118 protein-coding genes and 1 riboswitch (2 of these 119 running past the window's edge) are annotated in these 108,718 nt (G+C 69.2%); of the genes, 53 read left to right on the plus strand and 65 right to left on the minus strand.

Annotated elements, in window-relative coordinates:
• From AC1RRS_RS10760 to AC1RRS_RS10770, 3 genes are all read left to right on the plus strand, one after another.
• On the plus strand, positions 1-1,547 hold the 3' portion of the coding sequence (locus AC1RRS_RS10760; protein WP_492855150.1) for a phytoene desaturase family protein. Its footprint begins 91 nt before the window's first position; only the last 1,547 of its 1,638 coding nucleotides appear in the window; its start codon lies beyond the left edge, outside the window; its stop codon occupies positions 1,545-1,547.
• A gap of 172 nt (positions 1,548-1,719) precedes the next feature.
• On the plus strand, positions 1,720-2,859 hold the full coding sequence (locus AC1RRS_RS10765; protein ID WP_492855151.1) for an aromatic ring-hydroxylating oxygenase subunit alpha: 1,140 nt from the start codon (positions 1,720-1,722) through the stop codon (positions 2,857-2,859).
• Between the two features lie 115 nt (positions 2,860-2,974).
• A complete protein-coding gene (locus AC1RRS_RS10770) occupies positions 2,975-3,562 on the plus strand; it encodes a TetR family transcriptional regulator C-terminal domain-containing protein (protein ID WP_492855152.1) in 588 nt (195 codons plus the stop codon).
• A 279-nt stretch (positions 3,563-3,841) separates the two neighbouring features.
• Here the strand turns inward: AC1RRS_RS10770 and AC1RRS_RS10775 are convergent, their stop codons facing one another.
• The 7 genes from AC1RRS_RS10775 to AC1RRS_RS10805 form a co-directional block, all read right to left on the minus strand.
• Entirely contained in the window at positions 3,842-4,087 is a 246-nt protein-coding gene (locus tag AC1RRS_RS10775; protein WP_487287787.1) for a hypothetical protein, read from the minus strand.
• Positions 4,088-4,216: 129 nt separating this feature from the next.
• Complete coding sequence (locus AC1RRS_RS10780; RefSeq protein WP_492855309.1) at positions 4,217-5,524, minus strand: Xaa-Pro dipeptidase; 1,308 nt, start codon at positions 5,522-5,524, stop codon at positions 4,217-4,219.
• A 13-nt stretch (positions 5,525-5,537) separates the two neighbouring features.
• Positions 5,538-6,845 (minus strand): APC family permease, encoded by a 1,308-nt coding sequence (locus AC1RRS_RS10785; protein ID WP_492855153.1) that lies wholly within the window; start codon positions 6,843-6,845, stop codon positions 5,538-5,540.
• A gap of 81 nt (positions 6,846-6,926) precedes the next feature.
• Positions 6,927-9,263 (minus strand): TonB-dependent receptor, encoded by a 2,337-nt coding sequence (locus tag AC1RRS_RS10790; protein WP_492855154.1) that lies wholly within the window; start codon positions 9,261-9,263, stop codon positions 6,927-6,929.
• 135 nt (positions 9,264-9,398) lie between these two features.
• The gene (locus AC1RRS_RS10795; RefSeq protein ID WP_492855155.1) at positions 9,399-11,420 is read right to left on the minus strand and encodes a tetratricopeptide repeat-containing sulfotransferase family protein; all 2,022 of its coding nucleotides are present in this window, start codon (positions 11,418-11,420) and stop codon (positions 9,399-9,401) included.
• A 110-nt stretch (positions 11,421-11,530) separates the two neighbouring features.
• Complete coding sequence (locus AC1RRS_RS10800) at positions 11,531-12,067, minus strand: hypothetical protein (RefSeq protein ID WP_492855156.1); 537 nt, start codon at positions 12,065-12,067, stop codon at positions 11,531-11,533.
• 28 nt (positions 12,068-12,095) lie between these two features.
• Positions 12,096-12,425 carry a hypothetical protein gene (locus tag AC1RRS_RS10805; RefSeq protein ID WP_492855157.1) on the minus strand — a complete coding sequence of 110 codons (330 nt, stop codon included), beginning with the start codon at positions 12,423-12,425 and terminating at the stop codon, positions 12,096-12,098.
• Positions 12,426-12,514: 89 nt separating this feature from the next.
• On the opposite strand from AC1RRS_RS10805, the gene AC1RRS_RS10810 reads away from it, so the two are divergent.
• A complete protein-coding gene (locus AC1RRS_RS10810; RefSeq protein ID WP_492855158.1) occupies positions 12,515-12,820 on the plus strand; it encodes an autorepressor SdpR family transcription factor in 306 nt (101 codons plus the stop codon).
• Positions 12,817-13,200 (plus strand): SdpI family protein, encoded by a 384-nt coding sequence (locus AC1RRS_RS10815; RefSeq protein WP_492855159.1) that lies wholly within the window; start codon positions 12,817-12,819, stop codon positions 13,198-13,200. The genes AC1RRS_RS10810 and AC1RRS_RS10815 overlap by 4 nt, the downstream gene beginning before the upstream one ends.
• 13 nt (positions 13,201-13,213) lie before the next feature.
• Here the strand turns inward: AC1RRS_RS10815 and AC1RRS_RS10820 are convergent, their stop codons facing one another.
• Together AC1RRS_RS10820 and AC1RRS_RS10825 are read right to left on the minus strand one after the other, a co-directional pair.
• Positions 13,214-14,515, minus strand: coding sequence for an NAD(P)/FAD-dependent oxidoreductase (locus tag AC1RRS_RS10820; protein WP_492855160.1), 1,302 nt, complete (start codon positions 14,513-14,515; stop codon positions 13,214-13,216).
• A 174-nt stretch (positions 14,516-14,689) separates the two neighbouring features.
• Positions 14,690-16,090, minus strand: a complete 1,401-nt coding sequence (locus tag AC1RRS_RS10825) for a glutamine synthetase family protein (protein ID WP_110121895.1) — start codon at positions 16,088-16,090, stop codon at positions 14,690-14,692.
• Between the two features lie 94 nt (positions 16,091-16,184).
• On the opposite strand from AC1RRS_RS10825, the gene AC1RRS_RS10830 reads away from it, so the two are divergent.
• On the plus strand, positions 16,185-16,355 hold the full coding sequence (locus AC1RRS_RS10830; protein WP_492855161.1) for an antitoxin: 171 nt from the start codon (positions 16,185-16,187) through the stop codon (positions 16,353-16,355).
• A 13-nt stretch (positions 16,356-16,368) separates the two neighbouring features.
• On the opposite strand, the gene AC1RRS_RS10835 is transcribed toward AC1RRS_RS10830, so the two are convergent.
• The 11 genes from AC1RRS_RS10835 to AC1RRS_RS10885 all read right to left on the minus strand — a co-directional run bounded on the left by AC1RRS_RS10835 (position 16,369) and on the right by AC1RRS_RS10885 (position 29,451).
• Positions 16,369-17,775 (minus strand): aspartate aminotransferase family protein, encoded by a 1,407-nt coding sequence (locus AC1RRS_RS10835; protein ID WP_492855162.1) that lies wholly within the window; start codon positions 17,773-17,775, stop codon positions 16,369-16,371.
• A gap of 87 nt (positions 17,776-17,862) precedes the next feature.
• On the minus strand, positions 17,863-18,663 hold the full coding sequence (locus AC1RRS_RS10840; protein WP_492855163.1) for a gamma-glutamyl-gamma-aminobutyrate hydrolase family protein: 801 nt from the start codon (positions 18,661-18,663) through the stop codon (positions 17,863-17,865).
• Positions 18,664-18,667: 4 nt separating this feature from the next.
• Entirely contained in the window at positions 18,668-19,795 is a 1,128-nt protein-coding gene (locus AC1RRS_RS10845; RefSeq protein WP_487287800.1) for an ABC transporter ATP-binding protein, read from the minus strand.
• Positions 19,796-19,946: 151 nt separating this feature from the next.
• Positions 19,947-20,804 carry an ABC transporter permease gene (locus AC1RRS_RS10850; RefSeq protein ID WP_492855164.1) on the minus strand — a complete coding sequence of 286 codons (858 nt, stop codon included), beginning with the start codon at positions 20,802-20,804 and terminating at the stop codon, positions 19,947-19,949.
• On the minus strand, positions 20,801-21,706 hold the full coding sequence (locus tag AC1RRS_RS10855; protein WP_487287802.1) for an ABC transporter permease: 906 nt from the start codon (positions 21,704-21,706) through the stop codon (positions 20,801-20,803). The genes AC1RRS_RS10850 and AC1RRS_RS10855 overlap by 4 nt, the downstream gene beginning before the upstream one ends.
• A 141-nt stretch (positions 21,707-21,847) precedes the next feature.
• Positions 21,848-22,939: an ABC transporter substrate-binding protein gene (locus AC1RRS_RS10860; protein WP_110121424.1), complete on the minus strand. Its 1,092-nt coding sequence runs from the start codon at positions 22,937-22,939 to the stop codon at positions 21,848-21,850.
• A 93-nt stretch (positions 22,940-23,032) separates the two neighbouring features.
• Positions 23,033-24,412 carry a glutamine synthetase family protein gene (locus AC1RRS_RS10865; RefSeq protein WP_492855165.1) on the minus strand — a complete coding sequence of 460 codons (1,380 nt, stop codon included), beginning with the start codon at positions 24,410-24,412 and terminating at the stop codon, positions 23,033-23,035.
• Positions 24,409-25,776 (minus strand): aspartate aminotransferase family protein, encoded by a 1,368-nt coding sequence (locus AC1RRS_RS10870; RefSeq protein ID WP_492855166.1) that lies wholly within the window; start codon positions 25,774-25,776, stop codon positions 24,409-24,411. The genes AC1RRS_RS10865 and AC1RRS_RS10870 overlap by 4 nt, the downstream gene beginning before the upstream one ends.
• Positions 25,773-27,218, minus strand: coding sequence for an NAD-dependent succinate-semialdehyde dehydrogenase (locus tag AC1RRS_RS10875; RefSeq protein ID WP_492855167.1), 1,446 nt, complete (start codon positions 27,216-27,218; stop codon positions 25,773-25,775). Before AC1RRS_RS10875 ends, AC1RRS_RS10870 begins: the two co-directional genes overlap by 4 nt.
• 6 nt (positions 27,219-27,224) lie before the next feature.
• Positions 27,225-28,715, minus strand: a complete 1,491-nt coding sequence (locus AC1RRS_RS10880) for an aldehyde dehydrogenase (RefSeq protein WP_492855168.1) — start codon at positions 28,713-28,715, stop codon at positions 27,225-27,227.
• A 10-nt stretch (positions 28,716-28,725) separates the two neighbouring features.
• Entirely contained in the window at positions 28,726-29,451 is a 726-nt protein-coding gene (locus AC1RRS_RS10885; RefSeq protein WP_492855169.1) for a GntR family transcriptional regulator, read from the minus strand.
• Between the two features lie 88 nt (positions 29,452-29,539).
• On the opposite strand from AC1RRS_RS10885, the gene aptA reads away from it, so the two are divergent.
• Both aptA and AC1RRS_RS10895 read left to right on the plus strand, forming a co-directional pair.
• Positions 29,540-30,859, plus strand: a complete 1,320-nt coding sequence (aptA, locus tag AC1RRS_RS10890) for an omega-aminotransferase AptA (protein ID WP_492855170.1) — start codon at positions 29,540-29,542, stop codon at positions 30,857-30,859.
• Positions 30,860-30,897: 38 nt separating this feature from the next.
• On the plus strand, positions 30,898-31,488 hold the full coding sequence (locus AC1RRS_RS10895; RefSeq protein WP_492855171.1) for a hypothetical protein: 591 nt from the start codon (positions 30,898-30,900) through the stop codon (positions 31,486-31,488).
• 144 nt (positions 31,489-31,632) lie between these two features.
• Here AC1RRS_RS10895 and AC1RRS_RS10900 read toward each other — a convergent pair whose 3' ends face one another.
• The gene (locus AC1RRS_RS10900) at positions 31,633-32,736 is read right to left on the minus strand and encodes a methyl-accepting chemotaxis protein (protein WP_492855172.1); all 1,104 of its coding nucleotides are present in this window, start codon (positions 32,734-32,736) and stop codon (positions 31,633-31,635) included.
• Positions 32,737-33,054: 318 nt separating this feature from the next.
• Here AC1RRS_RS10900 and AC1RRS_RS10905 point away from each other — a divergent pair, with 318 nt between their 5' ends.
• Both AC1RRS_RS10905 and AC1RRS_RS10910 read left to right on the plus strand, forming a co-directional pair.
• Entirely contained in the window at positions 33,055-34,422 is a 1,368-nt protein-coding gene (locus AC1RRS_RS10905) for a pectate lyase (RefSeq protein ID WP_492855173.1), read from the plus strand.
• A gap of 49 nt (positions 34,423-34,471) precedes the next feature.
• Entirely contained in the window at positions 34,472-34,825 is a 354-nt protein-coding gene (locus AC1RRS_RS10910) for a potassium channel family protein (protein ID WP_492855174.1), read from the plus strand.
• Here AC1RRS_RS10910 and AC1RRS_RS10915 read toward each other — a convergent pair.
• From AC1RRS_RS10915 to AC1RRS_RS10940, 6 genes are all read right to left on the minus strand, one after another.
• Entirely contained in the window at positions 34,822-35,406 is a 585-nt protein-coding gene (locus AC1RRS_RS10915; protein WP_492855175.1) for an SRPBCC family protein, read from the minus strand. The genes AC1RRS_RS10910 and AC1RRS_RS10915 overlap by 4 nt on opposite strands.
• Before the next feature lie 60 nt (positions 35,407-35,466).
• Entirely contained in the window at positions 35,467-36,072 is a 606-nt protein-coding gene (locus AC1RRS_RS10920) for a peptidylprolyl isomerase (RefSeq protein ID WP_492855176.1), read from the minus strand.
• A 59-nt stretch (positions 36,073-36,131) separates the two neighbouring features.
• A complete protein-coding gene (locus AC1RRS_RS10925; RefSeq protein ID WP_492855177.1) occupies positions 36,132-39,737 on the minus strand; it encodes a hydantoinase B/oxoprolinase family protein in 3,606 nt (1,201 codons plus the stop codon).
• Positions 39,738-39,795: 58 nt separating this feature from the next.
• The gene (locus AC1RRS_RS10930; RefSeq protein ID WP_492855178.1) at positions 39,796-40,371 is read right to left on the minus strand and encodes a TMEM165/GDT1 family protein; all 576 of its coding nucleotides are present in this window, start codon (positions 40,369-40,371) and stop codon (positions 39,796-39,798) included.
• A gap of 67 nt (positions 40,372-40,438) precedes the next feature.
• Positions 40,439-40,571: riboswitch (yybP-ykoY riboswitch) on the minus strand.
• A 308-nt stretch (positions 40,572-40,879) separates the two neighbouring features.
• The gene (locus tag AC1RRS_RS10935) at positions 40,880-41,617 is read right to left on the minus strand and encodes a DUF2793 domain-containing protein (protein ID WP_492855179.1); all 738 of its coding nucleotides are present in this window, start codon (positions 41,615-41,617) and stop codon (positions 40,880-40,882) included.
• A 93-nt stretch (positions 41,618-41,710) separates the two neighbouring features.
• Positions 41,711-42,718: an NAD(P)H-dependent flavin oxidoreductase gene (locus AC1RRS_RS10940; RefSeq protein WP_487287819.1), complete on the minus strand. Its 1,008-nt coding sequence runs from the start codon at positions 42,716-42,718 to the stop codon at positions 41,711-41,713.
• A 183-nt stretch (positions 42,719-42,901) separates the two neighbouring features.
• Between AC1RRS_RS10940 and AC1RRS_RS10945 the strand changes: the two genes are divergently transcribed.
• The 5 genes from AC1RRS_RS10945 (at position 42,902) to AC1RRS_RS10965 (ending at position 48,120) form a co-directional block, all read left to right on the plus strand.
• A complete protein-coding gene (locus AC1RRS_RS10945) occupies positions 42,902-44,344 on the plus strand; it encodes a methylmalonyl-CoA mutase family protein (RefSeq protein ID WP_492855310.1) in 1,443 nt (480 codons plus the stop codon).
• Positions 44,345-44,347: 3 nt separating this feature from the next.
• On the plus strand, positions 44,348-46,504 hold the full coding sequence (gene scpA, locus AC1RRS_RS10950; protein ID WP_492855181.1) for a methylmalonyl-CoA mutase: 2,157 nt from the start codon (positions 44,348-44,350) through the stop codon (positions 46,502-46,504).
• The gene (locus AC1RRS_RS10955; RefSeq protein ID WP_492855182.1) at positions 46,501-46,950 is read left to right on the plus strand and encodes a hypothetical protein; all 450 of its coding nucleotides are present in this window, start codon (positions 46,501-46,503) and stop codon (positions 46,948-46,950) included. The genes scpA and AC1RRS_RS10955 overlap by 4 nt, the downstream gene beginning before the upstream one ends.
• A gap of 87 nt (positions 46,951-47,037) precedes the next feature.
• Complete coding sequence (locus AC1RRS_RS10960; RefSeq protein ID WP_492855183.1) at positions 47,038-47,496, plus strand: hypothetical protein; 459 nt, start codon at positions 47,038-47,040, stop codon at positions 47,494-47,496.
• Positions 47,497-47,541: 45 nt separating this feature from the next.
• Positions 47,542-48,120: a Uma2 family endonuclease gene (locus AC1RRS_RS10965; RefSeq protein ID WP_492855184.1), complete on the plus strand. Its 579-nt coding sequence runs from the start codon at positions 47,542-47,544 to the stop codon at positions 48,118-48,120.
• A 3-nt stretch (positions 48,121-48,123) separates the two neighbouring features.
• Here the strand turns inward: AC1RRS_RS10965 and AC1RRS_RS10970 are convergent, their stop codons facing one another.
• Positions 48,124-48,582 carry a DUF4112 domain-containing protein gene (locus AC1RRS_RS10970; RefSeq protein ID WP_492855185.1) on the minus strand — a complete coding sequence of 153 codons (459 nt, stop codon included), beginning with the start codon at positions 48,580-48,582 and terminating at the stop codon, positions 48,124-48,126.
• Between the two features lie 32 nt (positions 48,583-48,614).
• A complete protein-coding gene (locus AC1RRS_RS10975) occupies positions 48,615-49,079 on the minus strand; it encodes a DUF4112 domain-containing protein (RefSeq protein WP_101712668.1) in 465 nt (154 codons plus the stop codon).
• A 174-nt stretch (positions 49,080-49,253) separates the two neighbouring features.
• Here AC1RRS_RS10975 and AC1RRS_RS10980 point away from each other — a divergent pair, with 174 nt between their 5' ends.
• The 3 genes from AC1RRS_RS10980 to AC1RRS_RS10990 all read left to right on the plus strand — a co-directional run bounded on the left by AC1RRS_RS10980 (position 49,254) and on the right by AC1RRS_RS10990 (position 51,392).
• Positions 49,254-49,571: a heavy metal-binding domain-containing protein gene (locus AC1RRS_RS10980; protein ID WP_110121463.1), complete on the plus strand. Its 318-nt coding sequence runs from the start codon at positions 49,254-49,256 to the stop codon at positions 49,569-49,571.
• Positions 49,572-49,581: 10 nt separating this feature from the next.
• Positions 49,582-50,565, plus strand: a complete 984-nt coding sequence (gene meaB, locus AC1RRS_RS10985) for a methylmalonyl Co-A mutase-associated GTPase MeaB (protein WP_492855186.1) — start codon at positions 49,582-49,584, stop codon at positions 50,563-50,565.
• Between the two features lie 176 nt (positions 50,566-50,741).
• Positions 50,742-51,392: a glutathione S-transferase family protein gene (locus AC1RRS_RS10990; RefSeq protein ID WP_492855187.1), complete on the plus strand. Its 651-nt coding sequence runs from the start codon at positions 50,742-50,744 to the stop codon at positions 51,390-51,392.
• Here AC1RRS_RS10990 and AC1RRS_RS10995 read toward each other — a convergent pair.
• Entirely contained in the window at positions 51,389-52,006 is a 618-nt protein-coding gene (locus AC1RRS_RS10995; RefSeq protein ID WP_492855188.1) for a glutathione S-transferase family protein, read from the minus strand. The two genes, AC1RRS_RS10990 and AC1RRS_RS10995, sit on opposite strands and share 4 nt — an antisense overlap.
• Positions 52,007-52,101: 95 nt before the next feature.
• Between AC1RRS_RS10995 and AC1RRS_RS11000 the strand changes: the two genes are divergently transcribed.
• Positions 52,102-53,436: a spinster family MFS transporter gene (locus AC1RRS_RS11000; protein ID WP_492855189.1), complete on the plus strand. Its 1,335-nt coding sequence runs from the start codon at positions 52,102-52,104 to the stop codon at positions 53,434-53,436.
• On the opposite strand, the gene AC1RRS_RS11005 is transcribed toward AC1RRS_RS11000, so the two are convergent.
• Both AC1RRS_RS11005 and AC1RRS_RS11010 read right to left on the minus strand, forming a co-directional pair.
• Complete coding sequence (locus AC1RRS_RS11005) at positions 53,433-53,822, minus strand: hypothetical protein (protein WP_492855190.1); 390 nt, start codon at positions 53,820-53,822, stop codon at positions 53,433-53,435. The genes AC1RRS_RS11000 and AC1RRS_RS11005 overlap by 4 nt on opposite strands.
• A 68-nt stretch (positions 53,823-53,890) precedes the next feature.
• Positions 53,891-54,064 (minus strand): hypothetical protein, encoded by a 174-nt coding sequence (locus AC1RRS_RS11010; protein WP_492855191.1) that lies wholly within the window; start codon positions 54,062-54,064, stop codon positions 53,891-53,893.
• Positions 54,065-54,282: 218 nt separating this feature from the next.
• Here AC1RRS_RS11010 and AC1RRS_RS11015 point away from each other — a divergent pair, with 218 nt between their 5' ends.
• From AC1RRS_RS11015 to AC1RRS_RS11035, 5 genes are all read left to right on the plus strand, one after another.
• Entirely contained in the window at positions 54,283-55,773 is a 1,491-nt protein-coding gene (locus tag AC1RRS_RS11015) for a spinster family MFS transporter (protein ID WP_492855192.1), read from the plus strand.
• A 67-nt stretch (positions 55,774-55,840) separates the two neighbouring features.
• Positions 55,841-56,164 (plus strand): hypothetical protein, encoded by a 324-nt coding sequence (locus AC1RRS_RS11020; protein WP_492855193.1) that lies wholly within the window; start codon positions 55,841-55,843, stop codon positions 56,162-56,164.
• Positions 56,165-56,218: 54 nt separating this feature from the next.
• A complete protein-coding gene (purB, locus tag AC1RRS_RS11025; RefSeq protein WP_110121469.1) occupies positions 56,219-57,529 on the plus strand; it encodes an adenylosuccinate lyase in 1,311 nt (436 codons plus the stop codon).
• 5 nt (positions 57,530-57,534) lie between these two features.
• Complete coding sequence (locus AC1RRS_RS11030; RefSeq protein ID WP_492855194.1) at positions 57,535-58,287, plus strand: 2OG-Fe(II) oxygenase; 753 nt, start codon at positions 57,535-57,537, stop codon at positions 58,285-58,287.
• Complete coding sequence (locus AC1RRS_RS11035) at positions 58,284-58,793, plus strand: DNA-deoxyinosine glycosylase (RefSeq protein WP_492855196.1); 510 nt, start codon at positions 58,284-58,286, stop codon at positions 58,791-58,793. Before AC1RRS_RS11030 ends, AC1RRS_RS11035 begins: the two co-directional genes overlap by 4 nt.
• Positions 58,794-58,836: 43 nt before the next feature.
• Here the strand turns inward: AC1RRS_RS11035 and AC1RRS_RS11040 are convergent, their stop codons facing one another.
• The 3 genes from AC1RRS_RS11040 to AC1RRS_RS11050 all read right to left on the minus strand — a co-directional run bounded on the left by AC1RRS_RS11040 (position 58,837) and on the right by AC1RRS_RS11050 (position 60,354).
• Positions 58,837-59,202, minus strand: a complete 366-nt coding sequence (locus AC1RRS_RS11040) for a DUF1842 domain-containing protein (RefSeq protein WP_492855197.1) — start codon at positions 59,200-59,202, stop codon at positions 58,837-58,839.
• 168 nt (positions 59,203-59,370) lie between these two features.
• Positions 59,371-59,793 (minus strand): DUF1842 domain-containing protein, encoded by a 423-nt coding sequence (locus AC1RRS_RS11045; protein ID WP_110121473.1) that lies wholly within the window; start codon positions 59,791-59,793, stop codon positions 59,371-59,373.
• 243 nt (positions 59,794-60,036) lie between these two features.
• Positions 60,037-60,354, minus strand: a complete 318-nt coding sequence (locus AC1RRS_RS11050) for a DUF1476 domain-containing protein (protein ID WP_110121474.1) — start codon at positions 60,352-60,354, stop codon at positions 60,037-60,039.
• A 389-nt stretch (positions 60,355-60,743) separates the two neighbouring features.
• Here AC1RRS_RS11050 and purC point away from each other — a divergent pair, with 389 nt between their 5' ends.
• Together purC and purS are read left to right on the plus strand one after the other, a co-directional pair.
• Positions 60,744-61,499, plus strand: coding sequence for a phosphoribosylaminoimidazolesuccinocarboxamide synthase (purC, locus tag AC1RRS_RS11055; protein WP_109454828.1), 756 nt, complete (start codon positions 60,744-60,746; stop codon positions 61,497-61,499).
• Between the two features lie 65 nt (positions 61,500-61,564).
• On the plus strand, positions 61,565-61,804 hold the full coding sequence (gene purS, locus AC1RRS_RS11060) for a phosphoribosylformylglycinamidine synthase subunit PurS (RefSeq protein WP_110121476.1): 240 nt from the start codon (positions 61,565-61,567) through the stop codon (positions 61,802-61,804).
• 251 nt (positions 61,805-62,055) lie between these two features.
• Here purS and AC1RRS_RS11065 read toward each other — a convergent pair whose 3' ends face one another.
• Together AC1RRS_RS11065 and AC1RRS_RS11070 are read right to left on the minus strand one after the other, a co-directional pair.
• Complete coding sequence (locus AC1RRS_RS11065; protein WP_492855198.1) at positions 62,056-63,456, minus strand: alkaline phosphatase PhoX; 1,401 nt, start codon at positions 63,454-63,456, stop codon at positions 62,056-62,058.
• Between the two features lie 174 nt (positions 63,457-63,630).
• The gene (locus AC1RRS_RS11070; RefSeq protein ID WP_492855199.1) at positions 63,631-66,423 is read right to left on the minus strand and encodes a TonB-dependent receptor; all 2,793 of its coding nucleotides are present in this window, start codon (positions 66,421-66,423) and stop codon (positions 63,631-63,633) included.
• A gap of 188 nt (positions 66,424-66,611) precedes the next feature.
• On the opposite strand from AC1RRS_RS11070, the gene AC1RRS_RS11075 reads away from it, so the two are divergent.
• The 9 genes from AC1RRS_RS11075 to purQ all read left to right on the plus strand — a co-directional run bounded on the left by AC1RRS_RS11075 (position 66,612) and on the right by purQ (position 74,485).
• On the plus strand, positions 66,612-67,367 hold the full coding sequence (locus AC1RRS_RS11075) for a DeoR/GlpR family DNA-binding transcription regulator (RefSeq protein ID WP_492855200.1): 756 nt from the start codon (positions 66,612-66,614) through the stop codon (positions 67,365-67,367).
• Between the two features lie 5 nt (positions 67,368-67,372).
• Positions 67,373-68,197: an endonuclease/exonuclease/phosphatase family protein gene (locus tag AC1RRS_RS11080; RefSeq protein ID WP_492855201.1), complete on the plus strand. Its 825-nt coding sequence runs from the start codon at positions 67,373-67,375 to the stop codon at positions 68,195-68,197.
• Positions 68,198-68,302: 105 nt separating this feature from the next.
• Entirely contained in the window at positions 68,303-68,692 is a 390-nt protein-coding gene (locus tag AC1RRS_RS11085; protein WP_492855202.1) for a DUF2946 family protein, read from the plus strand.
• 97 nt (positions 68,693-68,789) lie between these two features.
• Positions 68,790-70,847 (plus strand): TonB-dependent receptor family protein, encoded by a 2,058-nt coding sequence (locus AC1RRS_RS11090; RefSeq protein WP_492855203.1) that lies wholly within the window; start codon positions 68,790-68,792, stop codon positions 70,845-70,847.
• A 2-nt stretch (positions 70,848-70,849) separates the two neighbouring features.
• On the plus strand, positions 70,850-72,196 hold the full coding sequence (locus AC1RRS_RS11095) for a PepSY-associated TM helix domain-containing protein (RefSeq protein WP_492855204.1): 1,347 nt from the start codon (positions 70,850-70,852) through the stop codon (positions 72,194-72,196).
• Between the two features lie 3 nt (positions 72,197-72,199).
• Positions 72,200-72,640, plus strand: a complete 441-nt coding sequence (locus AC1RRS_RS11100; protein ID WP_492855205.1) for a copper chaperone PCu(A)C — start codon at positions 72,200-72,202, stop codon at positions 72,638-72,640.
• On the plus strand, positions 72,640-73,221 hold the full coding sequence (locus tag AC1RRS_RS11105; RefSeq protein WP_492855206.1) for an SCO family protein: 582 nt from the start codon (positions 72,640-72,642) through the stop codon (positions 73,219-73,221). Before AC1RRS_RS11100 ends, AC1RRS_RS11105 begins: the two co-directional genes overlap by 1 nt.
• Before the next feature lie 59 nt (positions 73,222-73,280).
• Positions 73,281-73,766: a DUF3291 domain-containing protein gene (locus AC1RRS_RS11110; protein WP_492855207.1), complete on the plus strand. Its 486-nt coding sequence runs from the start codon at positions 73,281-73,283 to the stop codon at positions 73,764-73,766.
• Between the two features lie 56 nt (positions 73,767-73,822).
• Positions 73,823-74,485, plus strand: coding sequence for a phosphoribosylformylglycinamidine synthase subunit PurQ (purQ, locus tag AC1RRS_RS11115; RefSeq protein ID WP_487287847.1), 663 nt, complete (start codon positions 73,823-73,825; stop codon positions 74,483-74,485).
• A gap of 19 nt (positions 74,486-74,504) precedes the next feature.
• Here purQ and AC1RRS_RS11120 read toward each other — a convergent pair whose 3' ends face one another.
• The 4 genes from AC1RRS_RS11120 to AC1RRS_RS11135 form a co-directional block, all read right to left on the minus strand.
• On the minus strand, positions 74,505-75,284 hold the full coding sequence (locus AC1RRS_RS11120; RefSeq protein ID WP_492855208.1) for a hypothetical protein: 780 nt from the start codon (positions 75,282-75,284) through the stop codon (positions 74,505-74,507).
• Positions 75,285-75,455: 171 nt separating this feature from the next.
• Positions 75,456-75,602 carry a hypothetical protein gene (locus AC1RRS_RS11125; RefSeq protein ID WP_492855209.1) on the minus strand — a complete coding sequence of 49 codons (147 nt, stop codon included), beginning with the start codon at positions 75,600-75,602 and terminating at the stop codon, positions 75,456-75,458.
• A 136-nt stretch (positions 75,603-75,738) separates the two neighbouring features.
• Positions 75,739-76,134 carry a type II toxin-antitoxin system VapC family toxin gene (locus AC1RRS_RS11130; protein WP_492855210.1) on the minus strand — a complete coding sequence of 132 codons (396 nt, stop codon included), beginning with the start codon at positions 76,132-76,134 and terminating at the stop codon, positions 75,739-75,741.
• The gene (locus tag AC1RRS_RS11135; RefSeq protein ID WP_492855211.1) at positions 76,131-76,394 is read right to left on the minus strand and encodes a type II toxin-antitoxin system VapB family antitoxin; all 264 of its coding nucleotides are present in this window, start codon (positions 76,392-76,394) and stop codon (positions 76,131-76,133) included. Before AC1RRS_RS11135 ends, AC1RRS_RS11130 begins: the two co-directional genes overlap by 4 nt.
• Positions 76,395-76,460: 66 nt before the next feature.
• Between AC1RRS_RS11135 and purL the strand changes: the two genes are divergently transcribed.
• The 3 genes from purL to AC1RRS_RS11150 all read left to right on the plus strand — a co-directional run bounded on the left by purL (position 76,461) and on the right by AC1RRS_RS11150 (position 79,839).
• The gene (gene purL, locus AC1RRS_RS11140) at positions 76,461-78,668 is read left to right on the plus strand and encodes a phosphoribosylformylglycinamidine synthase subunit PurL (RefSeq protein WP_492855212.1); all 2,208 of its coding nucleotides are present in this window, start codon (positions 76,461-76,463) and stop codon (positions 78,666-78,668) included.
• Positions 78,669-78,701: 33 nt separating this feature from the next.
• The gene (locus AC1RRS_RS11145; RefSeq protein ID WP_492855213.1) at positions 78,702-79,058 is read left to right on the plus strand and encodes a hypothetical protein; all 357 of its coding nucleotides are present in this window, start codon (positions 78,702-78,704) and stop codon (positions 79,056-79,058) included.
• Positions 79,059-79,170: 112 nt separating this feature from the next.
• Positions 79,171-79,839 carry a phytanoyl-CoA dioxygenase family protein gene (locus AC1RRS_RS11150; protein WP_492855214.1) on the plus strand — a complete coding sequence of 223 codons (669 nt, stop codon included), beginning with the start codon at positions 79,171-79,173 and terminating at the stop codon, positions 79,837-79,839.
• Positions 79,840-79,845: 6 nt separating this feature from the next.
• Here AC1RRS_RS11150 and AC1RRS_RS11155 read toward each other — a convergent pair whose 3' ends face one another.
• Positions 79,846-80,298 (minus strand): MaoC family dehydratase, encoded by a 453-nt coding sequence (locus AC1RRS_RS11155; RefSeq protein WP_110121286.1) that lies wholly within the window; start codon positions 80,296-80,298, stop codon positions 79,846-79,848.
• Between the two features lie 40 nt (positions 80,299-80,338).
• Entirely contained in the window at positions 80,339-81,022 is a 684-nt protein-coding gene (locus AC1RRS_RS11160; protein ID WP_492855215.1) for a GntR family transcriptional regulator, read from the minus strand.
• A 144-nt stretch (positions 81,023-81,166) separates the two neighbouring features.
• On the opposite strand from AC1RRS_RS11160, the gene ribD reads away from it, so the two are divergent.
• Genes ribD through ribH form a run of 4 tightly spaced genes read left to right on the plus strand, consistent with a single transcriptional unit; the run spans position 81,167 to position 84,403 of the window.
• Positions 81,167-82,132 (plus strand): bifunctional diaminohydroxyphosphoribosylaminopyrimidine deaminase/5-amino-6-(5-phosphoribosylamino)uracil reductase RibD, encoded by a 966-nt coding sequence (ribD, locus tag AC1RRS_RS11165; RefSeq protein WP_492855216.1) that lies wholly within the window; start codon positions 81,167-81,169, stop codon positions 82,130-82,132.
• Positions 82,133-82,146: 14 nt separating this feature from the next.
• Positions 82,147-82,761, plus strand: a complete 615-nt coding sequence (locus AC1RRS_RS11170) for a riboflavin synthase (protein ID WP_492855217.1) — start codon at positions 82,147-82,149, stop codon at positions 82,759-82,761.
• Positions 82,737-83,960, plus strand: a complete 1,224-nt coding sequence (ribB, locus tag AC1RRS_RS11175) for a 3,4-dihydroxy-2-butanone-4-phosphate synthase (RefSeq protein WP_492855218.1) — start codon at positions 82,737-82,739, stop codon at positions 83,958-83,960. The genes AC1RRS_RS11170 and ribB overlap by 25 nt, the downstream gene beginning before the upstream one ends.
• Complete coding sequence (ribH, locus tag AC1RRS_RS11180) at positions 83,957-84,403, plus strand: 6,7-dimethyl-8-ribityllumazine synthase (RefSeq protein ID WP_492855219.1); 447 nt, start codon at positions 83,957-83,959, stop codon at positions 84,401-84,403. Before ribB ends, ribH begins: the two co-directional genes overlap by 4 nt.
• Before the next feature lie 166 nt (positions 84,404-84,569).
• On the opposite strand, the gene AC1RRS_RS11185 is transcribed toward ribH, so the two are convergent.
• From AC1RRS_RS11185 to AC1RRS_RS11195, 3 genes are all read right to left on the minus strand, one after another.
• Complete coding sequence (locus tag AC1RRS_RS11185; RefSeq protein ID WP_492855220.1) at positions 84,570-85,334, minus strand: hypothetical protein; 765 nt, start codon at positions 85,332-85,334, stop codon at positions 84,570-84,572.
• Between the two features lie 90 nt (positions 85,335-85,424).
• The gene (locus AC1RRS_RS11190) at positions 85,425-85,841 is read right to left on the minus strand and encodes a hypothetical protein (protein ID WP_492855221.1); all 417 of its coding nucleotides are present in this window, start codon (positions 85,839-85,841) and stop codon (positions 85,425-85,427) included.
• Positions 85,842-85,882: 41 nt separating this feature from the next.
• A complete protein-coding gene (locus AC1RRS_RS11195) occupies positions 85,883-86,377 on the minus strand; it encodes a winged helix-turn-helix transcriptional regulator (protein WP_492855223.1) in 495 nt (164 codons plus the stop codon).
• A gap of 126 nt (positions 86,378-86,503) precedes the next feature.
• On the opposite strand from AC1RRS_RS11195, the gene AC1RRS_RS11200 reads away from it, so the two are divergent.
• Together AC1RRS_RS11200 and AC1RRS_RS11205 are read left to right on the plus strand one after the other, a co-directional pair.
• On the plus strand, positions 86,504-87,313 hold the full coding sequence (locus tag AC1RRS_RS11200) for an SDR family NAD(P)-dependent oxidoreductase (RefSeq protein WP_492855224.1): 810 nt from the start codon (positions 86,504-86,506) through the stop codon (positions 87,311-87,313).
• A gap of 72 nt (positions 87,314-87,385) precedes the next feature.
• Positions 87,386-87,577: a hypothetical protein gene (locus AC1RRS_RS11205; RefSeq protein WP_487287863.1), complete on the plus strand. Its 192-nt coding sequence runs from the start codon at positions 87,386-87,388 to the stop codon at positions 87,575-87,577.
• Between the two features lie 173 nt (positions 87,578-87,750).
• On the opposite strand, the gene dmeF is transcribed toward AC1RRS_RS11205, so the two are convergent.
• The 5 genes from dmeF to AC1RRS_RS11230 form a co-directional block, all read right to left on the minus strand.
• On the minus strand, positions 87,751-88,695 hold the full coding sequence (gene dmeF, locus AC1RRS_RS11210) for a CDF family Co(II)/Ni(II) efflux transporter DmeF (RefSeq protein WP_492855225.1): 945 nt from the start codon (positions 88,693-88,695) through the stop codon (positions 87,751-87,753).
• 8 nt (positions 88,696-88,703) lie between these two features.
• Entirely contained in the window at positions 88,704-88,979 is a 276-nt protein-coding gene (locus AC1RRS_RS11215) for a metal/formaldehyde-sensitive transcriptional repressor (RefSeq protein WP_487287865.1), read from the minus strand.
• Positions 88,980-89,136: 157 nt separating this feature from the next.
• The gene (locus AC1RRS_RS11220) at positions 89,137-90,075 is read right to left on the minus strand and encodes a M20/M25/M40 family metallo-hydrolase (protein WP_492855226.1); all 939 of its coding nucleotides are present in this window, start codon (positions 90,073-90,075) and stop codon (positions 89,137-89,139) included.
• 117 nt (positions 90,076-90,192) lie between these two features.
• A complete protein-coding gene (locus tag AC1RRS_RS11225) occupies positions 90,193-90,915 on the minus strand; it encodes a hypothetical protein (protein ID WP_492855227.1) in 723 nt (240 codons plus the stop codon).
• The gene (locus AC1RRS_RS11230; RefSeq protein WP_492855228.1) at positions 90,912-91,481 is read right to left on the minus strand and encodes a hypothetical protein; all 570 of its coding nucleotides are present in this window, start codon (positions 91,479-91,481) and stop codon (positions 90,912-90,914) included. The genes AC1RRS_RS11225 and AC1RRS_RS11230 overlap by 4 nt, the downstream gene beginning before the upstream one ends.
• A 250-nt stretch (positions 91,482-91,731) precedes the next feature.
• Between AC1RRS_RS11230 and AC1RRS_RS11235 the strand changes: the two genes are divergently transcribed.
• From AC1RRS_RS11235 to AC1RRS_RS11250, 4 genes are read left to right on the plus strand one after another with little or no spacing between them, the layout of a single operon-like run.
• Positions 91,732-91,968: a BolA/IbaG family iron-sulfur metabolism protein gene (locus tag AC1RRS_RS11235; RefSeq protein ID WP_487287870.1), complete on the plus strand. Its 237-nt coding sequence runs from the start codon at positions 91,732-91,734 to the stop codon at positions 91,966-91,968.
• Positions 91,969-91,973: 5 nt separating this feature from the next.
• On the plus strand, positions 91,974-92,864 hold the full coding sequence (locus AC1RRS_RS11240; RefSeq protein WP_492855229.1) for an aldo-keto reductase family protein: 891 nt from the start codon (positions 91,974-91,976) through the stop codon (positions 92,862-92,864).
• Positions 92,865-92,917: 53 nt separating this feature from the next.
• Positions 92,918-93,259 (plus strand): Grx4 family monothiol glutaredoxin, encoded by a 342-nt coding sequence (grxD, locus tag AC1RRS_RS11245; RefSeq protein WP_492855230.1) that lies wholly within the window; start codon positions 92,918-92,920, stop codon positions 93,257-93,259.
• The gene (locus tag AC1RRS_RS11250) at positions 93,256-93,675 is read left to right on the plus strand and encodes an acyl-CoA thioesterase (RefSeq protein WP_492855231.1); all 420 of its coding nucleotides are present in this window, start codon (positions 93,256-93,258) and stop codon (positions 93,673-93,675) included. Before grxD ends, AC1RRS_RS11250 begins: the two co-directional genes overlap by 4 nt.
• 171 nt (positions 93,676-93,846) lie before the next feature.
• On the opposite strand, the gene AC1RRS_RS11255 is transcribed toward AC1RRS_RS11250, so the two are convergent.
• Entirely contained in the window at positions 93,847-94,218 is a 372-nt protein-coding gene (locus AC1RRS_RS11255) for a hypothetical protein (protein WP_492855232.1), read from the minus strand.
• Between the two features lie 53 nt (positions 94,219-94,271).
• Between AC1RRS_RS11255 and AC1RRS_RS11260 the strand changes: the two genes are divergently transcribed.
• Entirely contained in the window at positions 94,272-95,408 is a 1,137-nt protein-coding gene (locus AC1RRS_RS11260; protein WP_492855233.1) for a serine hydrolase domain-containing protein, read from the plus strand.
• Here the strand turns inward: AC1RRS_RS11260 and AC1RRS_RS11265 are convergent.
• Positions 95,405-96,319, minus strand: a complete 915-nt coding sequence (locus tag AC1RRS_RS11265; protein WP_492855234.1) for an EamA family transporter — start codon at positions 96,317-96,319, stop codon at positions 95,405-95,407. The two genes, AC1RRS_RS11260 and AC1RRS_RS11265, sit on opposite strands and share 4 nt — an antisense overlap.
• Before the next feature lie 84 nt (positions 96,320-96,403).
• Here AC1RRS_RS11265 and AC1RRS_RS11270 point away from each other — a divergent pair, with 84 nt between their 5' ends.
• From AC1RRS_RS11270 to AC1RRS_RS11280, 3 genes are all read left to right on the plus strand, one after another.
• On the plus strand, positions 96,404-96,886 hold the full coding sequence (locus AC1RRS_RS11270; protein ID WP_110121498.1) for an Lrp/AsnC family transcriptional regulator: 483 nt from the start codon (positions 96,404-96,406) through the stop codon (positions 96,884-96,886).
• A gap of 116 nt (positions 96,887-97,002) precedes the next feature.
• Positions 97,003-97,428 (plus strand): hypothetical protein, encoded by a 426-nt coding sequence (locus AC1RRS_RS11275; protein WP_492855235.1) that lies wholly within the window; start codon positions 97,003-97,005, stop codon positions 97,426-97,428.
• A 28-nt stretch (positions 97,429-97,456) separates the two neighbouring features.
• Positions 97,457-97,837 carry a VOC family protein gene (locus AC1RRS_RS11280; protein WP_492855236.1) on the plus strand — a complete coding sequence of 127 codons (381 nt, stop codon included), beginning with the start codon at positions 97,457-97,459 and terminating at the stop codon, positions 97,835-97,837.
• Here AC1RRS_RS11280 and AC1RRS_RS11285 read toward each other — a convergent pair.
• The 10 genes from AC1RRS_RS11285 to AC1RRS_RS11330 all read right to left on the minus strand — a co-directional run bounded on the left by AC1RRS_RS11285 (position 97,834) and on the right by AC1RRS_RS11330 (position 104,429).
• Positions 97,834-98,034 (minus strand): hypothetical protein, encoded by a 201-nt coding sequence (locus tag AC1RRS_RS11285; RefSeq protein ID WP_492855237.1) that lies wholly within the window; start codon positions 98,032-98,034, stop codon positions 97,834-97,836. The genes AC1RRS_RS11280 and AC1RRS_RS11285 overlap by 4 nt on opposite strands.
• Positions 98,035-98,095: 61 nt before the next feature.
• Positions 98,096-99,028, minus strand: a complete 933-nt coding sequence (htpX, locus tag AC1RRS_RS11290; RefSeq protein ID WP_492855238.1) for a zinc metalloprotease HtpX — start codon at positions 99,026-99,028, stop codon at positions 98,096-98,098.
• A gap of 18 nt (positions 99,029-99,046) precedes the next feature.
• The gene (locus tag AC1RRS_RS11295; protein WP_492855239.1) at positions 99,047-99,403 is read right to left on the minus strand and encodes a TFIIB-type zinc ribbon-containing protein; all 357 of its coding nucleotides are present in this window, start codon (positions 99,401-99,403) and stop codon (positions 99,047-99,049) included.
• Between the two features lie 406 nt (positions 99,404-99,809).
• Complete coding sequence (gene rpsD, locus AC1RRS_RS11300; RefSeq protein ID WP_110121502.1) at positions 99,810-100,427, minus strand: 30S ribosomal protein S4; 618 nt, start codon at positions 100,425-100,427, stop codon at positions 99,810-99,812.
• A gap of 184 nt (positions 100,428-100,611) precedes the next feature.
• Positions 100,612-101,025, minus strand: coding sequence for an ExbD/TolR family protein (locus AC1RRS_RS11305; RefSeq protein ID WP_492855240.1), 414 nt, complete (start codon positions 101,023-101,025; stop codon positions 100,612-100,614).
• The gene (locus AC1RRS_RS11310) at positions 101,025-101,444 is read right to left on the minus strand and encodes an ExbD/TolR family protein (protein WP_492855241.1); all 420 of its coding nucleotides are present in this window, start codon (positions 101,442-101,444) and stop codon (positions 101,025-101,027) included. Before AC1RRS_RS11310 ends, AC1RRS_RS11305 begins: the two co-directional genes overlap by 1 nt.
• Before the next feature lie 57 nt (positions 101,445-101,501).
• Positions 101,502-101,891: a hypothetical protein gene (locus AC1RRS_RS11315; protein ID WP_487287884.1), complete on the minus strand. Its 390-nt coding sequence runs from the start codon at positions 101,889-101,891 to the stop codon at positions 101,502-101,504.
• A 124-nt stretch (positions 101,892-102,015) separates the two neighbouring features.
• On the minus strand, positions 102,016-102,300 hold the full coding sequence (locus AC1RRS_RS11320) for a hypothetical protein (protein ID WP_492855242.1): 285 nt from the start codon (positions 102,298-102,300) through the stop codon (positions 102,016-102,018).
• A gap of 11 nt (positions 102,301-102,311) precedes the next feature.
• Positions 102,312-103,160, minus strand: a complete 849-nt coding sequence (fghA, locus tag AC1RRS_RS11325) for an S-formylglutathione hydrolase (RefSeq protein ID WP_492855243.1) — start codon at positions 103,158-103,160, stop codon at positions 102,312-102,314.
• 159 nt (positions 103,161-103,319) lie between these two features.
• Positions 103,320-104,429 (minus strand): S-(hydroxymethyl)glutathione dehydrogenase/class III alcohol dehydrogenase, encoded by a 1,110-nt coding sequence (locus tag AC1RRS_RS11330; RefSeq protein ID WP_198577627.1) that lies wholly within the window; start codon positions 104,427-104,429, stop codon positions 103,320-103,322.
• Positions 104,430-104,545: 116 nt separating this feature from the next.
• On the opposite strand from AC1RRS_RS11330, the gene AC1RRS_RS11335 reads away from it, so the two are divergent.
• Positions 104,546-105,427, plus strand: a complete 882-nt coding sequence (locus tag AC1RRS_RS11335) for a LysR family transcriptional regulator (protein WP_492855244.1) — start codon at positions 104,546-104,548, stop codon at positions 105,425-105,427.
• A gap of 112 nt (positions 105,428-105,539) precedes the next feature.
• Here AC1RRS_RS11335 and AC1RRS_RS11340 read toward each other — a convergent pair whose 3' ends face one another.
• Both AC1RRS_RS11340 and AC1RRS_RS11345 read right to left on the minus strand, forming a co-directional pair.
• On the minus strand, positions 105,540-107,012 hold the full coding sequence (locus AC1RRS_RS11340; RefSeq protein ID WP_492855245.1) for an OmpP1/FadL family transporter: 1,473 nt from the start codon (positions 107,010-107,012) through the stop codon (positions 105,540-105,542).
• A 161-nt stretch (positions 107,013-107,173) separates the two neighbouring features.
• Positions 107,174-108,718, minus strand: the 3' portion of a protein-coding gene (locus AC1RRS_RS11345) for a TonB-dependent receptor (RefSeq protein ID WP_492855247.1). 1,353 nt of this gene lie beyond the right edge of the window; 1,545 of the gene's 2,898 nt are visible here — the last part of the coding sequence; its start codon lies off the right edge, out of view; its stop codon occupies positions 107,174-107,176.

Raw genomic sequence — 108,718 nt, forward strand, 5'->3', positions numbered from 1 at the left:
CCGTCTGCGAGGCCCGGAGCGTGGTCGGCGGGGCGGCGGTGACCGAGGAGTTCCATCCCGGCTTCCGCAACTCCGTGGCCAGCTACACGGTCAGCCTGCTCAATCCGCGGGTCATCGCCGACATGGACCTGCACGGGTTCGGCCTGACCTTCCTGGAGCGGCCGATCTCGAACTTCCTGCCGATCTCCGACGACAAATACATCAAGCTCGGCGGGGGCCTGGAACGCACTCAGGAGCAGTTCCGCAAGTTCAGCCGCCGCGACGCCGAGGTGCTGCCGGCCTATTACGCCATGCTCGACGAGATCGGCGACGTGCTGCGCGCCCTGGCCCAGGAGACCCCGCCCAATCTCGGCGACGGCCTGCCGGGGATCCTGCGCGCCCTGCGCCAGGGCGGGCGTCTCGCCATGCTGTCGCGCGAACGCAAGCGCGACCTGCTCGACCTGTTCACCAAGAGCGCGCGCGATTTCCTGAACGGCTGGTTCGAGAGCGAGCCGGTCAAGGCCGCCTTCGGCTTTGACGCCGTGGTCGGCAACTACGCCAGCCCCGACACGCCCGGCTCGGCCTATGTGCTGCTGCACCACACCTTCGGCGAGGTGAACGGCAAGAAGGGCGCCTGGGGCCATGCGGTCGGCGGCATGGGCGCGATCACCCAGGCCATGGCGAAGGCCTGCGAGAAGGCCGGGGTCGAGATCCTGCTGAACGCGCCGGTCGAGGGCGTGCATGTCGAAAACGCCCCTGGGGGCGGAAAGGCCGTAGGCGTCCAGTTGGTCGACGGCCGCCAGATCATGGCCCCGATCGTCAGCGCCAACGTCAACCCGGCCCTGCTCTACAAGAAGCTGGTCGCCCCCTCGGCCCTGCCGGCCGATTTCCGCAAGGCGATCGACGGCTACAAGAACGGCTCGGGCACCTTCCGGATGAACGTGGCGCTGTCGGAACTGCCGGACTTCACCGCCCTGCCCGGCAAGGCGATGGCCGAGCATCACCAGAGCGGGATCGTCATCGCCCCCAGCCTCGACTACATGGACGCCGCCTATCGCGACGCCAAGGCCGGCGGCATGAGCAAGGCCCCGATCGTCGAGATTCTGATCCCCTCGACCATCGACCCCACCCTGGCCCCGCCCGGCCAGCACGTGGCCAGCCTGTTCTGCCAGCAGTTCGCCCCGACCCTGCCCGACGAACGGTCCTGGGACGCCGAGCGCGAGGCAGCCGCCGACCTGATCATCGACACGGTCGACCGCTGGGCCCCGAACTTCAAGGCCTCGGTGCTGGGCCGGATGATCCTGTCGCCGCTGGATCTGGAGCGGAAGTTCGGCCTGATCGGCGGCGACATCATGCACGGGAACATGTCGCTGGATCAGCTGTGGGCCGCCCGCCCGCTGCTGGGCCACGCCAGCCACCGCGCGCCGATCAAGGGCCTCTACATGTGCGGGGCGGGCACGCATCCCGGCGGCGGGGTGTCGGGCAATCCTGGCCGCAACGCCGCCCGCGAAATCCTGCGCGACAAGGATTTCACCACGGCGGTGAAGCTGGCCGTGGTGGGGCGGTGAGCGGCCGCGCGCTTCTCCCTTCCCCCTCGATGGGGGAAGGGCCGGGGATTGGGGTGACCACGGCGGCGGCCGTCGCACAGGCCGCGCCTTTTCCGGACACGCTGTCACCCCCACCCCTGCCCCTCCCCCATCAAAGGGGGAGGGATCGCGCTTTCTTCGGAGAGGTTCTGCGATGAACATGATCTCCAACCACGACCCTCAATCCGACTGGGGCCTGCCCGGCTGGATCTACGGCTCGGAGCGGTTCTTCCGCGAGGAGCAGGACAAGGTCTTCCGGCCGTCGTGGCAGATCGTCTGCCACCTCAACGACATCCCGAAAGCCGGCGACTTCCACACCTTCGACTTCGTGGGCGAGAGCCTAGTCGTGGTGCGCGGCAAGGACGGCGGGGCCAAGGCCTTCGCCAATGTCTGCCGGCATCGGGGCGCGCGGCTGCTCGACGGGCCGACGGGCCGCTGCGGCCGCATCGTCTGTCCCTACCACGCCTGGACCTACGACCTGGAGGGCCGGCTGATCGGCGTGCCGATGCGCGACGGCTATCCGGCGCTGGAGATGGACAAGCAGGGCCTGGCCAGGCTGGACCTGGAGATCTGGCGCGGCTTCGTCTTCGTGCGGCTGGAGGGAGATGGCCCGAGCGTCGCCGACATGATGGCCCCCTACGAGGCCGAGGTCGCCCACTACCGGTTCGAGGAGCTGCAGCCCTTCGGCCGCGTCACCCTGCGGCCGCGCGACGTCAACTGGAAGAACATCAGCGACAACTATTCCGACGGCCTGCACATCCCGATCGCCCACCCCGGCCTGACCCGGCTGTTCGGCAAGGGTTATGGCGTGGAGGCAGAGACGTGGGTCGACAAGATGTGGGGGCAACTGATCGACGAGCCGTCGAACGCCCCCTCGGAACGCCTCTATCAGGACATCTTGCCCGACGTTCCGCACCTGCCGGCCGACCGCAAGCGCCTCTGGACCTATTTCAAGCTCTGGCCGAACTTCGCCTTCGACATCTATCCCGACCAGGTGGACTTCATGCAGTTCATCCCCGTCTCGGCCACGACCACCATGATCCGCGAGATCGCCTACGCCCTGCCCGACGAGCGGCGCGAGATGAAGGCGGCGCGCTATCTGAACTGGCGCATCAACCGCCAGGTCAACGCCGAGGACACCGAGCTGGTGGCGCGGGTGCAGCAGGGCATGGCCTCGCGCACCTTCACGGCAGGACCTCTGGCGACCAGCGAGGTGTCGTTGAGGAGCTTCGGGCGCAAGCTGCGGGCGCTGATCCCGGAGAGCCGCCTGCCTCGGCCGCCGGAGGGGTGGTGAAGACCGCCTCCGGCCCTTCGGGCCACCTCCCCCAGAGGGGGAGGATCTTTTGGCGCGTCCCCAAGATGCTCCCCCTCTGGGGGAGCTGTCGCGGAGCGACTGAGGGGGTCTTCCCATGACCCGCGCCCCCTTCACCCGCGAAACCCCCGACGTCCGCCGCCAGGCCCTGGTCGCGGCCGCCGAGGCCGTGCTGGCCCGCGAGGGCGTGGCCGGAACCTCCGTACGGACGATCTGCGCCGAGGCCGGTGTCTCGGCCGGCCTGCTGCGGCACTATTTCGAGGGCGTCGACGAACTGATCGCAGCCGCCTACGAGGCCGTGGACCAGCGGATCGACGCGGCGCTGGAGGCGGCCGTGGCGGCGGCGGATCGCGATCCCCGCGCGCGGCTCTCGGCCTATCTGGCCGCCAGCTTCGCCCCGCCGGTGCTGGACGCCGAGCTGCTGGCCGCCTGGATCGGGTTCTGGAGCCTGGTCAAGACCAAACCCCGCATCGCCGCCATCCACGCGGCCTCCTACGCCGCCTACCGGGCGCGGCTGGAGACCCTGCTGGCCGACTGCGGCGCGCGCGAGCGCAGGCTGGCGGCGATCGGCCTGACGGCGATGGTCGACGGGCTGTGGCTGGAGCTTTGCCTGGACCCCAGCACCTTCTCGCCGACCGAGGCGGTGCGGGCGCTGGAGGCGGCCGCCGGCGCCTGGCTAGGCTGAAGAAAAGGCTGGGTTCGCATGCAAGTATGGGCGGCGTTGACCAAACTCCTCCCCCGTAGCGAAGCGTGCGGGGGAGGTGGCGCGGCGCCATCGGCGCCGTGACGGAGGGGGCGACCGCAAACTCAGCGCCCAGTCTCGCCCCCTCCACCACTTCGTGGTCCCCCTCCCCCGCAAGCGGGGGAGGGGCAGGCACGCCAACGCTCTGAAACAGCCCAAGAAAAAGCCGCCCCGACGGCGTCGGAGCGGCTTGGAAGTCAGCCTAGATTGAAAAATTCGGGATCAGGCGGCAGCGGCGGCCGCGCCGGCCAGGCCCTTGCGGCCCCAGGTCGGACGGCGGGCTTCCGGCTCGGCGATGTGAACCTCGGCGTAGCGGCCCTGGCTGGTCATGTGGCGGGCCAGGAGCTGGGCCAGGGCCACGGCTTCGTGCTGGCTCGGGCAGGAGCTGATCAGCTCGGGCGAGTCGTTCCAGGTCACGTGCCAGACGCCGGCGACCGGACGGACGTAGTAGTGGTTCGAGTCGGCCATGGGGAGGCTCCTTGATCGAGGCTGACGCCAGCCTCCCCCCACGGGCGGCTTCGCGACAGCTGTATCAATGCTGCACAGCAACATCGAGTTGCAGCGCACAATGCACACGCCGCGCCAGGTCTCAAGCGGTTAATTTTTTGGCGCCAAGGGAACGTCTTTGTAGATGACGCCGCCCTTCATCACCTTGGCCACGTCCTGCAGCAGCCCGACGTCGGCCAGCGGATCACCGGCCACCGCGATCAGGTCGGCGTAGCAGCCGGCCTGGTCGCAGCCGACGTCCTTGTCCTTGCCCATCAGGGCCGCGGCGCTGGTCGTCGCCGACTGGATCGCCTGCATCGGCGTCATGCCGTAGCGGACCATATAGGGCAGCTGGCGGGCGTTCCAGCCATGGGGATAGACGCCCGCGTCGGTGCCGTAGGCGATCTTCACCCCGGCCCTGACCGCCTTGCGGAAGCCGTCCCGCTGGGCGTCGGTGGTCTCGCGGTTCTTGCGCAGGGTCTCTGCCGGCCAGCCGTTCTTCGTGCCGATCTCGTCGATGTAATCGCCGTTGTAGATGTCGGCGACCAGCCAGGTTCCCCGGGCCTTCATCAGGGCGATGCCCTCGTCGTCGATCAGCGAGCCGTGCTCGATCGAGCGCACCCCGGCCCGCACCGCCACCTTGATCCCCTCGGCCCCGTGGGCGTGGGCGGTGGCGTAGGTTCCGCGCTTGGCGGCCTCTTCGACGGCGGCCTCGATCTCTTCCTTCGATAGCTCCAGCTGGCCGGGCTCGGTGCCGACGGTCAGGACGGCGCCGGTGGCGATCAGCTTCAGGAAATCGGCGCCGTGCACCAGGATGTCGCGGGTCTTGCGATGGGTGTCGGCCACGTCTTCCACGACGCCCCGACGCATCTCGGCCGGGATGACCACGTCGGCGGCGATGCCGGTCACCTCCCCGCCCCCGCCGGGCGTCGTCACATAGGCCCCGGCCACCGACATGCGCGGTCCCGGGACCAGGCCCTTGTCGATGGCGTCCCGCAGCGCCACGTCGCCGAAGGCCCGCCAGGTGCCGACGTCGCGCACGCTGGTGAAGCCGGCCATCAGGGTCGTGCGGGCGTGGGCCGCGCCGATATAGGCCTGCTCGGCGGCCGTGGTCAGCAGCGGCTCGGCGATGTTCTCGGTCTGCTCCTGGTCGACGATGTGGGTGTGCATGTCGATCAGGCCCGGCAGCACGGTCAGGCCCGACCAGTCCAGCACCGGGCCGTCGGTCGGGGCGCCGGTCCAGGCGGTGACGGCGACGATGCGCTCGCCCTCGATGCGGATCAGCCTCTCGGTCAGCACCTTGCCGGCGACGGGATCGATCAGCTGCCCGGCGTGGACGTAAGACACCTTGGGCGCCTCGGCCGCCAGGGCCGGCGCAGCGGTCAACGCCGCCAGGACGGCCAGGGTCGAACGCAGCATCATGCGATGGGCCTCATGCACGCGCCGCACGGCGCATCAGCAGATGGACGGGAACGCCGGCGGCCAGCAGCACCAGCCCCCACAGCACCGCTTCCTTGCCGGCGCCGAACAGGGTGAACACCGCATAGAGCCCGGCCAATACGGCGACGACGGTCAGCAGCCGCGAACCCGGCACGCGGCCGGCGTGTTGCAGCTTCAGCGCCGCCAGGGCGCAGGCCAGATAGGTGAACAGCGAGGCCGTGGTCGCCAAGAGGGCGATGAAGGTGAAGAGGTCGGCCATCGACTTGGCGTAGTTGATGCCCACCAGCACGCTCAGGAACAGGCCCGAGACCAGGTGCGCCCTCACCGGCGTCCCGCGCTTGGACGACTGGCCCAGAAAGGCCGGGAACACCCCGCCCCGGGCCATCGCATACGGCATCTCGCCCTGCAGCAGCACCCAGCCGTTCAGAGCCCCGAAGGCGCTGATGGCGGCGAAGGCGGCCACGGCCATGGCCGCGCCGGATCCCCAGAACCGGCCGATGAACTCGGCCATCGGGGCGTTGGAGGCCTTCAGCGCGTCGGGCGGCGACAGCAGCACCACCGCCGAGCAGACCAGCAGGTAGACGCCCCCGGTAAAGGCCGCGCCGAACAGGGTGGCGCGCGGGATGGTGCGGGCCGGGTCCTTGACCTTGTCGGCCGGCACCGTGGCCGACTCCAGGCCAAGCAAGGCCCAAAGGGTCAGGGCCGAGGCGGCGACGAGGCCCGGGCCGCCCAGGTCGGAGACCCGCAACGGCGCCGAGACGGCGGTCGATCCGGCCTGGGTCAGCAGCCAGGCCGACAGGCCCAGCACGGCGGCCAGCGGCAGCAGCTTGAGGACGGTGGTCACCACCTGCACCTCGCCGGCCAGCCTGGCGCCGAAGCAGTTCACGCCGATCAGCCCCCAGATCAGGCTCAGGGTCACCAGGGCGTGCAGGCCGGGGACCTTGGCGATGGCCGGGACCAGCACCGACAGATAGCTCACGGCCCCCGTGGCGATGGCGGCGTTGCCGACCCACAGCGAGATCCAGTACGCCCAGGCGACGATGAAGCCCGCCGCCGGCCCGAAGGCTTCCTGGGTGTAGGCGTAGGGCCCGCCCTCGCGCGGCAGGGCCGCCGCCAGCCGGGCGAAGACGAAGGCCAGGCAAAGGCCGCCGGCGATGGTGACGATCCAGCCCAGCACCCCGTTCCAGCCGTACGGGGCCAGCGAGGCCGGCAGCATGAAGACGCCCGAGCCGATCATGTTGCCGACGACCAGGGCGCTGCACATCCAGAAGCCGAGGGCCTTGGGCGCGGGCGTACTCATAAGGTCATGCTTTCACCAGCACGATGAACGCGCAACCGCCTCCATCCCGAAGGACGGAGGCGGCGCGTGCGTGGTCCGCGATCAGAACTTCTGGCCGAACTTCAGGCCCATCGTTCGTGGCTGGTTGGGGATCACATAGACGTTGTCGCCGCACACCGCCTCGGCGCACTGGACGAAGCGGTTGTTGCTGGCCCGCTTGTCGCCGACGTTGGTGATGTAGGCCGACAACGACCAGGTGTCGCGGCTGAGGCCCGCCGACAGGTCGAAGGTGACGAAGCCGCCGCCCGTCCCCAGGATGCCGGACTCGTAATCCCGCAGGTCGGAGAAGACGTCCGACTGGCCGACCCCCGAGCCCTGGACGAAGGCCCTGAACGAACCGGCGTCGAACTCGTAGCGGGCCGTGACGTTGGCCTTGTACTTGGGCGTCACCGGCAGGCGCGTGCCCGACGCCGCCTGCGGCGTGGCGCAGGTGGTCACCGGATTGCCGGCGCTGTCGGTGAAACCACAGTAGTTCTCGGCCAGCCGGGCGTCGGTATAGGCGGCCGCGGCGTTGATCGTCAGGCCGTGGATAACCGCCCAGGTGATGTCGGACTCCAGGCCCTTGATCTCGGCCGCGCCAGCGTTGCGGATTTCGGTCAGGCCGTTGGGGCCGAGGATCGAGAACTGGAACTTGTCCCACTTCTCGAAATAGGCCGCGCCGTTCCAGCGGAAGCGGTTCTGGGCCCAGCTGGTCTTCCAGCCGAACTCGTAGTTCTTCAGATAGTCCGACAGGTACGGCGCCAGGGTGCCGCGCCGGTTGATGCCGCCCGGCCGGAAGCCTTCCGAATAGGTGACGTAGACCAGCTTGTCGTCGTCGACCTTGTAGGTGAGGTTGAACTTGGGCGTGTTGCCCGTCTCCTTCACCCGCTTGTCGAGGTTGGTGCAGGGCGAGCCGGCGACGACCGGCCCCTTGAAGCACGCCGCCACGCCGGTGCCGCTGCTGTAGCCCGATCCATAGCCGTAGAAGCCGACCAGCGAGTTGTCGGCCTTGAAGAAGCGGATGCCCGCCGTCGCCGTCAGCTTGGGCAGGATGTCGAACGACACCTCGCCGAAGGCGGCGCTGTCGCGGTCGACGCGCTTCTGCTCGGTCAGCCAGATGGTGCCCGGATGGCCCTCCACCGACAGCGACTCGCCCAGGGCGTCGATCTTGTAGTCCTGGTGAATGCCGTGGGTCTGGCGCTGGTAGAACAGGCCGGCGACGAAGCGCAGGCGGTTCTCCTGCGGCGAGGACACGCGCAGCTCGTGGCTGACCTTGGAATAGCGGTCCTTGCCGTTGATGTACTGCGAGGGATCGACCGGATTGCCCGCGTCGTCGGTCCAGTAGGCGCCGTAGCCGTACAGCGTGTCGTAGAAGTAGGAGTAGTCAGTGTAGTCCTGCTCGGTCAGCACCGTCCGCTCCAGGTAGGAACCGGCATAGACGATGTCGAGGTTGCTGATCTTGCCCTCGACGGTCAGGGCCGCCTGCACCCAGCGGTCGTCGGCGCTTTCCGGATAGTAGTGGCTGATCTCCAGGTCGCCGACCTCGGGATCGTAGCCGGCGAAGCCGTTCGATTTCTGCACCTGGCCCATGACCTGGGGCGTGACCGACCAGTTGTCGCCGATATCGACCTTCACCGCCGCCCGGGCGCCGTAGGTCTCGGTGTCGTTGTAGTCCTTCTTGGCCACCCCATCGTTGTCGATGGTGACGCCCGAGGTCGGGTAGGTGCGGGTCGACGGCACGTTGTCGATATAGCCGCCGGTGCGCTTGCTCCAGCCGACCAGGCGCACGGCCACCGTGTCCGACAGCGGCTGGTTGACGAAGCCCTCGGCGACATAGCCCGCGTCGCCGCCGGCGATCGTGTTGACCTCCAGGTCGTAGCCGGCCTTGAAGCTGGCGGTGCTGGGCTTGTTGGTGATGATGCGGATGGTGCCGGCCTGCGAGCTGGCGCCGTACAGCGTGCCCTGCGGTCCGGCCAGGGCCTCGACCCGGGCGATGTCGTAGACGTGGATGTCGAGCGCGCCCTGGATCGTGGTGATCGGCTGCTCGTCCAGATAGATGCCGACGCTGGGCAGCGAGCCCGAGTGGTTGCCGTCGCCGCCGCTGGCCACGCCGCGCATATAGACCTGGTTGAAGCCCGAGCCCGAGCCGGTGAACGACACGCTGGGCAGGAACTTCACATAGTCGGCGAAATTGGTGACCTGCAGCTGCTGCAGCTTGGTCTCGCCCAGCGCCTGAATGCTGACCGGAACGTCCTGCAGGTTTTCCGAACGCTTCTGGGCGGTGACCACCACCTCTTCCAGCGCCACCCCGCCGTCCTGCGCCAAGGCCGCTCCCCCGAGCGCGCTTGACGACATCAGGGCCGTGACCAGCAGGCCCGACCTCATTGTTTTTGAACGCATAATCGGCACGTGTTCACTCCTTGGCCCCAAGGAGAACAACGTTCTTTCAGTTAATCTGAGGTCGCAAGCAGCAAAGCTTCACGTCGGCGCAATTCATGAGACTGTTGCAAAAACGGCAGTCTCGGAGCCCGGTGGTCAAATAACGGGCGCGGCGGGATAGGCGGTCAAAACCGGCCCGAGGGCCGCCTTCAGCGGATCCAGCCACGGTTCATAGTTGCGCCACTGATCGACGCCGTCCTTGAAAATCGGCTGGCGCACCTGCTCGGAGCTGGCGGTGCGCACGGCGCGGTCGTTCTGGTGGAAATTCAGGCATGCGTCCTCGAACGGCAGGCCGCAATGGTCGAGCAGCCGGCGAATCTCGGCCTCCGGCGACTCGACCATCTCCTCGTAGATCACCCGGTGCACGCGCCCCGGCAGCACGGCGTCGAAATGGGCCATCAGGTCCACATAGTCGGCGTAGTAGCGGCCGATGTCGGTCAGGCCGTAACTGAAGGTCTGGCCCCGCGCGAAGTGCTGCTTGAACCCCGAGAAGCAGCAGCCCAGCGGATGGCGCCGGGCGTCGATGATCCTGGCGTTCGGCAGCATCAGGTGGATCAGCCCGGCGTGCGCGAAGTTGTTGGGCATCTTGTCGACGAAGAACGGCCGGTCGGTCTTTCGCTGCACCCGGGTGCGCTCGAGATACTCCTCGCCAAGCGCCTTCAGGGCGTCGGCGTCGAGACCGGCCAGGGCCTCGGGATAGGCGCTCGCCCCGCCCTTCCCCGGCTTGCCGCCCAACCGCTTGGCGATGGCGATCACGTCGGGCAGCTCCATCGTGCCCTCGACCTGGGAATGGCTAGCCAGGATCTGCTCGATCAGGGTCGAGCCCGAGCGCGGCAGGCCGACGATGAAGATCGGGTCGGGCGCCGCGCTGCCCCGCCCCGCTCGCTCTGCGAAGAAGGACGGCGTGAACAGCGCCTTGCTGCGCGCCGCGTGGGCCGTGGTCTCGTCGGCGTCGTAGCGGATCTGCACCCGGCGCAGCTCCGCGCCCCTGGCGTAGTGGCGAAAGCTCTCCTCGTAGCGGCCGGCGTCCTCGAGCGCCTTGCCCAGGCCGTAGTGCAGGTGGAAGCGGTCCTCGTCGACCAGGTCGGCGACGGCCAGCTGGCCTTCCATCGTGGCCAGGTCGGCGTCGGAGAAGCGCAGGGTCTTGAGGTTGGCCAGGCTCCACCAGGCCTCGCCCAGCATCGGCGCCTGCTCTACGGCCTTGCGATAGGCCGCCTCGCACTCGGCGCGTCGGCCCAGGGTCTTCAGCGCGTGGCCATAGCTCATCCAGCCCTTCGGCTGATGCGGATGCCGGGCCAGCACGTCGCGATAGATGCCGACAGCCGCCTCATACTCGCCGATCCGCACCAGGGCGGCGGCGCGCAGGTTGGCGTAGGCCGGATGGCGCGGGTCGGCCGCCTGCAGCAGGTCGAGCTCGGCCAGCGCTTCCAGGGTCTTGTTCTGGCGATAGAGCAGGGTCGCCAGGTTGTGGCGGGCGGCGGTGAAGCCGGGCGTGAAGGCCAGGGTCTGGGTCAGGATCCGCTCGGCGTCCTCGTAGCGGCCCAGGCGCGCGGCCACCTCGGCCAGCATGCGCAGGGCGGCCGGCTCGTCGGGCCTGGCCGCCAGATAGGTTCGCAGGCCATGCTCGGCCTCCGCCAACCGTCCCTCGACCAGGGCCGAGGCGGCGGCGATCAGGGCCGGATCGCGCACCGAAGCCTGGATCTGGCGGTCGCCGGCGTCCTGCGCGCCAGCCATGTCGCCCAGCACTGTCAGCCCCACCGACAGCGCCCGCCAGGCCTCGCCGAGGCCAGGGTTCAGCATCGTCGCCCGCCGCAGCGCCGCCACCGCCTCCTGGGTGCGGCCAAGATCCAGCAGCACGAGACCGTGCTCCAGCTGCACCTCCGGGGCTTGAGACAGCGCGCGCGACAGCGGGTCGATCACCGGCAGGGCGGCCGCCGCATCGCCCGACAGCCGCAGGGCCGCGGCCAGGATCAGGGTCGCGCCGGGATGACGAGGGGCGGCCTCCAGGATCGCCAGGGCCTGTTCCCGCGCCAGTTCGGGATCATGCGACAGCAGTCGCGCCGCATGGGCGAGCGCCGTGGCCAGACTGCCCGTCGGCTCCGAAACCTGCCCCTGCATCTCACCCCGCCACGCTTCGCAACGGGGGTATCGGAGGGCGACGCTGGTCGGGTGTCAATCAGGCCGACGGCCAACGGCGCGAGGCGAAGGCGATTGCCCGGCGCGCGGGCCTAGGCGGGGTCCGGGGAAGCAGTCGCGCCGAACACCGGCAGAATGATCGGCCGGCTCAGGTTGCGGCCACGTACGCCGCTTTCGAGAAAGGCCTCGCATTGCGGAAAGAGCCCGGCCAGCCGCCGGGCCAGCCTGGCCGAGGCCTTCGCCGACCAGAAGCGGTTCGGCGCCAGCCAGGGCTTGCCCCAGAAATGATAGTACTTGCCCTTGCGCGGCACGAGATTGGCCTGGTCGAACGGCCTCTGCTCGCCGGCCCGCTCCCGCTCGACGGCCACCTGGAACCGCGGGCCCCGATACTTGTCAAACTGGATGGTGACCGACTTGAACAGGCCCTGCTCGGCCTTCTCCAGACGGATCTCCAGACCGCTGACCGCACGGCCGCGATCCCCGCATTCGAGGGTCACGGGAACATAGCCCGCATCGAGAAACCTCTGGAGAAACACCGCCTCCACCTGCTCGGCCAAGCCGCCGGTCCTGGGCCCGCACAGCCGGACCCATTTCGCGAACCGCTTGGGGCGCTGATAGGCCAGGGTCATCAGGAGCTCCCGGACGCAGGGCCGGCGGTCAGGCCCCGGCCTCGTCCACGGCGATGATCACCGGCTTGCCGCGCGACCAGGGCTCCCACCCCGCCGCCACGGCCGAGGCGATGGCCTTGCCCACCAGCTTCACGGGGATCTGCTCGGGCTTCAGCTGCGGCGCGCCGTAGCGGGGCTGCTCGCCCGGCGGAAACTCGATCACGACCTCGCGCTTGCCTTCCTTGTGGTGCACGCAGATCGCCATGCCGTGCCGCTCGACGGGATCCTTCGACCAGTGGGGCGTACGCTGCAGCCGCCAGACATAGGTCTCGCCGTCGACGTCGATCTCGAATTCGGGGTTCAGCTTGGTTCGCGCCATGTGGGGGTTGTTAGCCCGACGAACGCGTCCAGGCCAGCCCGTCCCGACCCGCGCTTGACTCATTTCGATGTTTAGCTAATCATCACATCATGAGCCAGGTGTTCAGAGCCCTTTCCGACCCGACCCGCCGCAAGGTGCTGCTGCTCCTGCGCGAAGGCCCCTTGAGCGCCGGCGAACTGGCCGATCAGTTCGACGTCTCCAAGCCGACCATGTCGGCCCATTTCGCGGTGCTGAAGGAGGCCGACCTGGTGCACGCCGAGAAGGCCGGCAAGTCCGTCATCTACCACCTGAAGCTCTCGGTGCTCGAAGAGGCGCTGCTGGGCTTCGTCCAGTCGTTCGGCCTCGGCGAAGACGCGCCGGCGCCCCCGTCGATCAAGCAGGAGATCGTACGATGAGCACGATGAAGAAGGACGTGATCGCCGACCTCGCCTGGGGAGTCGGCATCGTCGTGCTGGCCCTGGCCGCGAGCTTCGCGCGCAAGCTGGGCTATATCGACACCGACACCGTCAACAGGCTGGTCATGGGCGCCATCGGCCTGATGGTCGCCTGGTTCGGCAACCGCATGCCCAAGCGGTTCGTCCCCATCGCCTGGGCCCGCAAGGCGAACCGGGTCGGCGGATGGTCTATGGCGCTGAGCGGCCTCGTCTATGCCGGACTGTGGGCCTTCGCGCCGCCGCAGATCGCGGTGCTGGGCGGCTGCGGCGCGATCCTGGCGGGGCTGGCGGTGACGATCGGCTACTGCCTGTCGCTGCGGGCCAAGGCGAAGGCCGCCTGATCCGGACACGTCCCTACAGCCGGTCCCGCATCGCGTACCAGGAAAGCCCCGCCACCGTCAGCGGCCAGCGCAGCAGCCGCCCGCCAGGGAACGGCGGGGTCGGCAGGCGCGACAGCAGCTCCACCCCGCCCGTCTCGCCCAGGGCCGCGCCGGCCAGCAACTTGCCGAACCACGGCGCCAGCATCACCCCCTGCCCCGAATAGCCGGCCGCGACCCGCACGCCCGGCGCCAACTCGCGCACGAACGGCGCGCGGTGGACGGTGATCCCCAGGGTCCCGCCCCAGGCGTGGGTCACCGCAACGTCGGCCAACTGCGGATAGATCTTCAGCATGTGGCGGCGCACGAAGCCCCGCAGGTCCGGCGGAAAGCCCGGCCGGTAGTTCTCGCCGCCGCCGAACAGCAGCCGGCCGTCGGGGGTCTTGCGGAAGTAATTCACGACGAAGCGGCTGTCGGCCACGGCGGCGTTGGAGCGGATGATCGTCTCAGCCCGCTCTCCCAAGGGTTCGGTGGCCAGGACGAAGTTGTTGATCGGCATCACCCGGGCCCGGGCCTGCGGGCCCGCCAGCTCGTCGAGATAGCCGTCGCCGGTCAGGATCAGCTGATCGCACAGCACGCGGCCGGCGGCCGTCTCGACCACGATCTTGCCGCCCTCGCGGCGCCCCCCTTCCTTGCGCCAGGCTCGCGCGCGGCTGCGCTCGTGGATCGTCGCGCCCTTGGCCAGCGCCGCCTTCGCCAGGCCCAGCGCCAGGTTCAGCGGATGCAGGTGGCCGCCGCCGTTGTCGCGGGTTCCGCCGTGATAGACGCCCGTGCCCAGCTCTTCAGCCAGGGCGTCCTCGTCGATCAGTTCCAGCTCGTGATAGCCGTAGCGGGCGGCCATGAACTCGATGTGGTCGAGGTCCTCGCCCTCCCCGCCGCTCTTGTGGCGGGCGTGGATCATGCCCGGCGTGAAGTCGCAGGCGATGGCGTGCTCGGCGATCAGGGCCGACAGGTGCGAGCGGGCGTCCAGCGACATCTTCCACAGCGCTATCGCGTCGTCGCGGCCGACCGTCTTCTCCAGCCAGGCCTGGTCGTTGCGCTGGCCCGCATGCACCTGCCCGCCGTTGCGCCCCGAGGCGCCGGACCCGACCTGGGCGGCCTCCAGAACGACGACGGAGACTCCGCGCGAGGCCAGCTCCAGCGCCGCGCCCAGGCCGGTATAGCCCGCGCCGACCACGCAGACGTCGGCCGTGGTCTCGCCGTCGAGGGCGGGGAGCGGCGGCAGGGCGTGCGCCGTGGCGGCGTACCAGGAAGCGCTCGGGTGGCCGGTGTTCAGCATCTCCCTTCCCCCTTGATGGGGGAAGGGTCGGGGATGGGGGTGGAGCGGCGTCGGCCGCGCGAAGAACGCTGCGCGTTCACCCCCATCCGACCGCGGAGTTTATCCTTGGGCGCGCGCTTCGCGCGACCCGAGGGCGGCCACCTTCCCCCATCAAGGGGGAAGGCTCCCATCACGCTAAACATTCAGCAGCAGGAACTCCCGCTCCCACGGACTGATGGTGCGCATGAAGGTCTCGTACTCGGCCTGCTTCACCCGGACATAGGCGCTGCAGAAAGTCGTCCCGAGGATCTCGACCAGGGGCTTGGCGTCCTCGAACAGGGTCACCGACTCCAGCAGGCTGCGCGGCAGCTCGATCCCCCGGGCGCTGGCGTCGATCTCGACCGGCGCGGTGGGCGCCAGGTTCTGGGTCATGCCCAGGTAGCCGCAGGCCAGCACCGCGGCGATGGCCAGGTACGGATTGGCGTCGGACGAGGGGATGCGGTTCTCGACCCGGCGGTTGGCCGGATCCGACGGCGGCACCCGCAGGCCGCAGGTGCGGTTGTCGTAGCCCCACTGGGTGTTGACCGGCGCGCCGCTGTCGCGGGCGATGCGGCGGTAGCTGTTCACGTAGGGCGCCAGGATCGCCATGATCGCTGGCAGGTAACGCTGCTGGCCGGCGATGAAGGCGTAGAAGGCCGGCGTCGCCTCGCCCGTCTTGGGGTCGGAGAACAGGTTGTCGCCGTCCTCGGTCAGGATCGACTGGTGGATGTGCATGGCGCTGCCTGGCTCGCCGGCCATCGGTTTGGCCATGAAGGTGGCGTAGATGTCGTGCTCCAGCGCCGCCTCGCGGATGGTGCGCTTGAACATGAACACCTGGTCGGCCAGCTCCAGCGGCGTGCCGTGGCGCAGGTTGATCTCCATCTGGGCCACGCCGCTCTCGTGGATCAGGGTGTCGATCTCCAGGCCCTGGCGCTCCGAGTACTCGTACATGTCCTCGAACAGGGCGTCGAACTCGTTGACCGCGCTGATCGAATAGCCCTGGCGACCGCTCTCGGGCCGGCCCGAGCGGCCGATGGGAGGCTTCAGCGGATAGTCCCAGTCGATGTTCTTCTCGACGAGATAGAACTCGATCTCCGGCGCCACGATCGGGCTCCAGCCCTTCTCGCGATAGAGCGACAGCACCCGGCGCAGCACCTGGCGCGGGCTTTCCTCGACGGGCCGGCCGTCGGGGTGGAAGGCGTCGTGGATCACCTGGGCCGTCGGGTCCTGGGCCCAGGGCACGGTGGCCAGGGTCGCCAGGTCGGGCGTCAGGAAGATGTCGGTGTCCGACTGCACCGCGTTCACCGCCCCCTCGAACTCGGGGAAGTCGCCGGTGATGGTCTGGTAGAACACCGCCAGCGGCAGGTTCATCGACGGCGTGCCCAGGAACTTGCGCACCGGCATGATCTTGCCGCGCGCGACGCCAGCCAGATCGGGCACGACGCACTCGATCTCCTCGATGTTCTGGCTCCGGAACCAGGCCTGGGCCTCGTCCAGCGTCTTGACCCCCCGGGTGATCTTCGGACCGTCGTGGTTCTTCTTGTGCTTGGGCTTCATGGGGGCGCTCCTCGCGCTTGCTGAAGTCTGGGCTGATTGTTGAGGGTTGTCGTTCGGTCGCCTCGCTCAGGCGGTGTCCATGATAGGCTGCGGCATGACCCAATCCGATATCGATGCGGAATCCGACGAAGACGCCGAACGCCGCTTGGCGGCCGAAGCCGATATCGAGGCCGGTCGCTGCGTCCCACACGAACGGGTGCGCGAGTGGCTCAAGACGCTGGGCACGCCCGACCAGACACCCACGCCGTACTCCTGGCGGAAGTAGGCCGGCGCGGCGATCACCCCTCGCCCTCCTTCGGCTTCAGCGCCCGCAGCACCGGCTCGGCTTCGTCGAGCGACTTCCTGATGATCCCCACCAGTTCGTCGATCTGGGCCTTGGTGATGATCAGCGGCGGGCAGCAGACGATGCTGTCGCGGATGGCGCGGACCATCAGGCCGTTCTTGATGCAGAGGTCGCGCACGATCGGGCCGGCCTCGCCTTCCTTGTCGAGGAAGCGATGGTTGGTGCCCTTCTCGCGCACGATCTCGACCGCGCCGATCAGGCCCAGCGACCGGGTCTCGCCCACCAGCGGATGGTCGTTCAGCGAGGCCAGAGCCTGGGCCAGATAGGGGCCGGTCTCGTCGCGGGTGCGCTCGACCAGGCCCTCGCGCTCCATGATCTCGATGTTCTTCAGGGCCACGGCCGCTGCGGTCGGGTGACCGGAATAGGTGAAGCCGTGGATGAAATCGCCGCCCTTCTCGCGCAGTTCGGCGACGATGTGGTCGGCCACGCCCACGGCGCTGATCGGCAGGTAGCCGGACGACAGGCCCTTGGCCATGGCGATCAGGTCGGGCTTGATGCCGTAGTGCTGGTGGCCGAACCACTGGCCCAGCCGCCCGAAGCCGCAGATCACCTCGTCGCAGACCAGCAGGATGCCGTACTTGCGGCACAGGGCCTCGACCGCGGGCCAGTAGCCGTCCGGCGGGATGATCACCCCGCCCGCGCCCTGCACCGGCTCGCCGATGAAGGCGGCGACATTCTCAGGCCCGACCTCGAGGATCTTGTCCTCGATGGCCTGCACCGCCCGGTCGCGGAAGGCCGCCGGATCCTCGCCAAAGCCGTCGCCGAACGGATAGGGCTGCATCACGTGCTCGACGCCGGCGATCGGCAGGTCGCCCTGCTTGTGCATGTGCTTCATGCCGCCCAGCGAGACGCCGGCCACGGTCGAGCCGTGATAGGCGTTCCAGCGGCTGATGAAGACGGTGCGGCTGGGCTCGCCCTTGAGCTTCCAGTAATGGCGCACCAGGCGGAAGACCGTGTCGTTCGCCTCGGATCCCGACGAGTTGTAGAAGACGTGGGTCAGATGCCCGCCCATCTTCTGGGCGATCTTGGCCGCCAGCTCGATCGGCGGCGGCGTCGCGGTCTTGAAGAAGGTGTTGTAGTACGGCAGCTCAAGCATCTGGTCGTAGGCGGCCTTGGCCAGTTCCTCGCGACCGTAGCCGACATTGACGCACCACAGCCCGGCCATGCCGTCGAGGATCTGGTGGCCCTCGCCGTCATGGATGTAGACGCCCTCGGCCCGGGTGATGATCCGGCTGCCGCCCTGCTCGGCGATGACCTTGTGATCAGCCTGGGCCGGCAGGTGGTGGGCCAGATCCAGGCGCTTGAGCTCGGCGATGTCGTGGTTGCGGAGGGGGGCGGTCATGGAACGAACTCCTGGACGATCTTTTGTTTTTCTCCCTCCCCCCTTTGATGGGGGAAGGGCCGGGGATGGGGGTGACAGCCTGTCAGGTCATGGCGCGGGCCGAACCGCCGCAGTCACCCCCACCCCTGCCCCTCCCCCATCGAGGGGGAGGGGAAATTCCTTGCGCAGCGCCTGGCCGAACAGCTGGAAGAACGTCCGGCTCTGGGCGTTCTCCTCCGGCTTCCATTCCGGATGCCACTGCACGGCCAGCACCGGCGCGCCGTTGACGCTGGCTGACACCGCCTCGACGACGCCGTCCTGCGCCCGAGCCTCCACCGACAGGCCTTCGCCCAACCGGTCGACGCCCTGGTAGTGCACCGAATTGACCACCGCCCGCTCGGCACCGAAGGCCCTGGCCAGCACCCCGCCGGGGGTCAGGTCGACCGGGTGGCGATGGTCGAACATGCCGTTGAAGTCGACCTCGTCGGGCGCGTGGTGGGCGATCAGCTCGGCGCTGGTCGCCATGTCGCGCCGCAGGGAGCCGCCGAAGGCGACGTTGATCTCCTGGAAGCCCCGGCAGACGCCGAACACCGGCCGGCCGAGATCCAGCATGACCTCGATCAGGTCGCGGGTCATGGCGTCGCGATCGCGGTCGAACGGGCCGGGCGCGTCGTCCACCGCCTCGTCATAGAAGGCGGGATCGAGGTTCGACGGGCTGCCGGTCAGCAGCAGGCCATCCAGCCGGCCCGCGATCTCGGACGCTTTCATCAGCCCCGGCATCGACGGGACCAGCAGGGCCGCCGCATCGGCGTACTTCATCGCGCCGGCGACATAGCGGTTCATCACCGCCTGGGCCGGCTCGATCCCGACGGTGCGGGTGCAGCAGATGACGCCGGCGACGGGTCTCATGGGGTCACGACAGCAGCACCGCCGGCGAGCAGGCGTGCCAGGCGATCCACACCGCCTCGCCCAGCCGGAAGTCCTCCTGGTCCCAGCGCGTCAGGTTGGGCCGCTGCACCTTCACGCGGCGCCCGCCTGCGATTTCCACCTCGTAGGTCGAGATCCCGCCCAGATAGGCCTCGTGCTTGATGACCCCGGCCACGGCGTTGGCGCCCTTTGGGGCGTCGCCCATGTTCGGCGGCTCGCCGTCGTCGGGGCGCTTGTGCAGCTCGATCTTCTCGGGGCGGATCGCCGCCCACACCGTGCCGCCGCGCGGGCCGGTGACGCCGTGGTCGAGGAAGATGTCGGTGGGCAGGCCTTCGGACTTGATCACCGCGTGGCTCGGCTCGTCCACCGCCAGAACGCCCTCGAACAGGTTCACGCTGCCGATGAAGTCGGCCACCAGCCGGCTGTTGGGAAACTCGTAGAGGTCGTTGGGCGTGGCCACCTGCTGCAGCAGGCCCTTGCTCATCACCGCGCAGCGGCTGGCGAGCGCGAGCGCCTCGTCCTGGTCGTGGGTGACCATGATGAAGGTGATGCCGACCTTCTCCTGCAGGGTGCACAGCTCGGTGCGCATCTGCTCGCGCAGCTTGGCGTCCAGGGCCGACAGCGGCTCGTCCAGCAGCAAGACGCGCGGACGTTTCACCAGCGCCCGGGCCAGGGCCACACGCTGCCGCTGCCCGCCCGACAGCTGGTCGGGCTTGCGATGGCCAAGGCCGCCCAGCTGCACCAGCTCCAGCGCCTCCTCCACCCGGCGGTCGCGCTCGGCCTTGCCGACGCGGTCGACCTTCAGGCCGTAGGCGACGTTGTCGGCCACGGTCATGTGCGGGAACACGGCGTAGGACTGGAACACCATGTTCACCGGCCGCTTGTTCGGCGGCACGTTGGAGATGTCCTGGCCGTCGATCAGGATCCGCCCCTCGGTGGGCGTCTCGAACCCGGCCAGCATGCGCAGCAGGGTGGTCTTGCCGCAGCCCGACGGCCCCAGCAGGGCGAAGAACTCGCCCTCCCTGATGCTCAGCGAGACGTTGTCCACCGCCGCCAGCTTGCCGAAGCGCTTGGTGACGTTCTCGAAGGTGATGATGGGTTTGGGTTCGGTCACTTGCTCATTCCCCCCGAAAACTTCAGCGCCCAAGGCCCCCTCCGGCCCTCCGGGCCACCTCCCCCAGAGGGGGAGGATCTAGAGGCGTCGCACCAGATGCTCCCCCTCTGGGGGAGCTGTCGCGGAGCGACTGAGGGGGTTTCCAGCGCAATCATTTGCCGTCGCCCCCATGCGCCCCGGCCGTCGCGGCCGGATCGCCCTGCAGCTTCAGCGCCACGGCGGTCAGGATGACGGTCAGCACGATCAGTATGGTCGAGGCCGCATTGACCTCGGGCGTCACCGAGAAACGCACCATTGAATAGACCTTCACCGGGAAGGTCACGGTGTCGGGCCCCGCCGTGAAGAAGGTGATGACGAAGTCGTCGAGGCTCAGCGTGAAGGCCAGCAGCGCCCCCGCCACCAGCGACGGCGTCATGTGCGGCAGGATCACGTCCTTGATGGTGCGGAACTCGCCGGCCCCGAGATCCCGGGCGGCCTCCTCCAGTTCGCGGTTGAAGCTGGCCATGCGCGCGCGCACCACCACCGCCACGAACGGGAACGAGAAGGTCACGTGGGCGATGATGATCGCCCCCAGGTTCAGCGGCCAGATCATCCCCTGCGGCCAGGGCAGCACCTTGGCGAAGAACACCAGCATGCCCACGCCCATGCAGATCTCGGGCACCACGATCGGCAGGGCCAGGCCTCCGTCCACCACCGTCTTGCCCGGGAACCGGAACCGCCACAGGGCCAGGGCGACCATGGCCCCGAGCACGACGCTGAGCACGGTCGAGACCGCCGCGATGGTCAGGCTGTTGGCGAAGGCCTCGATCAGGCCGTCGTTGTTGAAGGCCTTCTCGTAGTATTTGAGGGTGAAGCCCTTCCAGACGATGTTGCGCCGGCTGTCGTTGAAGCTGAAGGCCATCAGGGCCACCAGCGGCGCGTAGAGGAAGATCCCCACGCCCGCCAGCCACAGCCGGATCGGCCAGCGGCGCAGGTATTCGAGCGGACCGGGCGGCGAACGCTTGGTCATCCCACGCCCTCCTTCTTCTTGCCGCGCGACAGCAGGGCCTGCACGGCGATGGCGATGAAGGTCAGGTACATCAGCAGGAACGACAGGGCCGCGCCGAACGGCCAATCGTTGGCGCGCTTGAACTGGCGCTCGATGACGTTGGCGATCATCTGACTGTCGGGACCGCCCAGCAGGTCAGGCGTGAGGTACGCGCCCAGGGCCGGGATGAAGGTGATCAGGATCCCCGAGGCGATGCCCGGCAGGGCCAGGGGCACGACGATGCGGAACAGGGTGCGCAGGTGCCCGGCGCCGAGGTCGAGGCTGGCCTCCAGCAGCGACTTGTCCAGCCGGTCCAGCGCCGAATAGAGCGGCAGCACCATGAACGGCAGGTGCACGTAGACGAGGCCCAGGATCACCGCGAAATTGTTGTGCAGCAGCTCCAGCGGCTGGAACGCCCCCAGCGGCGCGATCTTGGACGCCAGGGTCCAGATCCACTCGTAGCCCTGGTTGATGTAGCCCTCGGTGCGCAGCACGGCGATCAGGGCGTAGGTGCGGATCAGCAGGTTCGTCCAGAACGGCAGCATGACCAGCAGCAGCAGCCAGGTCTTGGCCTTCTGCGAGGCGAAGGTGATGGCCAGGGCCACCGGGAAGCCGATCACCAGGCACAGGGCCGTCGTCAGCGCCGCCACCCAGGCCGACTTGACGAAGATCTTCAGATACAGCGGCTCCAGCGCCCGGGCGTAGTTGGCGATCGTGCCGGTGAACGAGATCTCGGTCAGCCCGACATTGTGGCCGAAGCTGTAGGCCCAGACGATCGCCATCGGCGCGACGAAGAACACCACCAGCCAGACCAGCGGCGGTCCCAGCGCGGCGGCGAACACCGCCTTGGCCTTCTTCCAGCTCTGTTCCATTGAGCGCTCCAAGATCCTCCCCCTCTGGGGGAGGTGTCGGCGAAGCCGACGGAGGGGGGTGTGGCCGCGAGGGCGAGGCGCTCAGCGGAAGCTGAAAACGTCCCCCCTCCGGCCCTCCGGGCCACCTCCCCCAGAGGGGGAGGATCGCCGGCCTTAAGCCGCCCGCACGCGGGTAATGATCTCCTCGTAGAGGCTGGCCTTTTCCGCCCCTTCGAAGGCCCCGTACTCGCACTTGGACATGATGTCGGCGGGCGGGAAGATCACCTTGTTGTTCTTGTAGTCCTCCGGCATCAGCGCCTTGGCCGCGGCGTTGGGCGTCGGATAGAGGATGGTCTTGCTGATCGCGGCGCCGGCCTGGGCGTCGAGCAGGTAGTTGATGAACTTGTGCGCGTTGTTCGGACGCGGCGCGCCCTTGGGGATGCACAGGGTGTCGGAGTTGATCAGCGAGCCTTCCTTGGGCACGACGAAGTCGATGTCGTCGTCGTCCTTCATCGCCTGGGCGATGTCGCCGTTGTACTCGAGCACCACGTCCACCTCGCCGGACAGCAGCAGGTCCTGGCCGTTGTCGTCGTGGAAGGCCTTCACGAACGGCTTCTGCTTGATCAGCATCTGCTCGATCTTCGGCAGCAGGTCGGCCGGGATGGCGTTGACCGAATGGCCCAGGTACTTGGCCGACAGACGCACCAGGTCGGCGCTTTCCGACAGCAGGCCGATCTTGCCGGCGTACTGGTTGCTGTCGAACAGCCACTTCCAGCTGTCGGGAACGCCCTTCACCTTGCTCTTGCGATAGCCGATGCCCAGCACCAGCCAGGTGTAGGGCATCGAGAACTTGCGGCCCTTGTCGTAGTCCGGGTCCAGGAAGGCCGGGTCGATGTTCTTGATGTTCGGGATCTTGGCGTGGTCCAGCGGCTCCAGCATGCCGGCCTCGGCCATGCGGGTGACGAATTCGTTGGACGGCACGATCACGTCGAAGCCCGGATTGCCCGCCTTCAGCTTGGCGAACAGTTCGTCGTTGGTGGCGAACAGGCTCATATTGACGTCGACGCCCGTGGCCTTCTTGAAGTCGCCCAGGGTCGTCTCGCCGATATAGGTGTCCCAGTTGTAGAAGTTCAGCTTGTTCTCTTCGCCGCCGGCCTCGCCGGGCTTTGGCTTCTCGCCGCAGGCGGTGAACGACAGGCCGATGGCCGCCGCCCCGAAGGCGGTCAGCAGAGAGCGGCGCGACGCGCCCAGAATACGATTGCTCATGGCCTCGAAACTCCCTCTTTCGTTCGCATGAAGCGGACGAGGCCCCTTCCCCGCCGCCGGTTCAACCCAAAGCCTTACTTCCAACGCCCACGGTCAGGCGTTGCGCAGATACCAGTCATAGTCGAGCTGCGTGATCACCTCGAAGAACCGCGCCTGTTCGGTGCGCTTGACCGAGACGAACATCTCCACGAACCGCGCGCCCAGATAGTCGGCCAGCACGTCGGACTTCTCGAAGAGGTCGACGGCGGCGAACCAGTTGGACGGCAGGCGCACGTTCTCCTTGGCCGCCGCGGCGTAGCCGTCGCCGACCACCGCCGCTCCCGGATCGATCTTGTTGGTGATGCCGTGGTGGGCGGCCGCCAGCAGCGTGGCCATCACCAGGTACGGATTGCCGTCGGCGCCGGCCACGCGGTGCTCGACATGGCGCGTCGGCGCCGGGCCGGCCGGCACGCGCAGGCTGACGGTGCGGTTGTTGACGCCCCAGGTCGGCGCGACGGGCGCGTAGCTGTTGGCCTTGAAGCGGCGATAGCTGTTGGCGTTCGGCGCCAGGATCGCCATGCCCTCGCCCAGCAGCTGCTTCATCCCGCCGATGGCGTGCTTGAGCAGGTCGGAGCCTTCCGGATCCTCGGCGGCGCACAGGTTGTTCCCGTCCGCGTCGTTGAAGCTGACATGCACGTGGAAGCCGTTGCCCGCCCGGTCGACCCAGGGCTTGGCCATGAAGGTCGCCTCGCAGCCGTGGCGCAGGGCGACGCCCTTGGCGGCACGCTTGTAGAGCACCGCGTCGTCGGCGGCGCGCAGGGCGTCGGGCTTGTGCTTGAGGGTCAGCTCCACCTGCCCCGGGGCGAACTCCGAGATCGCGCCTTCCAGAGGCACCCCGATCGTGTCGGCCGTGTCCCACAGCTCGCGCAGGAACGGAGCGTTGGCCTCCAGTTCGGGCAGGCCGTAGACTTGGATGCCGGTCGGCCGCTGGCCGGTCAGCACCGACTTGGCGGGCAAGAGCTCGCCGTTCGGGCCGCGCTCGATATCGACGAGATAATATTCCAGCTCGCAGGCCGCGACCGGCGTCAGGCCATCGGCGGCGTAGCGGTCGAGCACCCGTTGCAGCACGTGGCGCGGGTCCAGATCGTTGGGCGTGCCGTCTAGCTCGTACAGCGACAGCATCACCTGGGCGACGTCGGGGCCCAGCCACGGCGCCAGGGTCAGGGTTCCCGGCACGGGCCGCGCGCGGCGGTCGGCGTCGCCGTCCTCCCAGACCAGGCCCGTGTCCTCGCAATCGGCCCCGACGGTGTCGACCACCAGGATCGAGCCCGGCAGGAACCGGCCGTAGTCGTAGATCGCCTGCAGCTCGTGCACCCGCAGGCGCTTGCCGCGCGGCACCCCGGTCATCGAGGTGAAGAACACCTCGACATATTTCACCTGCGGATGGGCGGCGAGGAAGTCGCGGCACTCCTGCGGATCGGCGACGGCGCTCATGCTTGCAACTCCCCGACAGCCGCCGCGAATCCGTCGATCGCCGCGACCAGCCGGTCCACCGCCGCGTCGTCGGTGACGGGCGAGACCAGCATCATGTTGTGGAAGGGCGCGATCAGCGCCCCCCGGTTGATCAGCCACAGATGCAGCGCTTCCACCGCATCGTGGTCCAGAACTTTCCGCATCGCCGCGGCGTCGCGCGGCGGCGGGTCGGCGAAGACCAGCTCCACCCGCGCCCCGACGTGCACCACCGACCACGGCAGGCCCCGCGCCGCGATGACGCCGCGCAGGCCGGCCACCAGCCGCTCCGCGCCGGCCAGCATCTTGGCATAGGCCGAGTCGGTCATCACTTCGGACAGCATGGCCCGCATCGCCGCCATGGCCAGGGCGGCGCCCGACAGCGTCGTGCCGATCCCCGACTGGCCCGGTCCGACGCGCGCCTGAGCCTCGTCCATTCGCGTAGAGAGTTCGGCGGTCACGCCCCAGACGGCGGCCGGCACGCCGCCGGCCACGGCCTTGCCCAGCACGAAGACGTCGGGCTCCAGCCCATGCGCCCTGGTGTAGCCGCCGGGGCCGGTCGAGACCGTATGGGTCTCGTCGATGACCAGCAGGGTTCCGGCCTCGCGGGTCAGCCGGCGCAGGGCGTCGTGGAAGCCCGCGTCCGGCAGGATCATCCCGCAGTTGGTCATCACCGGCTCGGCCAGCACGGCGGCGACGTCGCCGGGAGCCAGGGCTGCTTCCAGCGCCACGATATCGTTGAACGGCGCGACGCGGGTGGTCGCCGTCAGGTCCTGCACCTGGCCCAGCAGGCCGGGCTTCATCGTCGCCGCGCCGTCCTTCAGCACCACGAAGGCGTCCTCGACCATGCCGTGGTAGCAGCCGTCGAACACCAGCACGACCGGCCGCTGCGTCACCGCCCGCGCCCAGCGGATCGCCGCGCGGTTGGCGTCGCTGGCCGTGGTCGCCGCCTGCCACAGCGGCAGACCGAAGCGCTCGGCCAAGAGCTTGCCGACGATTACCGCCGAGGCGGTCGGCAGCATGAACCCGGCCCCGCGCCTGGCCTGGTCGGCGACGGCCGCCGCCACCGAGGCGTCGCCATGGCCGAACATCGAAGGCGTGTCGCCAAGGCAGAAGTCGTCATACAACTTCCCATCCACGTCGGTGACCTGCGCCCCCACGCCTTGGGCGGCGAAGATGGGCGACGGGCAGGCCCAGTCGCCCATCCAGTGCATAGGCACGCCTCCGCGCCACACCTGGGCGGCCGCCTTGGCCATCGCCACGCTGCGCGGATGCTCGGCCAGGAACCGCGCGCGCTCGGCGGCGATCAGGCCTTCCATCGTCGAACGCGTGGCGACGGCTGCGCTCATGCCACCCCGCCGAAGCACAGGTACTTGGTCTCGAAATACTCATCGAGGCCCTCGGACGAGCCTTCGCGGCCCAGGCCCGACTCCTTGACCCCGCCGAACGGCGCCACCTCGGTCGAGATCAGGCCTTCGTTGATCCCGACCATGCCCGCCTCGATGGCCTCGGCCACGCGCCAGCAGCGGCCGACGTCGCGGCTGTAGAAATAGGCCGCCAGGCCGAACGGCGTGGCGTTGGCCAGGGTGACGGCCTCGTCCTCGGTGTGGAACTTCACGATCGGCGCGACGGGGCCGAAGATCTCCTCGTTGAACAGGCGCATGTCCGGCGTCGCGCCGGAGAGCACCGTGGGCTGGTAGAACAGCCCGCCCCGTTCGTGACGCTCGCCGCCGACCTCGACCTGGGCGCCGGCCTCGACGGCTTCGCGCACCAGGGCCTCGACCTTGATGATGGCCTTCTCGTTGATCAGCGGGCCGATCACGACCCCCTCGCCCGTGCCCGGCCCGACCTTCATCGCCGCCACCTTCTCGGTCAGCCGCGCGACGAAGGCGTCGTGGATGCCGGCCTGCACGATCAGCCGGTTAGCGCAGACGCAGGTCTGGCCGGTGTTGCGGTACTTGCTGGCGATCGCCCCATCGACGGCGGCCTCCAGGTCGGCGTCGTCGAAGACGATGAAAGGCGCGTTGCCGCCCAGCTCGAGGGAGAGCTTCTTCATCGTGCCGGCGCACTGGCCGTAGAGCACCTTGCCCACCGGGGTCGAGCCGGTGAACGACAGCTTGCGCACCCGGCCGTCCTCGCACAGGGCCTTGCCGATGGCCGAAGCGTCGGTGCCGGTGACGACGTTGAGCACGCCGGCCGGCACGCCCGCCTCGACGGCCAGCCGGGCGATGGCCAGGGCGCACAGCGGCGTCTCGGCGGCCGGCTTGACCACCACGGTGCAGCCGGCCGCCAGGGCCGGGCCGACCTTGCGGGTGATCATGGCGATCGGGAAGTTCCACGGCGCGATCGCCGCGCACACCCCGATCGGCTGCTTGATCGAGGCCAGGCGCTTCTTGGGATCCGGCGTCGGAATGGTGTGGCCGTAACCGCGCTTGGCCTCCTCGGCGAACCAGTCGATGAACGACGCGCCATAGGCCACCTCGCCTTTCGACTCCGCCAGCGGCTTGCCCTGTTCGGCGGTCATCAGCCGGGCCAGGTCGTCGGCGTGGGCGAGCATCAGGTCGCTCCACCGGCGCAGGATCGCGCCCCGCTCCTTGGCCGTCCGCGCCGCCCAGCCCGGAAACGCCCGGTGCGCGGCCTCGATGGCGATCCGCGTTTCGGCCGCGCCCAGTTCGGCGACCTCGGCGATCGTCTCGCCGTCGGCCGGATTGGTGACGGCGAAGGTCGCGTCGCCCTCGATCCAGAGGCCGTCGATCAGGGCGGCGGTTTCGACAAGGTTCAGGGCGGTCATGTGGGGCTACCTCAGCGTCACGGACACCGACTTCAGGTCGGCGTACTTGTGCAACGCATGAAGGCTGCGGTCACGGCCGAAGCCCGACTGCTTGAAGCCCCCGAACGGCATGGTGATGTCGCAGGCGTCCCAGCCGTTGACCCAGACGAGCCCGGCCTTCAGCTTCCGCGCGCCCTTCAGCCCGCGGTTGATGTCGCTGGTCCACAGGCCGGCGGCGAGGCCGTAGACCGTGTCGTTGGCCAGGGCGAAGGCCTCTTCCTCGCCGGTGAAGCTCAGCACGCCCAGGACGGGTCCGAACACCTCCTCCTTGGCCAGCCGGTGCTCAGGCTTCACGCCGTCGAAGATGGTCGGCTCCACATAGAAGCCGCCGGTCTCCGTGCGCACCTGGTTCCCGCCGAGCACGGGATCGCCGCCCTCCTCGCGGGCCTTGTCGATATAGGAAAGCGCGGTCTTCATCTGCCGCTCGCTGACCATGGCCCCGAAGCCGGTATCCGGATCCAGCGGATCGCCGACCTGGATGGTGCGGGCGACCGCGACCACCTTCTCGAGGAACTCGTCCTTGATAGAGGCCTCGACCAGCAGGCGCGAGGCGGCCGTGCAGACCTCGCCCTGGTTATAGAACACGCCCCAAGCGGCGGCCTGGGCGGCGGCGTCGAGGTCCGGGCAGTCGGCGAAGACGATCTGGGGCGACTTGCCGCCCAGCTCCAGCGACACGCGCTTGAGATTGCTCTGGGCCGCATATTCCATCAGCCGCCGGCCGGTCGGGCCCGAGCCGGTGAAGGCGATCATGTCGACGTCCATCGACCTCGCCAGCGCCTGGCCGGCGATCGCGCCGAAACCGGGGATCACGTTGAGCACCCCTGCCGGGAGGCCAGCTTCGAGGGCCAGTTCACCCAGCTTCAGGGCCGTCAGCGGCGACTGTTCGGCGGGCTTGAGGACGACCGAATTGCCCATCGCCAGGGCCGGAGCGACCTTCCACATCGCCATGTGCAGCGGGAAGTTCCACGGCACGATCGCCCCGATCACGCCCAGCGGCTCGTGGGTGGCGAAGCTCAGGCGATCGGCCGGCGAGGCGCCGACCTCGCCATAGACCTTGTCCAGCGCCTCGGCGTACCAGCGGGTGGTGTTGATCGCGAGCGGGATGTCGACACTGCGCGCGTCGCGGATCGGCTTGCCGACGTCCAGGCTCTCCAGCAGGGCCAGCTCCTCGGCGTCGCGCTCCATCAGCTCGGCCAGGCGGAACAGCACCTTCTTCTTCTGGCGCGGATGCAGGTCGCGCCAGCGGCCGTCCTCGAAGGCGGCGCGGGCGGCGGCCACGGCGCGATCGACGTCGGCCCCGTCGCAGGCGGCCACCCGGTTCAGCACCCTGCCGTCGCGCGGCCCGACATTGGGGAAGGTCCCGCCCGAGGCCGCCTCGACCAGGGCGCCGTCGATCACCGCCCGGCCGGGAAGGGCCAGGCGACGCAGCTGTTCGGAGATGGACGTGGGAACGGTCACGCGAAGGGCCTCATCGAATTGTGATCACAGTTTGCGCCGCCATCGACCCTGTCAAGCCGGACTCGGCGCCGACCGCCGCCCGCATCTTGTCCATGCCTTCGGACAGGTCAGCGGCGATGGCGCGGCGGGCGCCGTCGGCGTCGCGAGCCTTCAGGGCGTCCATGGCCTCGGCGTGGCGGTCGGCGGGCAGGCTGCCGGTGCCGACCCGGCCGAACACCACCCGCATGAACGGCCCGATCTGCAGCCACAGCCCGCCGGCCATGGCCAGCAGCACCTCGGCCCCGGCCCGCTCGTAGATGGCGAAGTGAAAGGCGTGGTTGGCCACCATGTAGCCGTCGACGTCGCCCACGCGAAGCGCGTCTTCCAGCTGCTGATCGATAAGCTTCAGCTTGCGCACCAAGGCTTCGTCGGCCCTGGGCGCGGCGCGCGCGGCCAGTTCCGGCTCGATCCACCGCCGCGCCAGCTCCAGCTGCTCCAGCCGCTCGGCCGACAGCGAAGGCACCGAAAGGCGCTTGTTGGCGGGGTTGATCGCCAAGGCCCGCTCGGCGACGAGCCGGCGCACGGCGTCGCGCACCGGCATGGGGCTGACCCCCAGCTCGGCCGCCAGGCTGCGGAGGGAAACTCCGACGCCCGGAGCGATCTTGCCGGTGATCAGGGCCTGGCGGATGGAGTCATAGACCTGGTCATGCACCGCCGTGGAATCGGCCAGGGGACGGCGCGTTTTCGGCTCGGCCATGTCCCCTCCTCTCCACGATGCATTCCAGGGCTTGCCAGCTAGCCGATAATTGCGATCACAATGCAAGGTCTCGCGAAGGACCTCGCTCATGCCCGACTTCGGCGCCAACGACCTCGACGCCTACTGGATGCCGTTCACGCCCAACCGGCGGTTCAAGGCCAATCCGCGCCTGCTCGCCAGCGCCAAGGGCATGCACTACGCCACGCCCGACGGCCGCCAGATCCTCGACGCCACCTCGGGCCTGTGGTGCGTCAACGCCGGCCACGGGCGCGAGCAGATCACCGAGGCCATCCGCAAGCAGGCCGGCGAGCTGGACTATGCGCCGAGCTTCAACCTCGGCCACCCGCTGGCCTTTTCCTTCGCCTCGCGCCTGGCCCAGGTGACGCCGAAGGGCCTCGACCGGATCTTCTTCACCAACAGCGGCTCGGAGTCGGTCGACACCGCCCTGAAGATCGCGCTGGCCTATCACCGCGCTCGCGGCAAGGGGACCAAGACCCGGCTGATCGGCCGCGAGCGCGGCTATCACGGCGTCGGCTTCGGCGGGATCTCGGTGGGCGGCATCCCCAAGAACCGGATGTACTTCGGGTCCCTGCTCACCGGCGTCGACCACCTGCCCCACACCCATGGCGCCCCCGAGAACCTGTTCAGCCAGGGCCAGCCTAAGCACGGCGCACACCTGGCCGACGACCTGGAACGGATCGTCGCCCTGCACGACGCCTCCAACATCGCCGCCGTCATCGTCGAGCCGGTCGCGGGTTCGACCGGCGTGCTCGTGCCGCCCGAGGGCTACCTGCAGAAGCTGCGGGCGATCTGCGACAGGCACGACATCCTGCTGATCTTCGACGAGGTGATCACCGGCTTCGGCCGGGTCGGCGCGCCCTTCGCCGCCGACCGCTTCGGGGTGACGCCCGACCTGCTGTGCATGGCCAAGGGTCTGACCAACGCCGCCGTGCCGGCCGGCGCCGTGGCCGCCAGCATCGCCATCTACGAGGCCATGCTCGACGGCGCCGACAGCCCCATCGAACTCTTCCACGGCTACACCTATTCAGGCCATCCGCTGGCCTGCGCGGCGGGCCTGGCGACGCTGGAAATCTACCAGAGCGAGGGCCTGTTCGAGCGCGCCCTGGCCATCGAGCCCTACTGGCGCGCGGCCGTCCATTCGCTGGCCGACGCCAAGCACGTGATCGACATCCGCGACTTCGGCCTGATCGCCGGCATCGAGCTTTCGCCTCGCCCCGGCGCTCCCACGGCGCGGGCCATGGAGGCCTTCGAGGCCGCCTTCGACCAGGGCCTGCTGATCCGCGTCACCGGCGACATCATCGCCCTGTCGCCGCCGCTGATCATCGAGGAGGCCCAGATCGACCGCGTGGTGGAAACGATCCGAAAAGTGCTTGCCGCCGTCGACTGAACGGCGCGAGCATCCGGGCGCTCTCGGAGTCCCCGCACATGCTGCCCGCCCTCGTCGCCGCCTGGCTTCTCGCCGGCGGCTCGCCCTCGGAGATGGCCGTCCCGCCGCCGCCGACCTACGTCTCGGCGGAGCATGGCCTGACGTTCCGAACGCCTCCGGGCGTCTTCAACTGCCGTCTCCCGGCCGATTGGACCGGGGCCGATCACGGCGTGACGCTGTTCCTGAAGCCGGTTTCCTGCGCCGTCGCCGTCGGCGACGCCGAGCCGCCCAGGGACCTGGCGTTCATCGCGGTCTATTACGGCTACGCCGAGGGCGAGGACGCCCCGCCCGAGCCGCCCTGCGACAAGGTCGCCGTGATGCGCCTGTTCGACGCCGACCAGCCGGTGTGCCGCCGGACCGACGCGACCGGCGTGGCCTCATACGCCATCGAAACCACCTATCGTGGCGAAGACGGCGACCGCGACCTCGTTCTTTCCCTGACCACCACCCCCGGGCGCCTGCGAGGCGACCTCGGGACGCTCCGGGTTCTGGCCGCCTCGTTGCGGACCTGCACCATGAGCTGGCGCAACGGCCGCAAGACCTTCACCACCGGCGCCGGCCCCGCCTGCCCCAAGACCGGGCGGTACTGAGGGACCACTCCTCCCGTAAAATCCCCGCGAAAGCGGGGACCTAGGTGTTTTATCGTCGAGCGCCGGTGGTTGCAGAAAAAGCCTGGGTCCCCGCTTTCGCGGGGATTTTACGGATTGGCGGAGGACACCCGCGCCAGCGGATCCTTACGCCTTCAGCCGCAGCACGTTGTCCACGGATCGCTCGGCCACCGGCAGCGGCGTGTCCACGGCCTGGCGCTGCACCAGGCAGCCGTACCAGCCCAGGCCCTTGTAGGTCTCGTACCCCGGGGTCAGGGCGTAGCCGATCGTGCGGTCGCCCTCGGCGTAGCTGCCCATCGAGCCGTGCGAGGTGTCGAGCTTGAAGGTCTCCACCAGCACGCCCTGCCCGTCCGAAGCCGCAAGCACCCGGTGGTTCTGGTCGAGCAGCAGCACCCGCGAGCGCGAGCGCTCCTCGTCGGTCATGCGTACGCCGTCGACGATGGCCTGGGCCTGCGGGCGCCAGTCGAAGTGAACGCCCAGCACGCCGATCACCTTGCCCTTGGCCTCGCCGCCCTCGCGGATGGCGGTGGCGTAGGTGGCGACCGGGGCGTCGTCGAGCAGGCGCTGGCGGGCGATGTCGGCCACGGCGAAGTCATCGCCGCTCTTGGTGCGCATGGCTTCCTGGAACCACGAGTCGTTGGCCACCGAGGCGCCCTGCACGCCGCGGTACTTGTCGGGTCGGCCGCTGGCGATCACCCGCCCGGCCGCGTCGCAGATCCACAGGTCCAGATAGACGGTGTAGGCGTCGAGGATCACCCGCAGCCGCTGGCTGGCGTAGTCGGCGGCCTCGCGCGACGGGGCCATGGCGCAGTCGACAACAGCGCTGTCGGTCGCCCACCAGCGCACGTCGCAGGTGCGCTCATAGAGGTTGCGGTCGATGATCTCGATGGCGTTCAGGGCCAGATCGGCCAGGCGCTGGCCGCGCAGGTGCGACAGGATCGCCCCGCCGATGGCGGTCAGTTCGTCGAGGTCGGCGCGCACCTGGCTTTCCAGGGCCCCGGCCACCTCGTCGATCTGGGTGGAGATCTTCTTGAACTCCTCGGCGACGATGGCGAAGCCCTTGCCGGCCTCGCCCGCGCGGGCGGCGACGATCAGGGCGTTGATGGCCAGCATCTTGGCCGCGCGGTTGACGGTCGAGATCTCGCCGATCTTCTGGCCGGCGACGATGCTCAGCCGCTCGGACAGGTCGAGGATGCGCTCCGGGCGGAGGGTGGATTCTTCGACGGACATGGATGCTCCCCCCCGGGAACGCGAATCGAAAGCTCCGGTAAGGTTGACACCAGCGTCAGGTTTCCACCGCCCATTTCAGAAGGAAACTTCGCGTGGTGAGGGAACGGGCGAACAGCAGCCCCCAAATCGCACAGCTTTCGAGCAGAGATTGCTCAAACAATCTGCATAACAGCGTTATCCATCAACCAAGCGTCACAAGATGCTTGGCGGCCACATCTTATGACACCGGTGGACATTTCTCGGAGAGGCGGGCAGGGTCGCCTCGCCAGGACGAGACGCGATCGACGCTCGCCGGCCTTCGGGGAGAGATACGCCGCCATGACCATCCGCCCTATCCTCCCGCGCCTGCTCGCCGGCGCCGCGGCGCTGACCCTGCTCGGCGGCGCGACGGCGGCCATGAGCCAGACCCTGGCCTTCCCCGGCGCCGAGGGCGCGGGTCGGCTGTCGCAGGGCGGCCGCGGCGGGGCGGTGATCAAGGTGACCAACCTGGAGGATTCCGGCCCCGGCTCGCTGCGCGCCGCCGTCGAGGCCAAGGGGCCGCGCACCGTGATCTTCGACGTGGCCGGCACGATCCAGCTGAAGTCGGATTTGAAGATCAGCGAGCCGCGCATCACCATCGCCGGCCAGACCGCGCCGGGCGGCGGGATCACCGTGCGCGACCACACCCTGGTCGTCGCCGCCGACGACGTGGTCATCCGCTTCGTCCGCTCGCGCCTGGGCGACGAGAGCAAGACCGAGAGCGACGCCATCTGGATCAACAAGGGCCGGCGGATCATCCTCGACCACGTCTCGGCCAGCTGGTCGGTGGACGAGACCCTCTCGGCCTCGGCCCGCTACGGCGAGGAGGGCCAGGGCTTCTTCGACCTGACCGTCCAGTGGTCGATCATCGCCGAGTCCATGGCCCATTCGCTGCACGCCAAGGGCGACCACGGCTATGGCAGCCTGATCCGTGGCGGCATGGGCTCGAAGATCAGCTTCCACCACAATCTGTGGGCCAGCCACATGGCCCGCATGCCGCGCCCCGGCAACTACGACGGCCCCGACAAGGACCCGGTCGGCGCGCTGTTCGATTTCCGGTCGAACGTCTTCTACAACTGGGGCAAGGGCTATGCCGGCTACGACGCCGACAAGGCGGCGCTGGCGGCCTACAACTTCGTCGACAACGCCTATGTGCCCGGTCCCAGCAGCAGCAAGCCGGTGGCCTTCCAGGAAAGCAACACGCTGGCCCGGGCCTATTTCGCCGGCAACAGCATGGCCGGGGCGGTTCCGGCCGATCCCTGGAGTCTCGTGACCTTCACCATTCCCGAGCCGGCCGGCTATCGCCAGGCCGCGCCGATCGAGGTCGCGCCGGTGACGCCCGAGCCGGCCGACAGGGCCTATGACCGCGTGCTGGCCGACGCCGGCGCCTCGGTGTTCCGCGACAGCGTCGACGCCCGGATCGTGGCCGGGGTGCGCGATCGCACGGGGACGGTGATCAACGGCCAGAAGGACGTCGGCGGCTGGCCCGCCCTGCCCGCCGGCAAGCCCGCGCCCGACACCGACGGCGACGGCATGCCCGACGCCTGGGAAAAGGCCCACGGCCTGAACCCCAAGACGGCCGCCGACGGCGCCGCCCTGGCCAAGGACGGCTCGGGCTACACCAATCTTGAGCTCTATCTGGCCGACGCCGCGCGCCGGCGCGGTTGACGCACGGATCGCGCCCGGGCGAGCTAGCGGCTCAACGCGAGGGCGAACCATGCTCAAGTACCTGGATACCGTTCGAGAACTGCTGATCGTCTATGTGGTCATGCTGCTGGCGGCCGCGGGGTCCTACGCCTTCTTCGAGGACAAGACCTATCTCGACGGGATCTGGTGGGCCTGCGTCACGGCCACGACGGTAGGCTACGGCGACATGTATCCGGCCACGCTGGGCGGGCGCATCACGGCCGTGGCGCTGATGCACGTGACCCTGCTGCTGATCCTGCCCCTGCTGATCGGCAACATCTGCTCGCGCTGCATCAAGGACGCCAACGAGTTCAGCCACGCCGAGCAGGAGGAGCTGAAGGCGACCCTGGCGCGTCTGGAGGCCAAGCTCGACGGGAAGACCTAGCCGGCCTCCAGGCACGCCTCACGCAGCCGGGCCAGGGCCTTGGGCGTGTCCTTGCGCAGGCCCGCGCGCAGCAGGGCCTTGGGGATCACCCAGTCCACGGCCAGGCGGTTCTCGTAGAACACCCGCGTGCCCGCGCCGCCGGCCAGGGGCTGCAGCCGCCACTCGCCCTCCTCGGCCTTCAGATCGCCCTCGACCAGCCGAAAGCGGATGCGTCGCCGCCCCTCGTAGTCCGAGCGGAAGACGATGCGCATGCGGGGGAAGAACAGGCTCTTGCGGGTGACGTGCTCGCGGACGTCCCAGCCCCGCTTCTGGTCGCCGGACAGCACCGCGCAGCGTTCGAGATTGGTGATCATCCGCGCCGCGCTGGCGCAGTCGGTCAGCACGGCCCAGACATGGTCGGGCGGGGCGGCGATGTCGATCACCCCGCGCACCTGGCCGCCGGTCGCTCCGGCCGGATCGGGCGAGACCTCGGCATGGGCCTCGCCGCGCGCCAGGCTGGCCCGGGCCTCCGGCGACAGTTCAAAGGCGCTCGCCGGGCCGGCGACGACAAAGGCCAGAACCAGGATCGATATCGTCCGCAACGGCGTCTCCAGGTTCGTCCCCGAAGACAGCTACGTATCCGCCAGGCGATCAGATGCGGGTCAGCCGACCCGCTTCATGCCGAGGATCTGGACCGGCGCCTTGAGCATCTCGTCCTTCATCGCCTCGGTGTAGGCCGGCCGGCCCGTGGGCATGGCCAGGATCTTCTTCACGATCGGCAGGCCCTCGACCACGGTCCCGAAGGCGGCGAAACCCAGGTTGTCGCCTTTTGCGCCCGGATGGGCGTCGAGATAGGGCATGGCGCTGGCGCAGATGAAGAAGTCGCAGGTGGCCGTGCCCGGCGCGTTGCGGGCCAACGAGATCGTGCCCGGCTTGTGGCGCAGGCCGGTCTGGGTGGTGCTCTCGTGGGCGATGGGGGCGAAGCGCCGCGCGCGCTGCGGCGGCGCGCCCTGGATCGAGCCCGCGCCCTTCACGCCCTTGGTCCGCGAGGCCCGATAGAAGGTCCCGCCGTCGTACTTCTTGGCGTCGACATAGCGCAGGAAGTTGGCCGCGGTGATCGGGGCCTTCTTGTCCTCCAACTCCACCACGATCAGGCCGGCGCTGGTCTGGATGGCCACCTTCGGCTTGCCGGCCGCCAGGGCCAGGCCCGGCGTGGCGACCACCAGGCCGGCGGCGCCGATCAGGGTGCGGCGGGCGATGTCGGTCATGGTCGGGGCCTCTCTTCTCGTTCGGGATGCTTAGCGCGCGGGATCGGACGACGAAAGGCTCAGGCCTTGCCCCAGCCCCCGCCGCCGGGCGTCTCGATGACCACGCGGTCGCCGGCCGACACCTGCGCCTCGTCGGTCGCCGCCAGGGCCTGCACCGATCCATCCGCCCGCTCGATCCGCGCCAGGCCCAGCGCCCCGCTCGCCCCGCCGTGCAGGCCGAACGGCGGCACGCGGCGGCGGTTGGACAGCAAGGTCACCGTCATCGGCTCGCGGAAGCCGATGGTGCGCACCACCCCGTCGCCGCCGCGATGCTCGCCGGCCCCGCCCGAGCCGCGCCGGATCGAGAAGGCCTCGACCCGCACCGGATAGCGGGTCTCCAGCACCTCGGGATCGGTCAGGCGGCTGTTGGTCATGTGGGTCTGGACGGCGTCGGCGCCGTCGAAGTCCGGCCCTGCCCCCGCCCCGCCGCAGATGGTCTCGTAATACTGCCGCCGCTCGTCGCCGAAGGTGAAGTTGTTCATCGTGCCCTGGGCCGCCGCCATGACGCCCAGCGCGCCATAGAGGGCGTCGACCACCACCTGGCTGGTCTCGACATTGCCGGCCACCACCGCCGCCGGATAGCGCGGCTTCAGCATCGAGCCCTCGGGAATGACCAGCTCGACCGGCCGCAGGCAGCCGTCGTTCATCGGGATCTCGTCGTCCACCAGGGTGCGGAAGACGTACAGCGCCGCCGCCCGGCAGATCGAGGCCGGGGCGTTGAAGTTGGTCGGAACCTGGTCGCTGGTGCCGGTGAAGTCGACGCGGGCCGTGCGCGCGGCCTGGTCCACGGTGATCTCCACCTTCACCACGCTGCCGTCGTCGAGTTCGTAGGCGAAGGCGCCGTCCTCGAGCTTCGCCAGCACCCGGCGCACGGCCTCTTCGGCGTTGTCCTGCACGTGGGCCATGTAGGCCTCGACCACGTCCTGGCCGAACTCGGCGACGAGGCCGGTCAGGCTCTCGGCCCCGCGCGCGCAGGCGGCGACCTGAGCCTTGAGGTCGCCGATGTTCTGGTCGGGATTGCGGGCCGGCCACTTGCCGCTGGCCAGCAGAGCCCGCGTTTCGGCCTCCAGGAACCTGCCGCCCTCGACCAGCAGGAAGTTCTCGATGAGAACGCCCTCCTCCTCGACCGTACGGCTGCCCGGCGGCATGGACCCGGGGGTGATGCCACCGATGTCGCCCTGGTGACCGCGCGCGGCGACGTAGAACAGCAAGGCCCCCGCAGCGTCGAACACCGGCATGACCACGGTCACGTCCGGCAGGTGGGTGCCGCCGGCATAGGGGGCGTTCAGCATGTAGACGTCGCCGGGCTTCATGCCCCGGCCGTCACCCGTGCGGCCGTCGCGGATCGCCCGCACGCTGTCGCCCATCGAGCCCAGGTGCACGGGCATGTGCGGGGCGTTGGCGATCAGGTTTCCGTCGCGGTCGAACAGGGCGCAGGAGAAGTCGAGCCGCTCCTTGATGTTCACCGAATAGGCGGTGTTCTGCAGGGCGAAGCCCATCTCCTCGGCCACGGCCATGAAGAGGTTGTTGAACACCTCCAGCATGACCGGATCGGCTTCCGTGCCGGCGGCGCGGCGCGGGGCCAGGGCCTCGACGCGGTCGAGGATCAGGTTGTGATGAGCATCCACGCGGGCGCGCCAGCCGGGCTCGACCACGGTGGTGCCGGTGGCCTCGCGGATGATCGCCGGACCGCCGACTTCGGCGCCGACCGCCAGGCCCGCGCGATCGAGCACGGGGGTGTCATAGGCCTGCCCGGCCAGGCGCGAGGGCACGGTGGCCAGCACCCCGCCCTGCCCGCCTTCGCCCGCGCCGAGGTCGGGCGCGGCGCCGGCGTCGGCATGGCCGATGGCCTCGACGCTCAGGGTCTCGACCACCAGCGGCGTCGCCGGCGAGACGAAGCCGAAGCGGCGCTGGTGCAGGGTCTCGAACGCCGCCTTCACGCCCTCGGCGTCAGTCAGTGACACGCGCAGCGGCGTGTCGGTGCCGGCGTACTTCACCAGCAGGGCCGCCTCGGTTTCGACCGTCACCAGCGGCGCGTCCTGGGCGCGCAGGGCGGCTTCCGCCTCGGCCGCCAGAACGGCGGCGCGGGCCGGCAGGGTTTCGGCGGCTTCATCCAGGCGCTGCTCGACCGTGGTCTCGCGCAGCAGGCGCAGGTCGGCCAGGCCCATGCCGTAGGCGCTGAGCACCCCGGCGAACGGGTGGATCATCACCGTCTTCATGCCCAGGGCGTCGGCCACCAGGCAGGCGTGCTGGCCGCCCGCCCCGCCGAAACAGGCCAGGACATAGCGGGTGACGTCGTAGCCGCGCTGGATCGAGATCTGCCGCACGGCCTTGGCCATGTTCTCGACGGCGATCGTCAGAAAGCCTTCGGCGATCTCGGCCGGGCTCATGGCGCGCCCCGTGGCGGCGGCGATCTCGGCGGCCAGGAATTCGAAGCGCTCGACGACCACGTCGCGGTCCAGCGGCTGGTCGGCGTTGGGACCGAAGACGTGCGGGAAGAATTCGGGCTGCAGCTTGCCCAGCATGACGTTGCAGTCGGTCACCGTCAGCGGCCCGCCGCGGCGATAGCAGGCCGGCCCGGGATTGGCCCCGGCCGAGGCCGGTCCCACCCGCAGCCGTGCGCCGTCGAACGAGCAGATCGAGCCGCCGCCGGCCGCCACGGTGTGGATGTTCATCATCGGCGCGCGCATCCGCACTCCGGCCACCACCGTCTCGTAGGCCCGCTCGTACTCGCCGGCGTAGTGACAGACGTCGGTCGAGGTGCCGCCCATGTCGAAGCCGATGACGCGGGTGAAGCCCGCCTCGGCCGCCGTCTTGGCCATGCCCACCACGCCGCCGGCCGGGCCGGACAGGATGGCGTCCTTGCCCCGGAAGGCGCGGGCGTCGGTCAGGCCGCCGTTCGACTGCATGAAGAAGAGCCGCGTCTCCTCGCCCAGCCGCGAGGCCACCTGGTCGACATAGCGCCGCAGGATCGGCGACAGATAGGCGTCGACCACCGCCGTGTCGCCCCGGCCGACCAGCTTCATCAGCGGGCTGACCTCGTGGCTGGCCGAGACCTGGGTGAAGCCGATCTCGCGGGCGATCGCGGCGACGCGCGCCTCGTGGTCGGTGAAGCGGAAGCCATGCAGCAGCACGATCGCCACGGCCCGGAAGCCGGCGTCATAGGCCGCCTGCAAGCCTTCGCGGGCGGCGGCTTCGTCCAGCGGTCGCACGACCTCGCCGTCGACGCCGATGCGCTCGTCGATCTCGACGACGCGGGTGTAGAGCGCCTCGGGCTTTATGATGTTGCGGTCGAACAGCTTGGGCCGGGCCTGCTGGCCGATGCGCAGGGCGTCGGCGTGGCCTTTCGTGATCGCCAGAAGCGTCGGCTCGCCCTTGCGTTCGAGCAGGGCGTTGGTGGCCACCGTGGTGCCCATCTTCACCGCCTCGACGCTCCCGCCGCCGCCCTGTTCCAAGAGAGCGCGAACGCCAGCGACAGCGGCGTCCTCATATTGCTCGGGGTTTTCCGACAGCAGCTTGTGGGTGACCAGCCGCCCATCGGGCCGCCGCGCGACGATGTCGGTGAAGGTGCCGCCGCGATCGATCCAGAATTCCCAACCGGTCGCGCGCGGGTCTTCGAGGGTCATGGGGCGGGAGACTCCGGAACGTTCGTCCCGTGCATAGCTCCCGCCCCTCCTCACGTCATTACTTGAAGACGCCCAGCAGGGTCGCGACGCCCCACAGGCCCAGGCCGAGGAAGATCAGCGCCGCGCCGATGCGCACGTATTTCAGCGGCACGATCTTGGTCGCCGCCTCGCCCAGATAGACGGCCGGTACGTTGGCCAGCATCATGCCCAGGGTGGTGCCGGCGGCCACCAGCGGCACGTTGTGGAACTGAGCGCCCAGGGCGACGGTGGCGATCTGGGTCTTGTCGCCCATCTCGACCAGGAAGAAGGCCACGGCCGTGGTCAGGAAGACGCCGTAGCGGCCCACGGCCCCGCCGTCCTCGTCGTCGGCCTTGTCGGGGATCAGCGCCCAGGCGGCCATGGCGATGAACGACAGGGCGATCACCCACTGGAACCAGGCGCCTTGCAGATATTGCGCGACCAGCGAACCAGCGAGCGCCGCCAGGGCGTGGTTCAGCAGGGTGGCGACCAGGATGCCGAGGATGATCGGGATCGGCTTCTTGAAGCGCGTGGCCAGGATGATGGCCAGAAGCTGGGTCTTGTCGCCGATTTCGGCCACGGCCACGACCAGGGTCGAGACGAGCAGGGATTCCATGAAACACCGTTGCGGGGCCGAGCGCAGACAAGACGACAGCGACCGTTTCCCCGCCCAGCCCGGACGGGAAACGACGCCGTTGGTCTCGCCAAGAAAGCTGTCGGTGCTTCCTTCACCCGCGCCATGGTCCCGAAAGACCAAGTATGTTGACGACGGGCCCCGCTGATAGGCACGGGCGGCTACTCCCCAAAGGGTGAGGGGCGTTTAGCCGGAGCCGCCCGCCGGATCAAGCAGAGAGCCATTCGCAAGTGCCGCAGTGGTCGGCTGGCGACTTCCCGCCCCCTCTCTCTTTGAGAGAGGGAGGGGCCCGCCGCCGAAGGCGGTGGGAGGGTGAGAGGTAACAAACTTTCCGAATGGAGCGCGGCGGGCCGACCAAGCAGGCCACGACAACCCCTCCCCAGCCATCGATCGCCGGACCGCATCGAGATTTGCCTGCCGACGGTGAAACCTCTCACCCTCCCATGGCTTCGCCATGGGCCCCTCCCTCTCTCTCAGAGAGAGGGATTCCTTAGACCGCCCCAGGCGCCTCGAACCGCAGAAGCTGGATCGACACCCGCACCTTGCCGCCGACGAAGCTGCCGCCGGCCGCGGTGATCACCACCGGCGTGTCGGCGTAGAAGGCGCTCGGCCCCACCACACCGATGTTGCTGGCGTTCAGGGCCACGCCCAGCGAACTGCCGAACTTGCCGGTCTCGCCGGCGATCCCGCAGCTGTAGGAGACCGCGCCGGTGACGGCCACGCTGGTGCGGGTCGAGACGCCCAGCACGATCGAGCGGGCCGGGATCACGGCGGACGTGGTCACCGAAGCGCCGCTGAGGGTCGTCTCGACCTCGCGGATCTCGACGTGGACGTCGGCGCCGAACGGCGAGCGGGCGGCGGTCAGGCTGGTGAAGGTGGACGACAGCGCGACCCAGGCCGAGCCGGTGAACACGGCCGCCTGGCCCTCGTCGGCGATCCAGGCGGTAAAGCCGGCGGAAGGGGCGATCGCCTCCCAGGCCCCGGCCTCGAAGCGCATCAGGCTGTGGGCGGGGGCGGCCGCCCAGTCGGCGCCGGTCGCGGCGGCGGGGCGGATCCACAGGGCGCCGTCGGCGGGCGCGGCGGGTTGGGCCGCGATCGTGCGGCTGACGACGCAGGGCTGGACCAGGCCGTCCAGCCGGGCCAGGCCTTCGTTGACGGTGACGTGCTTCTGGGCTTGCCCCGCGGCCACATAGGGCAGCGAAAGACGGGGCGTGGCGGCGTCGGACATGGGGCGCTCCTGGCGGGTTTCGAACCCGCCTAGGATCACCCGGCCGGAGTCGCCGGGGACAAAGTCGCCTTCGTCCCCGGCTGGATCCCCGTCCTACTCGGCGGCGAAAGCCAGGCGGTTGCCGGCCGTGAGCGCGGTCTTGGCGGCCAGTTCGGCCTTCGCGTCCTCATATTCCTCCGCCAGCTTGGCGATGCGTTCGGCGACCGGGAGCACTTCCTTGATGGCGCCGATGCCCTGGCCCGAGCCCCAGATGTCGCGCCAGGCCTTGGCGTCCTGGTTGCCGCCCGAGCCGAAGCTCATCTTCGACGGATCGCTTTCCGGCAGGTTGTCGGGATCCAGGCCCGCGGCGACGATCGACTGGCGCAGATAGTTGCCGTGCACGCCGGTGAAGAGGTTCGAATAGACGATGTCGCTGGCGTTGGCCTCGGTGATGGTCCGCTTGTAGGCCTCGGGCGCGTTGGCCTCTTCGGTCGCGATGAAGGCCGAACCGATATAGGCAAGGTCCGCGCCCATGGCCTGGGCCGACAGGATCGAGCGGCCGCTGGCGATGGCGCCCGACAGGGCCACCGGGCCGTCGAACCAGGTGCGGATCTCCTGCACCAGGGCGAAGGGCGAGATGGCGCCCGCGTGGCCGCCGGCCCCGGCCGCCACCGGAATCAGGCCGTCGGCCCCCTTCTCGATGGCCTTGCGGGCGAAGCGGTCGTTGATGACGTCGTGCAGGGTGATGCCGCCGTACGAGTGGATCGCCTGGTTCAGGTCCTCGCGCGCGCCCAGCGAGGTGATCACCACCGGCACCTTGTATTTCACGCACAGCTCGATGTCCTGCTCGAGCCGGTTGTTGGTCTTGTGGACGATCTGGTTGACGGCGAACGGGGCCGAGGGCAGGTCCGGATGGGCCTTGTCCCAGGCGGCCAATTCCTCGGTGATGCGGGCCAGCCATTCGTCCAGCTGCGACAGCGGGCGGGCGTTCAGCGACGGGAACGAACCGACGATGCCGGCCTTGCACTCGGCGATCACGAGATCCGGATTGCTGATGATGAACAGCGGCGAGGCGATCACCGGCAGGCGCAAACGGTCACGCAGAATGGGCGGCAGAGCCATGGGACGGGGGTCTCCTCGTTCCGCGACGTCACGCGCCGCGCATGTTAACAGCGTTAGCTTAAACGCTCGTTCATGGGACTTGCAAGCGCTTGACCTCCGTGACGGCAGGCGCGCAACTGGGCGTCAAAACCAGAAATTGCCGCACCGCAGGAGAAACCCGTCGTGAGCGAGGCCCCCGCTCTTTTGGCCGCCGACTTCGGTCCGCCCGACGAAGATCTGGCGCAAGCCAGGTGGCTGAAACTGGTCGAGAAGACCCTGAAGGGGGCCGATTTCGACGAGACCCTGACGCGCGCCACGCCGGACGGGATCACCATCCGCCCGCTCTACACCGCCGACGACGCCGTGACCGTGGCCCGCGACCTGCGCCCGCGCGACGTCGATCGCCCGTGGGACCTGCGCACCCGCGTCGCCCATCCCGATCCCAGGCACGCCAGCGGCGAGATCCTGAAGGACCTGGAGAACGGCGCGGCCTCGGTTCTGCTGGCTCTGGATCCGGCGGGCGTGAACGGCGTCGCCGTCGGTTCGCGCGACGACCTGGCCCGCGTTCTGGACGGCGTGCTGCTGGATCTCGCCCCCGTGGCGCTGGACGCCGGGTTCCTCGGCCCCAAGGCCGCCGACTGGCTGGGCGCCCTGGCCAAGGCCGCGCCCAACGCGCCGCTGGCCTTCCACATGGATCCGCTGACCGCCTGGATGCAGGCCGGCGTCAGCCCCGGCCCGATCGAGAGCCACGTCTTAAGCGCAGCCACGGTCGGCGCGCGCCTGGCCGAAACCTACGCCACGGCCAGCCTGTTCCTGGCCACGAGTCGCGCCGTGCACGAAGCCGGCGGCTCCAACGCCGAGGAGCTGGCGGTGATGGCCGCCGCCGCCGTAGCCTACGCCAAGGCCCTGGTCCGCTCGGGCCTGTCGATGGACGAGGCCTGGTCGCGCATCGTGCTGGGCGTCAGCCTGGACGGCGAATACTTCACGGGCGTGGCCAAGGTGCGCGCCGCCCGCGCCCTGTGGGGTCAACTCACCAAGGCCTGCGGCGTCGAGGTTCCGGCCCGGATCGAGGCCCGCTCCTCGGGGCGGATGCTGGCGAAGGCCGACGCCTGGACCAACCTGCTGCGCCTGACCGCCGCCGGCTTCGCGGGCGCGGTGGGCGGGGCCGACACGGTGGTGCTCGGAAACTTCACCGACGCCGTCGGCCTGCCGACCGCCTTCGCCCGCCGCCAGGCCCGCAACACCCAGCTCGTTTTGATGGAAGAAAGCCACCTGGGCCGCGTCGCCGATCCGGCCGGCGGCGCCTGGTACCTCGACACCCTGACCGACCAGCTGGCCCGCGCCGCCTGGGGCGGCTTCCAGGCCATCGAGGCCGACGGCGGGATCGTCAAGGCGCTGGAAAGCGGCCTGATCGCCGACATCGTCGCCGAGACGCGCGAAGGCCAGGAGGCGTCCTTCGCCGACAAGAGCCGCAAGATCCTGGGCGTCACCGTCTTCCCCAACGCCGACGACAAGACGCCCGAGGTCGAGACGCCCGATCCGGCCGCCTTCGCCGTCGACGGCCCCGATCAGCGCCTGCCCGGCCCGGACAGCCGCTGCCCGGCGCTGGCCCCCATCCGCTTCGCCGCCGCCTTCGAGGGAGCCTGAGCCGTGAGCAAGTTCCCCAACTTCGCCGACGTCGCCTTCGAGACGCCCGAGCCGGCCGCCGCGCCGCAAGCCGGCAAGGCCTGGAGCACGCCCGAGGGCGTCGACGTCGCGCCCGCCTTCACCGCCGAGGATGCGGCGGGGCTGGACTTCACCGACGGCCGTCCCGGCGTCGCGCCCTTCGTGCGCGGCCCCTACCCCACCATGTACGTCACCAACCCGTGGACGATCCGCCAGTACGCCGGCTTCTCCACGGCCGAGGATTCGAACGCCTTCTATCGCCGCAACCTGGCCGCTGGTCAGATGGGCCTGTCGGTGGCCTTCGACCTGGCCACCCACCGCGGCTATGACAGTGACCACGAGCGGGTGAAGGGCGACGTCGGCATGGCGGGCGTGGCCATCGACTCGATCCTCGACATGCGCACCCTCTTTTCCGGCATCCCGCTCGACAAGATGAGCGTGTCGATGACCATGAACGGCGCGGTGCTGCCGATCCTGGCGCTCTACATCGTCGCCGCCGAGGAGCAGGGCGTCAGCCCCGACAAGCTGTCGGGCACGATCCAGAACGACATCCTCAAAGAGTTCATGGTGCGGAACACCTACATCTATCCGCCCGCGCCCTCGATGCGGATCATCTCGGACATCTTCGCCTTCACCTCGGCGAACATGCCCAAGTTCAACTCGATCTCGATCAGCGGCTATCACATGCAGGAGGCCGGGGCCTCGGCCGACCTGGAGCTGGCCTACACCCTGGCCGACGGCATCGAATACGCCCGGGCCGGCGTCGCGGCCGGTATGAGCATCGACGCCTTCGCGCCGCGCCTGAGCTTCTTCTGGGCCATCGGCATGAACTACTTCATGGAGGTCGCGAAGATGCGCGCGGCCCGCCTGCTGTGGGCTCGGCTGATGAAGCGCGAGTTCGAGCCGAAGGACGACCGCTCGCTCTCCCTGCGCACCCACAGCCAGACCTCGGGTTGGTCGCTGGCCGCGCAGGACGTGTTCAACAACGTCTCGCGCACCTGCGTCGAGGCCATGGCGGCGGTCAACGGCCAGACCCAGAGCCTGCACACCAACGCCCTGGACGAGGCCCTGGCCCTGCCCACCGATTTTTCGGCCCGCATCGCCCGCAACACCCAGCTGTTCCTGCAGATGGAAAGCGGCACGACCCGCGTCGCCGACCCGTGGGGCGGTTCGTACTACGTCGAACGCCTGACCCACGACCTGGCGGTCAAGGCCCTGGCCCACATCGAGGAGGTCGAGGCCGCCGGCGGCATGGCCAAGGCCATCGAGCAGGGCATCCCCAAGCTGCGCATCGAGGAAGCCGCCGCCAAGACCCAGGCCCGCATCGACTCCAATCGCCAGAGCGTGGTGGGCGTCAATCGCTACAAGCCTGAGGTGGCCGACGTCATTCCGATGCTGAAGGTCGACAACAGCTCGGTGCGCAACCAGCAGCTGGAAAAGCTGGCCCGGCTGAAGGCCGAGCGCGATCCGGCGGCGACGGAGGCCGCGCTGAAAGCGCTGGAGGACGGCGCGCGGGGAAGCGGCAACCTGCTGGCCCTGGCCGTCGACGCCGCCCGCGCCAAGGCCACCGTGGGCGAGATCAGCGACGCCCTGGAGCGGGTGTTCGGCCGCCACCGGGCCGAGATCAAGTCGATCCAGGGGGTCTACATGAAGGAAGCCGGTTCGGATCCCACCACCGCCCGCGCCAAGGCCATGGTCGAGGCCTTCGCCCAGGCCGACGGCCGCCGCCCGCGCATCCTGGTCGCCAAGATGGGCCAGGACGGCCACGACCGCGGCCAGAAGGTGATCGCCACCGCCTTCGCCGACCTCGGCTTCGACGTCGACATCGGCCCGCTGTTCCAGACGCCCGCCGAGGCCGCGCGCCAGGCGGTGGAGAACGACGTCCACATCGTCGGGGCGTCGTCACTGGCGGCCGGGCACCTGACGCTCGCGCCGGAGCTGAAAGCCGAGCTCGGCAAGCAGGGCCGCGCCGACATCATGATGGTGGTCGGCGGCGTGATCCCGCCGCAGGACTTCCAGGCCCTGCGCGACGCCGGCGCCGCGGCGATCTTCCCGCCCGGCACGGTGATCGCCGAGGCGGTGATCGAGCTGCTCGACAAGCTGAACAAGCAGCTCGGCTACACCCAGGGCGAGGCGGCGTGAGGCTTGCCATTCCGCGCTGCGAGCGTACGACGACGCCCAATCGCGTTCTTGCCGCCATCGCTGTCGGCCTGATGGTCGCCTTTCCCGTCTATGCCCTCGCCTATTACGGGGCGCAGGGCGCGGAGCCTTTCCCTGCTATGGGTCCGGGCGAGATTCTGGCGGCGCTGCTGGGGATGCCGCTGATGGCGGGCATGGCCGCACTGCCGGCGCTTCCGGTCTGGGCCGTGCTGCACGGCTGCCGCATCCACTTTCCAGTCTCGGCCCTGGCCATAGGCGTTCTGATCGGCGGAGGCTGGAGCCTGACCTTCCCGGTCGTGAACCCGCCCGCCGCTATCGCCCTGATGGTCGCCGGCGCCGTCAGCGGCCTCGTGATCTGGCGTGTCGCCTACGGGCCCTTTCTGGCCGATCGCCGCCGATCGACTGCCGGCGAAGCCCGGACCGGCTAGCGCCTGCACCGTTTCTCCACCGCCAGCGCCAAGCCGGCTGCACGCGCGCGTCCTCCCATCGCCTAGAACGACAACGAGGAGGCAGGTATGCGACGGGCCAGCGAGCGGACGACTATGCTGCGGGTGATCGTGGGGATCCTGTTCAGCCACCTCGCGCCATCGCTGACCTTGGGCGCGGTGTATGGCCTGTTCGTTCCCGGCGGCGACCAGATCGACGGGGAGCCCTTCAACGCCATGCTGGCCGCGCCGATGTTTGGCCTGCTGCTCGGCTGGCCCTATCTGGTCGCCGGACTGGCCGCCTGGGCGATACTGGACCAGATCGAGCAGCATCACCCGTGGGCGGCCGCCCTGGTCGGCCTCGCCGTCGGCACGGGCGTGGCGTGGTTCTCGTTCCGCGACGGCCTCTTCTTCGGGATCCAGGGCGCCTGGCCGCTCTGTATCGGCGTCGGCCTGCTGACCGGCCTCGGCGTCTGGTGGATCGCCTATGGCCGACAGTGGCTGCCGAAGCCCGCGGCCCCGCCGCCCAGCAGCCGTCTCGTGCTCTGAGCGCACGCCGTTACGCCCCGCCCACGCCGTGCTATCGTCCGGCCCATGAACGCTCCGGGCCGCCCCGCAGAGACCGTCACGCCCTACCGCTTCACGTATGACGACGTGCTGCGCATGGTCGAGGCCGGCATCCTGGCGGAAGACGCGCACGTGGAGCTGATCGAGGGGGAACTGATCGCGGTGTCGCCGGAAAGCGTGCCTCACGTCCGCTGCCGCCGGTGGCTGACCCAGTTCTTCACCCGCCGCCTCGTCGAGGGGCAATGGGAGGTCAATTCCGACGCCCCGGCCCGCCTCGACGACCTGACCGCGCCGGAGCCCGATCTCGCGATCTTCCCGAGCCGCCTGCACGACCGCGACGTACGCGGCGCCGACATCGTGCTGGCGATCGAGGTGTCGGTTTCCAGGCAGGCGTTCTACCTGGGTCGCAAGGCCGAGCTCTACGCCCAGAACGGCATCCGCGAATACTGGGTGGTCGACGTGCCCGGTCGCCAGATCGTCGTGCATCGCGAACCATCGGCGGGCGGCTATCGGGCGGTGCAGGAGATCGGAGCGCGAGGATCGGTCGCGCCGAAAGCGTTTCCGCACCTGGAGATCAAGGTCGCCGACCTGCCGCTCGACGACTGAGCGTCAGCGCTTCCCGGCCTTGGCCTTCACCTTCTTGCGCCGCTTGACCTCTACGTCGTCGGGCAGGCCGTGGCGGGACTCGATGTCCTTCTGCAAAGCCTTGGCGGCCATCAGGTGGCCGGGGAACAGGGTGTCGACCGCCCAGCCCAGCACCGGCACGGTGTCGGACAGGTTGTCGGCGGCCAGATAGGCCAGCATGCGCGCCATGGTCGCCGCGCCCGCCTTGGCCTGCACGGCGTGGAACATCAGCAGCGCCCCCGCCCCCAGGCCATAGGCCAGGCCCGCGCCCGGCACCCAGGCCAGCACGCCGTCCAGGCCGATGCCGACGGGACCCAGGCCAATCAGCCGGTCGGACAGCCGCTTGATGGTCTCGGCGTTGCGCCAGGCCTTGTGCGCCCGGCGCCGGTGGCCGGCGGGGCCTTCATCGATCACTTCGCCATGCAGGGCGGCTTCGTCGGTCATGTCGTCTCAACGCCTCGACGCAAGCTTGGTTGTCAGCCCAGGAACACCACCCGGCGCTTTTCCTTGCCCGAGCGAATGCGCTCCAGCAGGTCGCGATATTCGGCCGTGCCCTGCGCGTCCTTGCGCGAGCCCTCGAAATAGATGGTGTCGTCCATGTGCTTGATCAGCATGCCGCCGGCCCACTTCTGGCCGGTGAACAGGGTGTCGGCCACCGCGCCCAGGCCCGGCGGGCCCAGCGGCAGCAGGGCGTCGATCAGCAGCACGGCGGTCATCTGGATCAGCACCATGGGCGCGGCCCGGGCCCTCACGCCGTCGAACAGCAGCACCCCGCCCGCGCCCAGCGAGTAGAGCGACCCCGCCCCGCCGAACCAGGCGAGAATGCCGTCCAGGCCGATGCCGACCGGCCCGACGCCGACGATATTGTCGGACAGCTTGACCGTGCGTTCGACGCTGCCCCGGATGTTGTGCAGGTCGAGATGCGATTTGGCGAAGAACAACGGCCAGCCCCCCAGCGTAAGCGGGGGCAATCTGCCTCAAGGCCAGGCTTCCCGGAAGCCGGTTTCCCGCCAGAGGCGAAACTTCGCTCCACGACCTGCACGCGATCGGGGAGCCCCTCGCGGCGCTCGCCATTTATGCTTAACTATGCGCCATCGACCGAAGGACCGCCGCCGATGCTGATCTCGACCACCCCGTTCATCGAGGGCCGTCCGGTCCAGGAGTACAAGGGCGCGGTCTATTCCCAGGCGATCCTGGGGGCCAACGTGGTGCTCGACCTCTTGGCCTCGATCCGCGACTTCATCGGCGGCCGCTCCAGTTCCTACGAGCGGGTGCTGGAACGGGCCCGCGAGGACGCCCTCAAGGGCCTGGTCAAGGAAGCCCAGAAGGTCGGCGCCAACGCCATCCTGGCGGTCGATCTCGACTACAACACGGTCGGCCCCAACGGCCAGATGATGATGGTTTCGGTTTCCGGCACCGCCGTCGTCCTCTAAATCCGGCGTGGTGAGCCCGCCCGTTCTCGACATCGCCGATCTGGCCGACCGCCTCGTCGCCGGCGAGCGCGCGGCCCTGGCCCGCGCCATCACCCTGGTCGAGAGCCGCCGCGCCGACCACCAGGCCGCCGCCCGCGACCTGCTGCAACGCCTGATGCCGCGCACCGGCAAGGCCCAGCGGGTCGGGATCACCGGCGTGCCGGGCGCGGGCAAGTCGACCACCATCGAGAGCCTCGGCTGCGCCCTGACCGCCGCCGGCCACAGGGTGGCGGTGCTGGCGGTCGATCCGTCGTCCGGTCGCCACGGCGGCTCGATCCTCGGCGACAAGACCCGCATGGAACGGCTGAGCGTCGATCCGCACGCCTTCATCCGCCCCTCCCCGTCCGGCGGCGCGCTCGGGGGCGTCGCCCGCAAGACCCGCGAGGCCATGCTGCTGTGCGAGGCCGCCGGCTTCGACGTGGTGATCGTCGAGACCGTGGGCGTGGGCCAGTCCGAGACCGTCGTCGCCGACATGGTCGACATCTTCGTGGCCCTGCTGATCCCCGGCGGCGGCGACGAGCTGCAGGGCATCAAGAAGGGCCTGATCGAGCTGGCCGACCTGCTGGTCATCAACAAGGCCGACGCCGATCCGGCCAGGGCCGAGCGCTCGGCCCGCGACTATCGCAACGCCCTGCACATCCTGACCCCCGCCCATCGCGACTGGACGCCGCCGGTGCTGACCGTCTCGGGCCTGACGGGCGCCGGCCTCGACCTGCTGTGGGGTCAGGTCGAGCGCCATCGCGAGGTGATGACCGCCAACGGCGCGAGAGCGTCTCGCCGCGCCGACCAGGACGGCCGCTGGATGTGGGCGATGGTCAACGACCGCCTGGCCGAGGCCTTCCGCGCCGCCCCGGCCGTGGCGGCCCTGGTCGGCGAGACCGAAGCCGCCGTCCGCGCCGGCGACCTCCCCGCCTCGGCGGCGGCGGATCGGCTGCTGAAGGCGTTCGGGCTGTAAAAACCCCCTCAGTCGCGGAGTTTATCCTCGGGCCGGCCTACGGCCGGACCCGGGGGCGACAGCTCCCCCAAAGGGGGAACATCTGCTTAGCTAGATCCTCCCCCTCTGGGGGAGGTGGCCCAAAGGGCCGGAGGGGGCCTCTCCGCAGGAGAGGACCAAACGGAGGAAACCATCGCATGGCGCTGATCCTGCACGCCCACCCGCTCTCGTCGTTCTGCCACAAGGCGCTGATCGCCCTGTACGAGTTCGGCCTGCCCTTCGAGCAGCGGATGGTCGACTTCGGCGACCCGACCTCGGCGGCGGCGTTTCGGGCGCTGTGGCCGATGGCGCGGATGCCGGTGCTGGAGGACGCCGGGCGCGGCCGGGTCGTGCCGGAAAGCTCGATCCTGATCGAATATCTGCAGATCCATCATCCGGTCGCCGCGCGCCTGATCCCCGAGGATCCGGACGCCGCCCTGGAGGTGCGCGCCAAGGACCGGTTCTTCGACCTGTCGGTGCACGTGCCGATGCAGAAGGTGGTGGCCGACCGCATCCGCCCCGCCGACGCCAAGGACCCGCACGGCCTGGCCGCGGCCCGCGCCGACCTGGCCCGCGGCCTCGACATCGTCGAGCGCGACATGGCCGGCCGCACCTGGGCCGCCGGTGAGGCCTTCAGCCTGGCCGACTGCGCCGCCGCCCCGGCCCTGTTCTACGCCGACAAGATAATGCCGCTGGCGGCCGACCGGCCCAACGCGGCGGCCTATCTGCAACGGCTGAAGGCCCGCCCCTCCTATGCGCGGACGCTGGAGGAAGCCGGGCCCTACCTGCATATGTTCCCGGAAGCCTAGGCTTCGGCTTCCCAGGCCAGGAATTCCGGCGTCTCCAGCAGGCGCTCGCAATAGGCCCCCGCCGTGCCGACGTCGCCGTAGTCGGACAGGTGGACGCCATAGGTGCGGAAGCGGGTGGCGACCGGGGTGTAGAAGGCGTCGGCGATTGACCACTCGCCCAGCAGGAACGGCCCGCCCGAGCGCTTCAGAAGCTGGTTCCAGCGCTCGACGATCTTGCGAATGTCCTTCTGGGTCGCCTCGGAGAGGTCGGCGTGCTTGATGACGCCCAGGTCCATCGGGCATTCGCCGCGCAGCGAGGTGAAGCCCGAGTGCATCTCGGCCGCCGCCGAGCGGGCCAGGGCCCGCAGTTCCGGATCGATCGGCCAGAGCTTCGCCTCGGGATATTTCTCGGCCAGGTATTCGCAGATCGCCAGCGAGTCCCAGACCGTCAGGTCGCCGTCCTTGAGCACCGGGATCAGCTTGCTGGGCGAGTGTTTGGCGATCTCGGCGTCGGTGACCTCGGCCTGGCGCAGCGGGATCACCGTCTCCTTGAACGAGACGCCGGCGCGCTTGAGCACCAGCCACGGGCGCAGCGACCAGGTCGACCACTTCTTGGTGCCGATGACGAGTTCCATGGACGGTCTCCTGAGCGATGCGGGGTGGTGTTCCGGCTTAGCGCGCGTCTACAGTCGCCTCAACGATTAGAACAAATGTTCGAGGGAGAGAGTCCATGGCGGAGACGGCTGCCCCGTCGCCTTTGATCGCGCCCGTGTCGAGCGGCTATCGCCGCTACGCCCTCTGGGTGCTGCTGATCATCTACACGCTGAACTTCCTCGACCGGCAGGTGGTCAACATCCTGGCCGAGCCGATCAAGCGCGACCTGGGGCTGGCCGACTGGCAGCTGGGCATGATGACGGGCCTGGCCTTCGCGATCTTCTACACCGTGCTGGGCATACCGATCGCGCGGCTGGCCGAGCGCCGGAACCGGCCGCGGATCATCGCCGTCTCGATCCTGGCCTGGAGCGCCTTCACCCTGCTGTGCGGCCTGGCCCAGAACGTCTGGCAGCTGATCGCGGCCCGCATCGGGGTGGGCGTCGGCGAGGCCGGCTGCACCCCGCCGGCCCACTCGCTGATCACCGACTACGTTCCCAAGGAAAAGCGGGCCAGCGCCATCGCCTTCTATTCGATCGGCACGCCGCTGGGCACCCTGGCCGGCATGGCCATGGGCGGACTGGTCGCCGACGCCTATGGCTGGCGCGTGGCCTTCATGATCGCCGGCGCGCCGGGCGTGGTCTTCGCCCTGATCGCGGCCTTCACCCTGGTCGAGCCCCGCAAGCGCCTGGCCCAGGACCTGGCCGCCCGCACCGCCCAGCCGATCGGCTTCGGCGCGGCCCTGGCGGTGCTGATGGCCAAGAAGACCTTCTGGCTGGTGGCCTTCGCCGCCTCGGTGAAGGCCTTCGTCGGCTACGGCCAGGCGCCGTTCATCGCCTCGTACTTCTTCCGCGTCCACGGCGCCGACATCGCCGCCCTGGCCGCCCAGTTCGGCCTGAAATCGGCCGGCTTCCTGGGGCTGTCGCTCGGCCTGATCGGCGGCACGGCCGGCGTCATCGGCGCCTGGCTGGGCGGACAGTTGGCCGACCGCCTGGGGGCCAAGGACGTGCGGGCCTACGTCACCGTGCCGGCCATCGCCTCGCTCGCCACCCTGCCCTTCTACATCGCCGTGGTCAGCCTCGACGCCGTCGGCGCGGCGATCCTGATCCTGGCCGTGCCGATGCTGCTGGGCACGCTGTGGTACGGGCCGGTCTATGCGACCACCCAGAGCATCGTACCGCCGGCCATGCGGGCGACGGCCTCGGCCGTGCTGCTGTTCGTGATCAACCTGATCGGGCTTGGCCTCGGCCCCGTGGCCGTCGGCGCGCTCAGCGACGTCCTGGCCGGCCCGGTCGGCCTGGGCGAGGCCCAGGGCGTGCGCTGGGCGCTGATCGTCTCGACGATGTTCGGGCTGGTCGCCTTCGCCCTGTTCTGGGCGGCGCGGAAGACGATCCGCGAGGACATGGTGGCCTAGCTGGACGTCTTCGACCTTCGCACGAACAGAACCAGACCCGTAGCGGCGAAGACGGCGAAGTCGATGACCGCATGCCCCCACAGGAGCAGCTTGAGCTTGTCGGCATGGGCGGCTAGCGGCAGCCCCGCCTCTGCGGCCGACGACAACACGATCGTATGGGCGGTCTGCAAAGCGAAATAGTTGACCCAGAGAAAGACGCCGACCGCGATCAGGATCGCCAGGCGCGCCAGCCTGGGCCATTCCAGCATGCCGCCCGGATCCTGCAACTGCTTGAGCAGCCCCAGCAATGTCACGCCGTAGAACAACCACAGCGCCCCGATGCCCGGAAACGCCAGCTTGAACAGTTCGAGCGGCAGGTTCGACTGCTCTCCTGACGTCGCCGTCATGTCGCTTCCCCCAAGCGCGATTTGAGAGATCGACGTTATATCAATTCAGGGTCGTGTAATAGTCGAGCTCAACCCGTCGCGGGCCTCGGGAAGCAGTAGGCGAAGGGATACGGATCGGCGGGCACGCTCGTATCCCAGCGCTCCAGGGCCCGCATCGAGCGAGCGTGATTGAACTCGGCCAGGGAGATGACCTTGGCCGAGGGGACGGGCGTTTCCTGACGGATCGGGCGGGCGGCTTGCATGGGAGACCTCCGACGCGGCGGCCGTTCGAGCGGCCTTGTGTGACCCGAGTAGGCGCTCGCTTTCCTGAACGTCCCCGCTCCCCGCTCGTTGTCTGGGGTTCATCCCCGCGCCGCAAAGCCGCCACCATTCCGAAGCTTCGAAAAGAGGGTGGCGCTCGCCCTGCCGTTGGGTCACAGTCCCTACAAATAGAACAAACGTTTGAAGGGAGAGAGTCAGGATGAGCCAGGCGCGTGCGCCGGGCGGCGGGGCGCCGCTCTATTCCAGGGGCTACAAGGCCTCGGTGCTGGCGCTGCTGCTGGCGACCTACACCTTCAACTTCATCGACCGCACGATCATCGCCACCATCGGCCAGGCCATCAAGGTCGACCTGCACCTCTCCGACACCCAGCTGGGCCTCCTGGGCGGGCTCTATTTCGCCCTGCTCTACACCATCCTCGGTATTCCGATCGCCCGCCTGGCCGAGCGCTGGAACCGGGTGTCGATCATCTCGCTCTCGCTGGTCATCTGGTCGGGCTTCACGGCGCTGTGCGGCAGCGCGGCCAGCTTCGCCCAACTGGCGCTCTATCGCTTCGGGGTGGGCGTCGGCGAGGCCGGCTGCTCGCCGCCCAGCCACTCGCTGATCAGCGACTATTACGAGCCCAAGAGCCGGGCCTCGGCCCTGTCGATCTATTCGTTCGGCATCCCGCTGGGCACGATGTTCGGCGCCATCCTCGGCGGCTGGCTGGCCCAGACCTTCAGCTGGCGGGTGGCCTTCGTCATCGTCGGCCTGCCGGGCATCCTGCTGGCCCTGCTGGTCAAGCTGATCGTCAAGGAGCCGCCGCGCGGCCATTCGGAGATCAAGGAACGGCCGCTCGAAGCCGAAGACGTCGTGGTGGAGCCGGCCAAGCCGCCCTTCTCGCTGGCCGGCGAGTTCAGGGAACTGGGCGCGGTGATGGCCGTGCTGTTCGGCAAGTGGCCGGTCCTGCACATGATGCTGGGCGTCACCCTGGCCTCGTTCGGCTCGTATGGCTCCGGCGCGTTCCTGCCGCCCTATCTGGTGCGCGGCTTCGGGTTGAACCTGGCGCAGGTAGGCCTGATCGTCGGCCTGATCGCCGGCTTCTCGGCCGGCATCGGCACCCTGGTCGGCGGCTTCCTGACCGACTGGGCGGGCAGGAAGAGCGCCAAGTGGTACGCCCTGGTCCCGGCCATCGGCCTGCTGGTCGCCACCCCGATCTACATCGTCGCCTACCTGCAGCCCGACTGGAAGACGATGGCGCTGATCCTGCTGGTCCCCGGCATCTTCCACTACACCTACCTGGCCCCGACCTTCGGGGTGGTGCAGAACTCGGTGGAGCCGCGCCGGCGGGCCACGGCCACAGCCCTGCTGTTCTTCTTCCTCAACCTGATCGCCCTGGGCGGCGGCCCGGTGTTCACCGGCTGGCTGATCGACCACCTGGCCGGCTTCCACTTCAACCATCCGCAGGCCGGCGGCATCTTCGGCGCGCTCGGCGGCATGTTCTCGCCCGGCGCCATCGACTTCGCGAGCGCCTGCCCCGGCGGGATCGCGCCCAAGGGCGCACCGATCGAGGCCGCCAAGGCCTGCGGCGCGGCCATGGCCCGCGCCACCCAGCAGGGGATCATCGTCACCCTGTGCTTCTACGCCTGGGCCGGCGTGCACTACGCCCTGGCGGCGATCGGCATGGTCAAGCACATGAAGTCGCGGGGCTGAGACGGCGTTTGAGGGCGGCGGGCGTGGCGCGTTTCCATTCCGCCGCCCCCGCCGCTAAGGTTGGCCCATGCTTCAACGCTACCTGCGCCTGCTGGGTCTCGCCGTCGCCGCTCTGCTGGTCAGCTGGATGGTCCTGGGCGTGACCGACACCCTTATCTATGAAGACCAGCCGCAGGCTGGGACGCGCGGTGTGATCGAACGCAAGATCAAGATCGAGGGACGCCTGCGGACCGTGCGCATGACACCGACCCAGAACGCGGTGCGGCTGGCCGTCGAGAGCGTGCACGGCGTCTCCGGACTGCTGACCTTCGCCCTCGTCATCGGCCTGGCCTTCAACTGGCCGGGGCTGGAGGAGCGCCGGAAGCGCCGCCGCCCCGGCGAGCTCGCCTAAGTAATAACCCGCTTCCCTTGACTCCGCGGCCCCACGCGACGAAACCCCGGCCCCATGATCAGCCGCTACGCCCGCCCCGAAGCCGCCGCCATCTGGTCCAGCCAGACCAAGTACAAGATCTGGTTCGAGATCGAGGCCCACGCCGCCGACGCCATGGCCGAACTGGGGGTCATCCCCAAGCTCGCCGCCGAGACGATCTGGGAAAAGGGCCGCGACGCGGTCTGGGACAGCGACCGCATCGACGAGATCGAGCGCGTCACCAAGCATGACGTCATCGCCTTCCTGACCCACGTGTCGGAAATCGTCGGCCCCGAGGCCCGCTTCCTGCACCAGGGCATGACCAGTTCGGACGTGCTGGACACCTGCTTCGCCGTGCAGCTGTCGCGCGCCACCGACCTGCTGCTGGACGGCGTCGACCTCGTTCTCGCCGCCCTCAAGCGCCGCGCCCTCGAACACAAGATGACCGTCTGCGTCGGCCGCAGCCACGGCATCCACGCCGAGCCGATCACCTTCGGCCTGAAGCTGGCCGGCTACTACGCCGAGTTCCAGCGCGCCAAGGAGCGCCTGGCGATGGCCAAGTTCGAAATCGCCACCTGCGCGATCTCGGGCGCCGTCGGCACCTTCGCCAATGTCGACCCGCGCGTCGAACAGCACGTGGCCGACAAGATGGGCCTGGCCGTCGAGCCGGTCTCGACCCAGGTGATCCCGCGCGACCGTCACGCCGCCTATTTCGCCGCTCTGGGCGTCGTGGCCTCGTCGATCGAGCGCCTGGCCACCGAGATCCGTCACCTGCAGCGCACGGAAGTCCTCGAAGCCGAAGAGCCGTTCGATCCGGGCCAGAAGGGCTCGTCGGCCATGCCGCACAAGCGCAACCCGATCCTGACCGAGAACCTGACGGGCCTGGCTCGCCTGGTCCGCTCGGCCGTGGTGCCGGCGATGGAGAACGTCGCCCTCTGGCACGAGCGCGACATCAGCCACTCGTCGGTCGAGCGTGGCATCGGCCCGGACGCCACCATCCACCTCGACTTCGCCCTGCGCCGTCTGGCGGGCGTGATCGAGCGCTTCAACATCTATCCCGACAACATGGCCAAGAACCTCGACAAGCTCGGGGGCCTGGTGTTCTCGCAGCGGGTCATGCTGGCCCTGACGCACAAGGACGTGTCGCGCGAAGACGCCTACGCCGCTGTCCAGGGCAACGCCATGAAGGTGTGGCGCGGCGAAGGCCGCTTCCTCGACTTCCTCAAGGCCGACCCGGTGGTCTCCAAGGCCCTGACCGACGCCGAACTCGAGGAGCTGTTCGACTTCGGCTACCACACCAAGAACGTCGACGTGATCTTCAAGCGCGTCTTCGGCGAACAGGCCTGAACCACTTGAGCGAGCCGCCGATCCTTCGTCTGAACCCGGCGCTGGATCCGGCGGCCTTCGCGGCCGCCTATGCTCGCGACGGCGTGGTGCGGATCCCGGGGATCTTCGAGCCGGCCACGGCCGATGTCCTGGCGCGCATGCTCGAACAGGGCATGAACTGGGACGTCATCTGCTCCACCGAGACCGGCAAGGCCGAGGTGCTGGACCGGGCGACGATCCAGAGACTGGGCGCGGCCGGGGTCGGCGAGAAGCTGAAGGCCGCCACCCTGCGGGCCCGCAACGGCTTTGCTTACGTCTATCTCGGCTATCCGATGATCAGCGCCTATCTGAACGGGCGCGACAAGGGTCACCCGATCCACGACCTGACCGACTTCCTCAACAGCCCCGAGATGATCGCCTTCGGGGCGGCGGTGATCGGCGAGAGCGGGATCACCAAGCTCGACGCCCAAGCCACGCTCTACCGGCCGGGCGACTTTCTCACCCGTCACGACGACACCGGCGAGGGCGACCGGCGGGCGGCCTACACCATCAGCCTGACCCGCGAATGGCGCAGCGACTGGGGCGGCCAGCTGCTGTTCCACGACTCCGAGGGCGACATCGAGCGCGGCTTCGCCCCGGCCTTCAACGTGATGACCATCTTCAAGGTGCCCCGCCAGCATTCGGTGGCCCCCGTCGCGCCCTACGCCGGCGCGCCGCGGCTGATGGTGACCGGCTGGCTGAAGGACAGCCCGCCGTCGGGCGCGCCGCGAGCGGGGTGACACAAGCGCCCTCCCCCGGCGAACGCAAACGCGGCTTTCCGCCGGTCGTCGATCCCGATGTGCGCCTGCTGGTGCTGGGCAGCCTGCCCGGCGACGCCTCGCTGGCGGCCGCGCAATACTATGGCCACCCCCGCAACGGCTTCTGGCGGCTGATCGGCGCGGCGCTCGACCGCGACCTCGCTTCCCTGCCCTATGACGAGCGCCTCGCGGCCCTCCTGGCGGCGGGCGTGGGCCTGTGGGACGTGCACGCCGAGGCGGTGCGGCCAGGCAGCCTGGACGCCGCGATCAAGAACGCCGCCAACAACGACCTGCTGGGCCTGGTGGCCAGCCTGCCCCGCCTGCGGGCCGTGGCCTTCAACGGCGGGACGGCGGCCAAGGCGGGGGAGCGTTTACTGGCCGGATCGGGCCTGGCCCTGGTCCCTCTGCCCTCGTCCAGTCCGGCCTATGCGGCGATGGGGTTCGAGGCCAAGCGCGAGGCCTGGCTGGGCCTGAGGGCGTGGCTCTGAAATGAAGCTCCTCCCCCGTGAAACGGGGGAGGAGCTGGCGTCCCTACCCCTCGGCCTTCACGGGCACGTTCTGGACGTGGGTCTGGAGGTAGTCGAACCGGCCCGCGCCGCTCCAGTCGTCGCCCACCGACAGAACGGCGGTGAAGTCGGCCAGCGGCTGGCCAGCGGGCGTGAACTGGCCGCTCAGCGAGATCTGCCGGCCCTGCTCGGCCGGGCCGACCTGGCCCGCCACCTCGAACCGATGCCGGCCGCCGATCACCGCCTGATTGATCTCGGCCACGCCGTTGACGCCGGCGCCGTCGATCTGCAACTCCAGCCGCAGGATCGGCGCGCCGGGCATGCCCACCCGTCCGACGATCAGCTGGACCGCAACCGCCGCTTCGCCGCACACTTCGACGTCGTCCGCCATTTCGTTTCCCCCGAACGCGTGCGGCGGCCCCTGCCCCGCCCCGACGTTCGGCCGCGAACCTATGGCCGCGCCGCCGGGTGCGCCGTGCGATTTCGCACAACCCCGGTCCACGAACAGAAAAGGCCCGGCCGGCGCAGCGCCGGACCGGGCCTCGTCTCATCGCCGACCTCAGCCGACGTTCTTCACCGGCACGTTGTCGACGTGGGTGTTGAGGTAGTCGAAGCCGCCGTGGCCGTTCCAGCTCTTGTCGACCACGAGGCCGGCGCGGAACTGCACCAGGAACGCGCCGATGGCGGGCGGCGGCACGCTGGCCACGAACTGGCCGTGCAGCGCGACCAGCAGCTGATCCTGGCCGAAGCCGGTGTGGTAGATGTTGCCCTGCACCGGGAAGCGGTGCTGGCCGCCGATGATCGCCTGGTTGATCTCGGCGATGCCGCTGACATGGCCCGAGGGCGCGTCGACGGTCAGGGCCAGGCTGACGATCGGGGCGCCGGGCGTGCCGACGTTACCGACCACGAGCTTGACCAGATAAAGCCCGACCGGGCTGATTTCGGTGGTTTGGGAGTGCAGGTTGCCGACGTCGTCAGCCATGTGTCGTCCTCCGGGTTAGCGGGACGGTCGCTTGGTCGCCGCCCCGTCTTTCGACGATGCGCCTGACGGGCGAATTCACTGCCCGATAAAGCCTGAGGACGATTTCAGATTTTCGACAACCTTAAGGTGTTCATTTTCACAGAACGGCGATAGCGCAAAAGAAAAGGCCCGGCCGGTGCGAACCGGGCCGGGCCTCTTCGTCTTTGCTCGCCCCGGGTTTTTCGCCCCGGCAGGCGGCGCGGCTTATTCGCCCGAGCGGATCTGCTCGCGGGCGAAGGCCAGCAGCTCGGCCATCTTCATGCGGACTTCGCCTTCGGACACGGCCACGCCCGAGCCCTTCAGGTCTTCGAAGACCTTGCGGACCACGTCGTCGTCGCCCGGCTGTTCGAAGTCGGACTTCACCACGGCGCGGGCGTATTCCTCGACCGTGGCGAGGCCCATCAGGCCGGCGGCCCATTCGCCGACCAGGCGGTTACGGCGGGCGGTGGCCTTGAACTCCAGCTCCTGGTCGTTCGCGAACTTGCGTTCGAAAGCCTGCTCGCGGTCGTCGAAGGTCGTCATGAAAGCCCCAAGTTTTCCGAAACGCCTCCGCCGATGGGTTGCAACCCAGGGCGGTAGAGCGGCGATCCAGTGTAAGAGAGTAGATCGGTTTCGTCCCGTGCGAACATAGGGTGTCCGCGAGGCGAAGTGGTTCTTGTGGCGGCTCCATATCCCGTGGCGAGGCGGGGGGCAATCGCCCGCGTCGCCGCAGGGCGAAGGTTTACCACGATGGCAGGCCACGTTTGCGCCAAAGGCCGCGTTCGAGTAGGTTCCAACAGACATTTTTCAGTGAGCGGCCTTGAGTCGAACGCCGCGCGCAGCTATCCGCCGCGCGCGCTTTTCGTTTCTCCAGGAGTCCTTACCGGGCTAGGGCGGCGCGCTTATTCGCAGGAAGGGCCTCGACGAGAGCCATGACCCGTCGCAAGAAGATCTACGAAGGCAAGGCCAAGATCCTGTACGAGGGCCCCGAGCCCGGCACGCTGATCCAGTACTTCAAGGACGACGCCACCGCCTTCAACGGCGAGAAGAAGGCCCAGCTGGAAGGCAAGGGCGTCATCAACAACCGCATCAGCGAGTACATCATGACTCGCCTGAACGCGATCGGCGTGCAGAACCACTTCATCCGCCGGCTGAACCTGCGCGAGCAGCTGATCAAGGAAGTCGAGATCGTTCCGCTGGAAGTCGTCGTGCGCAACATCGCCGCCGGCTCGATCGCCACGCGCCTGGGCCTGACCGAAGGCCAGCCGCTGCCGCGCTCGATCATCGAGTTCTACTACAAGGAAGACAAGCTCAACGACCCGATGGTGTCGGAAGAGCACATCACCGCGTTCAACTGGGCCGCCACCCAGGAGATCGACGACATGATGGCCATGGCCCTGCGGGTGAACGACTATCTGTCGGGCCTGTTCAGCGGCGTCGGCATCACGCTGGTGGACTTCAAGATCGAGTTCGGCCGCATCTACGAGGGCGACTTCTCGCGGATCATCCTGGCCGACGAGATCAGCCCCGACAGCTGCCGCCTGTGGGACGCCGCCACCAACGAGAAGCTGGACAAGGACCGCTTCCGTCGCGACCTCGGCAACGTCATCGAGAGCTATACCGAAGTGGCCCGCCGCCTCGGCATCATGAAGGAAATGCCCACCGTCATCCAAGGCGGCGTGCACTAAGTCAGTCAGGACGCCTCCCTGACGGGAGGCGTCGCGGCGCCGGGCGCTGCTGGGGAGATTTTGCGTTGAAAGCCACTGTCCACGTGTTCCTGAAGCCCGGCGTGCTCGACGTCCAGGGCAAGGCCGTCGAGAACGCCCTGCATGGCCTGGGCTGGCCGTCGGTGAAGGACGCCCGCGTCGGCCGCGTCATCGAGTTCGACCTCGATGCGACCGACGCCGAGGCCGCCAAGACCGAGGTCAAGGCCATGTGCGAGAAGCTGCTGGCCAACACGGTCATCGAAAGCTACCGCATCGACATCGCCTGAGGCTTGGGCCTTAAGCGAATGCAATTGGAAAGGGGCGGCTGATCCAGCCGCCCCTTTTTCTTGTCTCCAAGACCGATCGACATTCAGCCGTTCGCGATCTTCAAATCCGAGCATCCCCGCGAAGGCGGGGATCCAAGCTGGCTGTCAGGAAGAGGCCCGGCCGTGGATCACCCGCGGACTCGGCTTGGGTCCCCGCCTTCGCGGGGATGCTCGGTGGAAAATGAGCCAAGGCCGGTGAATGTCGACCCGTCCTACACCTTCGCCGAGGCCCACGGCCCCGAGATCGCCACCGTGATCCCCGGATTCTGGATGTTGACGAACAGCGTGGTCCCGTCGGGCGAGAAGCAGGCGCCGGCCAGCTCGGAATTGCCCGGGAAGACGTTGCGGCCCAGCGTGTAGACCTTGCCCTCGGGGGTCACGCCGCGCAGGTGGTTGCGCAGGGTCTCCGAATAGCGGTCCTCGCAGACGATGACGTGGCCCCACGGGGCGACCACCAGGTTGTCGGCGTAGTCGAGCACCCGGCCGTTGCCGCTTTCCACGAAAAGCTGCAGGCGGCCCGGCTGGTCCTTCTCGCCGGCCTGGCCCTCGAGGGCGCTGGGCACGTAGCGGAACAGCTGGCCCGCCCCGATCGGCCCGCCCGAGGTGCAGGCGAAATAGAGCTCGCCCTGGCCGAAATAGAGCCCCTCGCCCCGGCAGAAGATCGCCGCGCCGGCCTTGTGCCCGCGGCGGCGGATGTCGTCGTGCGGGTTGTCGACGCCGTCGAGGTCGATCCAGCGCACGGTCTTCCAGCTGCGCGGCGCGAACGATTTCTCGACCTGGTTGCGGGTGTCGCCGCCTTCGGGGGCTTCCACCAGCCCAAGGGCTTGCAAGCGCCCGCCGGCCGCCAGGTTCCTGCGGTCGTTGGGCAGGAAGCGGTAGAACAGGCCGTCGGCCACGTCCTCGGTCATGTAGATCACGCCGGTGCGCGGATCGATGCAGGCGGCCTCGTGCTGGAAGCGGCCCATGGCGGTCAGGGCCACCGGCTCGACCAGGCCGAGATGGGCGCTGGGCACCTCGAAGACGTAGCCGTGGCTCTTGCCAACCTCGAGGCCGGCGTCGAGCGTCGTCTCCTCGCAGCTCAGCCACGAGCCCCAGGGCGTGACGCCGCCGCAGCAGTTGATGATCGTGCCGGCCAGACTCAGGTGCTGGCGCTCGGTCTGGCCGGTCCGCAGATTGTAGAGCTGGGTGGTCGTGCCGCCGGCCAGCGGCAGGTCGCCGTTGTGGAAGTCCCAGACCTTCGAACGGTCCACCTTGTCGACATAGCGCATGCCAAGGCCATAGGGGCCGTAGTCGTGGTCGGTGACTGAAAGCTCGTGATTGCGCACCAGCAGCACCCGGTCGGCGTCGACGCCAAAGCAGCCCATGCCGTCGCCCTTGCCCGGCACCAGCAGGCCGTCGCTCATGGTCTCGCCGACCTGGGCGATGACGCGGTAGCGGAAGCCCCAGGGCAGGTCGAGCATGCCCTTGGGATCGGGGATCAGCGGGCCGTAGCCCTCGACCTGGTTGAGATAGGTCTCCAGTTCCGGCGCCTCGTCCTGGGCGCGCGCGGAAAAGCCGGAGAAGGCCAGGCTGGTGGCGGCCGCGCCGAGGAAGAGCCTGCGGGAAAGAGCCATGGGAACCACCTCGTCGAGTCCGCGAGCGGACTATCTTTCATGTTTCGATGACGCCGCCGCGACGGCGGGTCGGCCTTTGCGGGGCTTTTGGAGATCGGCCCGCCGGACGGGAGGCGTCCGGCGGGCCTGGTTCCAGGCGTCTGGGGAACGGCGACGCCTGGAAGGTCTTGTCGCCTAGAAGGTCTTCTTGAAGGTCAGCAGGGTCGTGCGGCCGGAGTCGACCACGTCCGACAGGGCCAGGCTGTGCTCGCCGATGTGCGACCAGTAGCTGTAGTCCTTCAGCAGGTTGGCCACCGACAGGTCGACCTTGAAGCCGTTATCGAAGGCGTAGCCGACGTGCAGGTCGACGCTGCGCAGCGGACGGACCCAAAGGTTGTCCCACTGGCCGGCCTGGTCGAGCACGTCGTACGAGGCCAGGTAGGCGCCGGTGTAGTGGTAGATCAGGTCCACGCTCAGGCCGCCGCGCTGGTAGAACAGCTGGGCGTCGGCCAGCCAGTCGGGGGCGTTCTGGATGCGGTTGTCGATGCCGTCGCCCAGGTCGACGCTGGTCCACTGGCGGGTGACGTTGACGCCCGCGCCAAGGCCGCTGAGCAGGCCCGGCAGTTCGGTGAACTTCTGGCGCAGTTGGAGTTCCAGGCCGTAGACGTCGCCGTCGCCGCCGTTGGTCGGCTGGCTGATGGTGGTCTTGCCCTCGGTGTAGGTGTCGGAGTTCACCGAGCTGGAGCCGTTGTCGTACATGTAGTCCGACAGGCGCTTGTAGAAGGCGCCGACCATGGCGTAGCCGCCCTTGCCGCTGCTCCATTCGCCCGACAGGTCGAGGTTGATGGCGCGGATCGGCTTCAGGTCGGGATTGCCGCGGGAGATCGTGACGTTGCCGTCGTCGCCGACCTGGCGGCGCTCACCGCCGGCCAGCTGGACGAAGGCCGGACGGGTGTAGGAGGTCCAGACCGAGCCGCGATAGACGCTCGCGTCGCTGGGGCGCCAGGTGACGAACACGCTGGGCAGCACCTCGTTGTACTCGGTGCTGTTGAAGCCCCACGAGCCGGTCTGCTCGCCGGCGCTGGTGGTCGGGATCACCCAGTAGGTGTTGTCGATCTTGGTGTGCTCGTAGCGCAGGCCCGGAACCACCTCGACGTCGCCGAAGCGGTAGTTGGCCATGGCGTAGACCGAGGCCACCGCCTCGTCGCCCTTCTGGGTGTTGCAGTTCATGTTGTTGACGAAGTTCGACCCGCAGGTGTCGAAGCTGGCGGCCGTCTTGTACTTGTAGAAGTAGTCGACCAGCGCCTGGTGGTTCACCTTCGGCACGCGCCAGGTGTACTCGCCCGGGAACACCTGGTCGTAATAGCCGGTGGCGATGCCCAGGCTCGCCCAGGTGACGCCGGCCTGGCCCAGCAGGTTGGCGAAGTGGTCGTTGGTCCAGTCGCGGTTGGTCACCCGGCGGTGGCTGTCGACGTACTTGCCGCCCAGCTTGATCCACTGCAGCGCGCCGCCCTCGAACACCCGCTTTGCGTCGAACTTGAAGCCGTACTTCTCCTGGCCGCTGTACTGCTCGGTCAGCTGGCCGGCGCGGCGCGCCAGCAACGCGGTGTTGGCGTTGTTGAGGGTGTCGTAGATGGCCTGGGTGAACAGCGGCTGGGGCAGGTTGTCGGAATAGCCCATCGACAGGCCGCCATAGGCCAGGTTGGAGCCGCTGTTGTAGCGGTCGCTCTGGTTGATGCGGACCGAGGCCTCGATGTGGTCGGGGCGGTCGTTGTCGCCCTCGCTGTAGAAGACCTGCGGCGACAGGGTCCAGGCGCCCAGGGTCTTGTCGAAGCCCAGCTGCACCGTGCCGAGGTCGGCCTCTTCGGGGTTGGTCTCGTACCAGACGCGGGTCGAGATCGCATCGACGCTGAGATTGTAGCGGCCGCTGCCGGCGACGGTTTCCTTGTAGCTCTTGCTGGCGCTGACGAACTGGCTGAGCGTGGAGTTCTGCTCGGTCTTGGCGAAGGCGTAGGAGCCGCGCAGATAGGCCTTCAGCGTGTCGTCCGGACGCCATTCCAGCGTGAAGTTGCCGCCCCAGCGCTCGGTGTAGCCGTTGGAGACGCCGACGTTCAGGCCGGTCTGGGTGATGTTCTTCTCGGGATCCAGGCCCGGATAGCTGTTGCCGGCCGCGTCCTTGACCAGATAGCCCCAGCCGCCGTCGTTGGTGGCGGCCATGACGCCGGCCATCTCGCTGTTGGCGTAGCTGCGCTTGTCGTAGAAGGCGCTGGCGTAGACGCCGAAGCTCTGTTCGGGACCGAACCGATGAGCCCACTCGGCCGACAGGCCGCCGCCCAGGCCTTCGTCGCCATAGTCGCGGGCGCGGCTCTCGACGCGCCCCGAGGCGGTGATCGAGCCGTTGAAGTCGTCGCGGAAGTCGAAGGCCGAGGGCGTGCGGAAGTCGACCGTGCCGCCGATGGCGTCGCCGTCCATGTCGGCGGTCGAGGTCTTGTTGAGCACGATGGTGTGCAGGCCCGACGGCGGCAGCAAGCTCAGTTGCACCTGACGGCTGTAGGGCATGCCCTGGGCCACGGTGACGCCGTTGATCATGTTGACGTTGAACTCGGCGTTCAGGCCGCGGATCGAGACGAACATGCCCTCGCCGCGCGAGGCGCCGTCGATGCCGCCGAAGAACGACGAGCCGGTGTTCATGACGTTGACGCTGGGCATCATGCCCAGGGCCTCGGCCACGTTGTGCACCGCCGTGTGCTCCAGGTCTTCGGCCGACAGCATCGAGACCGCGGTCGCGGACTTCAGTTGCGCCTGGGCGGCGTCGTTGCGGTTGGCGACGATGACCACCGAGTCGATCTCGGTGGGATCGGCGGCGGCGGTCTCGGCGGCTTGCGCCTGGGCGCCGGCGGCCACGGCCGCGCCCAGGACGGCGCTGGCCAGCAGGACGCGCTTGAAGCGGTGCGGCGCGGCAAGGCGCGAAAGGTTGAAACGTTGCATGAGGCCCCTCTCGACGTCGCATCGGGCGACGGGGGGCCTAGTACGGAGGGCGCAACAAGATTCTGTGACAATTCTGCGGAAAATTCACAAAATGCAAAGTTCAGACACATCAATCTCACATTTATCTCGCACAACTTCCACGAACCCAACATAATCCCTCTCAGCCATCGCATCGAAGGAAGCCGGGCTTGAAACGCGAAGACCGCCAGCGCGAGATCCTGAGCCGGCTGCGTCCGGGCGAAAGCCGGGCCCTGGCCCAGATCGCCCATGAACTGGAGGTCTCCGAGGAGACCATCCGCCGCGAGCTGCGGGTGCTGGAGGCCCAGGGCTCGGTGCTGTGGACCCACGGCTCGGTGCGTCTGGCCGCCGCGACGGCCGAGGGGCCGTTCGACCGCCGCCTGCAGGAGAACGTCGCCGAGAAGACCCGCATCGCCGAGGCGGCCGCCCGCTTCGTCGGCGACGGCGACACCATCTTCATCGACGCCGGCACCACCGCCTGCTTCGTGGCCAGGGTGCTGGCCGGCGTGCGCCGCGACCTGACGGTGATCACCAACTCGCTGACCGTGGCCCAGACCCTGGGCGGCCGCAACGGCAACACCCTGTTCCTGGCCGGCGGCGAGCTGGACTACGACTACAAGGCCTTTTCCGACCACGCGGCCCAGGCCTATCTGGCCCAGTTCACCCCGCACCTGGCCATTCTGACCGTCAGCGCCATCCACGCCGACCACGGCCTGATGGACCGCCACGCCCGCGAGGCCGCCATGAGCCGCATCGCCTATGGCTGCGCCGACCGGGTGCTGCTGGCCGCCGACCACACCAAGTTCGGGCGCCTGGGCCTGATCCGCACCGCCACCGCCGACGACGTCGACATCCTGGTCACCGACCAGGCGCTCGACGAAGCCTATGCGGCGATGTTCGTCGGCTCGACCGTGGTGGTGGCGTGATGCGCATGCTGCCCATCGCCGCCTTGCTGCTGGCCCTGCTGCCCGCCGCCGCCCAGGCCGGAGAGCTGCGGGTGATGAGCTACAACATCCGCTACGACAATCCCGACGACGTTCCCGACTGGCGCGCCCGGCGCGGCCCGATGGGCGAGCAGATCCGCCGCGTCGCGCCCGACGTGCTGGGCGTGCAGGAGGCCCTGCTGCCTATGGTCGGCGACCTGGCGCGCGCCCTGCCCGGCTACGACCACTACGGCGTCGGCCGCGACGACGGGGCGACGGCCGGCGAGAGCACGACGGTGTTCTGGCGCGCCGACCGCTTCGAGAAGGTTTCGGCCCAGACCCAGTGGTGCTCGCCGACGCCGGACGTTCCGGGCAAGTCCTATGACGCCGCCCTGCCGCGCACCTTCACCCGCCTGGTGCTGCGCGACCGCGCGAGCGGCGCGCTGCTGGACGTTCGCAACGCCCATCTCGACCACCGCGGGCCGGTCTCCCGCGAGCGCTGCGCAGCCCAGATCCGCGACCTGCCGGCCTGGCCCGGCGCGCTGCTGGTGACCCTGGGCGACTTCAACAGCGGCCCCGCCGAGGCGCCGCACCGGCTGCTGACCGCGCCCGACGCCCCCTATGTCGACGCCCGCGCCGTCAGCCCGACGGTTTCGGGACCCGAAGGCACGTTCAACGACTTCTCGCCCAGCCCGCCGCCCGCGCCGCCGATCGACTTCGTCTTCGCCGACCGCCGGCTGGCGGTGCGCAGCTTCGCCACCCTGACTGACACCGCTTCGGGAAAGGTGATCTCCGACCACTTCCCGGTCGTCGCCGACCTGGCCACGCGCTGACGTTCCGCACAGCCCCCTTGGGGGGACAACCCAGGATGTTTCGGCTATGACTGCGGCGTGACCCGCCCGAACACCCTTGCGAGATGGCTTGCGCGCGACGCCTTCATGGCGCTCGCGGTGCTGGCGATCGTGCTCAAGGTGATGATCCCGGCGGGCTTCATGCCGGGCGCCGAGCCCCGCAACGGCCTGCCCTTCGCCCTGGTGCTCTGCACCGCCGACGGGGCCAAGACCGTCTCGCCCGGCGCGCTGTTGGACCCCCACCAGAGCGACCAGCGGCACGACCAGGACGACGGCAAGCAGCAGCATCACGACGGCCCCTGCCCGTTCGCGACCCAGGGCCCGGCCGCGCCGCCGGTCGAGATCGCTCTCGCCGCCGAGGCTCTGGTCGCCACCGAAACCGAAGCGCCCTCGGCGCTGGCCCGCACCGTCGTTCCCGGCCGGGGTCTCGCCGCCCCGCCTCCGCCGGCCACCGGCCCTCCGTCCCTGCTGATCTGATCCGGCCGCCCTCGGCCGGCTGAACGCCCGCGCGTCCTCGGCGACGCGCGCAGATCATCACGGCCGCCGTGCGCGGCCGAAGGACGAACAAACCACCATGAAGTCTCTCCTGCTGGCGTCTGTCGCCATGCTCGCCGTCGCGCCCGCCGCCTTCGCCGCCGACGCCGCCCCCGCTCCCGTCGACGCGGACACCGACGTCTCGTCGGTCATCGTCACCGCCCGTCCCAATCCCGAGGAGCCGGCCGTCGTGGCCGCCGCCCGTCGGCGCCTGTCGGAAACGCCGGGCGCGGTGTCGGTGATCTCCCAGGAGTCCTTCGCTTCCCGCCAGTCGCTGGCCCTGGACGACGTGCTGCGCGACGCCCCCGGGGTCTACGCCCAGCGCAAGTGGGGCGGCGACATCCGCATCTCGATCCGCGGCTCGGGGATCGGCAACGCCAGCCACAACCGCGGCCTGCTGCTGGCCCAGGACGGCGTGCCGCTGAACGAGGCCGACGGCTACGGCGACAGCCAGGTCGCCGACCCGCTCAACACCCGCTACGCCGAGGTCTATCGCGGCGGCAACGCCCTGCGCTTCGGCGGGGCCCTGCTGGGCGGGGCGATCAACATGGTCACCCCCACCGGCAAGGACGCCGGCTACGGCGCACAGGTCCGCATCGACGGCGGCTCCTACGGCCTGATCCGCGAGCACGTCGCCCTGGCCCGCCAGTCCGGCGACTGGGACGTCTACGCCGCCGCCACCAACCAGACCGCCCAGGGCTGGCGCTCGCAGAGCCAGCAGAACATCCAGTTCGGCAGCCTGAACGTCGGGCGATCGTTCGGCGAGGACCGCGAGGTGCGGTTCATCCTCAACGGCTCGAACGTCAACCAGGAGATCCCCGGCGCCCTGACCCTGGCCCAGTTCCAGGCCAATCCGCGGCAGACCGCCGCCGCCAGCGCCGCCGCCGACCAGGGTCGCAACCAGCGCGGCCTGCGCGGCTCGCTGCGCACCAGCTGGCGGCTGAACGAGCAGCTGGTGTTCGAGGGCGCGGTCTATGCGGTGTGGAAGGACCTCGACCACCCGATCTTCCAGGTCATCGACCAGCAGAGCCGCAACTACGGCGCCTTCGGCCGCTTCGACTGGGACGGCCAGCTGGGCGGCCTGCGCGCCGACGCCTTCTTCGGCGCCTGGTGGCGCCAGGGCGACATGGACTCCAACTTCTACGTCAACAATCGCGGGGCTCGCGGGACGCCGACCTCGCGCACCCAGCAGAACGCCAAGGCCATGGACCTGTTCGGCGAGGGCCGCCTGTTCGTGACCGAGCAGTTGGCCGTGGTCGGCGGCGCCAGCTGGGGCCGGGCCGAGCGCGACTATGTCAGCTTCGCCGTGCCGGGCGTCTCGACGACCTTCAACCTGACGGCCGACAAGACCTATGACTGGTTCTCGCCGCGCGTCGGCCTGCTGTGGCAGAATTCGGCGGGCGACCAGGTGTTCGCCAACGTCACCCGCTCGGTCGAGCCGCCGAACTTCAGCGCGATGAGCCCGACCAACGCGGGCTTCACCCCGGTGCAGCCGCAGGAAGCCTGGACCGGCGAGGTCGGGACGCGCGGCCATCGCGGCCCGCTGACCTACGACCTGACCTTCTATCGCGCGAACCTGAAGCACGAGATGCTGCAGTACACGGTCAGCAGCACCATTCCGGCCACCACCTTCAACGCCGACAAGACCATCCACCAGGGCATCGAGGCGGCGCTCGACTGGGCCGTGGCCCCGCGCTGGCGCATCCGCCAGACCTGGACCTGGTCGGACTTCCGCTTCGACGGCGACGCCCAGTACGGCGACAACCGCCTGCCGATCGTGCCTGAACACTTCTATCGCGCCGAGGTGCGCTACGACGGTCGCGGCGGCTGGTTCGTGGCCCCGTCGGTCGAGTGGTCGGCCAGCGACCAGTTGATCGACTACAAGAACACCAAGGCCGCGCCGGCCTACGCGATCCTCAACCTCAACGCCGGCTGGAAGGCGACCGACAAGGTCTCGCTGTTCCTCGACGCCCGGAACCTGACCGACAAGGCCTATGTCTCCAACACCCAGGCCGCCACGGTGTGGACCGCCTCGAGCGCCGTGCTGTGGCCCGGCGACGGCCGCTCGGTCTATGGCGGCGTGACGGTGGCGTTCTGAGCATGGCCACGATCGAACCGACACCGACGACAGGGGCGGCCGGCGAGGTCTACCACGCCTTCTGGCGCTGGCACTTCTACGCCGGCCTGCTGGTGCTGCCGGTGCTGATGCTGCTGGCCCTGACCGGCGGGCTGTACCTCTTCAAGGACGAGCTGACGGCGATTGTCCACCGGCCGCTGGTGGTGGTCGCCGACAGTCCCGCGACCACGCCCGTCGCGACCTGGATCGCCAACGCCGAACTGACCTCGGGCGGCAAGGTCCGGCGGCTGGTCGTGCCGGCGCGCGGCGACCGCTCGGTCCAGCTGGAGGTCGACACCGACGAAGGCCCCCGCACGGCCTATGTCGATCCCCACACCGGCCAGGCCCTGGGCGTCACCGCGCCCGGCGGCCTGATGGGCCTGGTCAAGCGGCTGCACAGCCTCGACATCGCCGGACCGGTGGCGAACCTGCTGGTCGAGGTCGTCGCCGGCTGGGCCATCGTGCTGGTCGCCACCGGGGTCTTCCTGTGGTGGCCGCGCGGCCAGGGCGGCGGGGTGGTGACGGTGCGCAGCCAGCCCGCCAAGCGCCTGTTCTGGCGCGACCTGCACGCGGTGACCGGCGCCTTCGCGGGGCTGGTGATCGTGTTCCTGGCCGCCACCGGCATGCCGTGGTCGGCCTTCTGGGGCAAGGAGATCCGCCAGATCACCACACAGGCCGGCTGGGGTCGTCCCAAGCCGCCGGTGGCCGAGGGCCACCACGCCGGCGCGCCCGCTCCAAGCGCGCCTGCGGAAGGCGTACCCTGGGCGCTGCAGGTGCGCCCCGTGCCCGCCTCCATGACCCATCACGCCAGCCTGGACGTCGACACGATCGTCGCCAGAGCCCGCGCGGCAGGCCTGACCGGCGGCTTCACCCTGACCCTGCCCAAGGGCCACGGCGGAACCTGGACCGCCGCCTACATGCCCGACAAGGTGGAGGCGACCCGCGCCGTCTATCTCGACGGCGGCGACGGCCGGGTGCTGGCCGACCTCGGCTACCGCGACTTCGGACCGGCGGCCAAGGCCATCGAATGGGGCATCGCCGTGCACCAGGGCCAGGAGTTCGGCCTCGCCAACAAGCTGGTCATGCTGGCCGGCTGCGTCGCCGTCTGGCTGCTGGGCGTCTCGGCCGTGGTGATGTGGTGGAAGCGGCGGCCCAAGGGTCGCCTGGCCGCCCCCGTTCCGCCGGCCCGTCGCGGCTCCTATCTGGGCCTTCTGGCGGTCGTGCTGCCGCTGGCCGTTCTCTATCCGCTCGTCGGCGCCACGCTGGCGGCGGCGCTGATCCTCGACCTCGTCCTGCGGCGGCTGTCCCCCGCGCCGCGCCTCGGAGCCTGACCGATGAAAGCCTTCGCTCTTCTTCCCCTCGCCTTCGCCGTCCTGGCGAGCCCCGCCCTGGCCGCGCCGCCCGCTCCGAAAGTGACCGTCGCCGACGCGTGGTGCCGCGCCGCCCCGGCCGGGGCCATGGCCGGCGGCTGCTACGTGACCCTGACCGCCGGCGCCGACGATCGCCTGGTCGCCGTCGAGACCCCCGCCGCCAAGCGCGGTGAGATCCACACCATGTCGATGGACGGCGGCGTCATGCGCATGCGCAAGCTGGCCGACGGCCTCGCCCTGCCGGCCGGCAAGGCCATTGCCCTGAAGCCCGGCGCCAAGCACCTGATGATCATCGGCCCGAAGATCGCCTTGACGGCCGGCGCCAAGGTTCCCCTGACCCTGAAGTTCGCCAAGGCCCCGCCGGTGACGGTGCAGGCCCAGGTCCGCGCCGTGGGGAACCGTTGATGCGCGCGCTCGTCCTGACCCTCGGCCTCGTCGCCGCCAGCGCCCTGCCCCTGGCCGGCTGCGGCCAGAAGGACCCGGCGCAGGCTCCGCGCTCGACCATCCAGATCGGCGGGCCGTTCAACCTCGTGGACACGAACGGCAAGCCGGTCACCGAGAAGAGCCTGCTGGGCAAGCCGACGGCGATCTTCTTCGGCTTCACCTACTGCCCCGAGGTGTGCCCGACGACCATGGCCGACATGACCGCCTGGCTGAAGGCCCTGGGGCCGGACGCCGACAAGCTGAACGTGGTGTTCGTCTCGGTCGATCCCGAACGCGACACCCCCGCCCAGCTGAAGCTCTACCTGTCGAACTTCGACCATCGCATCCAGGGCTTCACCGGAACGCCCGACGAGATCGCCAAGACCGCCAAGGCCTATCGCGTCTACTACAAGAAGGTCCCGCAGGAGGGCGGCGAGTACACGATCGACCATTCCTCGGCGATCTACCTGTTCGACGCCAAGGGCGGCTTCGTCGAGCCGATCGCCTACCAGTCGCCGCCCGACCGGGCGGAGGGCCAGTTGCGCAGGCTGCTGGGAAGCTGAGCCCTTCCGGCGGCGGCCATGGCTTCCTACCTGCGCTTGGAACAAGACGGGAGGACGTCATGGCCGCCTTCGAACTGGCCCAGGTCAATATCGGCCGCCTGCGGGCGCCGATCGACGATCCGGCGATCAAGGACTTCGTCGACAATCTCGACCGCATCAACCAGCTGGCCGAGGCCTCGCCGGGCTTTGTCTGGCGGCTGAAGGGCGACGGAAACAACGCCACCGACCTGGCCGTCGGCGGCGATCCGCTGGTGATCCCCAACCTGTCGACCTGGACCGACATCCCCTCGCTGGGCGCCTACGTCTACCGCTCGGCCCATGTGGAGATCATGCGGCGGCGGCGCGAATGGTTCGAGCCGGCGCAGGGCCCGCACCTGGCGCTGTGGTGGGTTCCCGCCGGCCATCGCCCCACCGTCGAGGAGGCGGTCGAGAAGCTGGCCCTGCTGGCCGCCCACGGCCCGACGCCCGCCGCCTTCACCTTCCGCCACCCCTTCCCCGCCCCTGCCGGCGAAGGCGTCGAGCCGGTGCTGGACGAATGCGCGTGACGTTTCGGCCTTCCGGCGCCTGACATTCGATCCGAACGGTGCTACAGGCCCGCGCCATGAAAGCCGCCGTCGTCGTCTTCCCGGGTTCCAACTGCGATCGTGACTGCAAGGTCGCCGTCGAACGCTCCACCGGCGCTCGCGTCGAGATGGTCTGGCACCAGGAGACGGCCCTGCCGGACGACCTGGACCTGATCGTCCTGCCCGGCGGCTTCTCCTACGGCGACTATCTGCGCTGCGGGGCCATGGCCGCCCAGAGCCCGGTGATGCGCGAGGTCGTCTCGGCCGCCAACCGCGGCGTGGCCGTCGTCGGCATCTGCAACGGCTTCCAGGTGCTGACGGAAGTCGGCCTGCTGCCCGGCGCCCTGCTGCGCAACGCCAAGCTGAAGTACATCTGCAAGCCGGTCGATCTCGACATCGTCAACGGCCAGACCCGCTTCACCGCCGCCTTCGGCGAGCAGCGCGACGCGGTGATGACCGTCGGCAACGGCGAGGGCAACTTCTTCGCCGACGAGGAAACCCTCGACCGGATCGAGGGCGAAGGCCAGGTGGTGTTCCGCTACAAGGAAAACCCCAACGGCTCGGCCCGCGACATCGCCGGCATCGTCAACGCCGGCGGCAACGTCCTGGGCCTGATGCCCCACCCCGACCGCTCGTTCGACGCCGACCTCGGCTCGGAAGACGGCGCGATCCTGTTCCGCAGCGTCTTCCAGAGCGCCTGAGACTTCAGGGACTGAGGCTTCACGCCGCGGGCGGAATGATTTTCCAGCCCGCGCCGTCGCGCACCACCCGGACGGTTTTCCACTCCGACGGATCGAGACGTCCCTCGGACGCGCTCCAATATTGCTCGCCCGTCGCGCCGGGCAGGATTTTCACGCTCAGCTCGTCGGGGCCCGTCCAGCGCGGATCGCAGGCCATCGGCGCCTCGACCTCGACGATCTCGAACACGCCGTTGCGCTGCTGCGCGATCTGGAGGCCGTCGAACTCGACGCCGGCGTCGTCATTACCGGCCGACACGAAGGCGCGGCCGTCGGGCGACGGCGTCGGCGGTCCCGACAGCTCGACGATGCGGCCATCGTCGCCGACCACGTTCCAGGTCGTCCATTCGTAGTGCAGCCCGCGCACCACGTCGAACGGCGCGCCCGGCATGCGCCCCAGATAGGTGTAGTCGACGCCCTGGGCCTCGTGCTGCTCGAAGGGCTTGGTCTCGAAGCGCGTCTTGCCGACCGTGAGCACCAGGCCTTCGCGCCTGGCCCGTCCGGCCGTGGCGGCGATCGCCCGGGCCTCGGCGGCCTGCTCGCGAGCCTGGCGCTCGCGTGCGAAAGCTTCGGGATCGGCGGGCTCGGCCGCAGCGGGGGTCCGTCCCTTTCGATGGCAGAAGAAATCCGAATAGTCGGCGACATAGGCCGGTCCGACCGCCGTGGCGGCGCGTGCGACGGGGGCCGCCCGGCCCGCCGGCTTGGCCTCGGGCGCCGACGCCTGCTCGGGCGTGCGCCCGCACGCCGCCGCGACGAGCGCCAAGGCGGAAATGGCTGGAACAAACCTATGCAAGATCACACCCCCGACAGCGCCCTTCGGTAGAGCACGCCGTCACCCCACGCTCAAGCTCACCCCGGAAGGCTCACGAGAAAAGGGCCGGCGGAGCGAACGCCGGCCCTTCCTCCGATGGAGCGCTGCTAACGCTCAGTCCATTCAGCGTTCGCGGTCGCGATCCGGCTGGTTTTCCTGGCCGCCCGGGTTGCGGCCCGGCTCATTCTGGCGCTGCTGTTGCTGCTGGCCCGGGGCCTGTCGCTGCGGGTTCTGCTGCTGTTGCTGCGGATTGCGGGTTTGCTCGCCCATGGGCTTTACTCCTCTTCGGTCCGCGCGCTGGCTGCGCACGAGACAGAAAACGGGCCGGGGAGTCACCGCGTTCCTCCGGCGGAGCTGCCTTAGTTCCTGCTTAGCTAATGTTTTCACTGAGTTTTCGCGCCATGCGTCAGAGCGCGGAGCGGATGTCGGTATGGGCGAAGTCGTCGCCTTTGTAGAGCAACGGCGCGTTCAGCAACTTGGCCAAGGCGTAGGAAAAACAATCGCCCAGGTTCAACCTCGCCGGATGACGGCCCTTGCCGAAGGTCATCGCCGCCTCGATCGCCAAACGCGCTTGCGGCCGATCGACATCGACGACCTCGATCCCGAGCATCTGCAAATCCCTGTCGAGCTCGTGCGAGACAATCTCCGGCACGAAGACCTTGGCGTAGACGTGGGCGGCCTCGACCACGCTGGCGGCGGACATCGCCTTGCGCGGCTGGGCGAGCAGGACCGAGAGAAACGTCTCGCGCTCGGGTTCTTTCAGAACGATGGCCGCCAACGCCGACGTATCGACGACGATCAACGGGGCAGGCCCTGCTCGTCATACATTTCGGCGTCGATCTCCGCCGCCGTCTTGTCGGAGATTCGAGGCCGTGCATCGACCTCGCGCAACCAGGCCTCAATTTCCGCGCGACGGGCCGTTTCCGTCCGAGGCTCCCGCCCCAGCGCCTTCAGCGTATCGGCCAGCGCATTGTGGATCGCGTCGGTCAGGCTGACGCCCGTGGCCTCGGCCACCTGACGCGCAAGCTGCTCCGTCTCGGCCCGCTTGATGCTGATGCCCATTCTAGAACCACCTTCAGCTTTCTAGAATATAGCGGAATCCCCCCAGCCGCGCTAGAAGGCGCGCCCATGAGCGCACCCTCCACCGCCCCCGCCAAGTCCATGGCCGATACGGCCGCCGAATTCGGTCTGAAGCCCGAGGAGTACGCGGTCGTCCTCGACCGCCTGGGCCGCGAGCCCAACCTCGTCGAGTTGGGGGTGTTTTCGGTGATGTGGTCCGAGCACTGCTCGTACAAGTCGTCGAAGAACCAGCTGAAGAAGTTCCCGATCAGCGGCCCGCGGGTGATCTGCGGCCCGGGCGAGAACGCCGGCGTCATCGACATCGACGACGGCGACGCGATCATCTTCAAGATGGAGAGCCACAACCACCCGTCCTACATCGAGCCCTACCAGGGCGCGGCGACGGGCGTGGGCGGCATCATGCGCGACGTCTTCACCATGGGCGCGCGCCCCATCGCTCTCCTGAACGCCCTGCGCTTCGGCGAGCCGGGCCACGCCAAGACCAAGCGCCTCGTGGACGGCGTGGTCGCCGGCATCGCCGGCTACGGCAACTGCGTGGGCGTGCCCACCGTCGCCGGCGAGACCAACTTCCACAAGGGCTACAACGGCAACATCCTGGTCAACGCCATGTGCGTGGGCCTGGCCAAGTCCGACAGCATCTTCTACTCGGCCGCTCCGGGCGCTGGCCTGGCGGTCGTCTATTTCGGCTCCAAGACCGGCCGCGACGGCATCCACGGCGCGACCATGTCGTCGGCCGAGTTCTCGGAGGATTCCGAGGAGAAGCGTCCCACCGTCCAGGTCGGCGACCCCTTCGCCGAGAAGCTGCTGATCGAAGCCACGCTGGAGCTGATGGCCACCGGCGCCGTCGCCGCCATCCAGGACATGGGCGCGGCCGGCCTGACCTCGTCGTCGGTCGAGATGGCCGGCAAGGGCGGCGTCGGCATCGAGCTGAACATGGACATGGTCCCGCAGCGCGAAACCGGCATGTCGGCCTACGAGATGATGCTGTCGGAAAGCCAGGAGCGCATGCTGGCGGTCCTGAAGCCCGGCCGCGAGCAGGACGGCCACGCCATCTTCGAGAAGTGGGGCCTGGACGCCGCCGTCATCGGCTACACCACCGACACCGGCCGCCTGGTGCTCAAGCACCACGGCGAGACGGTCTGCGACGTGCCGCTGGCTCCGCTGTTCGACGACGCGCCGCTCTATGACCGTCCGTGGACCGAGCCCAAGGTCGACGCCCGCCTCGACCCCGGCCACGTGCCCGCCCCGGAGAACTGGGAAGAGGCCGTGCTGAAGGTCATCGGCTGCCCCGACATGGCCTCCAAGCGCTGGCTGTGGGAGCAGTACGACCGTCACGTGATGGCCGACACCCTGGAAGACAGCGCCACCGGCTGCGACGCCGGCATCGTGCGCATCCACGGCACCGGCAAGGCCGTCGCCGTGACCAGCGACTGCACCCCGCGCTACGTCCAGGCCGATCCGTACGAGGGCGGCAAGCAGGCCGTCGCCGAAGCCTGGCGCAACCTGACGGCCGCCGGCTCGCTGCCGATCGCCATCACCGACAACCTGAACTTCGGCAGCCCCGAAAAGCCCGAGACCATGGGCCAGATCGTGCGCGCCACCGACGGCATGGCCGAGGCCTGCCGCGCGCTGGACTTCCCGGTCGTGAGCGGCAACGTCAGCCTCTACAACGAGACCAACGGCGTCGCCATTCCGCCGACCCCGACCGTCGGCGCCGTCGGCCTGCTGACCGACTTCGACCTGCGCACGGGCTTCGGCAACGTGGCCGAGGGCGACACCCTGGTGCTGATCGGCGAGACGCACGGCGAACTGGGCGCCTCGATCTATCTGCGCGAAATCCTGGGCCGCGAGGACGGCGCCCCGCCGCCGGTCGACCTGGCCGTCGAGCGCAAGAACGGCGACTTCGTGCGCGGCCTGATCGGTTCGGGCCTGGTAGCCGGCGTGCACGACCTGTCGGACGGCGGCCTGCTGGTCGCCGCGGCCGACATCGCCCTGGCCAGCAAGGTCGGGATCACGCTGAACGCCTCCAGCCACGCCCACGCCCACCCGTATCTCTTCGGCGAGGACCAGGCCCGCTACCTGGTGGCGACGCCCGATCCGGACGCCCTGCTGGAAGCGGCCAAGGAAGCCGGCGTGCACGCCAACCTCGCGGGCGTGGCCGGCGGCGAGGCCTTCGCCTCGACCGACCTGTTCTCGATCCCGCTGGCCAAGCTGCGCGAGACGAACGAAGCCTGGCTGCCGGCGTTCATGGGGTGAGGTGAAAACCTCGCCCTTCACCAAAGGAACGCCATGCGCCTGCCGCTGATCGCCGCTCTCCTGCTCTCCCTGACCGCCTGCGCCCCGACGGCGCCGGTTCCTGCCCCAGCGCCCGTCGCCCAAGGCGACAGCGTCGAGGCCTGCTCGGCCCGGGGCGGCCAGATCGAGACCGTCGGCCGCCGCGGCCTGCCGACCTGCGTCGTGCCCTACGCCGACGCCGGCAAGGCCTGCACCAGCGGCTCGCAATGCCAGGGCGGCTGCGTCCTGGAAGGCAATGGGGAGAGCCGCGACGAGCCGGTCACCGGCCAATGCCGCCGCTCCAACGTGCAGTTCGGCTGCTACGCCAAGGTCGAGAACGGCCGCGCGACGGCGACCATCTGCGTGGACTGACGCGCCCGATCTTCGGATCGGTGTCTATTTCCACTTCAAATGGAAATTCGGACGGCTACGCTCCAGCCCGACCGCGCGCGATCTTCTCGCGGCAGAGTTTCGCAGGAGCGTGATGACCGATCTGCTGGCGCCCACCAAGGTCGCTCCGCTGGATGCGGACCTGGCCGCTCTGCTCGACCACCAGGGCTATCTGCTGCTGCGCGGCGCCGTGCCCGAGGCCTGGCGCGAAGCCATGCGCGCGGCCTTCGACGCGGGCGTCGGACCGCCGGAGCAATGGGGCGCGCCCCGCGCCTTTGGCTGGCGCCACGCCCTCGTCGATCTCGACCCCACGGTGCAGAAGGCCTGCCGCGTCCCGGCCCTGCTGGGCGCCGTCGCCCGGATGATCGCCGGCCCGTTCTTCCTCAGCCAGGTCGAGGGTCGCGAACCGCTGCAGGACAACGGTCACCAGCCCCTGCACCGTGACGGCGCGGGCCTCAAGACTGTCTCGGCGATGGTCTATCTCGACCCCTACGGCCCCGAGAACGGCGCGACGCGGGTGATGTCGCGCCATCTCGACGACGGCCAGCTGGACGAGAGCCATGCCCAGGTGCTGTCGGGCGAGGCGGGCGACATCCTGGTGTTCGACGCCGACCTGCCGCACGGCGCCACCCTCAACCGCTCGGGCGCGCGGCGGCGCTCCCTGCTGGTGAGCTTCATGCACGAGAGCCACCGCGCCGGCGAAGACGCCTGCCGCGCGGTCCGCACCGTGCGCATGGACACCAGCGAGATGTTCGTTCCCTAGAGGCCTCTAGGCCTTGGCGGGACGGCGGCGACGCGGAACGCGGACGGTGGCTTCGCCGTCCATGACGACGTCGTCGCCGACCAGGGCGGCGCAGGTCAGGGTCACGCGCGCGCTTTCCTGGTCGATGGCCGAGACGGTGATGCGGGCGGTGACCACGTCGCCGATGCGCACGGGCCGGTGGAAGGCCAGGGTCTGGCTGAGATAGATCGCGCCCGCGCCCGGCAGGATGGTGCCGACCACCGCCGACCCGAACGACGCCGACAGCAGGCCATGGGCGATACGGCCGCGATAGGCGGTCTTGGCGGCGAAGGCCTCGTCCACGTGCACGGGGTTGAAGTCGTCCGACGCCTCGGCGAACAGCTGAATGCGCTCTTCGGTGACGGGCACGAGCTTTTCGGCCGTCATGCCAACGAAGAGCTCTTCGAGGATGTACCCGCCGGAGGGATGTTGTTCGATCATGACGCGGCGTTAGCACGGGTCGCGGCGCGTCGCAAAACCGTTACCGCCCCTCGGGTTCAGACGCGCTGGGCGGCTGGCCGATCAGTTGGGCGCAGATCGACTCGGCCAGGACGGTGTCACGGGCGGCTATGGCGTCGGCCATCCGCCGGTGCAGGACGACGTCGATCAGCTGGTCGTCGGGCGCCTGCTTCTCCATCTGCCAGATCCAGAAGCGGGTGGCGGTGTTCTGCAGGCTGACGACGAAGCGGGCCAGGGTCGGGTTCTGGGTGGCGAAGGCCACGGCGCGGTGGAAGGCCAGGTCCATGGCCAGCATGGCCCGGAAATCGCCGGCCGCGATGGCGTCCTCGGCCCCGTCGAAGGCTTCCAGGATGGCCGGCAGGTCGGCTGGTCGATGGTTGCGGGCGGCCAGGCCAGCGGTCTTGGCCTCCAGCATCAGCCGCACCTGGAAGGCGTGCTCGATCTCGGCCACGTCCAGCGGCGCGACGATGGTGCCGACGCGGGGACGGCGCACGACCAGTCCCTCGATCGCCAGGCGCCCGAGGGCGTCGCGCACGCCGGCCAGGCCTCCGGCGTAGCGCACGGCCAGCGCCTTCTCCTCCAGCACCTGCATGGGGGCGAGGTCGCCCAGCAGGATGTCCTGCAGGATCAGCTCGTACAGCCGCGCCTTCTGCAGCCCCGGCGACCAGGCGCCGTGCGGCTCGACGCTGTTGCGCGGCCCCTTCATCTCGGCGGTGGCGAGCGGTCGGTCATGCTTCGCAGTTAAGCCAAAAGGCCCCGAGCGTCATTCCCGACGGGGTCTAAAATGTAAGAGACGCGGACGGCGATGCTGGCTTGGAAAGCCGCCGGTCCCGTCATCTATAGGCGGCCGATGACGGCGCCCTTCCCCTCCCCCGACCAGATCGCGACGGCCTTCCGGCTGGCGCTGGACGCCGCCGACCGCTTCGTCGGCGCGACCGCGCCAAACCCGCCGGTGGGCTGCGCCGTGCTGGCGGCGGACGGGTCGGTGCTGGCGATCGCGGCCCACGAGGCGGCGGGACAGCCCCACGCCGAAGCCGCCGCCCTGGCCGCCTGCCGCACGGCGGGACGGCTGGACACGGTCCACACCGTGGTCGTCACCCTGGAGCCCTGCAATCACCACGGGGCCACCCCGCCCTGCGCCGAGGCGATCCTGGCCAGCCCGGCGCGAGCGGTCTGGTACGGCGCGGGCGACCCCAACCCGACGGCGGCCGGCGGCGCCGCGCGACTGGAAGCGGCCGGCCTCACCATCCAGCCGATCGCCGCCCTCGCCCACCCCGACGCCGCCGACCTGCAAGCCCGCGCAGCCCGGCTGCTCGCGCCGTTCGTCACCCGCCTGACCAAGGGCCGTCCGTGGCTGACGATCAAACAGGCCCTGGACGCCGAGGGTTCGATGATCCCGCCGGCTGGAGCCAAGACCTTCACCTCGGAGGCTTCCCTGACCCTGGCCCACGACCTGCGCCGGCGGGCCGACGCGGTGATCACCGGCTCGGGCACGATCCTGGCCGACAGCCCGCTGTTCACCGTCCGCCGGGTTCCGGACCCGCGCCACAAGCCCCGGCGCCTGGCGATCCTCGACCGCCGGGGCCGCACGCCAAGCGCCTATCTCGACGCGGCCCAGGCGCGAGGCTTCGCCCCCAGCCTGCACGGCGACATCCCCCAGGCGCTGGCCACCCTCGCCGACGACGGGGTCATGGAGGCCCTGGTCGAGTGCGGCCCGACCCTGCTGGCGGCCTTCCTCGAAGCCGGCCTGTGGGACGAGCACGTGATCATTCGCCAAGGCGCGGACGGCGACGCCGTCACCCGCGTCCTGGCCTAAAAGGAGGAGACCCGATGTTTTCCGGAATCGTCGAGCGCCTGGGCGAGGTGACGGCCGTCGAGACCGTCGCCGACGGCGCCGTGCGCCTGACCTTGCAGACCGGTTTTCCCGACCTGGCCCTGGGCGAAAGCGTGGCGGTCAACGGCGCCTGCATGACCATAGTCGACAGCGACGAGACAGGCCGCGCCGAGGTGTTCGTCAGCGCCGAGAGCCTGGCGCGCACCAATCTCAAGGCCCTGGCGGCCGGCGGCTTCGTCAATCTGGAGCGGGCCGTGACCCTGGCCACGCGGCTGTCGGGACACCTCGTTCAGGGCCATGTGGACGGCGAGGCGCGCGTGGCCTCGATCGTCCACGAGGACGGCGCCTGGAAGACCCGCTTCGACATGCCGGCGGCCCTGGCCCCCTACTGCGTCGAGAAGGGCTCGATCGCGCTGAATGGCGTCAGCCTCACCCTCAATGCGGTGGAGCCGGTCGAGGACGGCCGCTTCGCCGTCGGGGTGACCCTGATCCCCCACACCTGGACCCACACCAACCTGCAGCACGCCGCGCCCGGCGACCCGATCAATGTCGAGGTCGACGTGCTGGCCAAATATGTGGAGCGGCTATGTCACGCCTCCCTGAACGCCTGAGCGTAGCGCTGGAGCGCCTCAAGACCGGCGGCATGATCATCCTCGTCGACGACGAGGATCGCGAGAACGAGGGCGACCTCGTCCAGGCCGCGCAGTTCGTCGACGCCGCCGCCGTGGCCTTCATGGCCAAGCAGGCCAGCGGCCTGATCTGCCTGGCCATGGACGCGCCGCTGATCGACCGCCTCGGCCTGCCGCCGATGGTCGCCGACAACCGCACGCGGCGCAGCACGGCCTTCACCGTCTCGATCGAGGCGGCGCAGGGCGTCGACACCGGCATTTCCGCAGGCGACCGGGCGCGGACCATCCAGGCGGCGGTGGCGGATGACGCCAACCCCGCCGACATCGTCTCGCCCGGCCACATCTTCCCGCTGCGCGCCGTGCCTGGCGGGGTGCTGGCGCGGGCCGGCCACACCGAGGCCTCGGTGGAGCTGGCGCGGATGACGGGCCTCACCCCGGCGGCGGTGATCTGCGAGATCATGAACGACGACGGGACCATGGCCCGGGGCGACGACCTGGCCGCCTTCTCGGCCCGCCACAACCTGCCGATCCTCAGCATCGCCGAACTTCGGGCGCACCTGATCGCCGCCGATCCGCCGGTCGAGGCGGTGGCGAGCGCCCACCTGCCCACCCGCCACGGCCTGTTCGAGGCCCGCGCCTTCCGCAGCCGCCTCGACGGCGGCGAGCACCTGGCCCTGGTGCGCGGCTCCCTGACGGGCGCGCCGCTGGTGCGGGTGCATTCCGAGTGCCTGACCGGCGACGCCTTCGGCTCGCGCCGCTGCGACTGCGGCGCCCAGCTGGACGCGGCGCTGGCGGAGATCGACGCGTCCGGCAACGGCGTGCTGGTCTATCTGCGCGGCCACGAGGGTCGCGGCATCGGCCTGGCCAACAAGATCGCCGCCTACGCCCTGCAGGACCAGGGACTGGACACCGTCGAGGCCAACCACGCCCTGGGCTTTCCCGACGACGCCCGCGACTACGGCCCCGCCGCCGCGATCCTGCGTTCGCTGGGGGTCGGCGAGGTTCGCCTGCTCAGCAACAACCCGCGCAAGGCCAGGGCGCTGGAGGGCCTGGGCGTCACCGTGCGCCAGACCCTGCCGCTGGTCGTTCCGCCCGATCCGCTGAGCGCCGGCTACCTGGCCACCAAGCGCGCCAAGCTCGGCCACCGCCTTTCCGTTCCGCCTTCGAGGATCCCCGCATGACCGCTTCACGCTTCGCGATCGCCATCAGTCGCTTCAATCCCGAGGTGACGGGCGGCCTGCTGGCCGGTGCCCTGGCCGAGTTCGCCGAGCGCGGCGCGCCGGTCGCGGAGGCCGACGTCTTCGAGGCCCCCGGCGCCTTCGAACTGCCACTGATCGCCCAGGCCCTGGCGCGGACGGGCCGCTATGCCGGGATCGCCTGCCTGGGCTGCGTCATCAAGGGCGACACCGCCCACTTCGAGTTCATCAGCGCCGGCGCGGCCTGGGGCCTGGTCAGCGCGGGCCTGGCCACCGAGACGCCGATCGCCTTCGGGGTGCTGACGACCTACACCGACGAGCAGGCGGAACTGCGCAGCCGCGACGACGCCGGCAACAAGGGCCGCGAGGCGGCGGCCGCCTGCGTCGAAGCGGCGGCGACGCTGGCGGCGATCCGCGCGGCGGCGTGAAGCGGCCCGCTCGCCCTCTTCCCGTCATTCCCGCCCTTGTGGCGGGAAACCCTCCATCAGTCGCAAGGGCAGTAGTGGCGGCGTGCTCCGCACGCCGCTGGCGCCTCACGTGTCAGCGGAACCAGGGGTTCCCGCCACAAGGGCGGGAATGACGGGAGACTAGAAACTAAGCGTAGGTCACGTTCTCCAGCGAGAACACGAACGGCTTGGCGTCGGGACCCTCGCCGCCGCCGGTCATGACGATGTCGGCGCCGGCCATGCCGATCAGGTTGATCTCGGTGTTGACCTGCTGGACGACGGAGCTGGTCAGCGGCTCGCCCTCGCGCACCTGCGAGACCGCGCCGATCCAGATCGTCGGCTTGAAGGTGAAGATCACCTGGCTGCCGGGAAAGAGAGCGCGGGTCTGGACATAGGGCTTGCCGGCCCGGAACACCGTGACCCCGACCGAGCCCTGGGACAGCTGGTTGATCACCCCGAAGGCCTCGGGCGAGGTGGTCTGGTCGGTGAGCTGCAGGCTCTCGCCCGAGGGCGTGCTGGTCACCGTGGCCACCTGGCCGTTCTCGATCGCCAGCTGCGGCGAGACGTTGCCCCAGGCGTCGATCACCCCGATCGTCACCGCCGCCGGCCAGACGAAGGGATGGCTCCAGCCCGGCGCGCAGTTCTGGATGACCAGCCAGGCGGACGAGGCCTCGTCGGCGGCCGGGGTCACCGGCTTGCCGAACACCAGCACCTGGGTTCCGGGGCCGCCGTTGGAGCGGTTGACGAAGTTGAGCTTCACCTCCGGACCGCTCGAAGACGCGGCCGCCGTCAGGGGCTCGGACTGAGCCTCGGGCTCGGCGGTCACGGGCGGCGCGGCGACATCCTCGGCCAAGGCCGAGACCGGGGCCGGATCGGTCGCGCCGTTGGCGCTCTTGGCGGTGATGGTGTCCATGATCGTGCCTCCCCGACGGCGTCGATTGCGTCGGGAAAGAGATGCGCACAATCCAGAATAGCTTTCTAGATTAACGCGACCCAAGGACGATCAAAGGCAGGCGATCTGATGCACCACGGCGTCGGCCCGCGTCAGGCGCGCCTGAGCGTCGACGGACCACTCGACGGCTATGTCCTCGTTGCAGGGCAGGCCCTCGACCGGCCGCTGCGCCTTGCGCGCTCGGGCGTCGATGGCGAACCGGTTCTTCTCCAGCCAGGTCACCAGGGCCCGCTCGGGCGTTCCCGCCGCGAAGCGGGCGCGAAACCGGACGGCAGAGGCCGGATCGTCCCAGTCGGCGTCCCGCAGCAGGGCCGGACGCTTGTCGGAAAAGATCAGCGCGAAGACGAGGTAGACCGTCTGCCAGTTGACCATGAGGAACACGGCCACGATCACCCCGGCGGCCCCCGCCAGGAAGCCCGCCGTCGCCTTGGCCTCTCGCGCCTTTTCCGCGTCTTTCGCCCCACTCATGGTTGCAGCATGCCGCCTCGCGCCGGATCGGACAACCGCCCCTAGCGGCCGCCGCCCGCGATCAGCGCCAGGCGTGCGAGCACCGCCTCGCCCGCGGCCGGGCCGGCGGCGTAGGCGAAGTCCGCCCCGTCGATCGGCTTGCCGCTGCGGGCGTCGACCACCACCGGCTCGGCCGTCGCTCCCGTCTCGCGATCGACCAGGCAGCTGGCGATCCCCTCCTTGGCGAGATGGCGGTTGCCGAAGGCCAGCAGCGCCGTCAGCACCGGACCGAAGTCGCGGCCCATCTGCGTCAGCACATATTCGTGGCGCACCGGCCGATCCTGGTAGGGCCGCCGCTCGAGAAAGCCGGATTCTACAAGCGCCCCGAGACGCTTGGTCAGAATGTTCGGCGCGACCCCGAGGCTCTTTTCGAACGCGTCGAAACGGGTGAGGCCGTGGAAGGCGTCCCGCAGGATCATGAGGCTCCAGACGTCGCCGACGCGCTCCAGCGTGCGGCCGACGGGGCACTGTCCGGGATCGAAGGCGCGCGTGGTCATGGACGAAAGATAGGGCCTGGCTAGCAAAATGAAAGCCGGTCACTTGCAATTCGAAAGTCACTTGCCATCTGCAAGTCACGCCGGGCCGAGCGCCGAGGCGACAACCATCCCGAGGGGATAGAGACCATGAGCAAGCAACAGTTTCCCGGCGCGGCCCTGGTGACGGGCGCCTCCACCGGCATCGGCGCCACCTATGCCGACCGCCTCGCCAGGCGCGGCCACAACCTGGTGCTGGTCGCCCGCGACGCCAAGCGCCTCGCCGACCTGGCCGAACGCCTGAAGGCGCAGACCGGCGTCAAGGTCGATGTCATCCAGGCCGACCTGACGAACGCCACCGACCTGGCCCGCGTCGAGGCCCGGCTGCGCGACGATGCGTCCATCGACCTCCTGATCAACAACGCCGGCGCGGCCCTGGCCGGCGACTTCGTCGACCAGGACCTCGACAAGATCGACAACCTGATCCAGCTAAACGTGGTGTCGGTGACCCGCCTGGCCCACGCCGCGGCCGGCGCCTTCAAGGCCCGCGATCGCGGCGCGATCGTCAACATCTCGTCGGTTGTCGGCCTGCTGCCGGAGTTCCGCTCGCCGGTCTACGGCGCGACCAAAGCCTATGTGACCTACTTCACCCAAGGCCTGCGCAGCCAGTTGCCGGAGAGCGTGAAGCTGCAGGCCGTGCTGCCCGGCGCCACCCGCACCGAGATCTGGGACCGCTCGGGCAGCGGCGGCGCCGACGCGCTGGATCCCTCGACCCTGATGGAGGTCGGCGACCTGGTGGACGCGGCCCTGGCGGGCTTCGACCAGGGCGAGCTGGTGACCATCCCCTCCCTGCCCGACGCCGCCGACTTCGCCGCCTATGACGGCGCTCGCCTGAACCTGGCGCCGAACCTGTCGCGCGACCGGCCGGCGGCCCGCTACCGGGTTCCCGAACAGGCCTGAGCCCTGGACGGCGGCGGCCCGGAACGAAAGCCGCCGCCGTCCGCTCCCCCTTCGCAAGCAGGGAGGCGCGCCATGTCCGTCATCGCCAATCTCGACGAGTTCATCCTGGAGGAGTCCGAGCACGGCATCTTCCTGACGCTCACCGCCGACGACGACCAGACCCTGCGCGTGCGGGTGACCCTCGACGATCTCGAAGAGATCATGGAGGTCATCGACGAGGTGTTCGGCGTCGAGGTCGAGGCGGCCAACGACGAGGTGGACTGATCCCCTTCTCCCCTTGCGGGAGAAGGTGTCGACGAAGTCGACGGATGAGGGGTCGCACCCACGAAAAACGCCGCGGCGGCTGATCGGCTGCCGCGGCGTCTTGCTTCTGAGAGACCCCTCACCCGACCTCCCTGCGGGAGGCCACCCTCTCCCGCAGGGGGAGAGGGACGCTGCTAGGAAGCCTCCACCGTCAGGTGCCGCAACTCGTGCACCGGGACCAGCCGACCGCGCACGGCCTCGGCGGACAAACCCGCCACGCTGACGATGGCGGCGTGGGCCTGGGGGCCGACTTTCCAGACGTGCAGGTCCAGGATTCGGGCGTCGCCGGGACCTTCTACCAGCTCGCGCACCTCTTCGGCCACGTGGTCGTCGGTGGTGTCGAGCAGGACGGCGGCGGTGTCGCGCATGAGGCCGATGGCCCAGCGACCGATGACCACCGCCCCGACCACGCCCATGATCGGGTCCAGCCAGGTCCAGCCGAACTGACGGCCGGCGACCAGGGCGACGATGGCCAGCACCGAGGTCAGGGCGTCGGCCAGCACGTGCATGTAGGCCGAGCGCAGGTTGTTGTCATGGCCGCGCCCATGATGAGCATGGTCGTGGTGCGCGTGGTCATGACCGTGGTGGTGGTCGTGACCATGGTGATGGCCGTGGTGATGTCCGCCCGACAGCAGGGCGGCGCTGGCCAGGTTCACCAGCAGGCCGACCACCGCGATGACGATGGCCTCCATGAAGGCGATCGACGACGGCTCGAACAGGCGGCGCACCGACTCCACGCCGACGCCGATGGCGATCACCGCCAGCACCAGGGCCGAGGCGAAGCCCGACAGGTCGCCGACCTTGCCGGTGCCGAAGCTGTAGCGGGCGCTCGTGGCGTGCTTGCGGGCATAGGCGTAGGCGGCGGCCGCCACGGCCAGGGCGCCGGCGTGGGTGGCCATGTGGAAGCCGTCGGCCAACAGGGCCATCGAGCCGGTCCACCAGCCGGCCAGGATCTCGACCACCATCATCACGGCGGTCAGCGCCACCACCCACAGGGTGCGGCGGGCGTTGGCGTCGTGGTCGGCGGCCAGGAAGACATGGTCGTGCTGTTGCGGCCCAGCGGTCGAAGCGGCGGTCATGTCGGGTCTCATTTGGAATAGCGGCGGAAGGCCTCGATCACCTCGGCCGCGCCCTTTTCGCGCTCGGCGTCGGTGAGCCCCGGGGCGGCCACGTGCTCGCGCAGGTGGGCCTCGACGATCTCGTCCAGCAGCCCGTTCAGCGCCCCGCGGGTGGCGGCGACCAGATGCAGGGTCTTGGCGCAGTCGTGGTCGTCGGCGATCGCGCGCTCGATCGCCGCGACCTGGCCGGCGATGCGGCGCACGCGCTTGAGCAGGGCGTCGTTGTCGGTGGAGAGGTGAGCCATATCATACCCCCCTATAGTATATAACCAGTCGCGTGAACCCCGCTCTTCTCCGTAAAATCCCCGCGAAAGCGGGGACCCAGGTGTTTTATCGTCGAGCGCCGTGGGTTTCAGAAAAAGCCTGGGTCCCCGCTTTCGCGGGGATTTTACGGTGAGGGGATCAGCGCCCCGAGGCCTTCACGATCTCCCCCAGCCGCTCGTCGAACGCCCGGGTGGCCTGGACCACCGTCGCCACCGAGCCCTTGAAAAAGGCTTGGGGGATGGTTTCGAAGTCGTCGGTGGGCTGGTGGTATTCTGGGTGGTCCTCGACGCCGAAATAGACCCACGGCACGCCCTTCTGCGCGAAGGCGCCCTGGTCGGACTGGAAGGTCCAGTTGTTGTCCTTGCCCTGGGCGTCGGTGTCGTGGCCCTGCTTGAGGGTCACCGGCGCGGTCCTGGCGACGTCGTCGAGAATGGGCTTGAGGAACGGCTGCGGCGAGGATCCGGAGACGTAGAGCTCGCCCTTGGCGTTCTTGCTCAGCATGTCGAAGTTCACCATCAGGCTGATGCTCGCCAGCGGGACCGAAGGCTCGGCGGCGAAGGCCTTGGCGCCGCGCAGGCCGCTCTCCTCGGCGTCGAGGGCGACGATCAGCACGTCGTGCCTGGGCGGCTTTTCCTTGAACGCCTCGGCCACGGCCAGCAGGCCCGCCACGCCCGAGGCGTTGTCGTCGGCGCCGTTGTAGATCTGGCCGTTCCTGACCCCGATATGATCGTAGTGGGCAGTGACCAGCAGCGCCTTGCCGCCGCTCTCCGTTCCCTTGATCCGGGCGACGAGATTGACGCCGGTGACCGTCACGCCGTCCTTACGCTTGAAGCGGAACGGCCGCTCGAAGCCCTCGCCGATCGGCGCCAGGCCGACGCCCTTGAAGCGCTCGAGGATATAGGTGCGCGCCAGCTGCGAGCCGGGCGAGCCCACCGCCCGCCCCTGCATGGCGTCGGCCGACAGGATCCTGACGTCGTCCAGCGCCAGATCGTCCGGACCGGCCAGGGCGGGCGCGGCGAGGCCGGCGAGAACGGCGGCCAGGGCGAACGCCGGAGCGGCGGCTAAAAACGGACGCATCGAGGCTCTCGGTTACTTGTCTTCGGCTCGCCCGGACGCCGAAGCGGCGGGCTCGTCGAAGGTTTGATCATCCGGCGCCGGATCACGCAACCAACGGCGACCGACGCGGGGCGGCGATCATCGACCGCCTCCCGCAAAATCGCTCAGCCCCGCCTCGCGGATCCAGCGATAGTCCACGACGTGGCCGTCGCGGAAGCTACGGCGGGCGGCCTCGCGGACCGCTTCTGGTCCGTCGACGGCGCAGCCGGATTCCTCAATCACACGCACCCCGGGCCAAGCCGGCTCGGCGTCGCCCTCCGGCCCGCAGAGAACCATCCACATCCGCAACGCCTTGACGTCGCCATCGCCCGGATCGCGCTCGACGACCTCGAAGGCCAGATATTCGTATGCGCCTTCGACCTCGGACGGCTGGGCGATGTCGGCCAGCGTTCCCGGCCCCGACGGCGCACCGTCCACGAGATGCAGTTGCAGGATCGGAGGCGTCCCGCCCACGATGAGGTGAGGCAGGACAAGCCAACTATAGGCGGCGGGCCTGACGGGCCGACCTTCCTGGTCGATATCAAGGCTCAACTGCAGGATCTCGCCGCCGCGCACCAGGATGGCGTTGTCCCTGGCGCAGGAAGGCCACCGCCCCAGGGAACGCTCGCCGCGAAACCGGCAATTCTCCTCCTGCGAGACCCATAGCCCATCCCGCAAGCGCGGCGCGCCGGCGACGTCGGCGAGCCCAAACACCGGCTCTCGCGTGGCCATCGGCGTGCATCCGCCAAGCCCCATCGCCGCCGCAGCCGCGACCATCAGGCCCAGCCGTCTAAGCCTTTCACGCAAACCTGCGGCGATCATCGGCGCACCTCGGCGAAGTCGTCGGGCCGAGGTTCACGAACCCAGCGCCATGTGTTCACGGGCTCTGTTCCGGAAGGCTTGTTCGCCTTGGCCGCCGCGAGAAGGCCCTGCAGGCTTTCAGCGTCGCAGGCGCTCTCCCCATCCCGCCATTTCAGACCGGGCCAGATCGGGTGCCTTCCATCGGTGCCCTCCGGCTGATCGTCGTCCACGCAGGAGAGCGGCCACCAGCGCAGAACGGTCACCCGCCCCTCGGCGTCCGAACCGGCCGTCTCAGCTCCGGCATAGACGTAGAAGGCGATTTCCCCATTCTCGTGCAGTTGCAGGATCATCGGATCGCGCCCAGCCAGAAGCAGGGGTGACGACTGCCAGTTCCAGTCCTGGTCTTGACGGCGGAGGCTTAGATGCTCGCCCTCGCGGATCAGCGAGATCTCGCAATTTGACCATTTCCACAGCGGCAGTTCCGCAGGCGCGTGGCAGCCGTCCTCTCCGACCCTGACCCACAACCCCCGCCGAAGTTCCGGCGCGCCCCGCGCGTCCCCCGGACCGAACCAGGGCTTTTCGGACATGACCAACGAACACCCGCCCAGCCCCATCGCGACCGTCGCCGCGACCACAACCCCCAACCACCGCATCACGTCCACCTCACGTAAGATTCACGGATGCGTGATCGTTGCGTGAGATCGCGTTATCGTCAAGCGCGATCGACGGCGCTCGCTCGTCCCTGCGTCGATTGCACCTGAGCGCGATACCCGCCATATGCGCGATCTTAAGGTTTATCGGGCATCTAGCCCTTCCAAGGATCGGAGACTCCGCCCCATGCCCATGGCGCCCGACGTGCTCGAAGCCCGCCTGAACGCGGCCTTCCCGGACTCCGAGATCGTGCTGACGGACCTCGCCGGCGACGGCGATCACTACAAGGCGCGCATCGTCTCGCCCGCCTTCCGTGGCCTCAACCGCGTCAAACAGCACCAGATGGTCAACCGCGCCCTGGCCGACGTGCTGGGCGGCGAGCTGCACGCCCTGGCGCTCGAAACCGCCGCCCCCACGGAGTAAGGCCTTTGCGCTATCGTCCGTTCGGCAAGGAAGGCATGGCGATCTCGGCGATCACGCTGAGGCTGGCCGACCATCCGCGCATGGGCGGCAAGGACTGGCGCAACCTGATCTTCACGGCCCTCGAAGCCGGCATCAACAGCTTCGAGGTGCACGGCGCGTCCAACGCCCTGCTGGAGGGCGTGGGCGAGTCCCTGACCACCATCGAGCGGCGGCTGCTGTTCGTGGGCTGGCGCCTGCGCAGCGGCGGCGAGCTGCTGAGCGCCCAGGCCGCGCACGACACGGTCGACCTCGCCGTCGAGCGTTGCGGCCTGTCCTATGTGAACCTGGTCACGGTCGACGACCCGGGCTCGGCCTTCCCGCCCTCGGCCATGGCCGCCCTGCTGGGCCTGCGCCAGTCGGGCCTGATCCAGTCCCTGGGCCTGGCCAGCCGCGGCGACAGCCAGGAGCGCCATCTGGCGACCGGCGTGTTCGACGCCCTGGCCGCGCCGTTCAACCTGTCTTCGGGCTGGGCCGACCGCCACCGCGTCCGCAACGCCTTCGGTCGCGACGTGGCGGTGATCGGCGAGGACTTCTGGCCCCAGTCGATCCGCGACCGCGAAGCCAGGCCGATCTTCAAGAAGCCGTCGCTGTGGCGGCGGCGCACCGACCCGCTGGCCAATCTGGGCGGCTACGACTTCCTCGACAGCACCCCCGGCTGGACCGGCCAGGAGCTCTGCCTCGGCTACGCCCTGACCGAGCCGTCGCTGGCCACCGTGCAGGTGATCACCCACAAGCGCGACAAGCTGGAAGCCCTGGCCCGGGTGACCGAGCGCGACCTGCCGACCGGCTGCGCCGCCCAGATCGAGATGGCGCGGTTTTCGGCCGAACAGGCCGATGGGGCCAAGCGCCGCGCTTGACCCGGGGCCTTGCGGCGCCTAGCTGAGAGGCTACGCCCAAGGAATTCCCCGTCATGACTGAAGTCGCCGCCTCTCCCGCCATCGAATTCATCGCCAAGACCGTGGCCGAGCACCCGGTGGTGCTGTTCATGAAGGGCGTGCCCGACCAGCCGCGCTGCGGCTTCTCGTCGGTGGCCGTGCAGATCCTCGACCACCTCGGCGTCGAGTTCGTCGGCGTCGACGTGCTGCAGGACGACGAGCTGCGCCAGGGCATCAAGACCTTCACCGACTGGCCGACCATCCCGCAGCTCTACGTCAAGGGCGAGTTCGTCGGCGGCAGCGACATCGTCCGCGAGATGTTCCAGTCGGGCGAGCTGAAGACCCTGCTGATCGACCAGGGCGTGATCTCGGCTTGAGCCGACTGTTCGTCCCACCTGCTGACGCCTATCCCCTGACCTTCGAGCCGAAGGCGTCGGACATCGACGCCAACGGCCACGTCAACAACGTGGTCTATCTGGGCTGGGCTCAAGATCTCGCCATCGCGCACTGGGAGGCCTGGGCTTCGGAAGAAGAACGGGCTCCCTGGAGCTGGGTCGCCCGCCGCCACGAGATCGACTACCGCCGCGAGCTGCTGCCGCACGAGGTCGCCACCGGCTACACCTGGGTGGGCGAACTGAAGGGCCCGCGCTTCGAGCGCTATGTCCGCATCGACGGCCCCGACGGCGAAATGTGCGCCCAGAGCCGCACCGACTGGGTGCTGATCGACATCGCCGCCAAGCGCCCGGCCCGGGTGCTGCCCTGGATGATCGAGCGCTTCACGCCGAAGGGCTGAGAACCCTTCTCCCCTTGCGGGAGAAGGTGTCGGCGAAGCCGACGGATGAGGGGTCTCTCAAATGTGAGACGCTCCCACCCGGCCTGGCCGCTGCAGGCGGTTTTGAGTTCTGAGAGACCCCTCACCCGACCTCCCTTCGGGAGGCCACCCTCTCCCGCAAGGGGAGAGGGGTCACGGATGTGGATTCAGCACCCGCACCGCTGAGACGCCGCTCAAGCCGAGCTCACCCCAGCCGAACCGCACCTCGACCGCCTCCGGTCCGCCGCCCTTGCAGGTCTCCAGCCGCCGACGCGCGAAGGCCACCGACGGGACGCCGCCTTTCCGCTCGACGAAGAAGCGCAGGTCTTCCTTGCGCAGGCAGCCGGCCGACTTCAGGCGGACGACCAGGCCGTCGGCGTCGACCCCCACGCCCAGCAGCGGCTCCAGCTCGCCCGGCGCGTCGGACCCGGCCGGCAGCAGGCGCGGCGGCCCCGCGGGAACGGCGGCGCAGCCTGAGAGCAAGAGCCCGGCCAGCAGCACGCGGCGGTTGAAAAAGACACCCATGGCCGCCAAGGTCGCCCGGCGCGAGGGTGCGCGCAACTGTGGGGCCTGTGGAAATGCGTGGAAAGTCTCTGGCGTGGGCGGCGGCGAGCTTGTGTCTGGCCGCCGGATCGGCGCGCGCCGAAAATCCGAAACTCGATGACGAAATCGCCCGGCTGACGACCGTGGGCAAGATCCCCGGCGTGGCCGTGGCCGTGATCGAGAACGGCAAGGTCGTCCACGTCACGGCGATGGGCGTACGCAACCAGAAGGGCGATCCCCTGACGCCGCAGACGGTGATGTACGCCGCCTCGCTGACCAAGACGACCTTCGCCTATTACGTGATGATGCTGGTCGACGAGGGGAAGCTCGACCTCGACAAGCCGATCGCCGAGATCCTTCAGAAGCCCCTGCCCGACTACAAGGCCTATGCCGACCTCGCCGGCGATCCGCGCTGGCGCAAGATCACCCCGCGCATGCTGCTGACCCACTCGGCGGGCTTTCCGAACTTCCGCTGGCTGAACCCCGACGAGAAACTCGACATCAAGTTCGAGCCCGGCAGCCGCTACGCCTATTCGGGCGAGGGCCTCAACCTGATGCAGTTCGTCATCGAGCAGGGCCTGGGCCTGAAGGTCGGCGAGGACATGGACCGTCGCCTGTTCAAGCCGCTGGGCATGAGCCGCTCGGGCATGGTCTGGCGCGACGACTTCGCGACCGACCTGGCCGACGGACGCCAGGCCGACGGCAAGTGGGAGGGCCACGACGACCGCTCCAGCGTCAAGGCGGCCGGCTCGCTCGACACCACGATCGACGACATGGGCAAGCTGGCGGCGGCCATCGCCGGCGGCTGGGGCCTGTCGAAGAAGGCCCGCGCCGAGTTCTCGCGCGGCAGCCTGGCGATCCCGGCCGCCTATCAGTTCCCGCCCTTCACCGAGGACAAGAACCCCGACAACGCCAGGATCAAGCTGGCGGCGGGCGTGGGCGTCGTCACCTTCGACGGGCCGCAGGGCCACGCCTTCTTCAAGGGCGGCCACAACGACATCACCGACAACATGCTGGTCTGTGTCGAGAAGCGCCGTCGTTGCGTGGTCGTGCTGACCAACGCCGGCGACGGCCAGCGGATCATCCCGTCGATCGTCAAGGCGGCCCTGGGCGAGACAGGCCTGCCGTGGGGCTGGGAATACACCCGGCTGCTGCCAGTCGAAGCGCCTTAAGCGCCCGGCCGCTCCAGCGCCTCGGCGTCGTCGACCACCGCGCTTTCGGGCGTGGTGGTCAGGATCGCGCCGGCCGAGGCGGCGACGATGCAGGCGATGGCGGCCCACTGCTGCAGCGACAGGTGCTCGGCCAGCACGAAGAGACCGGCCAGGGCGCCGATCGCCGGCTCGACGCTGAGCATGACGCCGAAGGTGCGCTTGGGGATGCGCTTGAGGGCGATCATCTCCAGCGAATAGGGCACGGCGCTGGAGCAGACGGCGACCACCAGGCCCAGCAGCATCAGGCGCGGGTCGAGCAGGGCCGCGCCTGCCCCGGCGACGCCGAACGGCACGACGATCAGGGCCGCCACGCTCATGCCCAGCGCCACCGAGCGGCCGCCGTGCAGGTGGCCAAGGCGCTTGCCGGCGACGATGTAGAGCGCCCAGCAGACGGCCGCGGCCAGGGCGAAGGCGACGCCAACCGGGTCGAGCGCAGGCCCGCCCAGCTTCAACGGCAAGAGCAGCATCAGGCCGAAGGCGGCCAGGCCGATGCACAGGAAGTGGCTGGGCTTGCGCGCGTGCAGCAGCGACAGGGTCAGCGGCCCCATGAACTCGATGGCCAGGGCCACGCCCAGCGGGATGGTGCGCAGGGCCATGTAGAAGCTGAGGTTCATCACCCCGGTGGCCGCGCCGTAGAAGACGACGCCCATGACGTCGCGCCGGCTCAGCGGAAAGCGCCAGGGCCGCCACAGGACCAGCAGCAGCAGGGCCGCGAAGCCGACGCGATAGGCGCTCGTGCCCTGCGCCCCGACCAGCGGGAACAGGCTCTTGGCGAACGAGGTGCCGCCGGCCAGCGTCACCATGCCCCCGAACAGGGCGGCATAGGGCAGCAGCGCGTCGAGCGCGGGACGGCGGAGGGCGACGGAGGACATGCCCGGAAAATAGGCGTCGATCCTCGACGCTTCTCGCCGAAATTCGTCGTATACCGCCTGAAACAGGCGATATCGGAGGCCCGAATGACGAAATCCGTCACCCTCGACAATTTCGACCGCAAGCTTCTGGAACTGGTCCGCCGCGACAACCTCGAGCCGGCCCGCAGCCTGGCGCAGAAGGTCGGCCTGTCGGAAAGCGCCGTGCTGCGCCGCCTGCGGCGGCTGCGCAAGGAAGGCGTGATCGTCGCTGACGTGGCCATCGTCGATCCGGCCCGGCTGAACGCGGGCCTGACCATGCATGTGCTGGTGGAGATGGAGCGCGAGGGCAGCGCCCTCTTCAACGCCTTCGCCGCCGGGGTGGCGGCCCGCAAGGAGGTGCTCAGCGCCTGGCACGTGACCGGCAGCACCGACTTCCTGCTGACCGTCACCGTGCCGACAATGGAGGCCTACGAGGCCTTCACCCACGAGGTGCTCAACGACGACCGCCGGGTGCGCTCGTTCATCACCCTGGTCGGCATCCGCGAGATCGTACGGCTGGATCCGTCGCGCGCGCCGCTGGTGGAGTGAGAGCCGCCAAAAACATCCCAAAGGTGGAATGCGACCAAACTGCATCCGCAAAGGTTGTTGACGACGACGTCGGATGGATGTCGAAATCAATGCAACAAATGTCGGGAGGCGAACTCATGAAGGCGCACGTCATCGCGATCGGCCTGGCCCTGTCGCTCGCCACGGTCGGCGGCGCGGCCGCCAGCACCTGGCACTGGGCCCAGGCCTCGACCAAGGAAGACGCCATGGCCGCGGCCACCGCCGAAGCCCAGGCCAAGGCCACGCGCAAGGGCACCTGCTACAAGCCCGCCGTCACCCTCGACAAATGCCGCCAGACCGCCGACGGCTTCAGCTGCCGCGCCGACAGCGCCGACATCAGGGGCACCTGCCTGGCGTGGGACGACTGGGTGGCGATGCCGATCCGCCTGCCGCCCGCGGGGCCGGCGGCTCCCTTCCCGGGCATGTCGTATCCCGCCTACCAGACCATCACCTACCCCAACTATGCGGGCTCGGCGTTCACGCTCGGCGTGTACGTCCCGCCGCCGCCGTTCCCCTCGCAGTGAGCCCGGACGCCTGACCAAGGGATCCCGCATGCTCGGCGACGCCGCCCCGATGGGCTTTCTAGCGGTCAGCGACGTCGGGAAAGCGCGCGCCTTCTACGAGGGCGTGCTGGGTCTGACCTTCGTCAGCCAGGATGAGTTCGCCCTGGTGCTGCGGGCCGGGCCGATCTTCGTGCGCATCACCACGCCGCCGGAGCCGGTCTTAGCGCCCTACACCGTGTTCGGCTGGCGGGTCGACGACATCGAGGCGGCGGTCGCTGACCTGGCCGCCAAGGGCGTGGCGTTCGAGCGCTATCCCTTCTTCGGCGACGACCAGCGGCCCGACGGCGTCTGGACCGCGCCCGGCGGCGACAAGGTCGCCTGGTTCAAGGATCCGGACGGCAACCTGCTGTCGCTGTCGCAGCACGGCTAGGAGCGCCTGGCCCAACTCCACTGCAACGCGACGACCCCGACCGCTCCGGCGATGAACGATACGGCGCGTATCACCGGCGTTTTGTAGGTGCTGTCGGCGCCGACGACGCCGTTCACCGCAAACACGACCAGCACCCCCGCGCCGAATATCAGCGCGAGCCAGCCACAAGTCTGCAGAATGAACCTAAGAACCCGCATGGCGCCCCCGCTCGAGCCGTAGCCTAAGCGGGCACGCGGGTCTCAGGCAAGTATCGGCTTGTCAGCTCCACGGCCCCGGCTTGCGGTTGGGCGCGCTGGTCGGCACGGCCGTCTCCAGGCGCTGACGCGTCCCCTGCCCGATCGCCAGCTTCAGCAGGGCCTCGATCCGGTTGCGGGTGGCCGGGTGGGTCGAGAACAGGTTGTCGGCGCCGCGCCCGGCCAGCGGGTTGATGATGAACATGTGGGCCGTGGCCGGATTGCGCTCGGCCTCGTGGTTGACCACGCCGCCGCGCGCATAGGCGTCGATCTTCTCCAGAGCGCGGGCCAGACCCCGGTTGTCGCCGGCGATCTCGGCGCCGACCCGGTCGGCCTCGTATTCGCGCGAGCGGCTGATGGCCATCTGCACCAGCATGGCGGCGATCGGCGCCAGGATCGCCAGGGCGATGGCCCCGATGATCCCGCCCGGACGCTCGTCGTCCTCCCGCGAGCCGCCGAAGAAGAAGGCGAAGTTGGCCAGGGCCGAGATCGCGCCGGCGATGGTCGCCGTCACGGTCATGGTCAGGGTGTCGCGGTTCTTCACGTGGGCCAGTTCGTGGGCCATCACACCGCGGATCTCGTCGCGGTCGAGCATGGCCAGCAGGCCCGTGGTTGCGGCCACGGCGGCGTTTTCAGGATTGCGGCCGGTGGCGAAGGCGTTGGGCTGGTCGCTGTCGATGATGCAGACGCGCGGCATGGGCAGACCCGCGCGCTGAGCCAGGTCGCGAACGTCGCGGGCGTAGTTTCGCACCAGCGGCTCGGGATGGCTCTCGTCGACCTCGACCGCGCCATAGGCCCGCAACACGATCTTGTCGGCGTTCCAGTAGGAGAAGACGTTCATGCCGGCGGCCAGCACGAAGGCGATCAGCATGCCGGTCGCGCCGCCGATCATGTAGCCGGCCCCGACGAACAGGGCCGTCAGGCCGGCGAGCAGGGCGAAGGTCTTGAAGTGGTTCATGGCCTTTGAGGGTGTGGATCAGTCGAAGATGTCGAAGAGGTCGAAGCGCTTCTTCTTGTGATGGCCGTGACGGCGATGGTCGTCGTCATGGTCGTAGCGCTTGTGGCCGTCGTGGCGCTTGTGGTCGCCCCGCCAGGCGTCGTCGTAGCGACGCGGCTCGGGGCGCTGTTCATAGGTCGGCTGGGCGCGGTTGAAGGGCGACGGCTGCGGCGCGGGCGCGCCCTGCGCATCCTCGCGCTCGAGAGCCATCAGCTTTTCCAGCTCGCCGCGATCGAGCCACACGCCCCGGCACTTGGGGCACATGTCGAACTCGACGCCGGCGCGTTGCACGGCCTGCATGGAGCCGTCGCAGTTGGGGCACATCAGAAGGGGCATGGTCGGTCGGGTCCCTGTTCCAAGAGTGGACGGGTGTTCCCGACGTCAGGTCCGGCACGAGGGGGGAGGGAAACCCGGACCCAGACATCGAGAACACCCGATGCGGTCCGACATCACGCGCGTTGTGTCCCACAACGCTGCGCCAGAGGGGCCCGGCCCGCTCATTGGAGATAGGGAGGGGTTTTGGGGTTTCAAGGGGGGCAGCATGAGGAACCTCCCCCTATGGGGGAGGCGATCGCGTAGCGATCGGAGGGGGGAGTTAGTGCGAGATCCGCCAACGCCCAGGAAGCTGAAAACGTCCCCCCACCGGCCTTCGGCCGCCTCCCCCACGAGGGGAGGTTCCAAAACAAAAAAGGCCCCGGATCGCTCCGGGGCCTTTTCCGATCTCTTGCCAGTTCGACGCGTCTTACGAAGCGTAGAATTCGACGACGAGGTTCGGTTCCATCTTCACCGGGTACGGAACTTCCGACAGTTCCGGAGCGCGGACGAAGGTGGCCGACAGGCCCTTGGCGTCGACCGAGACGTACTCGGCGAAGTCACGCTCGTTCGAGGCGACGGCTTCGAGCACGAGAGCCATGTTGCGCGACTTTTCGCGGACCGCGATCACGTCGCCCGGCTTGCAGCGGTACGAAGCGATGTTCACGCGCTTGCCGTTCACGGTCACGTGGCCGTGGTTCACGAACTGGCGGGCGGCGAACACGGTCGGCACGAACTTGGCGCGGTAGACGATGGCGTCCAGACGCGACTCGAGCAGCGCGATCAGGTTTTCCGAGGTGTTGCCCTTGCGGCGGGCGGCTTCCTCGTAGGTGCGCGAGAATTGCTTCTCGGTCAGGTTACCGTAGTAGCCCTTCAGCTTTTGCTTGGCGCGCAGCTGCAGACCGAAGTCCGACACCTTGCTCTTGCGACGCTGGCCGTGCTGGCCCGGGCCGTAGGACCGCTGGTTGACCGGCGACTTGGGCCGGCCCCAGAGGTTCTCGCCCATACGGCGATCGATCTTGTACTTGGCGCTATGGCGCTTGGACATAGGTCACTCTTTATATCGATCCGGGCCGGTCCTCCCTAGGGAGGGCGATTGCAACGGCGGCGTCGGGTCATTCCGTCATGAAGCTCGCACCGCGCGGCGAGCCGGCGGCGTGAAGGCGCGGTTTATGACGGAGAGGCGACGGGGAGTCAACGGCGGGCGCGGTTCTGGGCCGGTCCCCCAGGCTTTAACGGATGTCCTCGTTAAGCAGGCGAGGCCGCAACCCAGCCTCTTCGACCGCGCGGATCACTTCGAACACCTCGGCGTAAGGCGTGTCGGGGTCGGCCCGCACCTCGACCAGCGACCAGCCGGCCGCCTGGGACGTCTCGTGCAGCGCGTCGGCGAACTGTTCGCGCGGTACGGCCTGGTCGCCGACGAACCAGCGGCCGTCATGGATGGATACGTAGGTTCCCTCGCGTGGACCCGCATCCATCGCCGGCGGAAGCGCGGCTGGAATGTCCAGCCGCAGCTGACGGTCCGGCCGTCCCGCCAGGGTCAGGGCGGTCACGCCCGCGACCAGGGCCAGCAGCACCCCGACCAGCGGCGTCAGATCGACGGCCGCCATCGGCGCGCCGGACCGCCGCCCCGCCAGCCGCGCCATCAGTGGATCTCCTCGTTGATGAAGCCCGCCTTGAGCCCGGCCGCGTCCAGGCCCCGCACCACGGCGGCGACGGCGTCGTAACGAACGTCCGCATCGGCGCGGATCGTCACGACCCTGAGACCATGCTCCCGCGCCTCCCGGGCAGCGTCGGCCACGGCGGCGTCCGAACTGGCCATCCGCATCGCCCCCACATAGGCCCGGCCGTCGCGCTGGATAGAGATGTAGACGCCCTGCGGCCAGTCGACACCTGGCGGCGGCCCCATGTTGCACACCGGGGCGTCGATATTGACGCCCTTCTCGAGATTCAGGACCGAGGTCGCCACGACCACGAACACGGCCAGCAGCACGCCGATCATCGGCGCCAGGTTCATCGCCTTCAGCGGCTCGCCCGCGAACCGTCCCGCCAGCCTCTGGGCCATCCGCGCCTCTCCCTCGAAACGAGAGTGGCGCGGCGGCGGAAGACTGACAAGCGTAATTTACGGCCGCTGCAGCGGGTTGCGCACGCGGATGCGGTCGTTGCGCTGCACGCCCAGGCCGTCGAGGTCGAAGCGCACGTCCTTGCCCTCGGGCACCAGGGCCCGGCAGAGGTCCGGACGCTCGCGGACCAGGGTGATGGCGACGACGGAGTCGCGGCGGTTGGCCTCGACCTTGAAGTCCTCGGCCTTGGTGCAGCCGTTCGACGACACCCGGGCCACCAGCTCGCCCTTCTCCAGACCGACGGCGTAGATCGACTCCAGGTCGTCGCTGTCGTTGATCTTCACGGTGACGTCGCGCTTGCCGCCGTGGTCGGCGTCGATGATGACGCAGGCCGAGGTCGACAGGCCCGCGGCCATCACCAGGGCCAGGACGGCCAGTTTCTTCTGCATGTTCTTGAACCCCTCAGCGGCCGAACTTGGCCTTGGCGGAGAGGAGCGTTCGGCGGCTGAACCCGGGATGAATTACCGAAAGTTCACAACCGGGTGGTGTGGCGGGCAGGTGGCGGCTCGGGCGCTAGTCCAGCACCACGGGCGGCTTCGACGCCGCGGGCCGGCGACGACGCCCCCGTCGCCACAGCGCATAGGCCGCCAGGAAGACCGCGGCCGGCGCCAGCAGCATCACCCCGAGCGATATCCACTCGACCGAGGTGAGCGGCGTACCCGCCGATCGCATTCGCAGAACCGCCAACAAGGCCGGAACGGCGAAACCGGTGACGGCGAGGACAGCCAGCACGACGTCGCGCCAGACAAGGCCCGAGCGCGCCCGCGCCACCCGTTCGATATGCTCGCCGACATCCATCGACGGCGAAGCTACAGCCGCGCCGCGTGCCAGTCGATGTGGTCGCCGATGAACGTCGCGATGAAGAAGTAGCTGTGGTCGTAGCCTTCCTGGCGGCGGACGGTGACCTTCAGCCGGGCCTCGGCGCCGGCCTCTTCCAGCAGCTGCGGCTTCAGCTGGTTTTCCAGGAAATTGTCGGCCAGGCCCTGGTCGACCAGGATCTCATCGAAGGTTTCGCCAAAGCCGTCCTCGATCAGGGCGCAGGCGTCGTGGGCCCGCCACGCGGCGCGGTCGGGGCCGAGATAGGCGCTCAACGCCTTGTCGCCCCACGGGCAGTTCAGCGGCGAGACGATCGGCGAAAACGCGCTGACCGACTTGAAGAGCTGCGGGTTGCGCAGGGCGATCGTCAGGGCGCCGTGGCCGCCCATCGAGTGGCCGAAGATCCCGCGCCGGGCCGGATCCAGCGGGAAGGCGCCGTCGACGGCCTCCAGCAGGTCCCTGGTGACATAGGAATACATGCTGAAGTGCGGCGCCCACGGAGCCTGCGTGGCGTCGACATAGAAGCCCGCGCCCTGCCCCAGGTCATAGGCCGGATCGTCGGCGACGCCTTCCCCGCGCGGGCTGGTGTCGGGCGCGACGATGGCGATCCCGTGCTTCGCCGCCCAGGCATAGGCCCCGGCCTTGGTGGTGAAGTTGTCCTCGGTGCAGGTCAGGCCCGACAGCCAGACGAGATAGGGGAACGGCCCCTCCCCGCCCTTGCTGTCTTTGGCAGGAACCCAGACGCTGAACTTCATCGGCGTGCCCGTGCTGGCGCTGTCGTGCCGGCAGTAGCGCAGGGTCCCGCCCTGGGTGCGGTGGGTGGCGAGGATTTCGACGGTCATGGCGCGCGTCTCCCCCTTCCCCCTTGATGGGGGAAGGGTCGGGGATGGGGGTGAACTGCGGCGGCGGACTTCACCACGACCGCACCAAATCCTGAAGCGGGGGCGTCACCCCCACCCCTGCCCCTCCCCCATCAAGGGGGAGGGGTGGAGCTTAAGAGACTAGAACGTCACCACGGTGCGGATGCTCTCGCCCGCATGCATCAGGTCGAAGGCCTCGTTGATGCGCTCCAGCGGCAGGACGTGGGTGATCATCGGGTCGATCTGGATCTTCCCGTCCATGTACCAGTCGACGATCTTGGGCGTGTCGGTGCGGCCGCGGGCGCCGCCGAAGGCCGTGCCCTTCCAGACCCGGCCGGTGACCAGCTGGAACGGACGGGTGGCGATCTCTTTCCCCGCCTCGGCCACGCCGATGATGATGCTCTCGCCCCAGCCGCGGTGGCAGGCCTCGAGCGCCTGGCGCATGACCGTGGTGTTGCCGGTGGCGTCGAAGGTGTAGTCGGCGCCGCCGTCGGTCAGGGCCACCAGGTGCGCGACCAGATCGCCCGAGACGTCCTTGGGGTTCACGAAGTGGGTCATGCCGAACTTGCGGCCCCATTCCTCGCGGTCCGGGTTCAGATCGACGCCGACGATCATGTTGGCGCCCACCAGCTTCAGGCCCTGGATGACGTTGAGGCCGATGCCGCCCAGACCGAAGACGATGGCGTTGGCGCCCGGCTCGACCTTGGCGGTGTTGGTCACCGCGCCGACGCCCGTCGTCACGCCGCAGCCGCAGTAGCAGGCGGTCTTGAACGGGGCGTCCTTGCGGATGCGGGCCACGGCGATCTCGGGCAGCACGGTGTAGTTCGAGAAGGTCGAGCAGCCCATGTAGTGGTGGATGGTCTGGCCCTTGTAGGAGAAGCGGCTGGTGCCGTCCGGCATCAGCCCCTTGCCCTGGGTCGCGCGGATGGCCGTGCAGAGGTTGGTCTTGCCCGAGAGGCAGCTTTTGCACTGGCGGCATTCGGGCGTGTAGAGCGGGATCACGTGGTCGCCGACCGCCAGGCTGGTGACGCCGGCGCCGACCTCGACCACCACGCCCGCGCCCTCGTGGCCCAGGATCGATGGGAACAGACCTTCGGAGTCCAGGCCGTCCAGGGTGTAGGCGTCGGTGTGGCAGACGCCGGTGGCCTTGATCTCGATCAGGACTTCGCCGGCCTTGGGCCCTTCGAGGTCGACCTCGACGATCTCCAGCGGCTTCTTGGCTTCGAAAGCGACGGCGGCGCGGGTCTTCATCGTAGGGCTCCGATCGAACTTGAGCGCCTGTGGTACGCCGATGCGAGGGGTTCGATAATCCCAATTGATGCAAAACATTGTTGCCATGAAGGGACAATAAGCGCACCACCGCCGCCATGGGCGCCTGGGACGGCATCGACGAATTCGTGGCCACGGCCGAGGCCGAGAGCTTCTCCCAGGCCGCGCGGCGGCTGGGCCTGTCGACCTCGGGCGTCAGCCGCGAGGTGGCCCGGCTGGAGGAGCGTCTTCAGACCCGCCTGCTCTATCGCACCACCCGCCGCGTCAGCCTGACCGACGCCGGGCGGGCTTTCCTGGCCCGCTGCCGCCAGCTGGTCCACGACCGCGACGAGGCCCTGGCCGCCGTCGGCGAGGAGGACGGCGAGGTCAAGGGCCTGCTGCGGATGACCTGCTCGACGGCCTATGGCGAGCGCTACGTCGCGCCGGCGGTCAACGCCTTCGTCCTGGCCCATCCGCGCCTGTCGGTGCACATCGAGCTGGACGACGCGGTGCGCGACATCGTCAGCGAGGGCTTTGATCTGGCCATCCGCTTCGGCCGCCTGACCGACAGCCGCCTGATCGCCAAGCGCCTGGCCTCGCGCACCCGCCGCCTGTGCGCCGCCCCGGCCTATCTGGAACGAGCCGGCACGCCGCGCACGATCGCAGAGCTGGAGGGCCATGCCTGCGTGCTGGGCGCGGTCGACGCCTGGCCGTTCCGCGACCCGGGTCCGGAAGGCGACCGCGAGATCGTCTTCAAGCCCCAGGGCCGCTGGCGCTGCAACAGCGGCCAGGCGGTGCTGGACGCTACGCTGCAAGGCCTGGGAATCTGCCAGCTGCCCAACTTCTATGTCGACGCCGCCGTCGCCGAGGGCCGCCTGGTCCCGCTGCTGGAGGACTGCCTGCCGGCCGACGAGGGCGTCTGGGCGGTCTATCCCCACCTGCGCCTGCTGCCGGCCAAGGTGCGGCTGCTGGTGGAGCATCTGGAGCGGGGGTTGGGGTGAAGACCTCCTCCGGCCCTCTGGGCCACCTCCCCCAGAGGGGGAGGATCTACGCCGCGGATGCTCCCCCTCTGGGGGAGCTGTCGCGGAGCGACTGAGGGGGTCCTCTCCGCCCTCAGAACGCGATCCGCGCCCCGCCGCCGATCACGATGCCTTTGCCCTCCGAGCGCCCGCGCAGGGACAGCTCCATCGGGAAGGCGGTGCCGTCGTACAGGGTCTGGTCGGCGTGGATCACGCTGTCCTTCAGCTTGATGTACGAGGCCCCCAGGTCGAGGTTGATGTTGCGCTTGGGCGTGACCGTCGCGCCAAGGCTGTAGATCATCCGGTCGCCGTCGGGCACGCGGGCGTCGCGGTACTGGTCGTTGGTAGGGGTCGGGTCCTTCTGGACGCCGGCCCGCAGCGCTAGCCACCTGGTCGCCTGATAGTCGATGCCGACGGCGACGTTGGTAGTGTCCTTGTAGAACTCGTTGACGACGATCTGCTTGGGCAGCAGCGCCCCCGGCAGCAGCTGGCCCGCGCCCTTCAGGTCGACCGTCACCGTGTCGAAGTCGCTCCAGCCGAAGCGCTGCACCTGGGCGTGGACGGCCAGCTTGCGCGTCGGCTTGACCGTCACCCCGGCCGTGGCGATCCAGGGCGTGGAGAAGCTGGTGGTGGCCTCCTGCTGGCTGGTGACCAGCGAGAACGGCCCCTGGAAGCAGTAGATCGCCACCGTGCCGTCCAGCTCGTGCTTGTAGCCGGAGCGGTAGGAACCGGCGACGACCAGGCGGTCGCCCGGATGCACCTGGAAGCCGGCGTTCCAGCCGTAACGGATGTCCTCGCCCTTGACCTCGATCTTGCCGTCCGGGAACGGCGCGGTCAGGTCGGGACCCATCTGACTGAAGGTGGCGTCGAAATAGTCGATGTTGCCGCCGCCGCCGACGCTGAGCCAGTCGGTGACCCGATAGGCCAGCGCCGTCTGCATGTTGATGTTCAGGAACCGCGACTTGATGGCGTTGTAGCGCACCCAGCTGTCGCCGTCGTAGGTGGTCACGGCGTTGAACGGGGCGTTGATCCCCACGCCCAGCGACAGACGGCTGGTCAGCGGCATGGCGAAGGCGAAGTTGGGCACGATCGACTTGGGGATCGGGTTCTTGGCCACCGAATTGCCGCCCACCGCCAGGGCCGGCTGCAGCGGAATGTTGGGCAGGCTTTCCAGGGTCGGGATCAGCACGCCGTTGGTCAGGCCCGGCAGCACGCCGCTGAGCAGGCCGGTGACCCCGTTCGGCAGACCCGGGATCGACGTGCCCAGCACGGCGGGAATGTTCAGCGTCGGTCGTTGCAGGGTCGAGCCCTCGTCGGTCACCTCGCCGGTGACGAAGATGCCGGCGGCCCCGGTGTAGAGCTCCTTGTCCTCGATCCGGCCGATGGCGGCGGGGTTCCAGAACATCGCCGAGGCGCCGACGTCGGTGGACTCGCCCGAATAGGCGCGGCCCATGCCCTTCACCGACTGCTCCTGGATGTAGAAGGCGCCCGCGAAGGCGTGTCCGGCGCTGACGACCGCGCACACGGCCGCGCTCACGGCGAGCCGTGTCTTCAGGTGCTTGCTCACGCTGCTTCCTCCCTGCGACTCCCGCATTTTCAGGAGCTCAGCCGGGCAACGCAGGTCACCGCCGAAGAGTTCCGGCGATTTACGTTACGTCATTACTCGCGAACACTGGACACAATTACGCCATCATCACAAACCGTGCACCTTCACCCTTTCCCGAAGGGTCAGAGCACCTTGCGCAAGCTGAGGCGCACGGTGCGACCGGCGGCGTCCATGTAGTCTTCCTGGTAGGCCTGGGGCGTCACGCCCTGGTCATTGACCACCTGCTGCTTGGTGTCGAACAGATTGTCTACGCCCAGCGACAGGCGCGAGCCCTTCAGCCAGCCGAAGCGCTTGGTCCAGTCCTTGTTGGTGTCGAGATCGACGAAACCCTGCAGGCCCAGAGTCGGCAGGTCGGAGAAATAGAGGTCGTCGCCGTTCAGGCCGCCGTCCACCCAGGTGGACGAGCGCCAATTGCCGCGCAGGGTGGCGCCCATGCCGCTGCGCGCCAGCACCGCCTGGAGATAAAGCTCGTGGCGCGGCGTGCCGCCCCGGCGGCCCAGCGAGGCGCCGTCCAGCAGGTTCAGCGGCGCCATGCCGTCGCGGATCACCACCTCGTCCTTCAGCCGCCAGGTGTGGTTCATCGAGATCTGCAGCCGGGTCTGGCCGGGCGGGATGGCGCCGCCGCCCATGCGGGACATCATGCCGCCGCCGGTGACCTGCAACCCGCCGGGAGGACGCGTACCGCCCGAAGGGCCGCCGGAGGTCGTCGTCCGCGACGGCGCGCCCATCGCGACCGCCCCGCCCATCGGCGCTGGGACGGTCGCCCCCGTGGTCGCTCCAGCCCCTGGGGCCGGCCTCGGCGCCGGACCGGGCGCGGCCGGAGGCGGCCCGCCCCAGCGCAGATTGTAGTTCACGCCCCAGCGCAGGATCTGGTTGTCGGCGTGGGCGAAGTTCACCGGCCGGCTGTCGACCGAGATCAGCCGTCCCACCTGCGTCGGGTCCGTCGAGGCCTCGCGCACGAAGCGCGAGGGAAAGGCCGCCTCCAGCTCGGGCGAGATCGACGGGAACGAGGCGATCTGGTCGTCGATGCGGCTGGCCGTGTAGTTGCCCCAGAAGAAGAAGTCCGTCTTCTCGAACGGCTTGTAGAAGAAGTTCAGCTTCACGACCTGGCGGCTGTCGGGCTTCAGGTTCGGGTTGCCGCCCTCGATGCGGGTGACGTTGACCGTGTCGCCGGTGGCGAAGTCGTACATCGAGATGTTGGGCGTCTGCACGACCGGGTCGTTGACCTGCTGCGGCGTCGGCTCGCCCTCCTCGGTGCTGTAGTTCAGCCCCAGGCTGACGCCCTTCAGCGGCTGCCACGACACCCCGCCGCCGGCGGTGACCAGGCCGCCGATGTCGGAGAACTGCTCGTAGAGCCCGTTGCCGTTCAACGACACCGAGCCGATGAAGCCCAGCGGCCCCTCGCCGCGCTCCAGCAGCGGCAGGTCGAGGCTGGCATAGGCGGTGGCGCGGTCGCGGGTCAGGTCGCGCTGCGTGGCTACGCCTGAACGGACGCTGTCGGCGTCGACCCGGCGGCTGTCGACTCCGGTCTTGAAGGTGGCGCGCAGACGGCCCGTCGGCAGCTGCGCCAGGGCGCCGGACGCGGTGAACTCGGCCTTGGCGTTGGTGGTGACGGAGTCGGCGGTGTCCTGGGCGTTGTAGCGCAGCAGGTTGGCCGGGATCGGCCC

This window comes from Caulobacter sp. GW821-FHT12A07, assembly GCF_058807655.1.

Coding starts and splice junctions, on each gene's coding strand:
- AC1RRS_RS11005 (WP_492855190.1), bottom strand. CDS start 53,822: ATGACGGCGACGTCAGGAGAGCAGTCGAACCTGCCGCTCGAACTGTTC.
- AC1RRS_RS11200 (WP_492855224.1), top strand. CDS start 86,504: ATGAGCAAGCAACAGTTTCCCGGCGCGGCCCTGGTGACGGGCGCCTCC.
- AC1RRS_RS11040 (WP_492855197.1), bottom strand. CDS start 59,202: ATGGCGGACGACGTCGAAGTGTGCGGCGAAGCGGCGGTTGCGGTCCAG.
- AC1RRS_RS11230 (WP_492855228.1), bottom strand. CDS start 91,481: ATGTCCGAAAAGCCCTGGTTCGGTCCGGGGGACGCGCGGGGCGCGCCG.
- purQ (WP_487287847.1), top strand. CDS start 73,823: ATGAAAGCCGCCGTCGTCGTCTTCCCGGGTTCCAACTGCGATCGTGAC.
- AC1RRS_RS11160 (WP_492855215.1), bottom strand. CDS start 81,022: ATGAAGGGGCCGCGCAACAGCGTCGAGCCGCACGGCGCCTGGTCGCCG.
- AC1RRS_RS10935 (WP_492855179.1), bottom strand. CDS start 41,617: ATGTCCGACGCCGCCACGCCCCGTCTTTCGCTGCCCTATGTGGCCGCG.
- AC1RRS_RS11260 (WP_492855233.1), top strand. CDS start 94,272: ATGCGTGGAAAGTCTCTGGCGTGGGCGGCGGCGAGCTTGTGTCTGGCC.
- AC1RRS_RS11080 (WP_492855201.1), top strand. CDS start 67,373: ATGCTGCCCATCGCCGCCTTGCTGCTGGCCCTGCTGCCCGCCGCCGCC.
- AC1RRS_RS10875 (WP_492855167.1), bottom strand. CDS start 27,218: ATGACCGCCCTGAACCTTGTCGAAACCGCCGCCCTGATCGACGGCCTC.
- AC1RRS_RS11155 (WP_110121286.1), bottom strand. CDS start 80,298: ATGATCGAACAACATCCCTCCGGCGGGTACATCCTCGAAGAGCTCTTC.
- purB (WP_110121469.1), top strand. CDS start 56,219: ATGATCAGCCGCTACGCCCGCCCCGAAGCCGCCGCCATCTGGTCCAGC.
- AC1RRS_RS11220 (WP_492855226.1), bottom strand. CDS start 90,075: ATGCGTCCGTTTTTAGCCGCCGCTCCGGCGTTCGCCCTGGCCGCCGTT.
- AC1RRS_RS10825 (WP_110121895.1), bottom strand. CDS start 16,090: ATGAAGCCCAAGCACAAGAAGAACCACGACGGTCCGAAGATCACCCGG.
- AC1RRS_RS10900 (WP_492855172.1), bottom strand. CDS start 32,736: ATGTCCGTCGAAGAATCCACCCTCCGCCCGGAGCGCATCCTCGACCTG.
- AC1RRS_RS11085 (WP_492855202.1), top strand. CDS start 68,303: ATGGCGCTCGCGGTGCTGGCGATCGTGCTCAAGGTGATGATCCCGGCG.
- AC1RRS_RS10815 (WP_492855159.1), top strand. CDS start 12,817: ATGAGCACGATGAAGAAGGACGTGATCGCCGACCTCGCCTGGGGAGTC.
- AC1RRS_RS10895 (WP_492855171.1), top strand. CDS start 30,898: ATGCTGCCCGCCCTCGTCGCCGCCTGGCTTCTCGCCGGCGGCTCGCCC.
- AC1RRS_RS11010 (WP_492855191.1), bottom strand. CDS start 54,064: ATGCAAGCCGCCCGCCCGATCCGTCAGGAAACGCCCGTCCCCTCGGCC.
- AC1RRS_RS10765 (WP_492855151.1), top strand. CDS start 1,720: ATGAACATGATCTCCAACCACGACCCTCAATCCGACTGGGGCCTGCCC.
- AC1RRS_RS10965 (WP_492855184.1), top strand. CDS start 47,542: ATGAACGCTCCGGGCCGCCCCGCAGAGACCGTCACGCCCTACCGCTTC.
- rpsD (WP_110121502.1), bottom strand. CDS start 100,427: ATGTCCAAGCGCCATAGCGCCAAGTACAAGATCGATCGCCGTATGGGC.
- AC1RRS_RS10980 (WP_110121463.1), top strand. CDS start 49,254: ATGCTGATCTCGACCACCCCGTTCATCGAGGGCCGTCCGGTCCAGGAG.
- AC1RRS_RS10785 (WP_492855153.1), bottom strand. CDS start 6,845: ATGAGTACGCCCGCGCCCAAGGCCCTCGGCTTCTGGATGTGCAGCGCC.
- AC1RRS_RS11195 (WP_492855223.1), bottom strand. CDS start 86,377: ATGACCACGCGCGCCTTCGATCCCGGACAGTGCCCCGTCGGCCGCACG.
- AC1RRS_RS11205 (WP_487287863.1), top strand. CDS start 87,386: ATGTCCGTCATCGCCAATCTCGACGAGTTCATCCTGGAGGAGTCCGAG.
- AC1RRS_RS11045 (WP_110121473.1), bottom strand. CDS start 59,793: ATGGCTGACGACGTCGGCAACCTGCACTCCCAAACCACCGAAATCAGC.
- AC1RRS_RS10780 (WP_492855309.1), bottom strand. CDS start 5,524: ATGCTGCGTTCGACCCTGGCCGTCCTGGCGGCGTTGACCGCTGCGCCG.
- AC1RRS_RS11020 (WP_492855193.1), top strand. CDS start 55,841: ATGCTTCAACGCTACCTGCGCCTGCTGGGTCTCGCCGTCGCCGCTCTG.
- AC1RRS_RS11105 (WP_492855206.1), top strand. CDS start 72,640: ATGCGCGCGCTCGTCCTGACCCTCGGCCTCGTCGCCGCCAGCGCCCTG.
- AC1RRS_RS11110 (WP_492855207.1), top strand. CDS start 73,281: ATGGCCGCCTTCGAACTGGCCCAGGTCAATATCGGCCGCCTGCGGGCG.
- AC1RRS_RS11225 (WP_492855227.1), bottom strand. CDS start 90,915: ATGATCGCCGCAGGTTTGCGTGAAAGGCTTAGACGGCTGGGCCTGATG.
- AC1RRS_RS10905 (WP_492855173.1), top strand. CDS start 33,055: ATGACCATCCGCCCTATCCTCCCGCGCCTGCTCGCCGGCGCCGCGGCG.
- AC1RRS_RS10925 (WP_492855177.1), bottom strand. CDS start 39,737: ATGACCCTCGAAGACCCGCGCGCGACCGGTTGGGAATTCTGGATCGAT.
- AC1RRS_RS10800 (WP_492855156.1), bottom strand. CDS start 12,067: ATGACCCTGGCCTATCAGCGCCCCAAGCGGTTCGCGAAATGGGTCCGG.
- AC1RRS_RS11170 (WP_492855217.1), top strand. CDS start 82,147: ATGTTTTCCGGAATCGTCGAGCGCCTGGGCGAGGTGACGGCCGTCGAG.
- AC1RRS_RS11135 (WP_492855211.1), bottom strand. CDS start 76,394: ATGGGCATCAGCATCAAGCGGGCCGAGACGGAGCAGCTTGCGCGTCAG.
- AC1RRS_RS11235 (WP_487287870.1), top strand. CDS start 91,732: ATGCCCATGGCGCCCGACGTGCTCGAAGCCCGCCTGAACGCGGCCTTC.
- AC1RRS_RS11315 (WP_487287884.1), bottom strand. CDS start 101,891: ATGCAGAAGAAACTGGCCGTCCTGGCCCTGGTGATGGCCGCGGGCCTG.
- AC1RRS_RS11215 (WP_487287865.1), bottom strand. CDS start 88,979: ATGGCTCACCTCTCCACCGACAACGACGCCCTGCTCAAGCGCGTGCGC.
- AC1RRS_RS10930 (WP_492855178.1), bottom strand. CDS start 40,371: ATGGAATCCCTGCTCGTCTCGACCCTGGTCGTGGCCGTGGCCGAAATC.
- AC1RRS_RS11255 (WP_492855232.1), bottom strand. CDS start 94,218: ATGGGTGTCTTTTTCAACCGCCGCGTGCTGCTGGCCGGGCTCTTGCTC.
- ribD (WP_492855216.1), top strand. CDS start 81,167: ATGACGGCGCCCTTCCCCTCCCCCGACCAGATCGCGACGGCCTTCCGG.
- fghA (WP_492855243.1), bottom strand. CDS start 103,160: ATGACCGTCGAAATCCTCGCCACCCACCGCACCCAGGGCGGGACCCTG.
- AC1RRS_RS11285 (WP_492855237.1), bottom strand. CDS start 98,034: ATGCGGGTTCTTAGGTTCATTCTGCAGACTTGTGGCTGGCTCGCGCTG.
- AC1RRS_RS11190 (WP_492855221.1), bottom strand. CDS start 85,841: ATGAGTGGGGCGAAAGACGCGGAAAAGGCGCGAGAGGCCAAGGCGACG.
- AC1RRS_RS11330 (WP_198577627.1), bottom strand. CDS start 104,429: ATGAAGACCCGCGCCGCCGTCGCTTTCGAAGCCAAGAAGCCGCTGGAG.
- AC1RRS_RS11295 (WP_492855239.1), bottom strand. CDS start 99,403: ATGCCCCTTCTGATGTGCCCCAACTGCGACGGCTCCATGCAGGCCGTG.
- AC1RRS_RS10840 (WP_492855163.1), bottom strand. CDS start 18,663: ATGAGACCCGTCGCCGGCGTCATCTGCTGCACCCGCACCGTCGGGATC.
- AC1RRS_RS10835 (WP_492855162.1), bottom strand. CDS start 17,775: ATGACCGCCCCCCTCCGCAACCACGACATCGCCGAGCTCAAGCGCCTG.
- AC1RRS_RS10920 (WP_492855176.1), bottom strand. CDS start 36,072: ATGACCGACATCGCCCGCCGCACCCTGATCGGCGCCGCCGGCCTGGTG.
- AC1RRS_RS10790 (WP_492855154.1), bottom strand. CDS start 9,263: ATGCGTTCAAAAACAATGAGGTCGGGCCTGCTGGTCACGGCCCTGATG.
- AC1RRS_RS10870 (WP_492855166.1), bottom strand. CDS start 25,776: ATGAGCGCAGCCGTCGCCACGCGTTCGACGATGGAAGGCCTGATCGCC.
- AC1RRS_RS11000 (WP_492855189.1), top strand. CDS start 52,102: ATGGCGGAGACGGCTGCCCCGTCGCCTTTGATCGCGCCCGTGTCGAGC.
- AC1RRS_RS11305 (WP_492855240.1), bottom strand. CDS start 101,025: ATGGCGCGGCTGGCGGGGCGGCGGTCCGGCGCGCCGATGGCGGCCGTC.
- AC1RRS_RS10910 (WP_492855174.1), top strand. CDS start 34,472: ATGCTCAAGTACCTGGATACCGTTCGAGAACTGCTGATCGTCTATGTG.
- AC1RRS_RS11275 (WP_492855235.1), top strand. CDS start 97,003: ATGAAGGCGCACGTCATCGCGATCGGCCTGGCCCTGTCGCTCGCCACG.
- purL (WP_492855212.1), top strand. CDS start 76,461: ATGAGCGCACCCTCCACCGCCCCCGCCAAGTCCATGGCCGATACGGCC.
- dmeF (WP_492855225.1), bottom strand. CDS start 88,695: ATGACCGCCGCTTCGACCGCTGGGCCGCAACAGCACGACCATGTCTTC.
- AC1RRS_RS10990 (WP_492855187.1), top strand. CDS start 50,742: ATGGCGCTGATCCTGCACGCCCACCCGCTCTCGTCGTTCTGCCACAAG.
- htpX (WP_492855238.1), bottom strand. CDS start 99,028: ATGAACCACTTCAAGACCTTCGCCCTGCTCGCCGGCCTGACGGCCCTG.
- AC1RRS_RS10885 (WP_492855169.1), bottom strand. CDS start 29,451: ATGGCCGAGCCGAAAACGCGCCGTCCCCTGGCCGATTCCACGGCGGTG.
- AC1RRS_RS11335 (WP_492855244.1), top strand. CDS start 104,546: ATGGGCGCCTGGGACGGCATCGACGAATTCGTGGCCACGGCCGAGGCC.
- AC1RRS_RS11125 (WP_492855209.1), bottom strand. CDS start 75,602: ATGGGCGAGCAAACCCGCAATCCGCAGCAACAGCAGCAGAACCCGCAG.
- AC1RRS_RS10960 (WP_492855183.1), top strand. CDS start 47,038: ATGCGACGGGCCAGCGAGCGGACGACTATGCTGCGGGTGATCGTGGGG.
- AC1RRS_RS10770 (WP_492855152.1), top strand. CDS start 2,975: ATGACCCGCGCCCCCTTCACCCGCGAAACCCCCGACGTCCGCCGCCAG.
- AC1RRS_RS11090 (WP_492855203.1), top strand. CDS start 68,790: ATGAAGTCTCTCCTGCTGGCGTCTGTCGCCATGCTCGCCGTCGCGCCC.
- AC1RRS_RS10865 (WP_492855165.1), bottom strand. CDS start 24,412: ATGAGCGCCGTCGCCGATCCGCAGGAGTGCCGCGACTTCCTCGCCGCC.
- AC1RRS_RS10820 (WP_492855160.1), bottom strand. CDS start 14,515: ATGCTGAACACCGGCCACCCGAGCGCTTCCTGGTACGCCGCCACGGCG.
- grxD (WP_492855230.1), top strand. CDS start 92,918: ATGACTGAAGTCGCCGCCTCTCCCGCCATCGAATTCATCGCCAAGACC.
- AC1RRS_RS11280 (WP_492855236.1), top strand. CDS start 97,457: ATGCTCGGCGACGCCGCCCCGATGGGCTTTCTAGCGGTCAGCGACGTC.
- AC1RRS_RS11150 (WP_492855214.1), top strand. CDS start 79,171: ATGACCGATCTGCTGGCGCCCACCAAGGTCGCTCCGCTGGATGCGGAC.
- AC1RRS_RS10850 (WP_492855164.1), bottom strand. CDS start 20,804: ATGACCAAGCGTTCGCCGCCCGGTCCGCTCGAATACCTGCGCCGCTGG.
- AC1RRS_RS11270 (WP_110121498.1), top strand. CDS start 96,404: ATGACGAAATCCGTCACCCTCGACAATTTCGACCGCAAGCTTCTGGAA.
- AC1RRS_RS10795 (WP_492855155.1), bottom strand. CDS start 11,420: ATGCAGGGGCAGGTTTCGGAGCCGACGGGCAGTCTGGCCACGGCGCTC.
- AC1RRS_RS11015 (WP_492855192.1), top strand. CDS start 54,283: ATGAGCCAGGCGCGTGCGCCGGGCGGCGGGGCGCCGCTCTATTCCAGG.
- AC1RRS_RS11095 (WP_492855204.1), top strand. CDS start 70,850: ATGGCCACGATCGAACCGACACCGACGACAGGGGCGGCCGGCGAGGTC.
- AC1RRS_RS11185 (WP_492855220.1), bottom strand. CDS start 85,334: ATGGACACCATCACCGCCAAGAGCGCCAACGGCGCGACCGATCCGGCC.
- purC (WP_109454828.1), top strand. CDS start 60,744: ATGACCCGTCGCAAGAAGATCTACGAAGGCAAGGCCAAGATCCTGTAC.
- AC1RRS_RS11265 (WP_492855234.1), bottom strand. CDS start 96,319: ATGTCCTCCGTCGCCCTCCGCCGTCCCGCGCTCGACGCGCTGCTGCCC.
- AC1RRS_RS10830 (WP_492855161.1), top strand. CDS start 16,185: ATGACCCAATCCGATATCGATGCGGAATCCGACGAAGACGCCGAACGC.
- AC1RRS_RS11065 (WP_492855198.1), bottom strand. CDS start 63,456: ATGGCTCTTTCCCGCAGGCTCTTCCTCGGCGCGGCCGCCACCAGCCTG.
- AC1RRS_RS10995 (WP_492855188.1), bottom strand. CDS start 52,006: ATGGAACTCGTCATCGGCACCAAGAAGTGGTCGACCTGGTCGCTGCGC.
- ribH (WP_492855219.1), top strand. CDS start 83,957: ATGACCGCTTCACGCTTCGCGATCGCCATCAGTCGCTTCAATCCCGAG.
- AC1RRS_RS11145 (WP_492855213.1), top strand. CDS start 78,702: ATGCGCCTGCCGCTGATCGCCGCTCTCCTGCTCTCCCTGACCGCCTGC.
- AC1RRS_RS10805 (WP_492855157.1), bottom strand. CDS start 12,425: ATGGCGCGAACCAAGCTGAACCCCGAATTCGAGATCGACGTCGACGGC.
- ribB (WP_492855218.1), top strand. CDS start 82,737: ATGTCACGCCTCCCTGAACGCCTGAGCGTAGCGCTGGAGCGCCTCAAG.
- AC1RRS_RS11070 (WP_492855199.1), bottom strand. CDS start 66,423: ATGCAACGTTTCAACCTTTCGCGCCTTGCCGCGCCGCACCGCTTCAAG.
- aptA (WP_492855170.1), top strand. CDS start 29,540: ATGCCCGACTTCGGCGCCAACGACCTCGACGCCTACTGGATGCCGTTC.
- AC1RRS_RS10940 (WP_487287819.1), bottom strand. CDS start 42,718: ATGGCTCTGCCGCCCATTCTGCGTGACCGTTTGCGCCTGCCGGTGATC.
- AC1RRS_RS10810 (WP_492855158.1), top strand. CDS start 12,515: ATGAGCCAGGTGTTCAGAGCCCTTTCCGACCCGACCCGCCGCAAGGTG.
- AC1RRS_RS10860 (WP_110121424.1), bottom strand. CDS start 22,939: ATGAGCAATCGTATTCTGGGCGCGTCGCGCCGCTCTCTGCTGACCGCC.
- AC1RRS_RS11310 (WP_492855241.1), bottom strand. CDS start 101,444: ATGGCCCAGAGGCTGGCGGGACGGTTCGCGGGCGAGCCGCTGAAGGCG.
- AC1RRS_RS10775 (WP_487287787.1), bottom strand. CDS start 4,087: ATGGCCGACTCGAACCACTACTACGTCCGTCCGGTCGCCGGCGTCTGG.
- AC1RRS_RS11100 (WP_492855205.1), top strand. CDS start 72,200: ATGAAAGCCTTCGCTCTTCTTCCCCTCGCCTTCGCCGTCCTGGCGAGC.
- AC1RRS_RS11320 (WP_492855242.1), bottom strand. CDS start 102,300: ATGGATGTCGGCGAGCATATCGAACGGGTGGCGCGGGCGCGCTCGGGC.
- AC1RRS_RS11050 (WP_110121474.1), bottom strand. CDS start 60,354: ATGACGACCTTCGACGACCGCGAGCAGGCTTTCGAACGCAAGTTCGCG.
- AC1RRS_RS10970 (WP_492855185.1), bottom strand. CDS start 48,582: ATGACCGACGAAGCCGCCCTGCATGGCGAAGTGATCGATGAAGGCCCC.